112 protein-coding genes and 2 tRNA genes (2 of these 114 running past the window's edge) are annotated in these 113610 nt (G+C 53.7%); 55 read left to right on the top strand and 59 right to left on the bottom strand.

Annotated elements, in window-relative coordinates; translation table 11 throughout:
- The 3 genes from rbbA to AMM48_RS16000 form a co-directional block, all read right to left on the bottom strand.
- On the bottom strand, window positions 1-1398 hold the 5' portion of the coding sequence (gene rbbA / locus AMM48_RS15990; RefSeq protein WP_102784854.1) for a ribosome-associated ATPase/putative transporter RbbA. The gene continues 1371 nt to the left of window position 1, outside the view; the window shows 1398 of its 2769 coding nt (coding positions 1-1398); its start codon is at window positions 1396-1398; the stop codon falls past the left edge of the window.
- Window positions 1395-2408, bottom strand: coding sequence for an HlyD family efflux transporter periplasmic adaptor subunit (locus tag AMM48_RS15995; protein ID WP_102784855.1), 1014 nt, complete (start codon window positions 2406-2408; stop codon window positions 1395-1397). The genes rbbA and AMM48_RS15995 overlap by 4 nt, the downstream gene beginning before the upstream one ends.
- Before the next feature lie 213 nt (window positions 2409-2621).
- The gene (locus AMM48_RS16000; RefSeq protein WP_102784856.1) at window positions 2622-2930 is read right to left on the bottom strand and encodes a Dabb family protein; all 309 of its coding nucleotides are present in this window, start codon (window positions 2928-2930) and stop codon (window positions 2622-2624) included.
- Window positions 2931-3136: 206 nt separating this feature from the next.
- Between AMM48_RS16000 and AMM48_RS16005 the strand changes: the two genes are divergently transcribed.
- On the top strand, window positions 3137-3397 hold the full coding sequence (locus tag AMM48_RS16005) for a SemiSWEET transporter (RefSeq protein ID WP_102784857.1): 261 nt from the start codon (window positions 3137-3139) through the stop codon (window positions 3395-3397).
- Window positions 3398-3429: 32 nt separating this feature from the next.
- Here AMM48_RS16005 and AMM48_RS16010 read toward each other — a convergent pair whose 3' ends face one another.
- Entirely contained in the window at window positions 3430-4737 is a 1308-nt protein-coding gene (locus AMM48_RS16010; protein WP_102784858.1) for an aspartate aminotransferase family protein, read from the bottom strand.
- 126 nt (window positions 4738-4863) lie between these two features.
- Between AMM48_RS16010 and AMM48_RS16015 the strand changes: the two genes are divergently transcribed.
- Window positions 4864-5748, top strand: coding sequence for a LysR family transcriptional regulator (locus AMM48_RS16015; protein ID WP_102784859.1), 885 nt, complete (start codon window positions 4864-4866; stop codon window positions 5746-5748).
- A 3-nt stretch (window positions 5749-5751) separates the two neighbouring features.
- Here AMM48_RS16015 and AMM48_RS16020 read toward each other — a convergent pair whose 3' ends face one another.
- The 3 genes from AMM48_RS16020 to AMM48_RS16030 all read right to left on the bottom strand — a co-directional run bounded on the left by AMM48_RS16020 (window position 5752) and on the right by AMM48_RS16030 (window position 9481).
- The gene (locus tag AMM48_RS16020; protein ID WP_102784860.1) at window positions 5752-6090 is read right to left on the bottom strand and encodes a helix-turn-helix transcriptional regulator; all 339 of its coding nucleotides are present in this window, start codon (window positions 6088-6090) and stop codon (window positions 5752-5754) included.
- On the bottom strand, window positions 6083-6340 hold the full coding sequence (locus AMM48_RS16025) for a type II toxin-antitoxin system RelE/ParE family toxin (protein ID WP_198413546.1): 258 nt from the start codon (window positions 6338-6340) through the stop codon (window positions 6083-6085). The genes AMM48_RS16020 and AMM48_RS16025 overlap by 8 nt, the downstream gene beginning before the upstream one ends.
- Window positions 6341-6430: 90 nt before the next feature.
- Entirely contained in the window at window positions 6431-9481 is a 3051-nt protein-coding gene (locus AMM48_RS16030) for an FAD-binding and (Fe-S)-binding domain-containing protein (RefSeq protein ID WP_244271259.1), read from the bottom strand.
- A gap of 580 nt (window positions 9482-10061) precedes the next feature.
- Here AMM48_RS16030 and AMM48_RS16035 point away from each other — a divergent pair.
- Window positions 10062-10766: a hypothetical protein gene (locus AMM48_RS16035; protein WP_102784863.1), complete on the top strand. Its 705-nt coding sequence runs from the start codon at window positions 10062-10064 to the stop codon at window positions 10764-10766.
- Window positions 10767-10871: 105 nt separating this feature from the next.
- On the opposite strand, the gene AMM48_RS16040 is transcribed toward AMM48_RS16035, so the two are convergent.
- Window positions 10872-12209, bottom strand: coding sequence for a pentapeptide repeat-containing protein (locus tag AMM48_RS16040; protein WP_146030418.1), 1338 nt, complete (start codon window positions 12207-12209; stop codon window positions 10872-10874).
- 168 nt (window positions 12210-12377) lie between these two features.
- Here AMM48_RS16040 and AMM48_RS16045 point away from each other — a divergent pair, with 168 nt between their 5' ends.
- Window positions 12378-13550, top strand: coding sequence for a LysR family transcriptional regulator (locus AMM48_RS16045; RefSeq protein WP_102784865.1), 1173 nt, complete (start codon window positions 12378-12380; stop codon window positions 13548-13550).
- Between the two features lie 147 nt (window positions 13551-13697).
- Complete coding sequence (locus AMM48_RS16050; RefSeq protein WP_102784866.1) at window positions 13698-15242, top strand: DUF262 domain-containing protein; 1545 nt, start codon at window positions 13698-13700, stop codon at window positions 15240-15242.
- Between the two features lie 27 nt (window positions 15243-15269).
- Here AMM48_RS16050 and vapB read toward each other — a convergent pair whose 3' ends face one another.
- On the bottom strand, window positions 15270-15467 hold the full coding sequence (gene vapB, locus AMM48_RS16055; protein WP_102784867.1) for a type II toxin-antitoxin system VapB family antitoxin: 198 nt from the start codon (window positions 15465-15467) through the stop codon (window positions 15270-15272).
- Window positions 15468-15809: 342 nt separating this feature from the next.
- Here vapB and AMM48_RS16060 point away from each other — a divergent pair, with 342 nt between their 5' ends.
- Window positions 15810-16880, top strand: coding sequence for a patatin-like phospholipase family protein (locus tag AMM48_RS16060; protein ID WP_102784868.1), 1071 nt, complete (start codon window positions 15810-15812; stop codon window positions 16878-16880).
- Between the two features lie 15 nt (window positions 16881-16895).
- Here the strand turns inward: AMM48_RS16060 and AMM48_RS16065 are convergent, their stop codons facing one another.
- Window positions 16896-17525 carry a TetR/AcrR family transcriptional regulator gene (locus AMM48_RS16065; protein ID WP_102784869.1) on the bottom strand — a complete coding sequence of 210 codons (630 nt, stop codon included), beginning with the start codon at window positions 17523-17525 and terminating at the stop codon, window positions 16896-16898.
- A 205-nt stretch (window positions 17526-17730) separates the two neighbouring features.
- Between AMM48_RS16065 and AMM48_RS16070 the strand changes: the two genes are divergently transcribed.
- A complete protein-coding gene (locus tag AMM48_RS16070; RefSeq protein WP_102784870.1) occupies window positions 17731-18699 on the top strand; it encodes an alpha/beta fold hydrolase in 969 nt (322 codons plus the stop codon).
- 136 nt (window positions 18700-18835) lie between these two features.
- On the top strand, window positions 18836-19384 hold the full coding sequence (locus tag AMM48_RS16075) for a sugar O-acetyltransferase (RefSeq protein WP_102784871.1): 549 nt from the start codon (window positions 18836-18838) through the stop codon (window positions 19382-19384).
- A 107-nt stretch (window positions 19385-19491) separates the two neighbouring features.
- On the opposite strand, the gene AMM48_RS16080 is transcribed toward AMM48_RS16075, so the two are convergent.
- Together AMM48_RS16080 and AMM48_RS16085 are read right to left on the bottom strand one after the other, a co-directional pair.
- Window positions 19492-20028: a cytochrome b/b6 domain-containing protein gene (locus AMM48_RS16080; RefSeq protein ID WP_102784872.1), complete on the bottom strand. Its 537-nt coding sequence runs from the start codon at window positions 20026-20028 to the stop codon at window positions 19492-19494.
- Between the two features lie 172 nt (window positions 20029-20200).
- Window positions 20201-20539, bottom strand: coding sequence for a PepSY domain-containing protein (locus AMM48_RS16085; protein ID WP_244271260.1), 339 nt, complete (start codon window positions 20537-20539; stop codon window positions 20201-20203).
- A gap of 68 nt (window positions 20540-20607) precedes the next feature.
- Here AMM48_RS16085 and AMM48_RS16090 point away from each other — a divergent pair, with 68 nt between their 5' ends.
- Together AMM48_RS16090 and AMM48_RS16095 are read left to right on the top strand one after the other, a co-directional pair.
- Complete coding sequence (locus AMM48_RS16090; protein ID WP_244271261.1) at window positions 20608-21384, top strand: response regulator transcription factor; 777 nt, start codon at window positions 20608-20610, stop codon at window positions 21382-21384.
- A 2-nt stretch (window positions 21385-21386) separates the two neighbouring features.
- A complete protein-coding gene (locus tag AMM48_RS16095) occupies window positions 21387-22775 on the top strand; it encodes an ATP-binding protein (RefSeq protein ID WP_244271262.1) in 1389 nt (462 codons plus the stop codon).
- 51 nt (window positions 22776-22826) lie between these two features.
- Here AMM48_RS16095 and AMM48_RS22295 read toward each other — a convergent pair whose 3' ends face one another.
- Together AMM48_RS22295 and AMM48_RS16105 are read right to left on the bottom strand one after the other, a co-directional pair.
- Complete coding sequence (locus AMM48_RS22295; RefSeq protein WP_102784875.1) at window positions 22827-23444, bottom strand: hypothetical protein; 618 nt, start codon at window positions 23442-23444, stop codon at window positions 22827-22829.
- An 83-nt stretch (window positions 23445-23527) separates the two neighbouring features.
- Window positions 23528-24718, bottom strand: coding sequence for an FAD-dependent oxidoreductase (locus tag AMM48_RS16105; RefSeq protein ID WP_102784876.1), 1191 nt, complete (start codon window positions 24716-24718; stop codon window positions 23528-23530).
- A gap of 334 nt (window positions 24719-25052) precedes the next feature.
- Between AMM48_RS16105 and AMM48_RS16115 the strand changes: the two genes are divergently transcribed.
- Window positions 25053-25379, top strand: a complete 327-nt coding sequence (locus tag AMM48_RS16115; protein WP_102785120.1) for a multidrug efflux SMR transporter — start codon at window positions 25053-25055, stop codon at window positions 25377-25379.
- Here AMM48_RS16115 and AMM48_RS16120 read toward each other — a convergent pair.
- From AMM48_RS16120 to AMM48_RS16145, 6 genes are all read right to left on the bottom strand, one after another.
- On the bottom strand, window positions 25363-26325 hold the full coding sequence (locus tag AMM48_RS16120) for an NAD-dependent epimerase/dehydratase family protein (RefSeq protein WP_102784878.1): 963 nt from the start codon (window positions 26323-26325) through the stop codon (window positions 25363-25365). The genes AMM48_RS16115 and AMM48_RS16120 overlap by 17 nt on opposite strands.
- A 150-nt stretch (window positions 26326-26475) precedes the next feature.
- Window positions 26476-27225, bottom strand: a complete 750-nt coding sequence (gene kduD, locus AMM48_RS16125; RefSeq protein WP_102784879.1) for a 2-dehydro-3-deoxy-D-gluconate 5-dehydrogenase KduD — start codon at window positions 27223-27225, stop codon at window positions 26476-26478.
- 6 nt (window positions 27226-27231) lie between these two features.
- The gene (gene kduI, locus AMM48_RS16130; RefSeq protein ID WP_102784880.1) at window positions 27232-28062 is read right to left on the bottom strand and encodes a 5-dehydro-4-deoxy-D-glucuronate isomerase; all 831 of its coding nucleotides are present in this window, start codon (window positions 28060-28062) and stop codon (window positions 27232-27234) included.
- 50 nt (window positions 28063-28112) lie between these two features.
- Entirely contained in the window at window positions 28113-29390 is a 1278-nt protein-coding gene (locus AMM48_RS16135; protein WP_102784881.1) for a TRAP transporter large permease, read from the bottom strand.
- Window positions 29387-29938, bottom strand: coding sequence for a TRAP transporter small permease (locus AMM48_RS16140; RefSeq protein WP_158246479.1), 552 nt, complete (start codon window positions 29936-29938; stop codon window positions 29387-29389). Before AMM48_RS16140 ends, AMM48_RS16135 begins: the two co-directional genes overlap by 4 nt.
- Before the next feature lie 100 nt (window positions 29939-30038).
- Window positions 30039-31031 (bottom strand): sialic acid TRAP transporter substrate-binding protein SiaP, encoded by a 993-nt coding sequence (locus AMM48_RS16145; protein ID WP_102784883.1) that lies wholly within the window; start codon window positions 31029-31031, stop codon window positions 30039-30041.
- Between the two features lie 204 nt (window positions 31032-31235).
- Between AMM48_RS16145 and AMM48_RS16150 the strand changes: the two genes are divergently transcribed.
- Window positions 31236-31943 carry a FadR/GntR family transcriptional regulator gene (locus AMM48_RS16150; RefSeq protein WP_102784884.1) on the top strand — a complete coding sequence of 236 codons (708 nt, stop codon included), beginning with the start codon at window positions 31236-31238 and terminating at the stop codon, window positions 31941-31943.
- Between the two features lie 45 nt (window positions 31944-31988).
- Here AMM48_RS16150 and AMM48_RS16155 read toward each other — a convergent pair whose 3' ends face one another.
- Complete coding sequence (locus tag AMM48_RS16155) at window positions 31989-32456, bottom strand: RidA family protein (protein ID WP_102784885.1); 468 nt, start codon at window positions 32454-32456, stop codon at window positions 31989-31991.
- A gap of 251 nt (window positions 32457-32707) precedes the next feature.
- On the opposite strand from AMM48_RS16155, the gene AMM48_RS16160 reads away from it, so the two are divergent.
- The 4 genes from AMM48_RS16160 (at window position 32708) to AMM48_RS16175 (ending at window position 38029) form a co-directional block, all read left to right on the top strand.
- Window positions 32708-33607 (top strand): DMT family transporter, encoded by a 900-nt coding sequence (locus AMM48_RS16160; RefSeq protein ID WP_102784886.1) that lies wholly within the window; start codon window positions 32708-32710, stop codon window positions 33605-33607.
- 317 nt (window positions 33608-33924) lie between these two features.
- A complete protein-coding gene (locus tag AMM48_RS16165) occupies window positions 33925-35601 on the top strand; it encodes a phosphoethanolamine--lipid A transferase (RefSeq protein ID WP_279627499.1) in 1677 nt (558 codons plus the stop codon).
- A gap of 79 nt (window positions 35602-35680) precedes the next feature.
- Window positions 35681-36301, top strand: a complete 621-nt coding sequence (locus tag AMM48_RS16170) for a TetR/AcrR family transcriptional regulator (RefSeq protein ID WP_102784888.1) — start codon at window positions 35681-35683, stop codon at window positions 36299-36301.
- A gap of 207 nt (window positions 36302-36508) precedes the next feature.
- Window positions 36509-38029 (top strand): SIR2 family protein, encoded by a 1521-nt coding sequence (locus AMM48_RS16175; RefSeq protein ID WP_102784889.1) that lies wholly within the window; start codon window positions 36509-36511, stop codon window positions 38027-38029.
- Window positions 38030-38090: 61 nt separating this feature from the next.
- On the opposite strand, the gene AMM48_RS16180 is transcribed toward AMM48_RS16175, so the two are convergent.
- The 8 genes from AMM48_RS16180 to AMM48_RS16215 all read right to left on the bottom strand — a co-directional run bounded on the left by AMM48_RS16180 (window position 38091) and on the right by AMM48_RS16215 (window position 47048).
- On the bottom strand, window positions 38091-38513 hold the full coding sequence (locus AMM48_RS16180) for a secondary thiamine-phosphate synthase enzyme YjbQ (RefSeq protein WP_181951584.1): 423 nt from the start codon (window positions 38511-38513) through the stop codon (window positions 38091-38093).
- A 52-nt stretch (window positions 38514-38565) separates the two neighbouring features.
- The gene (locus AMM48_RS16185) at window positions 38566-39390 is read right to left on the bottom strand and encodes a class III extradiol ring-cleavage dioxygenase (protein ID WP_102784890.1); all 825 of its coding nucleotides are present in this window, start codon (window positions 39388-39390) and stop codon (window positions 38566-38568) included.
- A 96-nt stretch (window positions 39391-39486) separates the two neighbouring features.
- Window positions 39487-39876: a type II toxin-antitoxin system death-on-curing family toxin gene (locus AMM48_RS16190; protein ID WP_102784891.1), complete on the bottom strand. Its 390-nt coding sequence runs from the start codon at window positions 39874-39876 to the stop codon at window positions 39487-39489.
- On the bottom strand, window positions 39873-40109 hold the full coding sequence (locus tag AMM48_RS16195) for a type II toxin-antitoxin system Phd/YefM family antitoxin (RefSeq protein ID WP_102784892.1): 237 nt from the start codon (window positions 40107-40109) through the stop codon (window positions 39873-39875). Before AMM48_RS16195 ends, AMM48_RS16190 begins: the two co-directional genes overlap by 4 nt.
- 176 nt (window positions 40110-40285) lie before the next feature.
- On the bottom strand, window positions 40286-40495 hold the full coding sequence (locus AMM48_RS16200) for a DUF3185 family protein (protein ID WP_102784893.1): 210 nt from the start codon (window positions 40493-40495) through the stop codon (window positions 40286-40288).
- A gap of 150 nt (window positions 40496-40645) precedes the next feature.
- On the bottom strand, window positions 40646-42493 hold the full coding sequence (locus AMM48_RS16205) for an autotransporter outer membrane beta-barrel domain-containing protein (RefSeq protein ID WP_102784894.1): 1848 nt from the start codon (window positions 42491-42493) through the stop codon (window positions 40646-40648).
- 181 nt (window positions 42494-42674) lie between these two features.
- Window positions 42675-43241 carry an isochorismatase family protein gene (locus AMM48_RS16210; protein WP_102784895.1) on the bottom strand — a complete coding sequence of 189 codons (567 nt, stop codon included), beginning with the start codon at window positions 43239-43241 and terminating at the stop codon, window positions 42675-42677.
- Between the two features lie 96 nt (window positions 43242-43337).
- Window positions 43338-47048: a vitamin B12-dependent ribonucleotide reductase gene (locus AMM48_RS16215; protein ID WP_022730439.1), complete on the bottom strand. Its 3711-nt coding sequence runs from the start codon at window positions 47046-47048 to the stop codon at window positions 43338-43340.
- A 1015-nt stretch (window positions 47049-48063) separates the two neighbouring features.
- Here AMM48_RS16215 and AMM48_RS16220 point away from each other — a divergent pair.
- From AMM48_RS16220 to AMM48_RS16250, 7 genes are all read left to right on the top strand, one after another.
- A complete protein-coding gene (locus tag AMM48_RS16220) occupies window positions 48064-48426 on the top strand; it encodes an NADH:ubiquinone oxidoreductase subunit NDUFA12 (protein ID WP_102784896.1) in 363 nt (120 codons plus the stop codon).
- Window positions 48427-48563: 137 nt separating this feature from the next.
- Complete coding sequence (mlaD, locus tag AMM48_RS16225) at window positions 48564-49016, top strand: outer membrane lipid asymmetry maintenance protein MlaD (protein WP_102784897.1); 453 nt, start codon at window positions 48564-48566, stop codon at window positions 49014-49016.
- Between the two features lie 181 nt (window positions 49017-49197).
- Entirely contained in the window at window positions 49198-49503 is a 306-nt protein-coding gene (locus AMM48_RS16230) for a hypothetical protein (RefSeq protein WP_347876286.1), read from the top strand.
- A gap of 8 nt (window positions 49504-49511) precedes the next feature.
- Window positions 49512-49961: a DUF2155 domain-containing protein gene (locus AMM48_RS16235; RefSeq protein WP_102784898.1), complete on the top strand. Its 450-nt coding sequence runs from the start codon at window positions 49512-49514 to the stop codon at window positions 49959-49961.
- Window positions 49962-50408: 447 nt separating this feature from the next.
- Entirely contained in the window at window positions 50409-51002 is a 594-nt protein-coding gene (locus tag AMM48_RS16240; protein WP_102784899.1) for a YceI family protein, read from the top strand.
- Between the two features lie 71 nt (window positions 51003-51073).
- Window positions 51074-51625, top strand: a complete 552-nt coding sequence (locus AMM48_RS16245; RefSeq protein ID WP_102784900.1) for a cytochrome b — start codon at window positions 51074-51076, stop codon at window positions 51623-51625.
- A 2-nt stretch (window positions 51626-51627) separates the two neighbouring features.
- Entirely contained in the window at window positions 51628-52200 is a 573-nt protein-coding gene (locus AMM48_RS16250) for a YceI family protein (protein ID WP_102784901.1), read from the top strand.
- Between the two features lie 94 nt (window positions 52201-52294).
- Here the strand turns inward: AMM48_RS16250 and AMM48_RS16255 are convergent, their stop codons facing one another.
- Window positions 52295-53995 (bottom strand): cache domain-containing protein, encoded by a 1701-nt coding sequence (locus AMM48_RS16255; RefSeq protein ID WP_102784902.1) that lies wholly within the window; start codon window positions 53993-53995, stop codon window positions 52295-52297.
- Between the two features lie 298 nt (window positions 53996-54293).
- Entirely contained in the window at window positions 54294-54992 is a 699-nt protein-coding gene (locus AMM48_RS16260; RefSeq protein ID WP_102784903.1) for an alpha/beta fold hydrolase, read from the bottom strand.
- 543 nt (window positions 54993-55535) lie between these two features.
- Here AMM48_RS16260 and AMM48_RS16265 point away from each other — a divergent pair.
- Window positions 55536-56873: an MATE family efflux transporter gene (locus AMM48_RS16265; RefSeq protein WP_102784904.1), complete on the top strand. Its 1338-nt coding sequence runs from the start codon at window positions 55536-55538 to the stop codon at window positions 56871-56873.
- Window positions 56874-56932: 59 nt separating this feature from the next.
- On the opposite strand, the gene AMM48_RS16270 is transcribed toward AMM48_RS16265, so the two are convergent.
- Complete coding sequence (locus AMM48_RS16270; RefSeq protein ID WP_022730450.1) at window positions 56933-57412, bottom strand: Lrp/AsnC family transcriptional regulator; 480 nt, start codon at window positions 57410-57412, stop codon at window positions 56933-56935.
- A 450-nt stretch (window positions 57413-57862) separates the two neighbouring features.
- On the opposite strand from AMM48_RS16270, the gene AMM48_RS16275 reads away from it, so the two are divergent.
- Window positions 57863-58363 carry a GNAT family N-acetyltransferase gene (locus AMM48_RS16275; protein ID WP_022730451.1) on the top strand — a complete coding sequence of 167 codons (501 nt, stop codon included), beginning with the start codon at window positions 57863-57865 and terminating at the stop codon, window positions 58361-58363.
- 3 nt (window positions 58364-58366) lie between these two features.
- On the top strand, window positions 58367-58813 hold the full coding sequence (locus AMM48_RS16280; protein WP_022730452.1) for an Rrf2 family transcriptional regulator: 447 nt from the start codon (window positions 58367-58369) through the stop codon (window positions 58811-58813).
- An 88-nt stretch (window positions 58814-58901) separates the two neighbouring features.
- Here the strand turns inward: AMM48_RS16280 and AMM48_RS16285 are convergent, their stop codons facing one another.
- Window positions 58902-60950, bottom strand: coding sequence for a DEAD/DEAH box helicase (locus AMM48_RS16285; protein WP_102784905.1), 2049 nt, complete (start codon window positions 60948-60950; stop codon window positions 58902-58904).
- 212 nt (window positions 60951-61162) lie between these two features.
- Here AMM48_RS16285 and AMM48_RS16290 point away from each other — a divergent pair, with 212 nt between their 5' ends.
- Both AMM48_RS16290 and AMM48_RS16295 read left to right on the top strand, forming a co-directional pair.
- Window positions 61163-61723: a hydrolase gene (locus tag AMM48_RS16290; protein ID WP_102784906.1), complete on the top strand. Its 561-nt coding sequence runs from the start codon at window positions 61163-61165 to the stop codon at window positions 61721-61723.
- Entirely contained in the window at window positions 61720-62493 is a 774-nt protein-coding gene (locus tag AMM48_RS16295; protein ID WP_102784907.1) for an alpha/beta hydrolase, read from the top strand. Before AMM48_RS16290 ends, AMM48_RS16295 begins: the two co-directional genes overlap by 4 nt.
- Here the strand turns inward: AMM48_RS16295 and AMM48_RS16300 are convergent.
- The 3 genes from AMM48_RS16300 to parE form a co-directional block, all read right to left on the bottom strand.
- Entirely contained in the window at window positions 62490-63071 is a 582-nt protein-coding gene (locus tag AMM48_RS16300; protein WP_102784908.1) for a hypothetical protein, read from the bottom strand. The two genes, AMM48_RS16295 and AMM48_RS16300, sit on opposite strands and share 4 nt — an antisense overlap.
- Before the next feature lie 120 nt (window positions 63072-63191).
- A complete protein-coding gene (locus AMM48_RS16305) occupies window positions 63192-64112 on the bottom strand; it encodes a glutaminase (protein WP_102784909.1) in 921 nt (306 codons plus the stop codon).
- An 87-nt stretch (window positions 64113-64199) separates the two neighbouring features.
- Window positions 64200-66182: a DNA topoisomerase IV subunit B gene (parE, locus tag AMM48_RS16310; RefSeq protein WP_022730458.1), complete on the bottom strand. Its 1983-nt coding sequence runs from the start codon at window positions 66180-66182 to the stop codon at window positions 64200-64202.
- 315 nt (window positions 66183-66497) lie between these two features.
- Here parE and AMM48_RS16315 point away from each other — a divergent pair, with 315 nt between their 5' ends.
- Together AMM48_RS16315 and AMM48_RS16320 are read left to right on the top strand one after the other, a co-directional pair.
- A complete protein-coding gene (locus AMM48_RS16315; protein WP_102784910.1) occupies window positions 66498-66923 on the top strand; it encodes an acyl-CoA thioesterase in 426 nt (141 codons plus the stop codon).
- Between the two features lie 44 nt (window positions 66924-66967).
- On the top strand, window positions 66968-67384 hold the full coding sequence (locus AMM48_RS16320; RefSeq protein WP_244271264.1) for a hypothetical protein: 417 nt from the start codon (window positions 66968-66970) through the stop codon (window positions 67382-67384).
- A gap of 48 nt (window positions 67385-67432) precedes the next feature.
- Here the strand turns inward: AMM48_RS16320 and AMM48_RS16325 are convergent, their stop codons facing one another.
- The 11 genes from AMM48_RS16325 to AMM48_RS16375 form a co-directional block, all read right to left on the bottom strand.
- On the bottom strand, window positions 67433-68482 hold the full coding sequence (locus AMM48_RS16325; protein ID WP_102784911.1) for a membrane dipeptidase: 1050 nt from the start codon (window positions 68480-68482) through the stop codon (window positions 67433-67435).
- 11 nt (window positions 68483-68493) lie between these two features.
- Window positions 68494-69258: an ABC transporter ATP-binding protein gene (locus AMM48_RS16330; protein ID WP_101304584.1), complete on the bottom strand. Its 765-nt coding sequence runs from the start codon at window positions 69256-69258 to the stop codon at window positions 68494-68496.
- Between the two features lie 8 nt (window positions 69259-69266).
- The gene (locus AMM48_RS16335) at window positions 69267-70109 is read right to left on the bottom strand and encodes an ABC transporter ATP-binding protein (RefSeq protein WP_102784912.1); all 843 of its coding nucleotides are present in this window, start codon (window positions 70107-70109) and stop codon (window positions 69267-69269) included.
- A gap of 2 nt (window positions 70110-70111) precedes the next feature.
- On the bottom strand, window positions 70112-71035 hold the full coding sequence (nikC, locus tag AMM48_RS16340) for a nickel transporter permease (protein WP_102784913.1): 924 nt from the start codon (window positions 71033-71035) through the stop codon (window positions 70112-70114).
- Between the two features lie 4 nt (window positions 71036-71039).
- Complete coding sequence (locus AMM48_RS16345; protein ID WP_102784914.1) at window positions 71040-72107, bottom strand: ABC transporter permease; 1068 nt, start codon at window positions 72105-72107, stop codon at window positions 71040-71042.
- A gap of 16 nt (window positions 72108-72123) precedes the next feature.
- Complete coding sequence (locus tag AMM48_RS16350; RefSeq protein WP_102784915.1) at window positions 72124-73713, bottom strand: ABC transporter substrate-binding protein; 1590 nt, start codon at window positions 73711-73713, stop codon at window positions 72124-72126.
- A gap of 364 nt (window positions 73714-74077) precedes the next feature.
- A tRNA-Asp gene (locus AMM48_RS16355) sits at window positions 74078-74154 on the bottom strand.
- Between the two features lie 181 nt (window positions 74155-74335).
- A tRNA-Asp gene (locus AMM48_RS16360) sits at window positions 74336-74412 on the bottom strand.
- Window positions 74413-74633: 221 nt separating this feature from the next.
- Window positions 74634-75188, bottom strand: a complete 555-nt coding sequence (locus AMM48_RS16365; protein ID WP_101304588.1) for a transcriptional regulator — start codon at window positions 75186-75188, stop codon at window positions 74634-74636.
- Between the two features lie 3 nt (window positions 75189-75191).
- Window positions 75192-75680: a response regulator gene (locus AMM48_RS16370; protein ID WP_101304589.1), complete on the bottom strand. Its 489-nt coding sequence runs from the start codon at window positions 75678-75680 to the stop codon at window positions 75192-75194.
- A 280-nt stretch (window positions 75681-75960) separates the two neighbouring features.
- A complete protein-coding gene (locus AMM48_RS16375; protein ID WP_022730469.1) occupies window positions 75961-76434 on the bottom strand; it encodes a dCMP deaminase family protein in 474 nt (157 codons plus the stop codon).
- Between the two features lie 286 nt (window positions 76435-76720).
- On the opposite strand from AMM48_RS16375, the gene pyk reads away from it, so the two are divergent.
- From pyk to AMM48_RS16390, 3 genes are all read left to right on the top strand, one after another.
- Complete coding sequence (pyk, locus tag AMM48_RS16380) at window positions 76721-78136, top strand: pyruvate kinase (RefSeq protein ID WP_022730470.1); 1416 nt, start codon at window positions 76721-76723, stop codon at window positions 78134-78136.
- 406 nt (window positions 78137-78542) lie between these two features.
- Entirely contained in the window at window positions 78543-80048 is a 1506-nt protein-coding gene (locus AMM48_RS16385) for a DUF2336 domain-containing protein (RefSeq protein ID WP_102784916.1), read from the top strand.
- 5 nt (window positions 80049-80053) lie between these two features.
- Window positions 80054-81004 carry a hypothetical protein gene (locus AMM48_RS16390; protein WP_102784917.1) on the top strand — a complete coding sequence of 317 codons (951 nt, stop codon included), beginning with the start codon at window positions 80054-80056 and terminating at the stop codon, window positions 81002-81004.
- 28 nt (window positions 81005-81032) lie between these two features.
- Here AMM48_RS16390 and AMM48_RS16395 read toward each other — a convergent pair whose 3' ends face one another.
- From AMM48_RS16395 to AMM48_RS16405, 3 genes are all read right to left on the bottom strand, one after another.
- Complete coding sequence (locus AMM48_RS16395) at window positions 81033-81347, bottom strand: ribbon-helix-helix domain-containing protein (RefSeq protein ID WP_102784918.1); 315 nt, start codon at window positions 81345-81347, stop codon at window positions 81033-81035.
- 117 nt (window positions 81348-81464) lie between these two features.
- Window positions 81465-82046 carry a DJ-1/PfpI family protein gene (locus AMM48_RS16400; protein WP_102784919.1) on the bottom strand — a complete coding sequence of 194 codons (582 nt, stop codon included), beginning with the start codon at window positions 82044-82046 and terminating at the stop codon, window positions 81465-81467.
- Window positions 82047-82237: 191 nt separating this feature from the next.
- Window positions 82238-83254, bottom strand: coding sequence for a mechanosensitive ion channel domain-containing protein (locus AMM48_RS16405; protein WP_102784920.1), 1017 nt, complete (start codon window positions 83252-83254; stop codon window positions 82238-82240).
- Window positions 83255-83480: 226 nt separating this feature from the next.
- Here AMM48_RS16405 and AMM48_RS16410 point away from each other — a divergent pair, with 226 nt between their 5' ends.
- The gene (locus AMM48_RS16410; RefSeq protein ID WP_101304594.1) at window positions 83481-84380 is read left to right on the top strand and encodes an OmpA family protein; all 900 of its coding nucleotides are present in this window, start codon (window positions 83481-83483) and stop codon (window positions 84378-84380) included.
- Window positions 84381-84553: 173 nt separating this feature from the next.
- Complete coding sequence (locus AMM48_RS16415; protein WP_102784921.1) at window positions 84554-85195, top strand: hypothetical protein; 642 nt, start codon at window positions 84554-84556, stop codon at window positions 85193-85195.
- 91 nt (window positions 85196-85286) lie between these two features.
- Here AMM48_RS16415 and AMM48_RS16420 read toward each other — a convergent pair whose 3' ends face one another.
- The gene (locus tag AMM48_RS16420) at window positions 85287-85730 is read right to left on the bottom strand and encodes a CoA-binding protein (RefSeq protein WP_102784922.1); all 444 of its coding nucleotides are present in this window, start codon (window positions 85728-85730) and stop codon (window positions 85287-85289) included.
- A 212-nt stretch (window positions 85731-85942) separates the two neighbouring features.
- Between AMM48_RS16420 and AMM48_RS16425 the strand changes: the two genes are divergently transcribed.
- Entirely contained in the window at window positions 85943-86824 is an 882-nt protein-coding gene (locus tag AMM48_RS16425; protein WP_102784923.1) for a protein-methionine-sulfoxide reductase heme-binding subunit MsrQ, read from the top strand.
- Here the strand turns inward: AMM48_RS16425 and AMM48_RS16430 are convergent.
- Both AMM48_RS16430 and AMM48_RS16435 read right to left on the bottom strand, forming a co-directional pair.
- Window positions 86796-87431: a LysE family translocator gene (locus AMM48_RS16430; RefSeq protein WP_102784924.1), complete on the bottom strand. Its 636-nt coding sequence runs from the start codon at window positions 87429-87431 to the stop codon at window positions 86796-86798. The genes AMM48_RS16425 and AMM48_RS16430 overlap by 29 nt on opposite strands.
- A 65-nt stretch (window positions 87432-87496) precedes the next feature.
- Window positions 87497-88291 carry an enoyl-CoA hydratase gene (locus tag AMM48_RS16435; protein ID WP_102784925.1) on the bottom strand — a complete coding sequence of 265 codons (795 nt, stop codon included), beginning with the start codon at window positions 88289-88291 and terminating at the stop codon, window positions 87497-87499.
- 150 nt (window positions 88292-88441) lie between these two features.
- On the opposite strand from AMM48_RS16435, the gene AMM48_RS16440 reads away from it, so the two are divergent.
- The 5 genes from AMM48_RS16440 (at window position 88442) to rpsI (ending at window position 91657) form a co-directional block, all read left to right on the top strand.
- Complete coding sequence (locus tag AMM48_RS16440) at window positions 88442-89320, top strand: hypothetical protein (protein ID WP_102784926.1); 879 nt, start codon at window positions 88442-88444, stop codon at window positions 89318-89320.
- Between the two features lie 336 nt (window positions 89321-89656).
- The gene (locus tag AMM48_RS16445; RefSeq protein ID WP_022730484.1) at window positions 89657-89944 is read left to right on the top strand and encodes a hypothetical protein; all 288 of its coding nucleotides are present in this window, start codon (window positions 89657-89659) and stop codon (window positions 89942-89944) included.
- A 149-nt stretch (window positions 89945-90093) separates the two neighbouring features.
- Entirely contained in the window at window positions 90094-90537 is a 444-nt protein-coding gene (locus tag AMM48_RS16450; protein ID WP_102784927.1) for a PaaI family thioesterase, read from the top strand.
- A 161-nt stretch (window positions 90538-90698) separates the two neighbouring features.
- Window positions 90699-91166, top strand: a complete 468-nt coding sequence (gene rplM, locus AMM48_RS16455; RefSeq protein WP_022730486.1) for a 50S ribosomal protein L13 — start codon at window positions 90699-90701, stop codon at window positions 91164-91166.
- Complete coding sequence (gene rpsI / locus AMM48_RS16460; protein WP_102784928.1) at window positions 91166-91657, top strand: 30S ribosomal protein S9; 492 nt, start codon at window positions 91166-91168, stop codon at window positions 91655-91657. The genes rplM and rpsI overlap by 1 nt, the downstream gene beginning before the upstream one ends.
- A 192-nt stretch (window positions 91658-91849) precedes the next feature.
- Here rpsI and AMM48_RS16465 read toward each other — a convergent pair whose 3' ends face one another.
- The gene (locus tag AMM48_RS16465; RefSeq protein ID WP_102784929.1) at window positions 91850-93013 is read right to left on the bottom strand and encodes an alpha-hydroxy acid oxidase; all 1164 of its coding nucleotides are present in this window, start codon (window positions 93011-93013) and stop codon (window positions 91850-91852) included.
- A 380-nt stretch (window positions 93014-93393) separates the two neighbouring features.
- Between AMM48_RS16465 and AMM48_RS16470 the strand changes: the two genes are divergently transcribed.
- Window positions 93394-94296, top strand: a complete 903-nt coding sequence (locus AMM48_RS16470) for a GNAT family N-acetyltransferase (RefSeq protein WP_102784930.1) — start codon at window positions 93394-93396, stop codon at window positions 94294-94296.
- Between the two features lie 90 nt (window positions 94297-94386).
- Here AMM48_RS16470 and AMM48_RS16475 read toward each other — a convergent pair whose 3' ends face one another.
- Window positions 94387-95298, bottom strand: coding sequence for a PhzF family phenazine biosynthesis protein (locus AMM48_RS16475; protein ID WP_102784931.1), 912 nt, complete (start codon window positions 95296-95298; stop codon window positions 94387-94389).
- Between the two features lie 94 nt (window positions 95299-95392).
- On the opposite strand from AMM48_RS16475, the gene AMM48_RS16480 reads away from it, so the two are divergent.
- The 5 genes from AMM48_RS16480 (at window position 95393) to argC (ending at window position 100232) form a co-directional block, all read left to right on the top strand.
- A complete protein-coding gene (locus AMM48_RS16480; RefSeq protein WP_198413547.1) occupies window positions 95393-96328 on the top strand; it encodes a LysR family transcriptional regulator in 936 nt (311 codons plus the stop codon).
- A 196-nt stretch (window positions 96329-96524) separates the two neighbouring features.
- Window positions 96525-97808, top strand: coding sequence for a hypothetical protein (locus AMM48_RS16485; protein ID WP_102784932.1), 1284 nt, complete (start codon window positions 96525-96527; stop codon window positions 97806-97808).
- 178 nt (window positions 97809-97986) lie between these two features.
- A complete protein-coding gene (locus AMM48_RS16490) occupies window positions 97987-98628 on the top strand; it encodes a LysE family transporter (RefSeq protein WP_102784933.1) in 642 nt (213 codons plus the stop codon).
- Between the two features lie 4 nt (window positions 98629-98632).
- Window positions 98633-98962 carry a putative quinol monooxygenase gene (locus tag AMM48_RS16495; protein ID WP_102784934.1) on the top strand — a complete coding sequence of 110 codons (330 nt, stop codon included), beginning with the start codon at window positions 98633-98635 and terminating at the stop codon, window positions 98960-98962.
- 223 nt (window positions 98963-99185) lie between these two features.
- Window positions 99186-100232: an N-acetyl-gamma-glutamyl-phosphate reductase gene (gene argC, locus AMM48_RS16500; protein ID WP_102784935.1), complete on the top strand. Its 1047-nt coding sequence runs from the start codon at window positions 99186-99188 to the stop codon at window positions 100230-100232.
- A gap of 74 nt (window positions 100233-100306) precedes the next feature.
- Here the strand turns inward: argC and AMM48_RS16505 are convergent, their stop codons facing one another.
- Window positions 100307-101710 (bottom strand): PLP-dependent aminotransferase family protein, encoded by a 1404-nt coding sequence (locus AMM48_RS16505; protein WP_244271265.1) that lies wholly within the window; start codon window positions 101708-101710, stop codon window positions 100307-100309.
- 109 nt (window positions 101711-101819) lie between these two features.
- Between AMM48_RS16505 and AMM48_RS16510 the strand changes: the two genes are divergently transcribed.
- Window positions 101820-102695, top strand: a complete 876-nt coding sequence (locus AMM48_RS16510) for a DMT family transporter (protein ID WP_102784936.1) — start codon at window positions 101820-101822, stop codon at window positions 102693-102695.
- Window positions 102696-102746: 51 nt separating this feature from the next.
- On the opposite strand, the gene AMM48_RS16515 is transcribed toward AMM48_RS16510, so the two are convergent.
- Window positions 102747-103592 carry a transporter substrate-binding domain-containing protein gene (locus AMM48_RS16515; RefSeq protein WP_158246480.1) on the bottom strand — a complete coding sequence of 282 codons (846 nt, stop codon included), beginning with the start codon at window positions 103590-103592 and terminating at the stop codon, window positions 102747-102749.
- Between the two features lie 196 nt (window positions 103593-103788).
- On the opposite strand from AMM48_RS16515, the gene AMM48_RS16520 reads away from it, so the two are divergent.
- The 4 genes from AMM48_RS16520 to AMM48_RS16535 all read left to right on the top strand — a co-directional run bounded on the left by AMM48_RS16520 (window position 103789) and on the right by AMM48_RS16535 (window position 107828).
- Entirely contained in the window at window positions 103789-104325 is a 537-nt protein-coding gene (locus AMM48_RS16520; RefSeq protein WP_102785125.1) for a gamma carbonic anhydrase family protein, read from the top strand.
- Window positions 104326-104427: 102 nt separating this feature from the next.
- A complete protein-coding gene (locus AMM48_RS16525; RefSeq protein WP_102784938.1) occupies window positions 104428-105255 on the top strand; it encodes a transporter substrate-binding domain-containing protein in 828 nt (275 codons plus the stop codon).
- Window positions 105256-105427: 172 nt separating this feature from the next.
- Complete coding sequence (locus AMM48_RS16530) at window positions 105428-106327, top strand: DMT family transporter (protein WP_102784939.1); 900 nt, start codon at window positions 105428-105430, stop codon at window positions 106325-106327.
- 232 nt (window positions 106328-106559) lie between these two features.
- Window positions 106560-107828, top strand: coding sequence for a cytochrome c peroxidase (locus AMM48_RS16535; RefSeq protein WP_244271266.1), 1269 nt, complete (start codon window positions 106560-106562; stop codon window positions 107826-107828).
- 2 nt (window positions 107829-107830) lie between these two features.
- On the opposite strand, the gene AMM48_RS16540 is transcribed toward AMM48_RS16535, so the two are convergent.
- Window positions 107831-108706: an NAD(P)-dependent oxidoreductase gene (locus tag AMM48_RS16540; RefSeq protein ID WP_102784940.1), complete on the bottom strand. Its 876-nt coding sequence runs from the start codon at window positions 108704-108706 to the stop codon at window positions 107831-107833.
- Window positions 108707-108849: 143 nt separating this feature from the next.
- Between AMM48_RS16540 and AMM48_RS16545 the strand changes: the two genes are divergently transcribed.
- Window positions 108850-109710 (top strand): hypothetical protein, encoded by an 861-nt coding sequence (locus tag AMM48_RS16545; protein ID WP_146030419.1) that lies wholly within the window; start codon window positions 108850-108852, stop codon window positions 109708-109710.
- Between the two features lie 59 nt (window positions 109711-109769).
- Here AMM48_RS16545 and phaC read toward each other — a convergent pair whose 3' ends face one another.
- A complete protein-coding gene (gene phaC / locus AMM48_RS16550; RefSeq protein WP_102784942.1) occupies window positions 109770-111572 on the bottom strand; it encodes a class I poly(R)-hydroxyalkanoic acid synthase in 1803 nt (600 codons plus the stop codon).
- A gap of 331 nt (window positions 111573-111903) precedes the next feature.
- Between phaC and AMM48_RS16555 the strand changes: the two genes are divergently transcribed.
- The gene (locus AMM48_RS16555) at window positions 111904-113262 is read left to right on the top strand and encodes an OmpA family protein (RefSeq protein ID WP_244271267.1); all 1359 of its coding nucleotides are present in this window, start codon (window positions 111904-111906) and stop codon (window positions 113260-113262) included.
- Between the two features lie 308 nt (window positions 113263-113570).
- Window positions 113571-113610, top strand: the beginning of a protein-coding gene (locus AMM48_RS16560; RefSeq protein ID WP_022730507.1) for an LL-diaminopimelate aminotransferase. The gene runs 1202 nt beyond the window's last position; 40 of the gene's 1242 nt are visible here — the first part of the coding sequence; it begins with the start codon at window positions 113571-113573; the stop codon falls past the right edge of the window.

Below are 113610 nucleotides of genomic sequence, written 5' to 3' on the forward strand. Positions count from 1 at the left end.
ATGGGTGGAGATAAAAATCGTCACCCCCTGATCGCGCGAAAGCTCGACCAATAATTCCCAGAACCCGTCGCGCGCCACCGGGTCAACGCCCGATGTCGGTTCATCCAAGATCAGGATTTCCGGGCTGTGAATGATGGCGACCGCCAATGACAGGCGCTGTCGCACACCAAGCGGAAGCTGTTCGGCCAATTCCGCATGATATTGGATTAATCCAAACCGTTCAGATAAAGCATCTATGCGCGGGTTGATGTCTTTGGCGGGCAAATGAAACAGCCGCGCATGCAGTTCAAGGTTCTGCAAAACCGTCAGTTCAGAATATAACGAAAAAGCTTGGCTCATATAACCAACCCGCCGGCGCAACTCGATATCCTGCCCGTCCACCGGTTTGCCAAACAGTTCTGCCGTGCCCTCGGTTGCGGCCAAAAGCCCGGTCAGCATTTTCATGGTGGTGGTCTTGCCACACCCGTTGGAGCCGAGAAACCCGAAAATCTCGCCTTTTTCAATGCGAAAGCTGACATTGTCCACGGCGGTAAATGTGCCGAACCGCTGGGTCAGGTTTTCCGCAACGATGGCTGGTACATCCCCATGAACCGTGCGCGGCGGGATTTGTAACGCGTGATGTCCACGCCGCTGGTCTTTGGGTAACAGTGCAACAAAGGCGGCTTCAAGGTTGTCGGTTTCGGTTTGCGACAACAAAGCCTCGGCGGTCCCGGTTGCAAGGATCTTCCCATCATTCATCGCCACCAAATGATCAAACCGTGCGGCTTCATCCATATAGGCGGTTGCCACCAGAACCGTCATCTTGGTTTGGGATGTCTGGATGGTATCAATCAGCTGCCAGAACTGTCGGCGTGATAACGGATCGACCCCTGTTGTCGGTTCATCCAAAATCAGGATTTCCGGATCATGGATCAACGCACAACACAGGCCGAGTTTCTGTTTCATCCCGCCCGACAGCTTGCTTGCCGGGCGCTCGGTAAACAGCGACAGGCCGGTGGCCTTGACCAGCCGGGTGATCCGTGCATCGCGTTCGCGTTTGCCCTGCCCAAACAAACGGCCAAAAAATTCAAGGTTCTCACGGACCGTCAGATCCATATACAGGTTCTTGCCAAGCCCCTGCGGCATATAGGCAATTTTGGGCAAAACACTGTTGCGGTGCGTATCGTCGGTCATCGACCCGCCAAGGGTTTCAACCACCCCGTCCTGTACTTTCCGCGCCCCGGAAATCAACGCAAGGGCAGTGGATTTTCCCACCCCGTCCGGGCCGATAAAGCCGACGGTTTGCCCGGCGGGGATCTCAAGGCTGATCTGATCAACTGCGCGAACCTTGCCATAGCGATGGCTGACATCGCACAGCCGCACGGCCAGGGGCACCTTTGAACCGGTAGAATGGTTCATTCCTGCAGGCTCCGGCGTAAGGTGGCGTCATCGGGCAGATTTGGCATCAAGTCTTGTGGCCAGTCATTGTGGTCGGCCAACATGATATAGGTTTCACCGGGCAGGCCGGTTTTTACCCGTTTGATGTGTTCGGCAAGCAATGCACGATCAATACGCACCGTGACGCGAAACATCAATTTATCGCGTTCTGATTTTGTTTCGACCTCGCGCGGGGTGAATTGGGCATCATCGGCAACGAACGATACCTTGGCCGGGATGACAAATTCCGGCGCGGCATCCAGCACAATACGCGCTTCATTGCCGACAAAGGCCAATCCAGCCTGACGGGTGGGTAAAAACACATTCATATAAACATCGGTCAGATCAATCATCGTGATGACCGGGCCGCCGCCTGCCAAAACCTCGCCCGGTTCGGCAAGGCGATATTGAACGCGCCCGTCACGTGGGGCGCGCAGGACAGAATCATCAATCTGAACCTGAATGCGGCGTTGTTCTGCCTCGGCGGCCTCTACATTGCGTTCGGCACTGGTCAGCCGCGATTGGGATGCGCTCAGTGCCGCCCGTGCGACATCCCGGTTGGCCCGGCGCTGGTCGACCTGTTCGCGCGAAATATTGTTGTTTTTGACAAGCTCATTGGCACGGGTCAATTGCTGCTCGCTAAACGAAAGCTCGCTTTCGCGTTGAACAATTTCGGCCTTGGCTTCTGCAATGCCCTGCTTGGCACTGGCGACCTCGGCGGCGGCCTTGGCCTTGCTGGCCATAAGCTCGGCGGTATCCATGCGCGCCAATACCTGACCGGCCGTGACGCTGTCGCCCTCATCGACCAAAACCGCATCCACCCGCCCGGCATATTTGGTTGCCACCCGAATTTCCTCAGCCTCAACCCGGCCGTTGCCAGACGCGATATACCCCGGAAGCTCGGATTGTTGTGATTGCCAGTAGGTGTAACCGCCACCAGCAGCGACAACGATCACGACAAGGACGATCAACACACCACGCAGGCTTTTCATTCCGCTCTCCAAAGACAGGGGCAATGCAACAGTAAAACAACCAATGGTCGCGCAATCTGACCAGAGTTCACTTTACGATGCAACGCAACAATTTATGGAATGATCCTAGGTGGCGGGTGAAAAGCAGTCTTTGATCTTGAACAATCGTGTTGTTAATTCGACGCAGCGGTCATTGGGCGAAACGCAAAAACGACGGATCCGGGGCGTGAAAGATCACATCGCCAAATCAAACACCATCAGCCCTGAAATCTCGCCCTCGGCGGCCTTGACCAGTTCCGCACCAAGGGCCTGATGGGTGGGGTGTACCAAATAGGCATCACGCGCGGTGGCATCATCAAAATCAATGCAAAACCCGTGACGAAACCCTTGCTCAAGGTTTTCCGGGCTGACCGAAACGCCGCCGTCAAAGCCCCGCATTCCGGCTATTTCCCGGCCAAGGTCGGCCAGCGCATCAAACAGGCTGTCGATGACATTTTGGTCAATGCCGGATTTGAATTTGATCAAGACAATATGACGGATCATCGGAGGTTCCTTTGCAAATCATAACACCCGATGATCCCTTTAATTGAGCGGTGCTGTCAATGTTGGCTGGCACGGTACATTCCATCGGGGATTTAATCGGGCTTGCAGTTTTCGACCAGTCGTGTTGAATGCATTCAGTGTTTCCGATATCCATGAACACCACGGGCGAGACCATGGCCCAACCCGTCCCCGGCAGGAGGCCCCACATGCTGCTGACGTTTGAAACCGCACTTGGAATGCTTGCCGGTACGCTGACCACGATTGCCTTCCTGCCTCAGGTCATCCGGACATGGCGCACCCGATCAACCGCCGATATCTCGCTTGTGATGTTTCTCGTGCTGTGCAGCGGCGTTCTGCTGTGGCTGGTTTATGGCTTGCTGCGCGGTGACTGGCCGGTGATCATTTCCAATGCCGTGACCATCCTTTTGGCGGGCACCATCCTGTTCTTCAAGTTGCGGCACGGCTAGGCTCTGAACCCATTTCAAGCATCCAATTGGGTTCAGACCCTGGAAACGGCCTTGATCGCGTCCCCAATGATCGAGACACCCTGATCAAGTTCCTCGGCACTGATCGTAAGCGGCGGGGCAATGCGGAACACTCCACCCATGCCCGGCATCTTGACGATATTCATGCTAAGCCCGCGTTTAAACGCCTCGGCCATGATTGCCGCACCCATGTCATGATCGGGTTCGCGGTTGCCGGTTGGCTTGATGATTTCCATCCCCAAAAGCAACCCGCGCCCGCGCACATCCCCTACACAGTCATACTGGTCTTTTAACTGCGATAGCCCGTCAAAAAGCTGCGCCCCCATCTGACCGGCCCGCGCGACCAGATTTTCATCGCGCACAACATCAAGAACCGTCAAACCGACAGCCGCGGGCAGGGGATCGGACACATGGGTGGTGTAAAACAAAAAGCCCTTTTCATGGGCGGCTTCTTCGATGGCCGGCGTGGTCATCACAGCCGATAACGGCAAACCCGCCCCGATGGTCTTTGACAATGTCAGGATATCGGGTGTCACCCCGTCGCGTTGAAACGCAAACATATGGCCGGTGCGGCCAATCCCGGTTTGCGCTTCATCCAAAATCAAAAGCATCCCGCGTTCTTCACATTTCTTCTTAAGGGCGGCCAGATACCCCTTGGGCAGCTCCAAAATCCCGCCACTTGATAAAATCGGCTCGGCGACAAAGGCGGCAAGATTGCCGGTCGACTGGTTGTCCACCAGCTCAAACGCATCATCAAGCTCCGTCTGCCAATCAAGCGACCCATCGGCATGCTTAAACCGCGGGCGAAATGCATTTGGGGCGGGGATGGCAAAGGACCCAACCGCGGCCGGGCCATATCCCTTACGCCCGGCACTATAGGTTGCCGATGCCGCGACCCCGGTCATCCCGTGCCAGCTTTTGGAAAATGCCACGACCTCATGCTTGCCGGTAACAAGCTTGGCCATGCGAATGGCGGCCTCATTGCTTTCTGCACCGGTCGAGAGCAACAACACCTTTTCCAATCCCGGTGCCAATTCCGCCAGCCGTTGCGCCAGATCCACCACCGGGCGGGTCAGCATGCTGCTAAACAGATGCGCAACGGTTTCAACCTGTCTTTGCACGGTTTCAACAATGCGCGGATGCCCGTGGCCCAAAACGGCACTCATCTGCCCGGATGTGAAATCAAGGATTGCCCGCCCATCGGCGTCATACACAAACGATCCCTTGGCACGCTCGATAATCGCCGGATCAAACGGGCTGCCATAGCGGATCAGGTGGTTTTGTGCTGCTTTCCAGAATTTCGGATCGGTGTTGTTTGACATTGGGGGCTCCCGGCAAAATGCATGTTGCGTTCAATACAGCCGATCTTATCGGCTGGTGATTCCTGCGTAAAATTGATAGTTATGGCATTCTGGTATTGGAAAAATTGATAGTCAGAAACGCTAACCATGCAAACGCCCCTTGACCTCAAACTGCTGACCACCTTTGTCCGTGCGGCCCATTCCGGCACACTCAGCGCGACCGCCATTCAGGTCGGGCGCACCCAATCGACCGTGACCATGCAAATCCAGCGCCTTGAAGAAACCCTTGGCCACAGCCTGTTTCACCGAAGCGGCAGCGGGGTTGCCTTGACCGGACATGGCGAACGGTTTTTGGGCTATGCCGAACGGATTTTAAAGCTACAGGACGAGGCCCTTTCGGCCTTTTCCGATCACGGCCTGCGCGGTGCCATCACCTTTGGCTGCCCCGAAGATTACCTGATCGCCTTTTTCCCGGCCTTGCTCAAAAGCTTCGGGACCATCTACCCCGACATCGAAATCAAGGTCGTCTCGGCCCCGACACCGGACCTGCACCGATTGCTCCATGCGCGTCAGATCGATATGGCGCTGGTTTCCACGCCCGTTGCCGAGACGGAAACGCTCAAAGACATCGCGCGGACCGAACAACTGGCCTGGGTCGGCAGCAAGCCAACACTGGAACTGCATGATTTCGGCGTGGGCGCACATGGCCCAACTACCCCCATTCCGCTCGCCCTTGCCGCCTCAAACGCACTCGACCACAAGGCCGCCTGCGATGCGATGGATGCGGCCCGCATGCCCTATAAAATATCCTATGCCAGCAACAGCCTAGCTGGCCTGATCGCCGTGGCCCGTTCGGGCCTTGCCATCAGTGTGATGATGCAAAAGGCTGTGCCAAGTGACCTGTTCATCCTGAAATCCCCGCTGCCGTCTTTGCCCAAACTGGGTCTTAAAGTCGCGACAGGCGAAGTCCCCCAAAGCCCAACCATCAACGCCTTTGGGGATCATATTGGAAAGATGCTGCCGTTTTTGTGATGTTCAGTTCACTAACGCGTCAATGCTTGTATCGAGTGCCTTGGCAAGCTTGCGCCAGACATCAAGCGATCCCTTTTTTTTCCCGCTTTCGATTTCTGACAGATAGCCGCTGGCAACGCCGGATTTTTCCGACAGAGCACGTTGTGTCATGCCGCGATAATCGCGCCAGACCGTCACAGGATGATCGATTTCCATGAAAATACGCCGGGCAAATTCAGCAGGAAGTGCGTGGCCGCTTTTGGCGTCCTTGGCGGCAATGATGTCGCGCAAATCTTCAACCATCTCTGCAAGTGCTTGATATTCCTTAATCGGAACAAATTCGGTTGATGTCTGATCAGTCATAAGCTTCTTTCCTATGGCGAATACGTTGAACAACCATGATGGTCACCTGACTGTTTTCGATGCTGAAAATCACCCGATAATTCCCGACCCGAAGCCGGTAGTATTCAGACCCTTGCAGACGTTTAACATTGTTGCGCAAAGAGCCCGGGGAGGTGGCATAGCTTTCTATCTTGGCATCGATCTGGGCACGAACCTTGACCGGCAGGGACCGCATATCGCGGATTGCTTTGGGTTCATATCTGACCTGCACGCGTGCCCTCCCTATGCTTATCCCAAATATTCTCATATTGAGAATATTTGGGCAAGTTTAAAATTCTCAATATGAGAAGTTCAAGGCTTTTTACGCGATCAGCTTGGTCAGATACTCCACCGGATGCTGTGGTTTTGCGCCTTCGTAGCGTTTGACCTGACAGCGGCATGAGAAGCCGGTGACGAGCATGTTGTCCGTGCTCAATGCATCTACCTTCTTTTTCCAGCTCATGTCATAGAGTTCGCGTGATGTTTCCTGATGGCGGGTTTCGTGGCCGTAAACGCCCGCCATGCCGCAGCAGCCGGTCTTTTCGGTGGTAAGCGTGAGGCCAAAGGCGGCAAAGATATTTTGCCATTTGATACCGGTATCGGGAAGCGACGTTTTTTCCGTGCAATGGGGAAACAGGCTTGCCGGGGTATCAATGTTAACGCCGTTATCCATTTTGGGCGGGTTCAGGCGGCCCTCGGCGATTTCGGTCGATAACCATTCATGGAACAGATGCACTTGGTAGTCCGGGCGATCAGAAAGGCGCTGTGCATATTCCTGTCGGTAGGTCAGGGTGACGCTGGCCTCAAGCCCGACCATGGCAACGCCCGATTGGGCGATTTTGCCAAGCACGATGTCGTTTTGCTGGGCCAGATAGTCGAATTCTTTCAGGAACCCTTTGACGTGCATCGCCTTGCCATTGGCGCGGTAGGGTGGCACAAAGACTTGATATCCAAGGGTTTGCAGAAGGTCGATATGGGCGAGCAGCACGTCGGTATCGTAATGGGTGGTGAAACAATCCTGCACGATGATGACGGCTTTGGCCTTTTGCGCGGGCGTGAGTACATCCAGATCGGCCTGTTTGAACCGGGCAATCCCGCGTTTGCGCAAAGCCGATTTAAGGCCTTTGCGATCAAGCTTTGGCAAGTCGGTCAGGCCGATCAAGCGTTTGAAAATCCATGGCATCGGCGGGATCGATTGCAGGGCGTTAAACAGGCCCGGCGCGACCGTCAAAAGCGGGGCAAGCGTCTCCAGACTGGCGATCACGTAATCCTTGACCGGGCGTTTGTAGCGGGTGTGATAGGCTTCTAAAAACCGCGATTTCATTTCCGGGATATCAACCTTGACCGGGCATTGCCCCGCGCACGCCTTGCACGACAGGCAACCGGCCATCGCCTCATAGACATCATGGGAAAAATCGCGCGCATTGATCACCGCCAAATCCTGGTTCATCGGATCGGTGCCGACCGAAATCTGGCGGATCCATTCGCGCATCATGCCAGCCCGGCCCTTGGGCGAATGGATGCGGTTGCGCGTGACCTTATAGGACGGGCACATCGGGTCCATCAAATCCCAGTTAAAGCACGCGCCATTGCCGTTGCAGCGCGTGGCATTAAGGTATTCATCGCGGAGTTTTTCTTCGATCTGGCGGTCATACTGGCCGCGCATCGGGGCTTCATCAATCGCAGTAATCGGGATGTTTTTGCAATAGGGTGATGCGATCTTGCCAGGGTTGAGTTGTCCTTCCGGATCAAAGGCTTCCTTGATGCGACGCAGGCAATCATAAAGCTCAGGCCCGAAATAAATCGGCGAATATTCACCGCGAAATCCCTTGCCATGTTCGCCCCAGATCAGGCCGTTATAACGCTTGGTCAAATCGGCAACCGCATCCGACACGCGCCGCAACCGCGCTTCGTCTTCTTCATCGCACATATCAAGCAACGGGCGCACATGCAGGCAGCCAACATCGACATGGCCAAACATGCCGTAATCAAGCCCCTCGGCATCCAGCAAAGCGCGGAATTCTGCGATAAAATCAGCCAGATTTTCGGGGGGCACAGCAGTATCTTCGACAAACGGGGTCGCACGGCGTTTGCCCTCAAGATTGCCAAGCAACCCAACAGATTTGGCCCGGATCGACCAGATGGCGGCAATTTGAGCCGGATCGGTGGCCTGAACCCAGCCAATCGGGGCATGTTCAGTCGTCGGATTGGCGGCAAGGTGTGCGGCCAGTTCGGCCTGTTTGGCGGCAACTTCATCCGCCGTTTCACCAATGAATTCAACAACATTGAAGCCGCGCGTCTGCACCGTGCTGGTATCTGTGCCGAGCAGTTTTCCCAGCATGTGCCAGCTTTCATCCTGCTCGGCCAGCTTCATGACCTTGTCATCGATGCTTTCAATCGCAACAGGATCAAATTGCACCAACGTGCCAACATGGCGCAAAGCCGCGTCAAAGCTGGCGTAGCGGACGACAGAGACAGCTTTATGCTTGGGCAACGGGATGACGCGCAGCGTGATGTCCTTGACCATGCCAAGGCTGCCTTCGGCCCCGGCGATCAGGAAGCTTAAGTTCATATCCCCTTGATCGGAAACGGCTTCTTTAAGGTTATAGCCGGTAAGCCCGCGGTTCATTTCAGGAAAAGTCGCCTTGATCTGGTCGCGACGTGGGAAAATCTCGTCATGGACCATGCGATACAACGCCCCGGTGCGATCGGAACGCGCCATGATTTCCTTGGCATCAGAAGCACTTAGGGCCGATGTCTTGAAATCCGTGCCATCAACCAGAACCGTGGTCATGTCATGGATATAGTGGCTGGTTTTGCCGTAAATCCGCGATCCTTTGCCCGAACTGTCCGATCCGATCATGCCGCCGATGGTCGCACGGCTGGCGGTGGAGACCGCAGGGGGGAAGAAAAAACCGTGGGGTTTGAGCCACGCATTAAGCTGATCAAGCACCACGCCCGGCTCGACTTTCACCAGTCCAGCATCCGCGTCAAAATCCCGTATCTTATTGAGATGTTTGGATGTATCAAGGGTGATGGTGTTGTTGAGCGACTGGCCATTGGTGCCTGTGCCACCACCGCGCGGGGTGATTTTGACCTCGTTAAATTCTTCGCGCCCGGCCATTTCCATGACGATATTGATGTCATCGCGCGATTTTGGCTGCAACACCGCGGTCGGCATCACCTGATACACACTGTTGTCGGTGGCATTGATCAGGCGGGTCGGGAAGTCTGCATGGATTTCGCCGGTGAATTTACCTTCTGATTCCAGTGCCTTAAGGAAACTGAGCGTCAGGTGATCCAGTGACCGATCCGGGGTCAGAACCGGCAGGCGGTTAAAGCGGGTAAAGCTGCGGGCGGGCGAAGCAGGCATTGGGGTCTCTCTCATCCGAATTGATCGGTTGTTTGGGGTGCTTTTACCCTATTTGACCGGAGGATGATTAAATACACAAATCGAAAATTCTGACTGATTATTCATTTTTAGTGAATAATCGACCCGAAAAAACAGCCCCGCGATGCCCCATCCGGACTTTTCGCGGAAATCGGGGTGACGGGCGATTATTGCAATAGTCTGATGATTGGCGGACCCACCAATGGCGTTGCAAGCCTTTTGAAGGCCAAAAGGCCCGAGGTTCCGGACCTCAACGGCGGAAAACTACGATAAATTCAATCCTCATACAAATAGATTTGAGCGTTGTCTTCTATAGATTTGAGCGTTGTCTTCTTATGTCGTCTTTCTGTGTGCCAACGGGCGGGTTTTTTTATGACATCGGGGAGCGTATTTCGCCGTGGTTTTATCAGGTGCCCCTTTTCTTCTTTGGGGGGAGCGTCGCGCGTTAGAGGTCCCTGTATCGTAAACACGTATAGGTAGAAACAAATTGCCTGTTAAGGTTGTGTGTAATAAGATTTTCTCTCCTTTTATTGTGGAAGCCTAATGTGCGCAAGGGGCGATCATGACGTCTATTTCCGGTTTTATGGCGAACAGATATGCCGCTTTGTCTTCGAATGCGGGGCAAAGGCAGTCGGCATCACAGACGGCGGGAAATGCTGCTGTTTCGTCACAACAGGCCGTGTCCAAGGAAACTGCGGCAGCAGCACCCGCACCGGGAACCCTTGCCAGTGCGGCGATGATGGCGCGCGACAAGATTGATGCGGGGTATGCCAAGCTTGGCATCACCGGGACGTCTGGCACGACGGCGGATCAATGGGACGCGGTTGGGTTCCCGGATCTTGATCGTCAGATGCTTTTTGCGGTTAAGAGCAATGCAGGGGGCCTTTTTTCCGATGCGGAGGTTTCGGCCGCCAAAACAGAATTTAACAACAGAATTTCCGATATCATGGATGCCAACCCCGATGATCCCGCCCAAGGGTATCGTGACGTCATTGATTTTTACGATGCGGCAAGTGACGACGAAAAGGCCACGTTTGACTGGGTGGTGGACCGTTCCGAGGTGCAGAAATCCTATTTCGTGCACGGCGGCAGAGAAGATGTCGGGATGGGGATGCCGGTTGTTGAAAAACTGATGCAAGCCTGGGGGCAGCTCAGTGCCGCAGGCGGGAATTCAAACGATCTTCCAAATATGCCCGCCTATCATGAGGCGATGATGTGGTGGGCGCAGGACAATGGCGGCGCGCATCATGTTGATTTGCTGACGTAATTTTCGCAACCGTCACGCCGTCGCAACTGGCGGCTATGCGCGCCGAACCGCGATTTCGTCGCATCCTTCGATATCGGGGAGTACGTTTGATGGGGGTATTTTGCCCTACAGACGGAAACGGTTGCGCAGACCCAGACCAATCAGGAACAGGAAAGCGAAACTGAAAACGCCTTGTCCGATCATGAGGGCATCGACCCAAAAGCTGGGGTCGTTGGAATAGAGTGCGTCTTGAGCGGTTTTGCGCAATTCGCGCGATTGCGGCAGGAAGGGCAGGCTGTTGCTGATGGATAAGAGGAGTGACTGGCCCCAACCTAGTCCTGTCCACCATTCGACGTCTGCTGTCACAGCCAGTTTTTTATAAAGGCCGATGCTGGCAGCGGTGAGTAGGAATAGCGCGACAAAGGGCCGCAGGATGCTTTGGCCGTAATTGCTGCAAGCACTAAAGGCCATGTCCAGAACCGATCCAAACCACGATGTTTCAATCCAACGCCGCGCTCTGTTTTCATCGGCGGAAAACCGCAAAGCGGCTTGATGATCCTTGTTGGTTTCGGCAATCTCTTTAAGGCGTCTTAACCGCGAGGAGTCTGTTGGGTCTTCCGTCACGCGATAGAGTTTTGGGAGCCAACTAAATCCTTGCCAAGCGCGCCGCAGTTTGACGCTGAGCCGACTTAGCTCAACTTGGTGGGAAAATTTGGTGTCTCGAAGATCGGGAACTATGTCCAAATTGCCGGAAACAATAAGCGGCCCATCAAATGATGCACCGTGTAGGTCAAAAAACTCCAATCTCTCAGCGGAGAGAGGAATGAAAAGAACAGCGAGATTTTTGATGGAAAGGCCATTAGCTCTAATATGGCTCGATTTGATGGCCTTCGGGCGAAACCTCAATTGTGAGAACTTCGTCTCATTTAAAAATATGGTGCAGTCGTCGAAAGTGGCATTTGAAAAATTCACTTCTCCGTCGCGAAGAGTAGCCCGCGAGAATATCACTTTTCCGCCGCTGAAAGTAGCTCTTGAAAAGTTCAGGTCGCCATTACCGAAACTGGTTCGAGTGAAGTTCACGTCGCCAATACCGAAATTGGCTCGAGTGAAGTTCACGTCGCCCTTACCAAACGTAGCATTTGAGAAGTTTACTTTGCCCTTACCGAAAGTGACCCCAGAAAAGTCTATTTCTCCGTCGCCGAAAGTGGCCTTAGAAAAATCTATCTCGCCATCACCGAAGGTAACTCCAGAGAATTTTACATCGCCGTTGCCGAAATGATAACCTGCGAAAGATAGTTGCGGTGAAAAATACCTCTCAGCCGCGAAATCTACGTTGGTAAAACTGATTATCTCGACCTTTTGTCGATCAATCTTTCTGTTCCATGCATCCCGCCCTTGACGCCATAGGTCCAGGGCTTTTTCGCCCGTCAGGAATAGTGGCTTCGGTTTGGCTTCTTCTGTCATGCTCTTGATTTCATTCTCAGTTGCCCGAACGTGAAGTGCCCCACCAGAATGCCCTCTAAAGTAGCGTTTGGCGATGTAAAACACGCAAGAAGCCTTTTGCCCGGATGGGGATTGGGCGCTATGGTCTTTTTGGGCAGGCGACATTTACAGGAACGGACATCGAAAACCATGCTGTCATCACTCAATATTCGTCACATGCGCGTGTTTGTTGCGGTCGCTGAGCAGGGATCGTTTAGTGCGGCGGCCGCCGCCCTTGGGCTCGGCTCGCCCGCGATTACTGCGACCATTCGCCAGTTTGAGGATGTGACGGGGGCGGCCCTTTTTGATCGCACGACGCGGCATGTGTCGCTCACCGTGACCGGGGAGCGGTTTTTGCCGATTGCGCGGCGGTTGCTGGGCGATTTTGAAGAGGCGCTTGGCGATCTTGATGCGCTGTCGCGCGGGATTGGCGGGAAAATCCGCATTGCGGCGGCCCCGTCGGTTTTAACCCGCATTCTACCCGGTGTGATCCGCCATTTTGTCGCAGCACATCCCGATGCGCGTTTGCGGCTTGATGAAATGAATGCCGGGGAAGTGCATGAGGCGGTGGCCAATGGGGCGGTTGATTTTGGCATCGCCGGGGAATGGCAGGATTTGCCCGATATCGCGTTCAGTCCGCTGTTTTCCGACCGGTTTGGCGTGTTGTGCCGGGCCGATCATGAATTTGCCGGGCAATCGGAAATCGCGTGGTCGGACCTTATTGATCAGCCGTTTGTCGGGCTTGGCCCGGAATCAGGCACACGCGCGATGATGGCCGATCAGGGATTTGGGGCCACCACATCCACCACATCAACCACACCGGCCATCTTGCCGACCATGCCGGTCAGTGCATCGGTGGCAAAGGCCGCCGCCCTTGGCATCGGGGCGGCACAGGCGGTGATGGACAGTGCCGCGCGGGCCGAACGGGCCATGGCAGAGGCGGCCAAAAGCGGGTCATCGGCGGCAAAATCGGCGGCAAAGCCGGGGGCCGACACGGCGATAAATGCAGCCGCCGATCTGGTGGCGGGATTGCGCCCGGTGGTCGAAACATCCAACACCATAACCCTAGCCGCGATGGTCGCCGAAGGGGTGGGGATCACGGTGCTGCCGGAACTGGCCGCGCGCATCGCAACCGGAGTGTCGGACCAAACGGCAGAGGCCAAACTGACCTTCGTGCCACTGAGCCACCCCACACGCCACCGCCCGATTGGCGTGATTACGCGCCAGAGCAAAAGCCTGTCGCCAATTGCGCGGATTTTCCTGGCGATGGTGATGGATCAGGCGCCGAAGCTGGATTTACCGGCGGCGATTGAGTGGGGGTGATTGGGAAATGGTAATGACTTCATTTTTGCTCCAGATGTCTTTTTTAGGGATTTTCTGTTTGGGATTTCTCAATTATTAGTTGTTATTTGCTTGAAGGTTCCACTAAATTAGAAAATGTAAATTTAATTTGGTTCTGGGAGAAGTTTAGTGTCTTCGGTTAATTTGGATGCCTTGATTCCGAGAGAAGATTTTTTGGTTGCTGGTGACGATCAGAAAACAAACAATTTAACAGATACGATTACTTTGAGGGACTTGGAAAAAGGGCAGAGCTTCTTTTATTCCTCGTTAAGGAAGCCCGATTTTCAACGTGAGACATCCGATTGGAAAAAAGAAAAAGTAAAAGACTTTATCAAAAGTTTTCTAGAAGGGGATTTGATTCCCTCCATCATATTGTGGAACTCTGGGCAATACACTTTCGTGATTGACGGTGCGCATAGATTAAGTGCGCTTATCGCGTGGGTTAATGATGACTATGGTGATGGATTTATCTCTCAATCGTTCTTCAACCACGCAGTGGAGGAAGAACAAAAACAAGTAGCAGAGCAAGCTAGGCGTCTCGTAAACAAGGACGTGTTGTCTTACGCAAATTATCGTAGTGCTATTATGTCACCGGAACAGGCGGGGGCTGATATTTTGGCTACTGCCCAAAAACTTGGGTTCCTGTCTTTGCAGGTTCAGTGGGTTAAAGGTCCTCCAGAAAAGGCAGAGCAGTCATTCTTCACAATAAACCAAAAAGCGACGCCCATAAGCGATACCGAACTTTCTCTTCTGAAATCTAGACGGAAACCGCAAGCAATGGCTTCTCGAGCTATTGTGCGATCAGGAAGAGGTCACAAATATTGGGCTAAATTTTCAGACGAGATAAAGTCAGAAATTGAAAATCTTTCGCTTGAAGTAAACAGTGCGATGTTTAGTCCGACTGTTAAAAATCCGATAAAAACATTAGACTTGCCACTGGCGGGAAAAGGTTACTCAACACGTTCTTTGCCACTTGTCTTTGACCTTGTTAGGTTGGCTAATAATTATATTGGTTCGAATTCTACCGTGGATGATGATGTAGACGGATCTCTGACTGTCAAATTTCTCAAACGTACAAACAAAATCATTCGAAGGATGACAACAACCCACGCTTCTTCTTTGGGACTGCATCCTGCTGTTTATTTTTACAGCGAAAAAGGCCGCTATCAACCTACTGCATTTTTAGCATGGGTTGATTTAATAAAGGAATTTGAAGTTGAGAGAGAGTATGAGAATTTTACGAAAAATCGTAAGGTGTTCGAAGAATTTTTAGTTATGAATAAGCATATAACTAACCAGGTTACTGTTAAGTATGGAAGTTCACTAAAAGGGTTTAGACAGCTTAAAGATGTCTATCGTTTTATGTACGACGCAATAAAACGAAAAGAAGATTACGACAGTTTAATTGGGTTATTGTCTAATGAGTATAGTTATTTAAATATGGACTATCGGGGAGATCGAACTTCTAAGCCCGATTTTAGCCGAGACACTAAGTCTGAGGTATTTTTAACTTCTGCTCTAGAAGGTGCTTCAAGGTGTGCGTTATGTGGCGGATATGCTCATGTCAATTCGATGCACATTGATCATATCCACAGAAAGCAAGATGGGGGACTGGGAGTGGCAGACAATGGGCAACTGTCTCACCCTTATTGTAATACTACATTTAAAAATTAGTAGGACCGGTTTCGCACTGCTTTGATATTACTGATCGCTCATGAAATCTCCGCTGACGGTATATCCTTCAAAGAAGTTCTCCCAAGTCTGATCGGTGGGCGAGATGACCCGTGTCGTGCCGACCGCAATGACCTCGACCGATTTGGTGCCATCTGGAAATGCTGCGTCTTTTGGCAGGCGCACCGCTTGAGTGCCGTTGTTTGAGAAGACGGATGTCCGGGTCATAGGGATTCTCCCGTCGGTGTATATTGTATCGTTATAGTTTGTGGCTGTGGTCCTTGGACGTCAAGGGCATGTGCATTGTGGTGCATATGGCGTGATGGACCCCCGCCTTCGCGGGGGTGACGGGGAGGGCGCAGGCGGGCATCCAAGGTGGAGCGGGTGGTGTGAGGTTCGCGTGCCGCGCCTTCGTGGGCACAGGCTTTGCGTGGGACTGCCGGTCTATCGTCTTGATCGCTTGGCAGTGCTTTAAAACCATCACGTCTGGTAAATCCGAGATTATGCGACATATCATCAGGGGTGGGTGCTGCCCGCATGATGGCAGGATGATGTGACGCAGGAGTTGGCATGAGCGAAGCTGTGAAGAAATCCGGGGCGGCGAAGAAAACTGCCGCGGGCAAGAAGCCGCAAAAGAACATCAGTCTTGCCCTTCAGGGCGGCGGGTCGCACGGGGCGTTTACGTGGGGTGTTCTGGACCGGTTGCTTGAGGATGAGGAAATCGTCATTGAGGCGATTTCAGGGACGTCAGCGGGTGCGATGAATGCGGCTGTGATGGCGTCGGGTCTGGCCAAGGGTGGGCATAAGTCGGCGCGTGAAGACCTTGAGACCTTTTGGGAAAATGTGTCGGAAGCGGCCCGGTTCAGCCCGCTTCAACGCAGCCCGATGGATATCCTGTTTGGCAACTGGTCGCTTGAAAACTCATTTGCCTATATGTGGATGGATATGAGTGCGAAGATGTTTTCGCCCTATGACCTTAATCCGCTTGGCGATAATCCATTGACCGCGATCCTTGAGGGGGTTGTGGATTTTGCCGCGCTTAATCACAGTCCGGCGAAATTGTTTGTCACCGCGACCAATGTCGAAACCGGGCAGGGTCGGGTGTTTCGCAATCCCGATATCACTGTCGATGTGTTGTTGGCATCGGCCTGTTTGCCCACGATTTACAAGGCGATCGAGATTGATGGCGTGCCCTATTGGGATGGGGGCTATAGCGGCAACCCCAGTTTGGGGCCGCTGGTGCGCGAATGCGGATCGGATGATACGGTTCTCGTACAGATCAATCCGGTCAAGCGACCCGGCGTTCCCAAAACGTCACGCGATATTTCCAACCGGCTCAATGAAGTGTCGTTTAACAGCAGTTTGATGAAGGAGCTGCGGTTGATTTCGATCCTGCGCAACGATGCACCCGATCATGCGTGCGAAGCCAGCAAGTGGGGTGCAATGCGGATGCATTGTATCGCCAGCGAGGCGATGCTTGAATTTGATCAATCGTCAAAAATGAATGCGCAATGGAGCTTTATGACCAAGTTGCGCGATACCGGGCGCGATGCGGCGAGTGCATTTTTGAAAAAGCATCGCCGCGACATCGGGGTGAAGCCGACGCTTGATCTTGATCTGTTTGCGCCAGATTACGGGTAAGATAGGCGAGAGCGCTTAGCGCGACGTGCCAAAGCGCAATCCGTCAATCATCAGATCAAGCATGCGATAGGTATGTTCCATGCCATCGGGGCCGTCCTTGCCACCCGTGCTGGCAAGGTTGCCAATCGCGCGCAGCAGGTCATAGGCGTCCACATCGTGCCGGGCTTCGCCCGCCTTGGCGGCGGTGCGAAGCAGATCGGTCAGGGCCGGTTCAAAGTTGCTTCGGAAATAGGCGGGCAGGGCGTCAAAGGCCGGATCGCCCGAATGCAGGGCGGATGCCAATCCCTTTTTGGTGACAATGAACTGGCAATAGCGTTTGAGCCAGCGTGATAGTGCCTCGCCCGGTGGGTGGGCGTTGGCGAGTTTGGGGGCCTCGGCCGCGCAGGCATCGACTTCGCGTTTGAATACCCCGACGACAAGGTCGCTGCGGGTGGGAAAGCGGCGATATAGCGTTCCGACACCCACCCCGGCCTGGGCGGCAATTTCACGCACCGGTGCATCAACCCCGACGTTGGCAAAAACCACCTTGGCGGCTTCGAGAAGCGCGTCTTCGTTGCGCAGGGCATCCGCACGGGTGGTGCGCGTGGCGTGAGGGGTGTTTGTGGCGGTGGCGACTTTTTTTTCGGTCGTGGTTTCTTTGGCCATCGCGTTGTTTTCCAACCCTAAAATCGGTCTTTTGCTGTGATACGGAAATCACCCGTTCACATTTGCACTTGATAAACGGAACAATGTTCCGTATTTGGTTTGCTTAAGCGGAACGATGTTCCATTTGTTTTGCGGATCATTGTTCCGTTTCACAATGTATAGGCGAAATCTGTAGCTTCGCCAACCAAATTTAAGGAGACCGAGCATGAACAAGTTGATCAATGCGGCGCGGCACATTCCGGTTGATGAGCCGGTTTCAACCATTTCGATCACCCCGGTGATGCTGGCGGCACCCGCCCGGCCCAAGCCGATTGAAATGCGGATTACCGCCCCGATGCAGGGTCGGAATTTGCCGATTATTTTGTTGTCACACGGGCATGGGCCGTCGCTTTATATCCCGTCAAAGGACGGGTACGGGCCGCTGGCCAATTTTTATGCCGAGCATGGTTTTGTTGTGATCCAGCCAACGCATGGCAATTCGAAGGTTGCCGGGTTTGACATGGATGCGCCGGGTGCGCCGTTTTTCTGGCGGTCGCGGGTGGAGGACTTCAAGCTGATCCTTGATCACTTGAAAGACATCGAGGCGGCAAGCCCGGTGCTTGACGGGCGGCTTGACCATGGTCGGGTGGCGGCGGTTGGGCATTCGCTTGGCGGGCAGACGGTCGGCATGTTGCTCGGTGCGCGATTGACCGACGTAAAAGACCCGGATGCGCAGGATGTGAACCTCATTGAACCGCGCATTAAAGCCGGTGTGTTATTGGCCGCACCGGGGAACGGCGGGGATAGTTTAAGCCCCCATGCGCGGGAAAATTACACGGCACTTAATCCCGACTTTGCCCATTTGACCACCCGGACTTTGGTGGTGGCGGGGGACAGTGATGTGAACCCGCATCTGACCACACGCGGGGCGGCATGGCATACCGATCCGTTTTACCATGCGCCGGGCAGTGATGCCTTGCTGACCCTTGTCGGGGGCAAGCATGGGCTTGGCGGGATTGCCGGGTATGATGCCAAGGAAACCGATGATGAGGACCCGGATCGCCTTGCGATTACGCAGCGGATGACGTGGGCCTATCTGCGATCCGCCCTTTATGATGGTGACACATCATGGGCACGGGCGTGTGACGGGTTGGCGCGCCATGCCGGGGATCTTGCGCATGTGACGGGCAAATAGCGCAGCATTAGCGCAGCAAAGCATGGTGCTCCGCAACCTGTTTGGGTGCGATGCGGTGGTGATTGCGCAGGCGTGCAATCCGACGTAACGTGTTGATGTCTTAAGGTTCTGACCCCAAACAACACCACGGATCACCATGCCTTTGAGTGCGTTAGAAAAAATGAAGTCCGGGGATTGGTATTCCTGCCTTGACCCAGCGCTTGAAGCCTTGCGCGCCGCGGCGCGTGCGGCGGCGTTTGAGCACAGCACAACCCCGCCTGATGTGCGCGGAAATATCGGGGAAAAGTTGCGCGCGCTGTTTGCCGCCTGTGCCGAGGATGCGCGGATCGAAGCGCCGTTTCATTGCGCATACGGGGTGAATATCACGCTTGGCAAGGCGGTGTTTCTCAATGCCGGATGTGTTGTTCTTGATAGTGCGCCGGTGACGATTGGCGATTACGCGATGCTGGGCCCCAATGTGCAGATTTACTGTGCCGATCATCATAAGGACCCGGCACTTCGTCAGCAGAACCTTGAACGCGCCATGCCCGTCACGATTGGCAAAAACGTCTGGATCGGCGGGGCGGCGATTATCCTGCCCGGGATCACGATTGGCGAGAATACCATCATCGGCGCGGGTTCGGTGGTGACAAAGGATGTCCCCGCCGGGGTGACGGTGGTGGGGAACCCGGCACGGGTGATTTAGGTCCTGCCCCTAAAGTGCGGTCAGAAAAATGCAACCGACCCTGTGAGGGCGCGGTTGCAAGTTTGGGACAGGTGTTGAGGAAGGTTGGCAAAAGGATCGTGTTGGCGTTAGCCGATGTCGTCGGAAAGCGCGCGGCGTTTTTTGCCGGTGATCATCGCACGCACCAGATTTTCATGATGGCGCAGGCTTGCTAGCAACACGCCGCCGATGTGCACCAGAACGAGGATCAGCAAACCATTGGCGAGAATTTCGTGGGTTTCCTCGACCCATTCTGCGCCCCAAAAGGCATCGGTGGTGTAAAGCCAGCCGGTAAAGGCACAGCCCAGCATGGCAAGGATCAGCAACATTACCATCGCAGCGCCCGCCGGGTTATGACCGATATAGCGGCGTTCGCGGCCCCGGAGGATATCGCCAATATAGCCGATGGTGGTCGCCGGGCTTTTGATAAACTGGGTAAAGCGGGCATAGCGCGAGCCGATTAATCCCCAGACAAGACGCATGCCAATCAGGGCGGCGGCGGCATAGCCCGCCCAGTGATGCAGGGTGTCCCAGTCGTCCGCCGTGATCCAGGCGATGATGAAACTTGCGGCCAGGCCCCAATGAAATAGGCGGACAAATGGGTCCCAGACTTTTACCGATGACATGATGTGGGTTCCTTCTTGGGGCGTTAGATTTGGGCGCTTCGCGGGTGGTTTTGGCGGGCGATGTGTCGGTGGGGACCTGACGCATTGAGCATGCCCGCCAAAACGCCTTTAAGCTGTCCTTGGCTAAAAAAAGGCCAACTTAAAGAGGGGCAGCAGAACCGGGAGCCAGACCCTAGTCTTCTTTTTTGATTTTGACGGCTTCAAAGGTGTTTGGGTTGAAATAGGCTTCGATCTTTTTGCCGTTGGCATCTATGGCGTAAACTTCAAAGCAGCCGTCTTCGGTTTTGACTTTGCGCACGTCCCAGCCTTCGGCGGTGAGTTTTTCAGTTAGCGCTTCTTTGGTTTTCCAATCGGCTTTCGGTACGTTGCACATGTCATCGCTGGCGTGGGCCGGGGTGGACAGAACACCAAGGGAACCGGCGGCCAGAACGGTAAAGGCCACAGCCGCCGACAGGGTTGATTTTGACAGGACAGTTTTAGATGCAGGAGTTGGGAAAACAGTTCTTTTCACAGCGCAGTTCCTTCATAAAGGTCAAAGACAAAGCGGGTTAAAGCCACGTACATTCGATGTGCCAGAATATGGCAGCGTTTCCTGACAGCTACCTGAAGAGCGAAATCGCGGGTGTTCAGGCTGTTGTCAGGAAAGGGCGATACTCAGGCCGGTCACATGGGCATCACGCAGGCGAGGACAGGTTTTTGCGCATTCTTTTGGTGGAAGACGAGGTCATGCTGGCCGAGGCGGTCCGCGACCATTTACTGGCCGCTGGCGAAGCGGTGGATCACACCGAAAGCATCCAGGATGCGGAAATTATGATCCGCGGCACCAATTATGATGTGCTGTTGCTGGACCTTAACCTGCCCGATGGGCGCGGGATTGATTTGTTGCGGACCTTGCGCCGTAACGGATCGGCCATGCCGTGCATTATCCTGACCGCACAGGATCAGATTTCTGACCGGATCGAGGGGCTGAATGCCGGGGCGGATGATTATCTGGTCAAGCCGTTTGATTTAAATGAGTTGTCGGCACGGTTATCGGCGGTGGCACGGCGCTATAGCGGCAATCCCAACCCGTTTGTCGCACTTGCCGGTGGGGTGGAAGTTGACCTTGCCGGGCGGGTGGTGATGATCAATGGCGCGCAGATCGATGTGACATCGCGCGAATGGGCGTTGCTCGATCAGATGGTGCGTCACCCCGGACAGACACTCTCCAAACGTCAGCTTGAAGAAGCGCTGTATGAATTTGGTGCGGAGATCGAAAGCAATACGGTTGAGGTCTATGTTAGTCGCCTGCGGCGTAAGATTGGCAAGGATGTAATTAAAACCGTGCGCGGTGTTGGCTATCGGGTGGGGGGATGACGATGTTTTCGACCAAAAGCCTGCAGTTTGCCCTGACCAAACGCCTGACGGTGATGGTTGGTGTTTTCTGGATCGCGGGATCGTTGCTTGCCGATTTCACCATGTATCATGAAATGCAGGAGGTGTTTGACAGCAGCCTTGTCAAATCGGCCTATCGTTATGCGCCATTGATTGATGATTACCTGATCCATAATGGCAGCGACAGCCAAACGGTGGTGGTCAAAAGCCCCGAACCGGGCGAAATCAGAACCGGTGATCGCGGCGAAGGCGAGGATGAAATTGGCACTGATTACCTGATGTATCAGGTGCGCGATGTGTCCGGGCGGCTTTTGCTGCGGTCGGCCAATGCGGAGGAAGAGCCGTTTTCAGCACCCTTGCTTGAAGGGTTCCATACCGACGATGATTTTCGCATTTATTCCGCCGTGGTGCATGACGGCACGCGGGTTATTCAGGTTGCGGAATCGCTCAATCACCGGCATGAGGCATTGATCGCGAGTGTCAGTGCGCAGTTCCTGCCGATCATTTTGCTTATTCCCGCCGTGATCATCGGAATTATTTTTGCCGTGCGCCAAGGGTTGCAACCGGTGCGCCGCGTGCGCGATGATATTGAGGCGCGCAGCGAAGGCAACCTTTCGCCGATTGAGCAAGATGACGCGCCTGATGAAATCCACACCATGATCACGGCCGTCAACCGGTTGATGGAAAAGCTTGATGCGGCATTACGTGCCGAGCGGACCTTTACCGCGCACAGTGCGCATGAACTGCGCACGCCCATTGCGGCCGCGTTGGCACAGACGCAGCGGCTTTTGCTGGAGCTTCCCCGCGATCATCCGGGGCTTAAACGCGCGCAGCAGACCGAAGAATCGTTAAAACGCCTGTCAAGGTTGTCTGAAAAGCTGCTTCAGCTTGCCCGTGCCGAGGCCGGGGTGGGGACGAGCCCGACGGGAAAAAATCAGAAGCTTGGCACAACATTGGGGCTTGTGATTGATGACCTTGAACGGGTGTCAGACGGGGCGGGGCGCATCCGGTGGGATGGCAAAAATGCCGCGGCGCTCAACGCCAATATTGATGTCGATGCCTTTGCGATTTGTATGCGCAACCTGATTGAAAATGCGCTTAAACATGGCGATGACAGCCAGCCGGTGGCGATCGAGGTTGTTGGCAGCAACGTGATTACGGTGTCCAATGACGGCGATGTTGTCGACCCCAAGGACATGACGGAGCTTACCGCACGGTTCAAACGATCGCACACCAAGGCGCGCGGGGCGGGATTGGGGCTTTCGATTGTTGAAACCATCATGCGCAACACCGGCGGCAAACTCACCCTGCAGTCCCCACGCCCCGGCAAACCGGACGGCTTTATGGCGGAGCTTTGGTTGCATCAGAGTTAAGTGGGGGCAGGGCGTGAATGGCCCGCCCCCATTTTCTGTCTGGCAGGCGAGTTATGGTGCCGGGCAGACTTTGGGCAGGTCATATTCGCCGCGAATTTCCGAAAGACCATCGGCCAGTTCGCGGCGGCGTTGTTCGGCGGCGGTGTCGTCACTGATTTTGGCGTCTTTTGCGACGATTTCGGGATACAGCGTGCGGGCCTGACTTTCTTGTCCCTGATCGGAATAGGTCAGGGCTTCAAGCCACAGACCGGCAAGGGCGAAGTCCGGGGTGGCGGACTGTTGGGCGATATCAGCCTTGCCAAGGGCGGTTGCGTGATCGCATTTGGCAAGTGCGGTCAGCCCGGCAAAGGCATCATCGCCGATCTTGGCCTGAATCCTGTCGCGTTTTTCTTTTTGCGCGGCTTCGAAGCTTTCACGGGTTGCGGCATCTGCTGAGGCGCCAGAAATGGCCCCGGCGGTGGCACCCGCAGCCCCACCATAAACGGCAGATCGTGCCGCGGCCTCGGCCGGGTTGCCACCAAAGATCGCAGCGGTGACAAAGCCGCCGACCGCGCCGGAAATCGCGCCAAGTCCAGCCCCCTGACCGGCATATTCCCCGGTTTTCCCCGTGCAGCCCGAAAGGGTGGCAAGTGAAAGGCTAAGGGCGGTGGCAGCAACAACAAGACGCATGACAATTCCGATCCGTTTTGAATGTGATGAGATCAATCTATACGGGCAAATTATGGATGGAAAGTGACGGCGCGGCGCGTGGGTTATTTCCCAACCCCGACCTTGATGGCCAGTTTGCGAAGCGGGCCGATGCGGTTGATCGCGGTCAGGCCCGCATAGCGCAGGTCGCGCAGAGTTTTGGGTTCAAACATTGAGGCACGGTTGAGCAGGTCAATGCCCCCGACACGAGCCAGCGTTTTGGGCAACTGTTTGCGTTCGTAGGATTTCAGCAGGCTGGTCGCGCCGATGTCCTCATTATTGTGTTTGGCGCGGGCGATTAATTCGGCCAGCGTTTCGATGTCATGCAGGCTCATGTTTAACCCTTGCGCGCCGATGGGCGGGACAACGTGGGCGGCCTCAGCAATAAGCGCCAGGCGCGCAGATATCAGGCGGGCGGGGACTTGTGAAATCATCGGCCAGACCGCGCGCGGGCTGGCGACGGTAAGGGGGCCAAACAGGTTCATGGTGTCTTGGGTGATTTCGGCGGAGAGTGCTTCGTCGCTGAGCGCATTGAGGTCAGCGGCACGCTTGGCCGGGACCATCCAGACCACCGAAGAACATGGCTTGCCATTCAGATCGGGCATCGGCACGAGGGTCAGCGGTCCGCCGGTGCGATGAATTTCGGTTGAGATGTTATCGTGCGGTTGGTCGTGGGTGACGACAAACACCATCGCACTTTGATCATAGGCCCAGCGTTTATGCTTTATGCCCGCCATCTCACGGAGCGATGAATTGCGCCCATCCGCGGCAATGACCAATTTGGCCTCGACCGTTTCGCCGTCAGACAGTTCGATGACGCCCGCCCGTGCGGTGCCGGTAAAGCCGGTGACGGTGGTGGCAAAGCGAAAATCGACGTTCTCAAGTTTAGCGAGCTTTGCCATCAGGGCGACACGGGCGGCCTTGTTTGAGACGTTCCAGCCAAAGAAGCCTTGTGTGGTTTCAGCGCCGTCAAAGTCGGCGGTTTCGCGCGGGGTGCGGGTTTCGCCGCCGGCATCAACAATGCGCATGACGCGAAGCTCGGCCCCCGTCGGTTTGATGGCATCCCAGACACCGGCCTTTTTCAGGGTGGCGATGCCCGGTTCCAAAAAGGCGGTGGTGCGTAAATCGGTGCCTTCGCCAATGTCGGCGGGGGCCGGATCGACAATGATGACCGAATGTCCGTCGGCCGCCAGCCGTGCTGCTGCACTCATGCCAGCGATGCCGCCGCCTGCGATCAGAATATCGGTTTTGATCATTGTCGTCATTCCTCGTCAATTGCCGTGCGCGTATGCTGTCATTTGGGGCAATGTGCCCGTTTGGCCCGATGGACGCAATGGTTTACGTGGTGGTGGTTATACGCCGTGATTTGGGCAATTGGATTGATGCAGATCGTCTGCGGATTGTGTGCAGTGCGGGGCATGAGCACGGGGATGAACACGGGGATGAACATCGGGCGCGGGCATTATGCCTGTGACGGGCAGTGGATATGCGGATGCGGGGATTGCGTCATGGGGCTGTATCAGCCATTTTGGCAAGGTTCGCCCCGCGATGCGCGTGTTTTTGCGCGTATGCCACCATAGGATATTTGTCATGATTGCCTGGGTTTATCTGTTTATTGCGATTGGTCTTGAAGTTGTCGGGACAGTGTCGCTTAAATTCTCCAACGGATTTACCGATTGGCGGTTTTCGGTCCTGACCCTTGGTGTCTATGGTTTGAGTTTCTGGGTGTTGTCGCTGACGCTCCGCGTTATTCCGATTGGCACGGCCTATGCGGTTTGGGCCGGGCTTGGCACCGCAGCGATTGCGGTGATTGGTTTGGTGTTTTTCAAGGAACCCATGACCGTGATGAAGGGTGTTTTCCTTCTGATGATTATTGGCGGCGTTGTGGGCCTTAAGGCGATCAGCAGCGAGAGTTAGGCCCTAATTTAGCAATGGTTTTTGCATGACGTGCCATGTCGGCGGCAAAATCGGTATGGCGGGGTGACCAGCCAAGGTCTTGCATGGCCTTGGCACTGCTAAGCTTTTGATTATGGGCAAGGCCGCGGGCCCAGTTGCCAAAGCGTGCCATGGCGTCAGCCGTGCTGATGGTGTCAATCTGACAGTTTTCCGATCCGAAATGTGTGGCGATCAGTTCGGCGACCTCACGGGTTGAGACATCATTGATCGCCGATCCGATATAGCTTTCGCCGGGTTTGGCCTGTTCAAGGGCCAGACGGTAAAGGTCTGCGATATCATCGGCATGGACCATGGGTTGATAGATATGATCGCCGCCGACAAGGGTGACGCGGTTGTCGGTTTGTGCGGTTTCGATGTCGCGCGCAAGTATTCCACTTTGACCCTTATCCCCGGTGTCGTAAACGCAGGACGGGTGAATAACGATGCCCGCAAGATTGGCGGCCGACAGAACCCGTTTGATGCCGGTTAACCCCCATAGAAATTCCGGCAAGGGATCAAAGGGGGTGGTTTCATTAACGGCGGTCACGCCGGGTGATGTCGGGAGTGCGTTGGTTTGGGGGTACATCCAGTTGCCGCCGGTATAGATAAAGCGCACCGGACCGGAGTGATGTTGCTTTAGACGTGTAAGCGCCGGGATCAAGTGATCCAGCAATGTTTCATCCATTTGCGCCATGGCATCGGAAAAATCACAGGCGGTGTGAATGGCCGCGTCGATATCTGGTAAATCCGCGCACCATTTTTCGGGACGCGTGATGTCACCGGGGATTGGTGTTGCCCCGGCTGTGATCAGTTTGTTCTTGCTGATATCGGACCGGGCAAGGGCGATGACGTGATGATCATGGGCGATCAGGTTTTTAACAATCGCCGATCCAATCAGGCCGGTGCCGCCGGTGATAAAAATGCGCATCGTTGGTTTTCCTTTTTGGGATGTGATGCGCGATTTATCAGACCTCAACCACGGTTGGGGTCAAGCGGGTTTTTGTCGGGGACAAAAAAAGCCGGGCGGAAGGGGAGCCCGGCCATTCATGCGTCCGCGGACAGGTACAGGTGTTTCTGTTTATCGGGCCAACCACCCACCATCAACGGCAACGACCGTTCCGTGTACATAGTCGGCTGCTCGCGAGGCGAGGAATACGGCGGTTCCTCCAAGGTCTTCGGGCTCGCCCCATCGGCCTGCGGGGATGCGGGCGAGGATTTCGGCATTGCGTTTGGGGTCGTCTTGCAGGCTCTGGGTGTTGTCGGTCCGGAAATAGCCGGGCGCGATGGCGTTGACGTTGATGCCCTTTGCGGCCCATTCGTTGGCCAAAAGGCGTGTCAGTCCCAGCAGGCCACTTTTGGCGGCTGTATAACCGGCGACGCGAATGCCGCCCTGAAAGGAAAGCATGGACGCCGTGTTGATGATCTTGCCGCTGCGGTTTTCGCGAACCCAGTAACGGGCTGCGGCCTGACTGAGCCAGAGTGCGGCGGAGAGGTTGATGTCGATGACATCGTCCCAGTCCTTGCGGTCCAGTTCCAGCGTGTCGGCACGGCGGATGATCCCGGCATTGTTGATCAGAATGTCGAGACCGCCAAACGTGGCCACGGCATGATCAATGATGGCCTGTGGCGCGTCATCCGCGCTGATGTCTGCCTGCATTCCCACGAAACGACGGCCATTTGCCTCGACCGCGTTCTTGCAGTCGTCCATCGGCGAGCGTTGTACGCCCAAAATATCCGCGCCAGCCGCCGAAAGGGCCTGTGCCATGGCGAGACCCAGACCACGCCCGGCGCCGGTGATGATGGCAGTTTTTCCTGAAAGATCGAACATGGGATCCTATTTCAAATTGGTGGTTGCGATGTGGTCCATGTCTTCGAATACCTGATTCTCGCCAGCCATGGACCAGATAAAACCATAGGATGCCGTGCCGACACCGCAATGGATTGACCAACTGGGCGCAATCACGCATTGCTCGGGTGCGACGACCAGATGACGGGTTTCGTGCGGTTCGCCCATGAAATGGAAGATGCGTTCGTCGGTGGGCATGTCAAAATAGAAATAGACTTCCATCCTGCGGTCATGTGTGTGACAGGGCATGGTGTTCCAGTTGCTGCCGTCAGCCAAAAGCGTCATTCCCATGAGCAGTTGAGCCGAGTTGCAGATTTCGGGGTGCACGTATTGATGTATGGTGCGCACGTTGGCCTTTGAGGCGTCCCCGAGATCAATGCGGCGCGTGTTTTCAAACGGGATGTGCGTCGGGTTATGGACCTGATGTGCGGGGGTCGAGACAATGTAATACCTTGCCGGGTCTTTCGGGTCGGTGCTTTCGAAGGTGATGTCGTTCTGTCCTGCGCCGATATAAAGCCCGTCTCGCTGTTTCATGTCGAACCTGGTGGTGCCGAACTGGATGGTGCCGGGGCCGCCAAGGTTGATGACGCCAAATTCGCGCCTTGAGATGGTGCCGTCCTGGACCTCGATAGAGGCATCGTTAAAATGCAGCGGTGTATCGACCGGCGCAGCACCCCCAACGATCATCCGGTCATCCTGAACATAGAAAACGTTGATCGCGCTGCTTTTAAACACGTTGTCGATCAGGAACCGTTCGCGTAAGGCCTCGGTATCGAGCTTGGCGACATCGTCAGGGTGATTTGAACGATAGATATGCAAAGTTCTTCTCCTTGATTAATTCATGGGGGATTAATTCATGGGGTTCGATGTCACTGGAAGACCAGATTAGGCAGCCATAGCGAGATCTGAGGCACAAAAGCGACGAGCAGAAGGACTGCGATCAACGGCACCAGAAATGGCATGGTTGCCGCGACGCAACGCTCGAACGTAAGGCCGGAGATGCTCGAAAGGACGTAAAGCACAACACCCACGGGTGGTGTCAGCAAGCTGATCATCAGCGTCAGGACCATGATCACGCCGAAATGGATCGGGTCGAACCCAAATTGCACCGCCACGGGCAACAGCACCGGTACAAGGATGATCATGGCTGCGATTGTTTCCATAAAGCACCCGACAACGAGCAAAAGCGCAAGGATGATCAGTGTCAGCATCGCTTTGCTGTCTGTCAGTTCGAGCAGGTAATTTGATAGCTCGACCGCGACATTGTTGCTGGTGAGAATCCAGGCGAAGATGGAGGCGGCCGCAACGACGAACAGAACCACGGCGGTGGTTTCAATCGAGCGCAGAGAAACCCATAGCAACCGCTTAAGGTTCAGGGACTGGTAAACAATCAGTCCGAGAAACAGGGCATATGCGGTTGCCGCAATGGCGGCCTCTGTCGGTGTGAGAATCCCTGTGATAATTCCACCAGCAACGATGACCGGGGTCATTAGCGACAGGAAGGCCTCCTTGGTCCGGACTGTCAGATTGCTGATGCGAAATGCGGCGTCAACAGGGTAACGGCGTTTGCGCGCGATGACAGCGATCATGACCATCAGCGAAAGCGCCATCAGAAGGCCCGGTACGAAGCCCGCCGCAAACAGCTTGCCGATAGAGGCGGAGGCCAGCACACCATAGATCACCATCGGCAGGGACGGCGGAATGATGGGTCCGATGGTCGAGGATGCAGCGGTGATGCCGACGGAAAATTCGGTATCATATCCGGCGTCTTTCATCGCCTTGATCTCGATCGAGCCCAGTCCGCCTGCATCGGCAACAGCAGCACCAGACATGCCCGCAAACACCACGCTGGCGCCTACGTTGACATGGCCGAGCCCACCGGGCAACCAGCCAACAACGGCCTTGGCAAATTCGAATATCCGGTTGGTGATTCCTGACGAATTCATCAGGTTGCCAGCAAGAATGAAGAATGGCACAGCCAGCAATGGGAAGCTGTCAACGCCGCCCACCATTCTGTGCAACACGACGAGGTCGGGAACCTGACCGCTGATCATAACGAAAATCAGTGAACCGCCGCCAAGTGCAACGGCGACGGGGGCGCCCATCAACATAAGCAACAGTGTGGAAATGAAGAGAATGGCGATCATTGTCCGACCTCCGTGTTTTGGGAAGGCCTAATGAGTGCCCAGGCGTTCATCAGCGCGCGCACCGTCATCACGACAAGCGCAAGTGCAACGGTGTAGTAAACGTAGGATTTTGAGAGATCGATCGACATGAGCGTTTGGTGCTGGGTCGCGTTCGCGATCTGTATGGTCAGAAAAACGCTGTATCCATAGAACGCCACTTGTAGAAGTGCCGCGGCCTCGCCGACATAGCGTTTGGTCTTGCGAGGGAGCAGCATGACAAAGAAATTGATGGAAATATGGGCGCGCGTTCTGAGCGCATAGGCCGCACCAAAGAAAGTCAGCAGGATCAAAAGTTGTCGGGCGACTTCCTCGGTCCAGACGGCGGAGCTGTCGAGCGCATAGCGTGTGAAGAACTGCCAGAATACGACGCTCGCCAGAGTCCAGAAGATGGGAACGCAAATCCAGCCTTCGACGGGGGTGTCGCGCCAGTCGAACGATTGTTCGACGTCCTCGATAAACATGTCGGCTTCCGCCACGTCATGTTCGAGCTGTTCGGGTATGTCTTTCATGCAATTCATGTCCGAAGAAAAGGCTTACAAACCGGTGATCAGGGAAAGGCAAGGGGCCGACCCGTGTCTGGCCGACCCCTGCGCCCGGGAGGACTCGCCGTTATTTGATGGCCTGGAAACGGTCATAAATGTCTTGTGGCCAAGATGCGTACTTTCCGTTGTGTACTTTCATGGCTGCCGAGCGGAAGGCTTCGCGATCAACGTCTTCGATTACCTCGACGCCCTCACCGCGGAACCAGTCCGCAAGTTCATTTTCAGATTTCAGAATGTCGCTGCCAGCACCTGCTGCTGCTTCCTTGAGGACGGTAGAGAATATCTCTTTGTCGGCATCTGACATCGCGTCCCAACGTTGACCGGCAACGACGGTCACAAGGCTGTCAATGATGTGTCCGGTCAGAGAGATGTATTTTTGGACCTCGTGGAATTTTTTGAATTTGATGGTGGGCAGCGGGTTTTCCTGACCATCCACAGCCCCCTGCGAGAGGGCGAGGTAGACTTCAGAGAATGCAATCGGTGTCGCGTTGGCACCGACCGATTCCGCAAACATCTGGAACAGGGGGGCCGGTGGTACGCGCAGCTTCATGCCTTTCATGTCGGCGGGAGTTTTGATCATCTTGTTGGAGGTGACCATGCGGCGGCCATAATAGGTTAGCGAGACAATCTCGTGGGCAGCTTCTTTCTTGTATTCAGCGCCCATGTCGCGGAACAGGTCGCTATTGGCATAGGCATTGAAGTGATCAAAGTCGCGCAGCATGAAAGGGCCGCTTGGAATTGCCAGTGGGCCATACACGCGGCCAACAAAGGTCGACCCGGTATAGATGATGTCGACAGTGCCCAAGCTCAGGGATTCGTTGATCTCGCTTTCCTTGCCAAGTGAGGCAGCAGGATAAACTTCGATCGTGTAGCGACCATCGGTTCGCGTGTTGATTTCATCAGCCGCCCATTCGGCCCACTCATGATAGGGCGTCGATTCTTCATAGACGTGCGCCCACTTAAGGTTTTCTGCCTTTGCCCCCCCTGCAAGCAGCGGCAAAGCGAATGCTGTGATGGTGCAGATAGCAGTTTTTTTCAGTCGTTTCAGTTGTGATGACATGGATGCCTCCTCCAATGATAATGAATTTTTCGTTTTTATTATTGAAACTTTCCTATCACACATCATGTTGTCGTACAAGCTGGGAAAAGACGATTGTTGTTGGCGCGATTTCCAGGCAGGTCAATGGAACGAGGCTTGCGCCATACTCGTATGATAAGCTAAAGCTTCTCCGTGAATGCAGGCGCAAACAACAAAGAACAGGGCATGACTGCAAAACTTGAACCGAGAAAAAGTCTTTCCGCGCAACTTGTCGCCGAACTTCGCGAACAGATTGCAAACGGCACGTTTGCACCTGGTGACAAGCTGCCGTCGGAAAACGAGCTGATGCAGACATATGAGGTCAGCCGGACGGTTGTGCGCGAAGCAATTTCCGGGCTGCGTGCGGATGGTATTCTCATCACCCGTCAGGGCGTTGGCGCATTTGTGACCAATCAGACCGGTAAGCGACTAGAACCATTTGATCCGCTTGATCTTAAAGCCGTTTTGCACATGATCGAGTTCCGCAAGGCCATTGAAATGGAAGCCGCAGAATTTGCCGCGGCACGCCGTGATGACAATGATCTTAAGGAACTCAAGAGCAGGTTCGATGAACTGACCGCAAATGCGCTTGATGCCAAGGAATTTGTGCTGCCCGATTACAATTTTCATCTTGCGATCGCGCGGGCGTCACACAATCCCTACTTCCTTCAGATCGAAGAACATATCGGCGCACAGATTATCCCGCACTCCAAGCTTCACGTTCTTGCGCCGGACATCCCTGAGGACTTGTCCTTTTTAAAGGCCGTTCAGGTGGAACATGAACATATCTATCGCGCGATCGTTGACGGCGATGTTTCTGGCGCACGGGCGGCGATGCGCACCCATCTTGAGCATAGTCAGGAACGCTACGGCCGTTATGTATCAGCCGTCTAAAGCCGGGCAGATGCCCGGCTTTTTGACGTTCTGTGGCAAATGGTCTTAGTTGGCGACTTCGAAAATTCCGTCGATTTCGACTGCCACACCAAGCGGCAGGGACGCAACACCAACCGCAGAACGGGCATGTTTGCCAGCATCGCCAAAGATTTCGACCATGGTGTCGGACGCGCCATTGACGACTTTGGGTTGATCGGTGAAGGCCGGGTCGGAATTGACAAAGGCGTTGAGTTTGACAACGCGGGTGACTTTATCAAGATCACCAATCGCGGATTTCAGCTGTGCGACCAAGTTCAGCGCACAGAGGCGGGCGGCTTTTTGGCCGTCTTCGACCTGATAATCCTTACCGAGTTTGCCGACAAACTTCAGTTCGCCATTTTCCATGGTGATCTGACCCGAGATATGGACAAGGTTGCCCGCAATAACATAGGGCACGTAATTGGCAACCGGGGCGGTGGCGGCGGGTAGGGTGATGCCAAGGTCGGCAAGGTGGGCGTCAATTTTTCCAGCCATGAGGATGGGTCCTTCTTTACTGTGGGGACGAAGAATGTTGCGGCAAACTTAGCGATCTTGGCGTGCGAACAAAACAGTTTCTTTTGTCCGGTGCGGTGTTTGGCCGATGAGGAGGGCTGAGCAGGGTTTTCAGATTATTGAGAAATTTGAATTTGCCATCGATGCCAAAGCCCTCCACAACTGTATGCTGAATATTATGCGTTCCGAATGTCGGTTCTGGCAAAAACACTCACGTAAAAAAGGCGGCATTCATGTCATTTGGGGATCGGTTGAATAATTTGCATGGCGGGTGGTTGGCCCTGTTGGGGGTTCTGATTATTTCGCCGGATGCGATGTTGATCCGTCTGATCAAGGCCGACGACATCACAGCGACATTCTGGCGGCTGGCCTTTTTGACAACGGCGCTGTTGTTGATCGCGCTTTGGCGGGGCGCACGGCGCGGCGATAGCATCGTTGCATCGGTATTGCCGGGCAAGTACGAACTTCTGACCGGGATGTTTTATGGCGGCACTTGTGCGTTTTTCATCCTGTCGGTGCGCAATACAGATGCGGCCAATACCTTGGTGATCATTTCGGCAACCCCGCTTCTGGCCGGGTTGATGGGGGTGTTTGTGTTTAAACGCGCCCAGCCAATGCGCACATGGGTGGCATCGGTGGTGGTCGTCGTCGCCCTGATTGGGATTGTCGGTGCTGGATTTGGCGGGGAGAATGCGCTTGGCGACCTTTTGGCGCTATGTGCGGCCTTCTGCATGGCAGGGTTTTTCAATGTCCTTGGCGCGCGTGCGGAAATTGATGCGGTCAAGGCGATGCTGTTTGGTGCCTGTATGTCGACCCTTGCCATGGTTCCCGGCGCGCACCCGACCGAGGTCTATGGGCTTGACTGGGTGTGGCTTTTGATGCTGGGTTTTTGGGTGTTGCCGGTATCTTTCCTGTTTATTTCAGCAGGGGCGCGCAAAATTCCGGCCGCCGAAGTCGGGCTTATTATGCTCAATGAAGCGATCCTTGGATCGTTTCTGGTGTGGGTGGTGATCCATGAAGTGCCAAGCAACACGACATTGATCTGTGGGGCCGTGGTGATTGTGACCCTTGTTGTGCATAGCATTTTGGGCATGCGGGCGGGTCGGCGGTTGCGCGCGACGGCTGCCCAATAGGGGCCATCACAGGCAAGCCAGACAACAGACTTTATCGAAACAATGCAAAAGGCGGTGTCAGATGTGACGCCGCCTTTTGGCTTTTCGGGCAGGTTGGTTTGGTGGGGCGGGTTCAGGTTACTGTCAGGTTGGGACGATAAAGATTTGGGGTCGGTTCGATGAGCCGGTTGCTCCACGTCCGCGCGGGGCATGTCGTCCGCCAGATTTTGCGAGTATCCATGTCCCGATCCAATGTGCCATTCGGTTTACCCTTCAGGTCCTCATCCCAAGATAAAGGTAAAGTATCGTCAGGGTGGGCTGGCATCGATTACCGGTGGGTGATTGTTGCGATGGCGCTTTATTTTGCGCTGGGCCTGAACTGGAAAGTGCTGGAGCATTTTTACAGTATTCTGGGCGGGCTTATTGATTATGACCTTGGCTTTGCGATTAGTGCGCCGTTTGTGTTGCTGTTTGGGTCGCTTATTCTTTTCACGCCATTTTCGTTTAAATATCTGCTCAAGCCGTTTTTTGCACTTTTGCTGATCACCGGTGCACTTTCAAATTATGCCATGGTGAAATACGGCATCGTGTTTGACCGCAGCATGATTGAAAATATTGTCGAAACCAACACCACCGAGGCATTTTCATATCTGAATATGCAGTCGGTCCTGTGGTTTGTTGTAAGCGGCCTTGTGCCGGTTGTAATCCTGATTTTGATGCCGATCCGCTATCCAGCGACGATTGTGCGTGGGGTTGTGCAGCGGGTTGCGATGATGTTGATCCCGTTTGTATTTTTGGGTGGGCTTGCCGGGCTTTATTTCAAGGATTACGCATCGGTCGGGCGCAATCACAAGGTCCTGGGCAAGGAAGTTTCGCCGGTGAATTACTTTACCGGGGCCATTCAATATACCAAACGGCGGTATATTTCATCGTCGATGGCGTTTCGCACCGTGGGCGATGATGCCCATCAGGTTGTTAAGGTCGCCAATGGCAAGCCGACATTGATGTTTCTGGTGATCGGGGAAACAGCCCGGGCGCAAAGTGTACAGGCCAATGGGTATGGGCGGCCGACATCGGCATTTACCGGCAAAATTCCCGGTGTTCTTGCCTTTCAAAATGTGCGGTCGTGCGGGACGGCAACGGCGGTATCGGTGCCCTGCATGTTTTCGACCATGGGGCATGACAATTACGATGGTGACGTCGCGCGTCATAGCGAAAGCCTGATGGATGTTCTGGCCAAGGCAGGGGTATCTGTGCTGTGGAAGGAAAATGACGAGGGATGCAAGGGGGTGTGTGACCGCACCAACCATGTTGACATTAACCCCGATGATTTCCCTGATTATTGCGCGAATAGCAGTTGCCTTGACGAGGTGATGCTTGAGGGGCTCGATCAGGAAGTTGCCCGTCTTTCGGGCGACCGGTTGGTGGCGTTTCATGTGATGGGCAGCCACGGGCCGACTTATTTCAAACGGTATCCTGATGAACATCGGTTCTTTACGCCCGATTGCCAGCGCAGCGATATCGAGAATTGCACGCAGGAAGAACTGATCAATACCTATGACAATACAATCCGCTATACCGATTTTGTGATTGCGAAACTGATCAAGCAATTGGCGGGGTATCAGGATCGGTTCAATACCGTGTTGCTGTATGTGTCAGACCACGGGGAATCATTGGGGGAAAGTGGCATGTATCTGCATGGCGCGCCTTATGTGTTTGCCCCCGATGAGCAGACCCATGTGCCGATGTTTACATGGATGTCACCGGGATTTGCCGCGTCGCGCAATATCCAACCCGATTGTCTTGATACAGCAGCCCGAACCGGCAGCTTTTCACATGACAATCTGTTTTCCACCGTGCTGGGCGTGATGCGGGTTCAAACCAAAGTCTATCAGCCAAAGCTTGATATATTTGGCGGTTGTGAAGACAGCATTTATCGTGTGGATCTGGGCGCGGACCTCAGCACAGATATGGGCGCAGAGCCGCAAGTCGATGCTGGTGTAAAGGTGCAGTAACATCGATCCTTGACAGATGCGGGCGATCCCGGTTAGTTGAGTGAGCTCAGTGAGTTTGCTCATTTAATCGAGGTGGCCGATGAATTCCCGGATCAAGCAGCGCGCAGAAACCCGCCAGAAAATTCTTGAGGCGGCGCGGAGCTGTTTTAACCAGTTCGGTTTTGAAAAGGCCTCCACCCGCGCCATTGCCGCGCAGGCCGGGGTCGCCGAGGGGACCATTTTCAGCCATTTTCCGAGCAAGGAAGAACTGGTTGTCGCCAGCCTTGGCGAGCATCTGGCCGAGGCGATTGAACGGGGGCTTCATACGATGGAGCCCGATTGGTGCTTTGTCGACAAGCTGATGCATATTGCGTCTTACCGCTTTGCCCAGATTGCCTTTCAGCCGGGGCTTTGGCAGGTAATCTTGCAGCAGGTTGTGTTTACGCCGCGCAAAGGGGCGGTGCAGGACATGATGCAGGGAAGCGGGCTTTTGTGTGCGATCACAGCCCTGATTGAGGATGCGCAACTTGACGGGGAACTTAACCCCGACATCCCGGTAAACGTGATTCGCAAGACGATCATGGCGCTGTTTTTATTCACCATTCATCAGCATATCAGCCTGCAAAGTTTTGATTGCGAAGACATGTGCGCGACCTTGCGTGAATTGCTTGAGGCGCAGGTGGCGGGGCTTTGGATCTGTGAGCCGGTTCTTGCGGGTTGAGGCGAAGTTATTCATTCGTTTTGGTAGGCTTAGAAAGGCTGTCCAGCGATGTCGTGGCGCTGGTAAGCGTTAAAAACATAAATTCAGAACGGCTGTCGGATAAATTGGCTTTAATAATAATTGTTTGTTTATTGCATATGTAATCGCCCATAATGCCATTGTGCCCACATAAGTTGTTTTTCAGTTCCGGTGCTTGGGGGAAGGTCAGTGTTAGTTGATGAAATTGTAGAGAGTATCGATAACCAAGGCCCTAGAAGTTATTACGCATTCGAAACGTTTGTCATGAATTTAATGAGTCGGCACATCGAAAAGCAGGGCAAAACATTTGAGGCATCTAATGCGAAAGTGCTTGATATTGACGCTCTGGCACCACAGGGGTTCGATAAATTCTTAGGTTCAACCGTTCTCGAGATTAAATTCAATACAATAGGTATATCAGTATCTAGTTTTCTAGATAAAACGATTACTCGATACTTGGAAGCCTACGAGCTATTGAGATTTCAGAATTTACTCATAGTTTCTGCCAAAAGAATTCCAGATAGAATTAAACACAAAATAATAAATTCCTTCGGATCTAGATCTGTTCCTTTCAATGTTGAGTTGTGGGGGCCGGAAGACCTTAATAAAATAGCAAGTAAACATAAGAATTATTCAGAAAAGATTGCGCAGAATTTATTCTCACTCCGAATAAATTCTGCGATGAATAAGGATAGCAAAGACTGGAAGGTGGAAAGAGATGAGATAATTTCCAAGTTGAAAACGTTTTATGATAAAGGACAGTTTTCTTTATTTCTTGGAGCTGGTGTATCCAGTAGTGCTGGGATGCCAGACTGGAATACGCTCCTCAACTCTCTTTTTGTGAGCTACCTCACGCAGGAATTTGACGACGATATAGCCATTGATGACTCAGACATTAGTGATCTTGTTACCAGACTTAACAATATCGATGAGCCATCCGCATTAATGGCTGCACGATATTTACGAAAAGGGCTTTCAAAAAGGGAGGGGGAATCAAAGGATTTCATCTCCGCTGTAACAAAAAATCTCTATAAGTTAAGAGATGGGGCTTTTCCCGTAGAATCTAACTTGATTAAATCAATTGCTTCAATGTGTCTCCCTCGGAGGACTGGAGCAAAGGTTAAATCTGTTGTTACTTATAATTTTGATGATCTATTAGAACGTCAGCTAAAGAATAATGATATCTTACATCGGTCAATATATACAGATAATGAAAGATATGATCCGGATGAGCTTCCATTATACCATGTTCATGGGTTTTTGCCCGAAGAGCAGGCGGATTATAATGGACTTGAGAATTCTACACTTGTGTTCTCAGAGGAAGGGTATCATCAAATTTATTCAGAACCTTACCATTGGTCAAACCTTGTGCAATTAAATTCATTCCGAGAAAGTAATTGTCTTATGATCGGTTTATCAATGACTGATCCAAATTTACGTAGACTTTTAGACATTTCTTCAAAGAATATTGAGCACAGTAAGCATTTTTCATTTATGAAACGTCTTTCCTCTGATGAATTTTGTTTTGAAGTAAAAAATGGAGAACGTGCAAAAGCTATCAATAACGTAGATGCTGCGGAGAAATTTCTGGAACGCCATCATACGTTAAATGAAGAGCTTATGAAGGAGCTCGGAGTAAATATCATATGGTATGAGTCCTATGATGAGATACCGCAGTTTATTAGTGATATTGCCAAGCATGGTAGCTGATCTTTGGTGACTCTGAATTTTTGTGCCGTAGATGTTTTTCATAAGACGGTTATCACATTACTTATTCGCCGATCAGATGCAGCACGACGTTCCGCCGATGCGTGGCGCGGCGATGCTCAAACAGATAAATCCCCTGCCATGTGCCCAGCATGGCAAAGCCATCAGCGACCGGAATGGTTAGCGACACATCGGTCAGGCTTGATTTGATGTGGGCGGGCATGTCGTCGGGCCCTTCGCAGGTGTGGCGATAGAGGCTTGGGTTTTCCTGCACCAGTTGGGCAAAAAACGTTTCAAGATCAAGACGCACATCCGGATCGGCATTTTCCTGTATCGTCAGGCTGGCCGAGGTATGGCGGACAAACACCGTCACCTGACCCGTGGCGATGCCGGTTTGCCCGATCCAGGATTGAACCATATCGGTGATTTCAATCAGGCCCTGACCATTGGTGCGAATTTCAAGGGTGGTTTGGTCTTGTGACAGCATGGCATCCCGTCCGGTTTGCGCCGCCGGACTGGACTTTGGTTTTGGCGTCTGGTCAGGCCGCGGTTTTGGCGTTGTCCTGATCGTAGAAGCGAAGGGCGGTCATGGCAAGGTTGCCAAATTCATAGCTGTCATGGATCAGGTCAGGTGTGTAACCGTCCGTGGCAGCGCCAAGGGCGACGTAAAACGGCATCAGATGATCGTCTTCGGGGTGGGCCTTGATCGCGTGCGGTGCCTGTGCACGGTAATCAAGCAGGGCGTTGATATCGTGGGTTTTGACCTTATCAACCATCCAGTTGGTGAAGTCCTGTGCCCATGGCTCAATCGGGCCTTCGGCGTGATCAAGCGTGCGAAGATTATGGGTCATTGCGCCACTGCCGATCACAAGAACCCCTAAATCACGCAACCCGCGCAGCTTTTTGCCCAGTTCGTAATGATCCGCCGGGCTGCCGTGGGTGAGCATGGATAACTGAAACACTGGAATATCGGCCGTTGGGCGGGCAAGGATCATGGGCATCCACGCCCCGTGATCAAGACCGCGCGCATCATCGGTTTTGGCCCCGATCAGATCGGCGATTTCGCGGGCAAGTGCGGGCGCACCGGATACGTCATAGCGCAGATCATAAAGCGGCTGGGGAAAACCATAAAAGTCGTGAATGGTTTCCTGACTTTTGGCGGTCGAGATGGTGGGAATGTCGGTTTGCCAATGGGCAGAAACCATCAGGATGGCCCGCACCGCGTCAAAATGAGCATCGAGTTCCTTGGCAAAGAAATCAAATGCCGGGGTGCTTTGGCGCGCGACCAGCATGGGGGAGCCATGCGAGATAAAGATCGGTGCGAAGCTTTGAGCGGTATTTGGGGATAGGGATGCGTTGGTCATCGGGCACCTCGGTCTATGACATCATTTGATGTCAATATGATCCGAAGGGACGGCGATGACCAGATGCGGTTCGTCAACAGTCTGTTGCCGATGCTGTCAGAGAGGGCGACAATTGACCCGAAAATGTTGTGCGGCATCGTCACGAGTTGTCAGGCCCTGACTGAGGCTTTCCATTAATTGTGCATATTCATGGCCGTGCGCCTTGTTTAAATGTTGACCATTGTCTGCAAGGAATAGGTCAGCGGTCAGAAAGGCCGTGCGTTTATTGCCATCAATAAATGGATGATTGCGTGCAATCCCCTCGGCATAGCTTGCGGCTAATACGAAAAGATCAATTTCGCCATAGACATAGAGATTTTGTGGGCGTGCGAGTGCCGATTCAAGCAAAGGCGCATCGCGTAAGCCATGAGAACCACCACCAATTTCAATGATGGCTTCATGTGCGGCATCGACATCAGTCCGCGTGACCCATAAGGGTGTGGTCATCGTTGTGCCAGTTCGATGATGGTCTCGCGGTGATAGTCGGCTCGTTCGCGGATTTGACGTTTACGGTCATCAGTCAAGTTTACTGCGGTATCGGTTAAACGGCGGTATTCATCGGCAGAGATGAGAACGAGGCGATCACGCTGATGGCTGGTGATGATGACAGGCTCTTGCATTGCCACATCACTGAATGTGCCAATGTTGTTTTTGAATTCTGTTGCTGAAACGCGCGTCATGATTGGCTCCAGATTGAATTGGATGTTATGGCTATAATATCTACAATATCCATAATGTCCAATTTAATGGTCATTAGAGCCGATCAGTCGGCGATACGAAAACAGGGTCGGGCCTGTGATATGGCCCAACCCTGTCAACATGTAGCACGAAAATATGTGTGTTATTAGAAGCCGTTTTAGCGTTTGCGGCCAAACAGCATCAGCAGCACGCCACCGATAACACCAGCAATCCCGGCAATCAGATACCAGATGGTTTCATCGGTGTAGCGACCAACCAGTGTTTCGGAAATCTGGTCAACGGCACTTTCCGATGCGTTATAGCCGGTCACCAGAAGGGCAACGCCGATCACAAGAATGACAACGCCAAGAATACGACCCATGGACATGATGTTTGCTCCTGTCTTGTGTGTTTTGTTTCTAAAAGAATGCTTTTGAACATATTGAACAGAAACGATAACGCGGCTTGATTAAGGTTGTTCCAAGGCAAAGGAAAAACATCTTGTCTGGTCAGGGGATGCTTTTGGGTTTGCTGAAAATCAGAATGGCAGAGACATGGTGATTTCAACTGCACTGCTGTCGGTGTCGTCATCATCATTGGCAACCGACATCATGTGGCTGAGTGCAAGCTGACTGGTCAGTTGTCCAGTCTCAAAACCAAATCCGGTGCGCATACGCTGATTGCCGTATTCGTTGAGATTGCTTGCGAAGAACGGTGTGATGATGCCCAATTCACGCCCCTGATCATCTGAAAGCGCAAAGCCATAGGTGATGGTGCCACCGATGGTGTATTCGGTGTAATCGGCACGCCCGGCAAGATAGGTGCCTTCAAGGGCGGCATTGAGACCGGTCACTGCATCGGACAACCTTACACCACCCCCGATATTGAACGCGGTTTTGTCATCGTTGATTTCATCGGTGAAATCATAGATCAGGCCGGTTTCGATGAACGGTGAGATTATCAGGCTTTGGGTGGGCGTGAAATCATAGGCGGCTTCGATGGCCGGTTTGATTTGCCGGGTGTTGGAGCGGCTTGTGGCGTTATTCGTCCCGTCGCTTTCGGCATAGGCATCCACGGTTTTGCGTGCCGCCAAAAAGGCCAAAGACGGGGTCAGCGATACTGGCAGGGTTTCAATCGGGCGGACCCGATAAGAGGTGGTGAGTGCGGCATACCATATGTCTGATTCTGTGGTGCCCGATACGGCATTGTTATCGCGGGTGACATCAATGTCGCCCATGCCATATCCGGCTTCGCCAGTGATGGTCAGATTGGCAATCGGGCGGTAGATGACATAGGGCGATGCGACCCAACCGGTTTCCTGATAGCTGCCATTGTTAAAGGCGGTGGTCAGATCGGTATCATTATAGCCAAGTGAGATGCCCGCAATCAGAGCATCGGCAAAACGGTAATCCAGCCCGACATTATAGCCCCAGACATCCCCGTCATAGCGGCTGTCATTGGTGCCGTTGACATAGTCGTTATCAACCGAGGTAAAGGAGCCATGCCCCCAAACCGTAAACGGGGTGGCGGTATCAAAGGCCGCACGTCCGTCAATGCCGCTGGCACCACCCACATCGCCCTGATCTGTCGGGCCAAGGCCGAGCATTTGCATGCCAAGGCCTGTGGAGCTGTCAAAGCTGCCCATCATTGCCATGCGGCGCAGGGCATCGTTGCGGTCGGTGATGTTATCGGTGTTGCGATCATCATCATCGGCGGTGATGTCGGTCAGGCTGGTGCGATTGGTGGCAGTTTCGCGTATTGAGGAGGTAAGGCCCGGTACGTTATTGGTGTTGGAATTGTTGGCGGCACGGGTTACGGATGAGACGCGCGATGCGATATTTTGTTGAACAACCGTGGTCTGGGAGCGCGAGACGGCAGCGATCACAGCGGATGTGGTGCTGGCTGAGGATGTTGATGCGGCAACCGGTTCCGTTCCGGCAACGCAGGTCCCCGTGAAGTTGTACGTTGCGCCAAGGGCCTTTATGAAAAGCTGGCCATCTGTTGTGTCGGCCGGGATTTGAAGGGTGAGGGTGACAGTGTCGCCAATGATGGTGCTGCCGGGCGTGACCGACCGTGAATTGGCGGCGTTATTGTTGTCGGTATAGGTGAAGGTATAGTTGTTTGGCGAATTGCCACTTTGATGTGTGAAGGTGATCTTGGCGACCTCCCACGCGTTATAAGAACCGTTGCCCAGAACGCCATTGTTGGTGGTTGTCAGGTTCCAAAAACTGCAACCCGCGCTAATTGCGAGGGCGCCGTTGGCAAAGGGCAGCGATAATCCCGTCAGGGCCAGCGCATAGAGCCCTTTTTTCAAGAATGACTTACCAACGATCAGGGGCGAATGATCAGATCGCTCCTGTTTGAAGGTGCTTCTGTTCTTATACATTGTTCGCCATGCCCATATCCTTTTTGATCGGTGCCGACGGATCGGTCCCGTTGCAGGAGTATTAAAGGCATTACGCGGTGAGGGTTATCCTTAAGGGGGGAGTTGTGTCGATTTTTGACCAAAAGTGGATAGTGGTTGACCAAAAGTGGATAGCGAACGCGGTTGTTGGGCCGCGTCATCGTTACGCGGGCAGGGCGGCAATTACATCCGAACTTTGGGTAAGGTTGCAATATTCTGACGCCAGCACAGCGGCATAAAGATCAAACACGGTTTGCGCATCGAACCGTTTGCCGTTGGCGTCAAGCACATCAATCGCGGTGGTCGCATCAAGCGGCAGGTGGCAGTCAAAGCCAAGACAGTGCGCAGCACGGATCGAGACATCCATCGAATTATGAATGACAACGCCGGTAAAGATCAGGCGTTTAATGCCCCGGTTGCACAGGTGGTGTTCAAGGTCGGTGCCGATGAAGGCGCAATTAACAGATTTGGTGATGATGGTTTCGCCGTCAATCGGCAATGCTTCGTCCTTGAACGGTTGGCCGGGGCCGTTTGCGTAAAAGGTTGAGGCCGGGTTGGCTTCTTCGTGGCGGACATGGATCACGGGCAGGCTGGCGGCGCGAAACTTTGCCAGCAGATTTGCGATGGCATCAATGTAACCCGGATTGTTTTTGCTGTCCCATTTCGGATCGTCGATGGCCTTTTGCACATCAAGGACGATGAGGGCGGTGTCGTTTCCAAAGACGGGCATGTGGAAAATCCTTGTAGGTGGCCAAAAACAAAACCGGCCGGGAGATGATCCCGGCCGGTTTGCTGATTAAATCAGACGTCGTTCGGGTCTAGACCCTTAGGAACAACCGGTGGTCGCACCACAAGAGTCACATTTAAGGCAGGTGCCGTTGCGGACCAGGGTAAAGTTGCCGCAATCAGGGCAACCATCACCCTCGTAGCCCTTCATGCGGGCTTCGCGGATCTGGTCCATTTTGGCATCAACCTTGGCCGAGACTTCTTCGCCCGCCGTCAGGATCGCGTTGGTTTGCGGTGCTGATGGTGTGGCGGTTGTGGTTGGCGCACTTGCGGTTGTTTCGTGGCTGTGGCTATGACCGTCCGTGCCGGTTGATTTGACTTCAACCACGCGTTCTTCGGTCTGGGCACCGCCATCGACAACATAGAGGTTGCGACGCACGAAGCCGGAAGACGCGACTTTACGGATGGTTTCAATCGCCTGATCTTCGGATTTCTTGGCGGCTTCGCCAAGATCGCCTTCGGCCACACCTTCGCCAACCGCATCCGGGAGGATGTCGGACGGCTGAACATGGGCGAGGTCGTTACGACCAAGATAGGAGATCGCCAGTTCGCGGAACATGTAATCAAGGATCGAGGTCGACATCTTGATCGCATCGTTGCCCGACACCATGCCCGACGGCTCAAAGCGGGTGAAGGTGAAGGCTTCGACATATTCCTCAAGCGGTACGCCATACTGAAGGCCGATGGAAACGGCAATCGCGAAGTTGTTCATCAACGAGCGGAAGGCGGCACCTTCCTTGTGCATGTCGATGAAGATTTCACCGAGTTTGCCGTCTTCATATTCACCGGTACGCAGGTAAACCTTGTGACCGCCAACGGTGGCCTTCTGGGTGTAACCTTTGCGGCGGCCCGGAAGGGAACGACGGTCGCCACGGATGACGCGTTCGATGATTTTTTCGACAATCTGCTGCGATGCTGCCGTTGCCTTGGTGGCGGTTGGCTGATCAGCGTAATCGTCTTCTTCAACCAGGGCGGAGCTGAGCGGCTGGCTGAGTTTCGAGCCATCACGATACAGCGCGTTTGCTTTCACCCCAAGACGCCAAGACAGCATGTAAGCGTCTTTGCAATCCTGAATGTTGGCGCTGCTTGGCATGTTGATGGTTTTGGAAATCGCACCGGAGATGAACGGCTGGGCTGCTGCCATCATGCGGATGTGGCTTTCAGCCGACAGATAACGTTTGCCGATACGGCCACACGGATTTGCACAATCAAAGACCGACAGGTCTTCGTCACGCAGATGCGGGGCCTGTTCGAGCGTCATCGCACCACAGACATAGGTGTTGGCCAGTTCGATCTGTTTGCGATCAAAGCCAAGGGCGGCGAGCATGTCAAAGTCCATGCTGTTGATCGCCTTGGCATCGAGACCAAGCTGATTGATGCAGAAGTCATCGCCAAAGGTGTATTTGTTAAATACGAATTTGACGTCAAATGCGTTTTTAAGCGCACCTTCGACCTTGGCAATGGCATCATCGTCAAAGCCTTTGGCCTTGAGATCATCGTGGGTGATGGAGGGTGAGCCGACCAAGGTGCCGTGACCAACCGCGTATTTTTCAATGTCGCGGATCTGGTTTTCGGTATAGCCGAGCGTTGCCAAAGCAACCGGAACGGTGCGGTTGATGATTTTGAAGTAGCCGCCACCGGCGAGTTTTTTAAACTTCACCAGTGCGAAGTCCGGCTCGATCCCGGTGGTGTCGCAATCCATGACCAGACCGATGGTGCCGGTCGGGGCAATAACGGTGGTCTGTGCGTTGCGATAGCCATGCTTTTCGCCAAGCTCAAGCGCCTTGTCCCATGCAGCACGGGCGGCAACCGGAAGATCGGCATAGGGGCTGTCAGCAGCAACCAGCGGAACCGGATTGATGGCGAGGCCTTCGTATCCGTCCTGTTCGCCATAAGCGGCACGGCGATGGTTGCGCATGACGCGCAGCATTTCGTTGGCGTTGTCGCCATATCCCGGGAAGGCACCCTGTTCACCGGCCATTTCGGCGGAGGTGGCATAGGAAATACCACACATGATCGCGGTCAGGGACGCGCCAATCGCACGGCCTTCGTCGCTGTCATATGAAATGCCCATGCTCATCAGCAGGCCGCCGATGTTGGCATAGCCAAGACCAAGGGTACGGTAACGATAGGACAGTTCGGCAATACGGTCAGACGGGAATTGTGCCATCAGAACCGAGATTTCCAGAACCACGGTCCACAGACGCACCGCATGTTCGTAAGCCTCGATATCAACGCCGCCGTCATCTGAACGGAAGTTCATCAGGTTGAGCGATGCAAGGTTACAGGCAGTGTCATCAAGGAACATATATTCCGAGCACGGGTTGGACGCATTGATGCGACCCGAATTCGGGCAGGTGTGCCATTCGTTGATCGTGCTGTCGTACTGGATCCCCGGATCAGCGCAGGCCCATGCGGCTTCGCCGACTTTGTCCCACAATTCACGTGCGGCAATGGTTTTGGAAACTTTGCCATCGGTACGACGGATCAGGTCCCAGTTGCCGTTATCAAGAACAGCCTGCAGGAATTCATTGGAAACACGAACAGAGTTGTTCGAGTTCTGACCTGAAACGGTCAGGTAAGCCTCGGAGTCCCAATCGGTGTCATAGGTTTTGAAGCTGATCTCGGTGAAGCCCTGACGGGCGAATTCGATGATCTTGTTGATATAGGAATCCGGGATCATGACAGCGCGTGCAGAAAGCACAGCTTCTTTGAGCTGCGGGTTTTGACGCGGGGCGAAACGATCTTCGGAGTCCGCCGCACCATCCCAGTTGTTGCAGGCTGCAAGCACGGCGGTGAGGTGTTTCTCGGCCAGTTTGGAACCAGCAACGAGGGCGGCAACTTTCTGCTCTTCGACGACTTTCCAGTCGATGTATTCTTCGATATCGGGGTGATCAATGTTGACCACGACCATTTTGGCCGCACGGCGCGTGGTGCCACCCGATTTGATCGCACCAGCAGCACGGTCACCGATTTTAAGGAAGCTCATCAGGCCCGAAGAACGACCGCCGCCCGACAGGCTTTCGCCGCCGCCACGCACGTTCGAGAAGTTCGAACCGGTGCCTGAGCCAAATTTGAACAGGCGGGCTTCACGAGTCCAGAGATCCATGATGCCGCCTTCGTTGACGAGGTCATCGGAAACAGACTGAATGAAGCAGGCGTGCGGCTGCGGATGTTCATAGGCACTGGCCGATTTGGTCAGTTCGCCGGTTTTGAAATCAACATAGGAGTGACCCTGCGCCGGGCCATCAATCCCATAAGCCCAATGCAGACCGGTGTTGAACCACTGCGGAGAGTTCGGTGCACCCATCTGGTGGGAGAGCTGATAACGCATTTCATCAAAGAAGGCCTGCGCATCGTCTTCGGCGTCAAAGTAACCGCCTTTCCAGCCCCAATAGGTCCAGGTGCCCGCAAGGCGGTCAAAAACCTGGGTTGCGCTGGTTTCGCTGATGTAGCGTTTTTCAGTCGGCATTTTGTCGAGCTTGGCGACATCAGGTGCCTGACGCCACAGCCAGCTTGGAACGTCTTTTTCTTTAACCGGTTTGAGGGCAACCGGAACACCTGCCTTGCGGAAGTATTTCTGTGCCAGAACGTCACTTGCGACCTGTGACCAGGTCGCCGGAACGTCGATGTCTTTCATTTCAAAAACAACCGACCCGTCGGGGTTTTTGATAACGCAGGACGATTTGCGAAAATCGATGTCGGCGTATGGGCTAACGCCTTCCTGTGTGCACTTTCTGGTAATCCGCATGGTCTGCTCCGGTTTTGATCAGACATGAACGCAGCGCTACTCTGGACATGCGCCGGCATTGCCTGATTCTATATAGTTTGCTCAATGGCTAAACGCTGCCCCTTTGGTCCTTTTTTTGACCTTATCGGGATCAACGGCAATTCTGTATTTGGTGGTGTGGTCCCCCCTTGGAACCATCCGGTCCGTGGGCGGAACTATAAAGCCATAATCTGGCCTCAGTCCACTAAACTTTGTGGTTGACATCAACTTTTATCACAACATGTTGTGGGTCAGTTGGCGTCTCGCTGATTTGATGCTCGGGGGATTCTCGTTAACAATCTCTGAATCAGGCCGGGAGGCCCGGAAAACTGCGCTTTTGGTGGCAGCTGCTTTGTGTGTCGGTCGAAAGACTCGGACTACATGTAGTGGCGAGACGAGATGATCCGCCACAAGCTGAAGCAAACTAACCCTGATTGCGGTGCATTTCCAGTGCGAAGCTGAAAACTTATTGGTTTGCGGTAAATGTCTTCCTGATTTCGACATATAACATGTTGATATATCTATGAAAGTGTTTGTTTTGTTACGGTGAAAAATCTGGTCGTATCCCGAGTGATATGTCGGGGGAGGGGCACGATATATTGTGGATAAGCAGGTGGACAAAGCCCCACACCATATGCAGATCAATGAGTCGTCGCCCCACAAGCAGTTGTGGGTTGTTTGCCGTCAACGCATAGTGACATTGGTTCCCGTGCTGATCGGCCCAGATTACGGGCATTTTGCGGCGTCAAATCGGTTGAAAAACGCGATATGAGCTGACTTGGCCATGAACCGATAAATGTCAGCGCGGGCGGATGGTGTTTCCGGTTTGGGTTGAGCTGCCGTTATGAGGCGGTGTGATGAGGTTGTGTTGCCTGCCTGAAACATTGACTTTGCCCGAACATCACGACATATAAGAGCCTTGTTGATCGCAGGGCACCCCGCGTATGTGTCGTGCGCCGCGTTTGGCGGACAAACCAGATCTGGAGAGAGACCCAACATGGCCACCGTCGGCACCCGTATTCATACTGCGCTGTTTGGCAAGCGCGTTGGCGAAGACCGTTTCGGCAATATCTATTATACCGAAAAGAAAACGGCCAAAGGCCGTCGCACCCGGCGTTGGGTGGTCTATAAAGGTATTGTCGAAGGGTCCAAGGTTCCGGCTGAATGGCATGCCTGGCTGCATTACACTGTTGATGCGCCGCTGTCAGACAAGGCCGAGGATCGTTATGACTGGCAGAAAGAACATCTGCCGAACCTGACCGGGACCAAGCATGCCTATCGCCCGGCAGGTCATGAATATCAGGGTGGTCAGCGCGCCAAGGCAACCGGTGATTATCAGGCCTGGTCGCCGGAAGGCTGATCGGCCAGAAACTGTTTTTTCAGGCGGGCGCGGGGAAACTCGCGCCCGTTTGTGTTTTATGAGCGTTTTGCGCGGTTGTAATTTGTGCGGACGCAAGACAATATACGTATCAAAGAGATACATAACGGATAGGGCCTATGAGCAATAGACTGGTCGAAAGCCTTGCGGGTGCTGCGGTAATTGCCGTTGCCGTTGGATTTGCAGCGTACTCCTATTCACGTGCCGGAATCGGGACGGTGGAAGGGTATGAAATCTCGGCCAACTTTAGCCGGATTGACGGGTTGAGTGTCGGCAATGATGTGCGTATTTCGGGTGTGAAGGTCGGGACGGTAACCGCGCAGGACCTTAATCCTGAGAGCTTTATGGCGGTTGTTAAAATGTCGGTGCGCGCGGACTTGTCCCTGCCACTTGATAGTTCGGCAAAAATTGCGTCTGACGGGTTGCTTGGTGGCAAGTTCGTTGCCCTTGAACCGGGCGGGGACATTGACATGATCGAAGCCGGTGGTGAAATCGAATACACCCAAGGATCGGTCAACCTTGAAGACCTGATTGGTCAGGTGATTTATTCATCGACCAGCAGCGACAAATAACGTCGCCGTCGCAGGTGTTTCTGTCGCAAGGGTCGCAAGGGTGCTGGCGGCCATTATTTTGCCGGTTTTTCCAGCAAGGTTGTGATTTGGATTTTTCAGGTCAGGAATTGCGGATTTGGGTCTATTGGCCCATCTGAGGATTCTATCTGAAGGGTCCACGTCAAAATCATCGGAGCGGTTGATGAAGAAGACCGACGCGTTGCAGCATTTTCCAACATGGCAGGCCCCGGATGGGTCGCCATTGTCGTGCGTGGAAAAGATCAAGGTTTTGAATGACAATTTCGGCGAGTTGCGCGAAATCATGCAGGATGCGCTTGAAGATGCGCTTTTGATGGGCTGTGACGAAGAACAGTTTCGCGCCGTGATGCGCGATCTGGTGGCCGAAATGCACAATCCTTATGGACCCGACAGCGCGCCGGACACTGCCAACGGCAATGATGCGCGCGATGCCAATGTTCAAAGTGACCAAAGCGATAAACAGGACTGAATAACACGATGAAACGATCTTTTGCGATTGCCGCCGTTTTTTCGACATGTGCACTGATCGGAGCCGCCACCATCACAGTTGCCACTGCGGCACTTGATTATCGCCCCGCCCCGGTTGCCCAGATTCAGGGGCTTGATAAAATCACGGCGCGTATTTCGACATTTGATGTGCCGGTCGGGCAGATGGCAAAATTTGGCACCTTGCAGATTACGGTTGATGCCTGCTATCGCACGCCGCCCGAAGAGCTTCCTGAAAGTGCCGGATTCTTGAAAATCAGTGACGTGCATGAAGATGGCCGCGAAAGCCGCGACGAGCTGTTTTCCGGCTGGATGTTTGCATCCAGTCCCGGATTGTCCGGGCTTGAGCATCCGGTTTATGACGTCTGGCTGAAAGAATGCCTTAACCCGGAAGATGCGAACCAAACTCCGCAGGCTCAACCGGCACCCGACGGCAACTAGTCCCCCTAAAATCCCCCGCATTTTATGCGTTTGAACGACAGGACCCCTGATGCGGACATGGCATCGGGAGTGGTGTCATTTGGGCCGATTGTATCGTGTTTGTGGACCGCCAGAGATGCCCAGCGGCGAAACCATAGATGCGCGAGACTGAAAAACATTGGGCATTTGTTGATAGAGGACGGAGTGTCCACGCCAAAACACATTTAGAAACAATGGGGTAAGTGTATTTTCTGTCCGGAATTATGATCTGGAATAGCGTCACATGGTTACATATGACCGTTCGCAATCTGGCAGAAATAAGGCTGGGATATCTTTTATTGTTTCCAAAATCGAATAAGAATGTTGCCGCTGCACTGGCTTGAGGGCCACGCGCGAGGCTGTCACTGTGCACCCACTTAATTCGCGGTGCAGTATGTTGTGCCGCCCATTCACATGAGGGAAAAGACAATGTTTAATTTGGTTAAAAAGGCGGGCTTGGCCCTGACCATCGCAGCGGGTTTGTCGGGGGCGGCTTTTTCCGCACAGGCGGCCGAGAGCTATAAACTTGATCCGTCGCATACCAGCGTGATCTTCATCGTCAACCATCTTGGCTTTTCCAACTATCAGGGCCGTTTTGGCGGCGCATCGGGCGAATTGACGATTGACCGTGACAATCTTGCGGCGTCGTCGGCAGAAATCAATATCGACCTGACCCAGATCGATAGCGGTTTCGAAGGTCTTGATAACCACATGAAAACCGCCGATTTCTTTGATGTTGAAAACCATCCGACCGCAACGTTCAAAAGCAGCGCGATTGAACTAGTTGGTGAAAATGGTGCGAAAATCACCGGTGACCTTACGATTCTTGGCCAGAGCAAGCCGCTTGTTCTTGACGTCACCCTTACCGGCGAAGGCGACCATCCGATGACCGGCGATCATATTCTTGGTTTTGCGGCCAAGGGCACGGTGACCCGTTCGGATTATGGCATGACCTATCTTGTGCCGGCGGTTAGCGACGATGTGACCTTGCAGATTTCGTCCGAATTCATGAAGCAGAAATAATCATCGGAAAAGCCGGCGGCGGTACAGGGTACCCCGCCGGTTTGACGGTGTTAACGGGAAGGTGACCATTCATGGCGCTTCGCAGTACGCAAACGGGTTTTGGCCCGGTGACCAAGGGCTTTCACTGGGTGATGGCGATCCTGATTGTGCTGATGTTCGCGATTGGCTGGTATATGGATCTTTTGCCGTTGGGGCTTGAGAAGCTCGCATGGATATCCCGTCATAAATCAATCGGTATCCTGATCCTGTTTCTGGCGATCATGCGCATTATTTGGCGGATTTCGGAACAAACACCGATGCCGGTTAGCCGGAATCGCTGGGAAATAGCGGTTGCAAAATTGGCGCATCTTGCTCTTTATGGTGTATTGATCGTCATGCCGTTGACTGGCTGGTTAATGTCGTCGGCGGCGAATTTTTCGGTCAGTGTGTTTGGCCTGTTTACGCTGCCAGATATGGTTGCGCCCGATCCGGCGTTGTTTGAAACGCTGCGCACGGTTCACTGGGCGCTGTCCTGGGGTATTGTCGGGCTTGTCGGGTTGCATGTTGCTGCGGCCCTCAAACATCACGTCATCAATCGCGATGTGACGTTGCGGCGGATGTTGCCGATGGTGAAAGGAAAATAATCATGGACACAGGACTTGGCAAACTGGTGCGGGCTGCGGTGATTGTTCCGGCCCTGACATTATCGTTTCCGGCAATTGCCGATACATGGACAGCGACGCCCGATGATGGCGACATTGAATTTACCGGCAAGCAGCTTGGCGCATCGTTCGAGGGCGAGTTTGAAAGTTTCAATGCCGATATCGTCTTTTCGCCCGACGACCTTGCCGGATCGAAAGTGGTGGTGGTGATCGACATTGCATCAGCCGATTCCGGCAATCCGGAACGGGACACCCAGATGTTGACAGCGGACTGGTTCGACGTGGAGCAATGGCCGACGGCACGGTTTGAAACCAAATCCTTTCGCGAAATTGGCCCGAACCAGTATGAAACCGTGGCCGATCTGACGATCCGGGATGTCACGCGCGAAGTGGTTTTGCCGTTCCGTCTTGAGATTGACGGGAACGATGCCGATGCCGAAGGGACGGTCGTGATCAAGCGGAGCGATTTTGGCGTCGGACAGGGTGAGTGGAGCGACACCAGCCAGATCGGCGACGAGGTGACCATCCGTATTGATCTTGAGGCAACACGCGGCTGATCAACCACCGCATGATCGTCAATAAATGCAAAAGGCAGCCATCAATGTGATGGCTGCCTTTTGTCATATGGGACCGGTTTAATGGATTCCTGGTTTACTTCACGGCACTTTCGCGCAGATCGGCCAGGAATTTTTCGACCGCATCGTCCAGTGCGCGGGCTTCGTCAACCAGCTTTTCAGCCGATTGGGCAATCTGCGTGGTGCCAGATGACACGCGCCCGGCATTTTCATTGACGGTTTCGATCCGTTGGGAGACTTCGCTGGTGCCGTCAGCGGCCTGTTGGACATTGCGCGAAATTTCGCCAATCGCGGCGTGCTGTTCTTCGACCGCAGCCGCAATCGCGGTTGAACTGTCGGCGACTTTGGCGATGGTTTCGGAAATCAGGCGGATGGCTTCAACTGCTTCGCCAGTTTCATTTTGCACCGAGAGAATTTGCTGATTGATTTCCTCGGTCGCCTTGGCGGTTTGGTTGGCGAGGTTTTTGACCTCAGATGCGACCACGGCAAAGCCTTTGCCGGCATCACCGGCACGCGCGGCCTCAATCGTGGCGTTGAGTGCCAGAAGGTTGGTCTGTTCGGCAATGTCGCCGATCAGTTTTGCCACGTCACCAATTTTCTGTGCCGCATCGGCAAGGCCGGTCACGGTTTCATTGGTGCGGGTTGCCTGATCATTTGCCTGATTGGCAATGTCGGCCGATTGGGCGATCTGATGGGCAATTTCGTCACTTGATGCGGTGAGTTCTTCGGTCGCGGCCGAGACGGTTTGTACATTGGTCGATGTTTCGTTGGTGGCCGAGGCAACTGCGGCGGAAAGTTCGCTGTTGGTGTTGCTGGCTTCTTGCATGTTTGCGGTGGCCTGCTTCATTTCGGTAATGGAAGCAGAGATCGACCGGATCAGGCCCTTGACCCGTTGTTCAAGGGAGTTTGCCATGTTGGTGATGTCGTCACGGCGTTGTTTGTCAGCCTCGACTTCCATTTTCTTCTGGCGGGTTTGGAGTTCTTGGTTTTCAAGAGCTTGCTGGCGGAAGGAGACAACAGTTCGGGCCATGTCACCGACCTCATCCCCACGGTCCTGACCTTCGATTTCGCCTTCAAGCTGTCCGGTTGCGATCTGGGTCATACGGGATGAAAGTTTGCCCAAGCCAACCGTAATGTTGCGCCCGATTGTAAGCGACAAAAGGGTCAGGATAACAACAACGATAGAAATTATTACAAGCGACGTAACGGCCTGATCGAAGAATGCTGCATCGACATCGTCAATATAAATACCGGTGCCGATGGTGTGCCCCCAAGGCAGTGTATTGGCGTAGGAGAGTTTCTCAAACAGGGCGTCTTTCTGTTGGCCCGGTTTGGGCCACATATATGTAAAGAAGCCTCCGCGCGGGTTTTCTGCAACTTCAAGCATTTCGCGGATAATGAATTTGCCGGTTGGATCCTTAAGCTGGCTGAGATCTTTGCCCACCAAGGCTGCGTTGGCTGCATGCATCTGGGCAATGCCTTTTGAGTCATAGGCAAAGAAATAGCCGGTGCCTTCGTCAAATTTTGACGACGCCGCCATGCGGTAGAATTCGGTGATGGCTTCTTCCTGGCCAAGCGTACCATCATCAACCTGCTGTTGATAAGATTGTGCTGCCGTGATGAGCATGTCGGTCGTCGATTCTATCTTGTCCTTGCGATCCTCTATCATGCCATCGCGCAGAGCTACCAACTGCAGAGTAGAAATCGTCAGAAGGGCGATCACGGATAGAATCGAGAGACTTGCAACTTTCTTACCAATGCGGATGTTCTGAAGCATGGTGTATTCCTGTACTTGACTGTTTTGCCTGCTAGCAAATGCCGGGATCTATTCAAAGGAGGTGGCAATGATAGATTTGTATAAACTTTAGTTTATAATTACACGCAAACGTATAGTATGATCTAAGTCAAGCGATATCATATTTTTTGAATGATTATGCTGGTGACTGTTATGGCGACAGGCTCTGTGCCGTGCTCTTGCTTGGGCAGCCTTGCCGTGCAAACGCCCTAATGAAAAAACACCTGTCGGATATGACAGGTGCTTTTTTGTTTTTAGTTTTTGATCTTGATCGTTTTGATCAGGTCAGGTGTCTGGTCAAAAAGGAGGTAGCAAGGTCAATGCCTTCTTCGTCGATGCCATGTTGCAGGCCCGCGCGTTCATGCAGGGCAACATCGATGCCGTTCGCGCTAAGCGTTTCCTTGGCAAGGCGGGATGCCTCGATCGGGACGACCGGATCGGCGGTGCCATGGACCAGCACCATCGGCGGACGCGACTTGATTTCGGCGGCAAAGGCATCTTCGCCCAGAAGTGCGCCGGAAAATCCGATTACACCGGCGATCTGATCTTGGCGACGCGGGGCCGATTGAAACGCCATCATTGTGCCTTGCGAGAAACCAAGCAGGGCAACACGATCTGCGGTCACACCATGGGTTTCCATCACATGGTCGATAAAATCATCGACATAGGCAGCACTTTTGGCGGCACCCTGTGCCATGGCCTTAAGCGCGCCGGACATGGTTTCAGGCGCACGGCGCAGAAATTCCGGATCATATTCGGCAAGGCTGAACCACTGGCGGCCAAATGGTGACATCTCACACGGGTAGGGGGCATTTGGCGAATAAAATGCCGTATCGGGAAGCTTGCGGGCCAGATGCGGGGCCAGACCAATCAGGTCATTGCCATCTGCGCCATAGCCATGCAGCAGGATGACGACGCTTTTGGTGGTGCCCGATGCTGCTGGCAACGTCGGACCGGACAATAATGTTTCGGTGCTCATTATGACTTCCCTGAATATTCCTGTGCCCCTGCTTAGCAACCCATGGATTGGACGACCAGTGTTTTTTGCACCGCACGACAGGTAATCGATTTGCCGTTGCGGTGCAGGATGAAATATATCCCGCCAGCCTGTGGATAAAAGTGTGGATGGATTGGATTGCGTAAGACCAATTTTGCAATTGTACGCCGTTTTGACCGGTTGACGTGTGGTCGCCCTATGCCGTGGTATAGTTTTTTAGCGGTGAAATGGGCCGCAGTGCAATAAACCCAGAATGCAAATTTATCTTATATAAAACAAAGTATTACAGATATATTCAAGGGGTTAGCTGCATTTGGTATTTCAAAATTGGTTCAAAAATTACCAAAAATGAAATCGAAAACCCTCGACTGAGTAGGCATGAGGAAGACGGAAATTCAACGGTGTGGATTTTTTGAGGTATTCCACGTTTAAAACCTGTCTTTTGCCGCGCGCTTTTCTGTGCCACAAGAAATCGTCCGGTCCCGCCAGACCGCCCCACACGAAGAATAAAATTTAGAGGCCCTGATGAACCGTACGCGCCGATGGTTCGGCAAGGGGGATCGACGTGTTCTGACGTTGACCTTGCCGATTATCCTGTCCAATGCCACCGTCCCGTTGCTCGGTGCTGTCGATACTGCTGTCGTCGGTCATCTTGATAGCCCGCATTATATTGGGGCAGTTGCGGTTGGGGCGCTGATCTTTTCCTATGTGTTTTGGGGGTTCGGGTTTCTGCGCATGGCGACCACGGGCCTTGCCGCACAGGCCCATGGGCGGCGTGATGCCAATGGGGTGCGTGCGGTTTTTGCCCGTGCGGCCTTTATCGCGGTTGTGGCCGGTCTTGCGGTCATGGTGTTGCAATATCCGATCATTGAACTGGCGATGTCGTTGATCGCGCCAAGTCCAGCGGTTGAGGCATCCGCACGCGATTACTTTGCCGTTCGGATCTGGGCATCGCCTGCGACCCTGATGCAATATTGTATGCTGGGCTGGTTGCTTGCGATGCGCGACAGCCGGGCGGTGTTTATCTTTCAGGTGGTCCTGAATTCGATCAACATCATCCTTGATATCCTGTTTGTCCAAGGGTTTGGCTGGGATGTGCGCGGGGTGGCCGGGGCAACTGTGATTGCCGATTATTCCGGTGTCGTATTGGGATGGTTTTTGATGCAGCCGCATCTTAAACGCCTTGGCGGGACATGGCGCGGCATTGGGATTCTGGATCGGGCACAGTTATCGAAACTGATGAAAATCAATGGTGATATTTTTGTTCGCACCCTTGCACTGACATCGGCCTTTGCGCTGTTTACCAGTTTCAGCGCGCGGTTTGGCGAAGTGACATTGGCCGCGAACGCGGTTTTACAGAACTTTTTGATGTTCGGATCGTTTGCGCTTGATGGTTTTGCCCATGCGGCGGAAACGCTTGTTGGGCAGGCTTACGGTGCGGAACGGCGCAAACAGTTTCTGTGGGCGGTGCGCAAAACAACGATCTGGTCGATCATCTCGGCGGTTGTTATGGCGGCCCTGTTTGCCGCAGCGGGCCCGTGGATCATTGATGGGCTGACCAGCATTCCCGAAGTGCGGGCCGCGTCTTATGAGTATCTGGTCTGGGCGGTGATATTGCCGATTACCGGTGTGCTTGGATTTCAGTTTGACGGCGTGTTTTTAGGCGCCATGCAGACCAAGCAGTGGCGCAACATGATGCTGCTGTCGGTGGGGATTTATGGGCTGTTTGCCTGGTGGGCGGTTGAGACAGGCAGCAATCATATGCTGTGGGCCGCGTTTAACGCGTTCTTCCTGCTGCGCGGGGTGACTTTGGCGCTGCTGTTTCCGACCATCATCCCGGATCGTCGGAAAGCGGTTGGGTAGGGTGGTAACGTACCGCCGTATTGCTCTTGGTTTTGGGGACGATGACAGATGTGCTGCAATCAGTCGGTTTCGGCGACCGGAAGCTTGGTGCTGTTTTTGACTTCATGCAGGGTGAAGCTTGATTTCATGTTGGCGACACCGGGCAGCTTCATCATGACGTCGGACAGGAAGCGCTGATAGGACGCCGGGTCAGGCACGATGATGCGCATCATGTAATCCTGATTGCCGACCATGGCATAGCAATCGACAATTTCGTGGTGTTCCTGAACAGCGGTTTCAAACCGGCGCAGCGATGGTTCGTCATGCTGGGTCAAAGACACCGTGACAAAGACGTTCACGCCCAGATGCAAATGCGACGGATCGAGCAGGGCGACATATTTGCGAATGACGCCGCTTTCTTCGAGCTTGCGCAAGCGTCGCAGGCATGGGGAGACGGACAGGCCAACCTTATCAGCCAGTTCGACCATCGAAATCCGCCCGTCTTCCTGAATTTCACGAAGAATTTTGCGATCAATTGCGTCGAATCCGTTGCGCGCCATGGCGTGCCACACTCCTTTGGTCGATAAAAGGCGGGGGTAAAAGCCGCCCGCACATATCTGGTTTCAGGGGGTAAATCTTGCCAAAATTTAATCCGCCTGTACGTGTTTTCTGCTGCGCGATAAGCCATGACTTCGCGTTTCTGTCAATCGTTGCATGGTAACAGATGTTATTTTTCACTTTGTTAAACTGTGAATATAAGGTGGCGGCCCAACACCGTATAACACTGCTTTGCGCTTGCACGGGGATGGGAATATCGCTATGTCCTTCAATTGCTTGGAAAGCTTTGCTTTGACGCCGTTTCCTCGCACCCGCAGCGGAACTTATCATTGCCGTAACGCGTTTTGACAGTGTAGTATAATCGTACCAATTTACTTATTTTGAATGCGGTTAATCTCCTGTCGGGGACTGGGAGAGGTTGGTTGATCCAGCCGCGTTATAGAAAGGCACACATGGTGGACGCTGCGCAAAACACACCGGGATATAACCTGGTCACGATTGGCGAGCATAAAATCAATATCCGTCCGGCGGTTCAGGGGGACCTGCCAAATGTTGTTGATCTTGATGATCGGACAACAGGTTTGCGCAAGCCCGAGTATTGGGACGATTTGTTTACCCGCTATGGCAATCGCAAGGATTCCCGGTTTTTCCTGATTGCAGAAGAAAACGGCACGTTGCTTGGCTGTATTTTCGGTGAAGTGCGGTCGTGGGAGTTTAATTCGGTGCCATGTGGCTGGGTTGGCACGGTCAGTGTCGAACCGGACCTGCGCATGGGCGGAATCGGGACCATTCTGTATGATGAAATGTGCCGGTGCTTCCGCAAGGCCGGGGTGACCAAAGTGCGCACCATGATCCCGCGCGATGCCACCGATCTTATGTCGTTCTTCCGATCACAGGGCATGATGGCTGGCCCGTTTATCCAGCTTGAAACCGATATGGAAGAGGGGGCTTAAGCCATGATGTCTTTGCAAAAGGCAACCCTGTTTGCCCTGTATGCGGTTCTGGAGCTGGCCGAGGATACCGACCGGCAGCTTTCGGCATCGGAAATCGCCGAACGGTACAACATTTCCACCAACCATCTTGCCAAGGTCCTGCGTGATCTCGGCCGGGCGGGCTTGGTTGAATCGGTACGGGGTGCCGGGGGGGGATATCGTTTCTGTGGCAATGCCAAGCGCACGACGCTTTTGGATGTGGTGCAATTGTTTGAAGAGGTCGGGACCGGCCCATCAAACAGCATTGTGCAGCAAACCAATGCCGGTGCGGCCTTGTCGCAGGTGATGGATGAAATCGAAGAAATCACCCATGCGACGTTGCTGTCGATTACGCTTGAAACCATGCTGAAACTCATGCGCAAGCGACGCCCGGAAAAACCATCATCGACTGGTTTGTTCCGCGCGGTTTAAACCCCGGACAGGCACCAAAATTCAGACAAACAAAAAGGCCGTCAGAACATTCTGACGGCCTTTTTCGTAGTGGGCTGATCCGCTTGGCTTAGCTTTCGCCAGATGATGCCGGTGCGGATTGATCGCCTTCGGCGCTGTCGGACGCAGCAGCCTTGGGGGCTGGTTTCTTGCGTGGACGGCGCGGGGCGCGTGGTTTCTTGGCTTCGGCCTTTGGCTTTTCAGCAGCAGCGGCCTGATCCTGAGCAGGGGCGTCGGCCTGAGCCGGTTTTGCGTCCTGTGCCGGGGTATCATGTGCCGGGGCGTCCGATGCGTTGGACGCAACGGGTGCTGTAGTCGCCGGTGTTGCCGAAGTTGAAGTTTCCGGGGCGGTATCGGTGCCAGTGTCGTCTGCCTTTTTCCGGGCAGGACGACGCGGGGTTTTTGCCCGGGTGGTTTTGGCCGCACGCGGTGATTTTGCCGCCGGTTTACGGGCCGCAGTTGTTTTTTGCGGTTCGTCGTCGATGTCGTTCTTGCCGCGCGCCAGGCTTGAGGCCGGGACCGGGGTCAGCAAGAAGGCCGGAACGTGATCGCCAAGGCCGAGAACCGGTTTGTCATCGCGGTCATCTCGATCACGACGGTTGTTGTTGCGGTTCTGACGATCGTTGCGATCATTATTACGGTCGTTCCGATCATTGCGTTCGTAACGGTCGTTATTCGGCCTTGCATCCCGCTGTGCAGGTTTGCGGGTTTCGGTTTCTTTGGCCTTGGCCGGTGCAGCAGGCTGGGCCTGTGCGGGGGCTGCTGCGGGCTGTGCGGGCTGTGTCTGTGGGGTTGGTGCATCAGACTTGGTGTCTGACTTGCCAGCATTCCCAGCAGATTGCGCATCAGACCGGTTGTCAGAGCGATTGTCCGAACGGTTATCAGGACGCGCCGAGCGTCCCGGTCGGTTATCGCGCGATGGTTTATCGTCACGGCCAGCCGGTTTGCGGCTTTTCTTGTTCCGGCGTTTCTTGCCGGTAAAGTCCAGCTCAAGCGTTTCGATGCCTTCAATCTCGGTCAGTGGAATATCAAGATTGATGGATTTGTTGATTGCTGCGACCAGTTTGCCGTCTTCTGGCACGGCAAGGGTATATGCCTTGCCCGCACGTCCTGCGCGGCCGGTACGACCGGTACGGTGGACGTAATCTTCGGCGTTGAATGGCACGTCAAAGTTAAAGACGTGCGACACATCGGCAACGTCAATCCCACGTGCGGCAACGTCTGAACAGACCAGAAGCGTGATTTCGCCGGTTTTGAATTTGGCGAGCGTTTCGGTCCGTTCACTTTGTGCCAGATCACCGTGCATGCGTCCGGCGTTAAAGCCGTGCTTGGTCAGCGATTTGAACAGGATATCAACGTCTTTTTTGCGGTTACAGAACACAAAAGCGTTTCTGACGTCTTCCTGACGGATCAGGTGGCGCAGGGCTTCGCGCTTGTCCATGTCGTCAAGAACAAGAAGCTTGTGTTCCACCGTGGTCGCCATGGTCGAGGGCGGGGAGACGGTGATTTCCTTTGGATTGGACAGGAATTTGTCCGCAAGGCGTCGGATTTCCTTGGGCATGGTCGCCGAGAAGAAAAGCGTCTGACGCTGTTTTGGCAGCATGTTGACGATTTTTTCGATGTCGGGGATGAAGCCCATGTCGAGCATGCGGTCGGCTTCGTCGATCACGAGAAGTTTGCAATCAGACAGAAGCAGTTTGCCGCGTTCAAACGTATCGATCAGGCGTCCTGGCGTCGCGATGATGACATCTGCGCCTTTTTCCAGGATTTTGCCTTGTTCAGATGCGGATTCACCGCCGATGATCAGGGCCTTCGACAGCGACATGTATTTGCCATAGGTGTCGAAGTTTGCTGCAACCTGGGTCGCGAGTTCGCGGGTCGGTTCGAGAATGATCGACCGTGGCATCCGCATGCGTGCGCGCCCGTGATGCAGAATATCAAGCATCGGCAGGGTGAAGCCTGCTGTCTTACCCGTCCCGGTTTGTGCACAGCCCAGAATGTCACGTGCCATAAGCACCGACGGAATTGCTTGTGCCTGAATGGGGGTCGGGGTGTCGTAGCCGGCGTCTGCGACGGCTTTGAGGATATCTTCGCTCAGACCGAGATCGGCGAAATTCATATGGTTCGTTTTCCCGCAATGATATGCGTTGAAGTTAAGGAAGTGCTATAAAAGCTGTTTGGGTCGTAAAGCGAAGACCGAATTAAGTCAAGAAAAACGCCGCAAAAAACGTGTTGAAAACCGATTTCGGGACTGTCGAGAGGCTTGTTCGCAACAGTTTGGCAGCGTAACCTGACACAACAAAGAATGAACAGGGGAGAAATGCCGTGCTGATGGATGCCACGCGCGCAAGTTTGCTTATAATCGATGTGCAGGAGAAACTCTATCCTGCGTGTCAGGAACCGGAACAAACGGTGGCAAATTGCTGCTTTCTTGTCAAATGTGCCAACCGGCTTGGCGTTCCCGTACTGGTGACAGAACAATATCCCAAGGGGTTGGGACATACAGCACCCGAAATCCTTGAACTTGTCGCGCAAAACGGCGATGGGCCTGAGGGCGGAAATGTTATTTCCAAAGTCGCATTTTCGGCTGTGCCAGCAGATGGTTTTATCGACAAGATCGAAGAAAACACCGGCCGCGATCAGGTGGTCGTGATGGGGATGGAAACCCACGTATGCGTATTGCAAACCGTGATGGAATTGATTGAGCGCGGGCGTGAGGTTTATCTTGTCGCCGATGCGGTGACATCACGTAGCATGCATGACAAGATTTTTGCGATTGAACGTATGCGCGATGCCGGGGCGAAGATCGTGACGCGCGAAAGTGTGATGTTTGAATGGCTACGTGTTGCCGGAACCCCGGAATTCAAGGAACTGAGCGCGCTGATTAAATGACCGCCGATACTTTACGTTCCGCAATAGAACTAGACGGGCACGGATCATCTGATCGCGTGTCCGTTGTGTTTTTATCGGGCATGCTGGCCGATCAACGGATGTGGCAACCGACCATTGATGTGTTGGCCAATGGGTGCGGTGATGCCGGGCATTTGATTGAACCGGTGTTTTGCGAACTGTTTGATCAAGACGGCGTGGGCGATATGGCAACAGCCGTCCTTGATCGCGCCCCGGATCGTTTTGCGCTTGTGGGCATGTCGATGGGGGGATATGTCGCGTTTGACATTCTGCGCCGCGCCCCTGAACGGGTCAGTCATCTTATGCTGGTTAATACCCGTGCGACTGAAGACCCACCTAAAATCCGGCGACGGCGTATGTTGCTCGCGCATCTGGTGGCGGAAAATACCCCGTTTAAGGGGGTGAATGACGCCATGCTGGATGATTTGATCCATCCAGATAACCGCAAGGATGCCGGTCTGGTCAGGCTTTTGACCGCGATGGCCGATGACTGCGGCCCGGATGTATTTAAACGCCAAAGCAAGGCCGTCGCCGAGCGACCCGACAGCACGGCGGTTCTGGCCGAGATCAATATCCCGTGCAGCGTGATGGTTGGCGAGGCTGACCGTGTGATCAGCCCCGAAAGCCATCGCGACATGGCCAATGCCATCACCGGGGCGTCGTTTGCCGTTGTACCGGGGGCGGGGCATTATGTACCACTTGAGGCGCCCGTGGTGTTTGCTGATTACTTGGTCGCGCTTTTGAGGCGTTAGCAGATCGGCATCATGCTTGAGCAGTTTTTATCATCGTTTTTGTTCAAGTTACGCGGGAACAGCTGAAAACTAATTGTGCCCGCGCTATTGATCACTTGTTGTTCAAATTTGTCGCGGACCAAGCGCGCCCGTGTTGCCGAGATGATATCGTCACCGGCACAAAATCCGAACCGGACAATTACCCGATCAGAGGTACCATCGCTTTTGGCTGATTGCGGGTCTGTGCAGAGCGTGCCACGCATGGTGGTCTGGGTCGGGTTTACCACGACCACAAGACGGTTTTCGGGCTTGATCGTTTGTGTATCGGAAATGTCCGCCGCATCGGTGACGAAATTCAGGCGCGGCGGGTAACCGTGATTGGAGAGGGCATCTGCCCATGTCTGATTGTCCAGGGTGTCATTGGCATCAACAATATCAAGCATCATGACCTGACTTGGGGCACCTGCGACCTTGAAGCTTTGAACTTCGCTGACGTTGTAATAAGGGGCCTCAACCAAAGCCGCCCCGCACCCGGTCAGCGCCGATAACGCACCCAAAGCCGCGATAGAGGATAATTTGCGCAGTTTTCGTGTGGTCACTTGGGACCTCCTTCTTGGCAGTTTTGCGTATCTTACACGTCAATTGTGGGCAATTTATTGCAAAATTGACGTGTCGCAGCGATGGAAAATGGGGCCTTAAAAGCACCGGTTAGGGTGTGATCAGAAAACCGACCGGCCAATGGCGCGGATCAGCATTTCAAGTGCGCGTATGCCTGCTGCGGAATTGCCCCGTCCATCAAGGCGCGGCGACCAGACACAGACGGAAAATTCGCCCGGTACAATTCCGATGATTCCGCCGCCAACCCCGCTTTTGGCGGGGATGCCGACCGTAAAGGCGAAATCGCCAACCCCGTCATACATACCACATGTCAGCATCAGGGCATTAATGCGTCTGGTTTCTTCGGGGGCAATGACCGTTTGGCCATCAATGCCCACACCCTTGTTGGCAAGGAAGAAAGACGCCCGCGCCATTTCACGCGCGGTCATTGCGACCGAGCATTGTTTGAAATAAGCACGCACCACGTCTTCGACCGGGTTGTCGAGTTTGCCAAAACTTTTCATCAGATAGGCAATCGCGCGGTTGCGATCACCGTGCTGATCTTCGGACAGATACACAGTGTTATCGACCCGGATATCGGGATTGCCACAGAGTTGACCGAGAAATTCCGCAACCGAGCGATCCGGATTGGCGTAACGCGATGTGATCAGGTCGGCGACCCGAATGGCCCCGGCATTGATAAACGGATTACGCGGAATGCCATTTTCCTGTTCAAGCAGGATCAGGGAATTGAACGCCGACCCGGATGGTTCACGGCGCACGGCCTGCCAGAGTTGGTCGCCATGGGCACGCTGTGCCAGCACAAGGGCGAACATTTTTGAAATGCTCTGGATTGAAAACGACTGGTCTGCCTGCCCGATGGTAAATTCCTGTCCGTCAGTGCCACAAATCACCATGGCAAAGTGATCGTCAGGAACGTTCGACAGGGCGGGGATGTAATCAGCCTTGCGCGCGTCACCAAAGTCTTCTTTGGCAACATGGTCGGCAATCTGTTCGAGGATGGCGGCATAATCGTGCGACATTATGCGATCCTGTTTGGTTGCAAACGGGGAAAACGGACAAAAAACCCGGCACACATGGCCGGGTTTTTCATGAAGATAAATTTTTGATCAGACGTCGATGTCTTCGACGAAACGGGCGTGTTCCTGAATGAACTGGAAACGCAGTTCCGGTTTTTTGCCCATCAGACGATTGACAAGGTCCTTGGTCTGACCCTGTTCATCGGGAAGGGCCGCATCGGGCAGGGTTACGCGCAGAAGGGTGCGTTTTTTAGGTGCCATCGTGGTTTCACGAAGCTGCTGTGGAGGCATTTCACCCAGACCCTTAAATCGGGAAATCTCGACCTTGGCGGGGTTTTTGAACTCCCCATGTAGGATGACTTCCTTTTCGGCGTCATCCATCGCATAGATCGATTTGCCCCCCTGTGTCAGGCGATAGAGCGGAGGCATGGCAAGATACAGGTTGCCGTTTTCGATAAGGCCTGGCATTTCCTGATAGAAGAAGGTCATCAGAAGGGATGCGATATGTGCGCCATCGACATCCGCATCGGTCATGATGATCACGCGTTCATAGCGCAAGTCAGCTAAGCGGAAATCCTTCCCTGAACCGCAGCCAAAGGCTTCGATCATGTCCTTGATTTCCTGATTGGCCATCATCTTTTCGTAGGTCGCCGAGGCCACGTTGAGGATCTTACCACGCAGCGGCAAGACAGCCTGCGTTTCACGGTCACGGCCCTGCTTGGCGGAACCACCTGCCGAGTCACCCTCGACCAAAAAGATTTCAGTGCCCGCCGCGATAGAACGCGAACAGTCAGAAAGTTTGCCCGGAAGACGCAGACGGCGGGTGGCCGACTGACGCTTGGTTTCCTTTTTCTCCTTGCGGCGCTGACGTTCTTCGGCACGCAGGATGATGTTTTCAAGCAGACGCTTGGCGTTTTCGGTATCCCCGGTCAGCCAATGGTCGAAATGGTCACGTACTGCGGTTTCAACCAGTTTGGTCGCACCCTGTGTTCCGAGTTTTTCCTTGGTCTGGCCCTGGAATTGCGGATCAGGCAGGAATACCGACAGCATGACGCAACCGCCGCCAAAGACGTCTTCGGCGGTAATGGCGGCGGCCTTCTTCTGACCGACCATTTCACCATAGGATTTGATTGCCTTGGTCAAAGCATAGCGAAAACCAGCTTCGTGCGTGCCCCCCAGCGGGGTCGGCACGGTGTTACAATAGGAATGGAAATAGCCTTCGCCGGTTTCAGGCCAGCCAATCGCCCATTCCACACGTCCCGCACTGTCAGAAAACTTTGCCTCACCCGCAAATGGACGTTCAGTGACAAGGTCGCGCCCCTTGAGGGTCATCTCAAGATAATCGAGAATGCCGTTGGGGAATTTCAGGACTTCTTGCTGCGGGGTTGGGTCGTCACTGGTCAGCAATGACGGATCAACCGACCAGCGGATTTCAACACCCTTGTAGAGATAGGCCTTAGAGCGGGCCATTCGGAAAATTGTCGCGGCTTTGAGTTTCAAGCGCGATCCAAAAATTTCCGGATCGGGGCGGAAAATGACCGTGGTGCCGCGCCGGTTGCTAACCGCACCGCCGTCTTGCAACGGACCCAGCGGGGTGCCTTTGGAATATTCCTGAAACACCAGTTTGCGGTCGCGCGCGACTTCAACCCGGAATTTGTCGGTCAGGGCGTTCACAACAGACATGCCGACACCGTGCAAACCGCCCGATGTTTCATAGGCCTTGCCCGAGAATTTACCGCCCGAGTGCAGGGTGGTCAGGATGACCTCAAGGGCAGATTTGTCAGGGAATTTCGGATGTGGGTCGGTTGGAATACCACGCCCGTTATCGCGGACAAGAACGGTGTTGTCCGTTCTCAGTTCCAGTTCGATCCAGTCGGCGTGTCCTGCGACGGCCTCATCCATGGAGTTATCGAGAATCTCGGCCACCAGATGATGCAAGGCTGCATCATCTGTGCCCCCGATATACATACCGGGGCGGCGTCGAACGGGTTCTAGCCCTTCGAGAACTTCGATGTCTTTGGCGGAGTAGGCATTGTCTGTTGACTGGTTTGAGTCTTCAAATAGGTCGGTCATGTCCCCGGAACGCACTTCTTCTTTGTGTTAAAACAAGGCTCAGCAACGCATATCTGTTGATCGATATTCACGAGCCCAAACAAAAATTCCATGGTGGTGCTTTTGGTTGGACTCTAAGGTTGGATACCTCGGCGCTAAACGAGTACCATATGTCGGTAGATCGAACCCATAAAAATGTGTTTTTAAGTCCAATGCAAGCGGTGGTCTTGAGTGGGGCCCAAAATTTAGGCGGCATGGCGCAGAAAACCGTGACCGGGAGGTCCAATAAAAAAATTGGTACGCAAGAGCAACGTACCCTTAACAGGAGTTAGCCTGATGGCGACAGAAAGCGAAAACACACAAATGCCTGAACACACGATGCCGCGCGGTGATCTGTGTACCCGAACGCTTGCGATGCCCGCCGACACCAACCCCAGCGGGGATATTTTCGGCGGCTGGCTGATGTCGCAGATGGATATCGCCGGCGGTGTTCTGGCCAGTCAGATTGCCGAAGGGCGTATCGCCACGGTGGCCGTGGATGCCATGACTTTCCTGCGTCCGGTGTATGTTGGCGATGTTGTCTGTGTCTATGGCGATATCGAACGGATCGGAACAACATCGGTCGTGCTTCATCTCGAATCCTGGGTGCTGCGCCGCAATCAACCACCGCGCATCAAGGTAACAGAAGCCACCTTTACCTTTGTCGCCATCGATGCCGAAGGCCGCCCGCGCCCGGTGCGCAAGGATGAAGCCATCGCTTAACGCCGTCAGTCGCTAATCGGCCGATATTATACAGGAGCCCCGCCATGATGAATTCGAAAAGCATCGTCCTTTGGGCATTTTTCGGTTTGTGTGGCGGGGTTTTTGTTGACCCAGCGTCCAGTCATGCCGGGGAGGCCGATGTGGTTGGCGTTGAAGTCCGCAAAACGAGCGATGCGACATACCGGTTTTCCGTCACGGTGGCGCATGACGATACGGGCTGGGATCATTATGCCGATGCGTGGCAGGTGATTGGGCCCGATGGTGCGGTGCTTGGCGAGCGTATTCTGGCTCACCCGCATGTCAATGAGCAGCCCTTTACCCGGTCGTTATCCGGTGTGGCTATCCCCAACGGCATAACATCGGTGATAGTACGCGCACGTGATTTGGTGCATGGGTTTGGCGGGCAAGAGATTGCCATCAATCTGCCCGAACAGATCGGCGATGTTGCCACTGCACCGTAAGGGGCAACATCGGCTGAACGTGTGCTGCCCCTGTTTGGTAAATGCGGATTACCAACTGGCCTTCGCCACGCGGATGAAGTTTTCACCCATGATTTTATCGACATCATCAGTCGAATAGCCGGTTGCGATCAGGGCATCAGCAAGGGCCGGCAGTTTGCGCGGGTCAAAGACCGCAGCCCCGCCGGCCGCCGGACCATAGCCGCTGGCGGCTGGCCAGTAGTGGTCTTTATCCACCCCATCGGGGAAGTCATTGGTACCGGCAACCGAGGGCATGGTATCAAGCCCGATGCCGACATGATCCACACCGACCAGATCAACCGCATACTTGATATGGCGGATCATGTCGGGGACTTCCGGTGCGTTCGGCGATTTGATGAAGCGCTGGAAGCCGCAAATGCCGATCACGCCACCGGTGTCAGCACAGGCTTTGATTTGTTCATCATCAATGCAGCGTTCATGCCCACCCAATGCCTTGGGGTTGGCGTGGCTGAAGACGACCGGTTTGGATGAGACCCGCATGATATCAAGCGAGCTTTGCCGCCCGGTATGCGAGCAATCCATGATCATGCCGCTGCTATTGACGGCCTTGACAATTTCAACACCAAGATCGGTCAGCGGCATATCGACATCATGGCAACCGCCGGCGACCGAGTTGTTACGGTTATAGGCAAAGTGGATTTGCTTGACGCCTAGCTTGGCAAAGACCGGCACCATTTCGGGCATGTCTTGCAGCATGACGGACCCTTCAAGATCAAAGCCGACACCGAGCAACCCTTTGGATTTGGCGGTGGCGAGGTCTTCGAACTTTTCGATCTGCATGTATTTGTCGGGGTATGCCGCGATCTTCGCACGGAAGGCGGCGATCACACGCAGGATATGGGCAATAGAGTTCATATCCATGCCAACATTAACGCAGACATAATCAATCTTGCCTGCAACATAGGTATCAAGCAGATCGATCGGTGTCTTTTCGTCAAGCGGCAGGCAGGCATGCGCATCCCAGGTGAAGGCCGGGATATGCTTGCGCTGGTAATTGGTGAGGTTGCTGTCCGCGGGGGCGAAGGGCGTTGCAAAGCTGTTGGCGGTGGCGTTTGTCATGGTATCTCCGTTCAGTCCCAATCAACAAAGGTGTCGACAACCGCACGGTCGTATCCGCCAGCGGCCTTATAAAGTTGCTGGGAATAGGGATGTTCGAGCGTGCCTTCGGCAAGTTGTTCGGCGGTGGCCCGTTCAACAATACGGCCATGGTTCATGATGGCGATGTCGTCACACATATGTGCCACCACGGCGAGATCGTGGCTGACCATGATATAGGTCAGGCCAAGGTCGCGGCGCAACCGGCCCAGAAGGTTGAGCACCTCTGCCTGAATAGACACATCGAGTGCCGATGTCGGTTCATCAAGCAGCAGAATTTTCGGTTCGAGAATAAGCGCACGGGCAATCGCCACACGCTGACGCTGCCCGCCGGAAAGCTGATGGGGATAGCGGAACCGAAACGCGTTATCGAGCCCGACCTGCGTAAGGGCCTCGACCACGCGGGCATCGGAATTGCCCAGCCCGTGAATATTGACCGGTTCGGTCAGAATGCGGTCAATGGTGTGACGCGGATGCAGGGAGCCGAACGGGTCCTGAAACACCATTTGCGCAAGGCGATAGAAATCCTTGTCGCGTTTGGGGCCAAGTTTCTTACCCTTGACTGTAATGGTGCCTTCCCAGTCATCGACAAGGCCGGTGACGGTGCGAAGGACGGTCGATTTACCCGACCCGGATTCGCCGACCAGACCAAATGATCCGTTGGCGGGAACGCTGATATCAACGTCTTTCAGGACGTGATTGTCATCGAACCAGGCGTTGAGTTTGCTGATTTCAATCATTGTATTTCTTATCCCTCTGCCCAGCTTTCTTCGCGTTCAAGGGTCGGCAGATCAGAATGATCGCCATCCATTTTTGGCAAGCAGTTCAAAAGGCCCTTGGTATAGGGGTGTTTGGCGTTGTGCAGTTCGGATGCCCGCAATTCTTCGACAACATGGCCCTGATACATCACCAGAACCCGGTCGCAGAAGCTTGAGATCAGTTGCAAGTCGTGGCTGATGAAAATCAGTGCCATGCCACGGTCGCGCACCAGATCATCCAAAATTGCCATGACCTGAAGCTGTACCGTGACATCAAGGGCCGATGTCGGCTCATCGGCAATGATCAATTCCGGATCGGGGATCAGCATCATGGCAATCATGACGCGTTGCCCCATGCCGCCTGATGTTTCGTGCGGGTAGGCGTTAAATACCCGTTCCGGATCACGGATTTTGACGGCTTCGAGCATTTCAAGGGCGCGAAGGCGGGCTTCCTTGGCGTTGACCTTATGGTGTTCGCGGTAGGCCTCGATAATCTGATCGCCGATGGTCATGACAGGATTAAGCGAATATTTCGGGTCCTGCATGATCATGGAAATGCGCGCACCACGCACCTTGCGCCATTGCTTTGGCGTCAGATTGGCAAGGTCGACATCGCGAAATTGCATTTTTTCAGCACTGATCGTGCCGTTTGCTGCTGTCAGGCCAAGGATGGCGCGCCCGGTCTGGGATTTACCCGACCCGGATTCGCCAACAATGCCAAGACGTTCACGACCAAGGTCAAACGACACACCGCGCACGGCGTGGACTTTGCCCTTTGGGGTATTGAAGGTGACTTCAAGGTTTTTGACGGTCAGAAGGGTTTCGGAACTCATGATCAATCCCCTCCGCGTGGATCAAGAACATCGCGCAGGCCATCACCCAGAAGGTTAAAGCCCAGACTGACAACAAAGATGGCAAGCCCCGGTACGGTGGCAACCCACCACTGTTCAAGCAGGAACTGACGCCCATCAGACACCATCGCCCCCCATTCGGGCATGGGTGGTTGTGCGCCAAGACCGAGGAAGCCAAGACCGGCCGCAATCAGGATCATGCCAGCCATATCAAGGGTGACACGCACGACGAGCGAGCTCATGCACATCGGTGTGATGTGACCAATGATCAGGGCAAAGTTCGAGGTGCCCTGAAGACGGGCCGCTTCGATATAGTCTTCTTTGCGCACTGTGATGGTTTCTGCCCGCGCAATACGGGCATAGGGCGGCCATGCGGTAATCGCGATGGCAAGAATGGCGTTTTCAATCCCCGGTCCGAGTGCGGAAACAAAGGCCAGTGCCAAAATCAGTTTCGGGAATGCTAGAAAAACGTCGGTAATGCGCATCAAGACCGCATCAATCCACCCACCAAAGAAACCTGCAGCGGTGCCGACCAGAAGGCCAAGCGGGGCGGCAGTGATGGCGACCAGCCCAACGATAAGCAGGGTATATTGTGCGCCGTAAATCAGGCGTGACAGGATATCGCGGCCTAATTGATCGGTGCCAAACCAGTGGTCGCCACTGGGCGGTTGAATACGGTTGGCAAGGTTTGCGGCAAGGGGATCATACGGGGCCAGAAGCGGGGCAAAGATTGTGACAAGGATCAGGCCGACCACAACTGAAAGGCCAATCATGGCCAGTTTGTTTTCGGAAAACTTGATCCAGCCCAGCCACGCGCGGCCACATTTGGCCTGCCAGCGTGATTGTGGAGTGTCGGATGTCAGCCACTGTTTCAGGCCGGGTTTTGCAGTGGAGGTTTGTGTGGTCATGGGGTTATCTCCGTGCCCGTGGGTCGAGGAAGCGATAGAGCACGTCAGACAGCATGTTCACGCTGATAAAGACGGCACCCACGACAACAGTTCCACCCAGAACCGCATTCATATCGGCATTGAGCAGTGAATTGGTGATGTACAGGCCAAGACCGGGCCAGGCAAAGATGATTTCGGTCAAAACCGACCCTTCGAGCAGGTTGGCATATGACAGCGCAATCACGGTGACCAATGGCACCATGACGTTGCCCAGCGCATGGCGCCAGATAATGCGATGTTCGGAGATGCCTTTGACCCGTGCGGTCAGAATGTATTCCTGACTGAGCTGTTCAAGCATGAAGGATCGGGTCATACGCGCAATATAAGCCAGCGAGAAATAGGCCAGGATGGATGCGGGCAGAATGATGTGTGACACCGCATTCCAGAACAAATCCATATCGCCTTCGATCAGCGTATCAACCAGCATCAAACCGGTAGTGGGTTCGATGAAATCGACATAGAACGCATCAAGGCGGCCGGGGCCGGCAACCCAGTCAAGTTTCATATAGAAAACCAGAAGCCCCATCAGGCCAAGCCAGAAGATCGGCATCGAATAGCCAGCAAGGCCAATGACGCGGACAACGTGGTCAGGCCATTTCCCTTTGTTGATTGCGGCAAAAACACCCGCCGGGATGCCCAGAATGACACCGATAATGGTGGCTATGGTGGCAAGTTCGAGGGTGGCGGGGAAAACGCGTTTGATGTCGTCAAGGACCGGGTTCGACGTCAAAACAGACGTACCGAAATCGCCTTGAAGGATATTGGAAATATAAATAAAGAATTGCTGCCAAATTGGCAGGTTAAGGCCCATTTCTTCGCGCACGCGGTCATAGACGGCTTGCGGAGCACGGTCGCCAACGGCGGCCAGAACCGGATCAATTGGCAGAACGCGGCCAATCAGGAATGTGACCAGAAGCAGACCAAAGAATGTAATGGCCAGCGAAAAAACAAGGCGCAGGAGGCTTCCTGCCTTGCCGGAAAAGAGACGGGCGCGTGTGCGCCCGTCCCGGTTTTTGCGTGTAACAGCGGACATTACGACCGTTGTCTCCTTAGTCTTTGGTGACAAAACGATAATAGTTGTTATCGAACGACGGACCGAGGACGAAGTTGTTCACATTCTTGCGCATGGACGCAATTTCAGTTTCCTGGAACATCACGACGAACGGACCGCTTTCGAGAACTTTTTTCTGAAGGTCGACATACATTGCTGCACGTTTCGCATCATCGCGTTCAAGGGTTGCGGCATCGGTTTCAGCCGTAAGGGGACCAGCGTCCCAAGCGTTACGCCATGCCAGCGGTTTTGCAACGGCATCGTCGGAGTTATCCGGATTCCAAGCAAAGGTCGATGCATTGGTGTGCGGATCCTGATAATCCGGGCCCCAGCGACCGATATAGATATCGTGCTGACGTGCGCGGTATTTGGTCAGCGTCTGTTTGCCATCGCCCGGAATGATTTCCAGATTGATGCCCGCCTGCGCCCAGGTTGCCTGGATCGACTGTGCCATCGCCATGATTGCGGTGGTGTTACGGGTATCCATGGTGACACTGAAACCATCGGGAAGGCCTGCTTCGGCCAACAGTTCCTTGGCTTTTTCGATGTTCAGGCTATAGGGATTTTCGTTATAGGCACCAAGGAAACCTTCAGGTAGGAATGCCTGATGGATCTGGGAACGACCTGCGAGGATGGTTTCGGAAATACCTTTGTAATCGACAAGGTATTTCAGGGCTTCGCGGACCTTCGGATTGGACAGATATTCGTTTTTCTGTGACAGGCCAAGATACCAAAGCGCACCTTTACCCTTTGACATCAACTTGATGTCGTCGTCACCCTTGATCGATGCCAACTGATCGGCTTCGAGGTTACGGGCAATATCAATATCGCCTTTTTCCAGAAGGAGCTGCTGGGAAGCGGCTTCTTTGACGTTACGGATGATGACGCGCTTCATTTCAGGTGCGCCATCCCAGTAATCTTCGTTCGCCGTCAGGCTCAGGCTTTGACCCGCGGTCCATTTGTTCAGTTTGAACGGGCCGGAGCCGGCATAGTTGGTTTTCAGCCACTCGTGACCGAGATCGCCGTCGACTTCGTGGGCAAGGACTTCTTCCTTATCGATCACTGCACCGACACCTGCGGTCAGGCAATACAGAACGAAGCTTGGCGCATAAGGTTTGTCGAGTTCCATGACCAGCGTCGACTCGTCGGTCGCACGGATTTTTTCTTTGACGTTGTCCGGGGTAAGGCCGAACTGGCCAAGGATAAAGGCCGGGGACTGATCAAGCAGGATCACACGTTGCAGCGAGAAGGCGGCATCTTCGGCAGTCAGGTCATTGCCCGACGCGAATTCAACGCCATCACGCATTTTAAAGGTGAAGGTTTTACCATCTTCTGAAACGTCCCAGCTTTCGGCCAGAACGCCATAGATTTTTGACACGTCATCATTATCGAACCCGATCAGACGGTCATAGGTGTTACCGGCATATTCGGCACCGGAAAATTCGAAAATCTGTGCCGGATCGAGTGTGATGATGTCATCAATGGCGAAGGCCATGACCAACGCGTTTTTCGGCGTGTCTGCCTGTGCTGCCAATGGCGTAGTTATGAGCGCGGTCCCCATGACCAGCCCTGCAATAAATTTGCGCATGATGCGCCTCCCGTTTTGTTGTTGTGGGACAGCAGGCCTGAGCAATGCGTGTTTCAGACACCAGCATGAAACTGTATCTGAAAAATTCACATCACCTGAAAGTGGGGCGGCCTGCAAGATCGTTGTCTGTTGTTCGCGAAGCTGAGCATAAATTATACGATTAATCAATGACCAGACGGTCAGGATTGCCTAAATTCCACGCAATGGCGGTGTGAATTCAGATGTGTTCGCGTATCGGTTGTGAATTTCGGGCGTTCGGGCCCGTAAAGGACAGACGCAAAAAATGAGGGCCGCCGGGAAGAGGGGATTCAGACACAAAAAAAGCCGCTTTTGAAAAGCGACTTTTGCATACTCTTTAAAAGAGTGGCGCGAGTGACGAGACTTGAACTCGCGGCCTCCGGCGTGACAGGCCGGCGCTCTAACCAACTGAGCTACACCCGCGCGGTGTGTGGCGCGGTTTATATAAATACCGCTGTCTGCTGGCAAGTGTTTTCTGGCCGAAATTTCAAAGAAAAACAACGCCGACACTTTGTGTGATCAGGCGCATGAAATCGGCCAAAAACAAAAAAGCACCAGCGGTAAAACCGAGGTGCTTTTTTGTTTCATTCCCATTGGGAGGGAATGGCGCGAGTGACGAGACTTGAACTCGCGGCCTCCGGCGTGACAGGCCGGCGCTCTAACCAACTGAGCTACACCCGCATGGTGTGTGGCGCGGTTTATATAAGTGGCTGTGCGCTGTGGCAAGGGCTTTTTGAGTGCGAAAAGTAATTTTCTTTACCGTCTCGCGCAAAAGTTTAACCCGGCCCGTGAAATGCGCCTTCGCCGTTTCTGGTGCGCCAGTCCAGACAATTATTTATAGCGTGCAGCAAGATGATTGATCGCGTGTCAGGGCGGTCAATATGGCTTTGTCCGCAGGATCGTTATTCGCGCGGCAGTTCATAGCGTTCGGCAAGTTTGGTCAGGGCGGCAACGGTGGCCTGTTCCACAGTTGTGCCAAACCCGGTGACGCGGCTTGCCAGAATGACATAGAGAGAATCAATATGAAGCTGCGACACAAGAAGCTGTTTTTCGTTCGCCGTTGTGCGGTCCGCGACGAAGCTTTCCATTGATTTTGCAATCTGGGTCATCAGGGGATACTGGAACGTCCCGCCAAGCGCCTTTACCGAATAGGCAAGGTCACCGCAGGCCGCAACAGCCTCCGGGCGCCTGGATTTATCGCCCAGCGCGCCGATGACAATTTTTCGGCAATCCATAAGTTCTTTGCCGACGTCGCGCACAAAGGTCTCTGTGCTGCGCTGAACAACATTTTCGAGTTCTTCGAGCTGTTCGGGGGACAAATTAATGTCGAACCCCTTGACGAAATTCACAGCACGCCGCTTCAGGTCTGTCTGAGCCGGAATGATCTGTACGTTTTTCTTTTTCTTCGGTTCTTCTGGTGTCACGATTGCTCCGCTTCCCCAGTCATAATGTGTCATCCGTTACAGTTCCCTTCGGTCAGGGCCGTCGAATTGTACCTGTCTACGGCGCCTATCGGGACCAAAATACGTTCCGGTATTAATGAAACGTCGTGGTCGCGCGATGACCGAAACCAAGCGACTATACAGTGCCTTGGCATTGAAGGGTTTTGCAAGAAATTCTGTAATTCCAAGATCGCGTGCTGTCGTCACATACTTCATTTCGGAATGTGCGGTCAGCATGATCACGGGGATAAAGCGGTTTGGTGAGTTGGTCGAATTGCGCATGACATCCAGGAATTCCAGCCCGTCCATACCACGCAGCCGCCATTCGCAGACAACAATGTCAATCTGTTCGCGGCGTAGCACGTCAAAGGCGTCATTGGGCGTCTTAACCCGCTGAATATGACTGGCACCAAGATATGCGAGGGTATCATACACAACCTGTGCTGAAATCTTATCCCCGTCTACAATCAGAAAACTGATTTTACTAAAGTCGATTTTTGCGTTCATCCAGCCTTGCTTCCTGAGCATCATCACGAAATGCGTCGGTGTTCAGGGGAACAGCACCAAACCCCTAGTGTGCTGTTGGTCTTAAACCCTTATACCTTTGTCTGGTTTCCAGCAAGCGCAAACAGATCGGAAAACCGAGCTGAATTCTGACAAATACTGACGCGCAGACAGTTGAAGGTATTGAACAAATGACGTTTCAGTTTCTTATGTTTTTGCTCGTGCCCAAGAGAGCAGCCCATCATATTGGGCTGTCGTTCCCGGAGTAAAGGGGGAGGCTGTTTTATTTCAGGGGTTCAGTTGCGCCTTCTTCATCAATGACCTGTACGGCAACGCCCGATTCCTCGAACATTTCGGTCGAAATTTTCATATCCTGTTCCCAACGTTCAAGAAAATCGTCGGTCAGTTTGCTTTTGTCGACAAAAACTTCGGCGATGCCCGCCTGAATGATCGCACGTGCGCAGTCGCAGCAGGGAAAATGTGTCACATACAGCGCGCAGCCATCAAGCGATGTTCCCGTATAACTGGCATTGTAAATGGCGTTGCGTTCGGCGTGTTCGGTATAGGCGTATTTTTCCGGGCGTTGATGGCGACGTTCGACTGTGTCATCGACACCGCGCGGAAAACCGTTATAGCCAACAGCCCGGATTTCTTTTTTGGGGCCGATGACAACCGCACCAACCTGCGTGCTGCGATCCTTTGACCAGTCTGCGATATGTGCCGCAAGACCAAGAAAGCGATGGTGCCATTTGCTCATGAAAAGGGGCCCTGTTGCCAAAGGTGTATCAGATTAATCAGCGTGTCACATTTACGCAGCGCTGCGCATGCTATCAGGTCTTTTAAGAAGGTGCTCCTTGTAATTGTCCAGTGAAAAATCACATTTTTGTAAAGGCATTTAGTGAAAAGTCCCTGTTCAAAGCGGGGCTTATTGACTATTAAGGGGATACCCCCAGAAAAGATCAGGACGCCTTGACGCCTCGCCGCAGATGCAGGCCGAAGCGGAAGGGCTCATGTGTAACCCAAATAACAAGAGGTATTAGCCGATGCGCCGTCAACGTAAGGCGAAAATCATCGCAACCCTGGGGCCAGCGAGCTCTCATCCAGATATGCTGGAGAAGATCGTAAAGTCAGGTGTAGATGTTTTCCGGCTGAATTTTTCGCATGGTGAACATGCAGAACACCAAAAACGTTTCGAAGCAATCCGCGCTGTAGAATCCAAACTCGGCCGTCCGATCGGGGTTTTGATGGACCTTCAGGGTCCTAAAATTCGCGTCGGGACCTTTGCCGATGAGCAGATCGAGCTTGCGGCTGGTGATACGTTCAAATTCGACATGGACAAAAAGCCGGGCGACAAAAAACGCGTTTCCCTGCCGCATCCCGAGGTTTACGCAGCCCTGAAACCGGGCGCAAACCTTTTGCTCGATGATGGCAAGCTGCGTATGCGTGTTGAAAAATGCGATGACAAATCCGCAGAATGTACCGTGATCACCGGTGGACCGCTGTCCAACCGTAAGGGCGTTAACCTGCCTGACGTCATGTTGCCGATGTCACCGTTGACCGAAAAAGACCGTATCGATCTTGATTATGGTCTGGAAATGGGCGTTGATTTTGTTGCGCTGTCATTCGTTCAGCGTCCTGAAGACGTTGCCGAAGCACGCAAAATCATTCAGGGCCGTGCGGCCATCGTTTCCAAACTGGAAAAGCCGCAGGCGATTGAGCATCTTGCCGAGATTGTTGATCTGTCGGACATCATCATGGTTGCCCGTGGCGACCTTGGTGTCGAATGCCCGCCAGAAGATGTGCCGATCTTGCAGAAACGCATCATCAAGGCTTGCCGCGAAGCCGGTAAGCCGGTGATTGTTGCGACCCAGATGCTTGACTCGATGGTGTCAAACCCGACCCCGACCCGTGCCGAAGCATCCGACGTTGCCACCGCCATTTATGATGGTGCCGATGCGGTGATGCTGTCTGCGGAAAGTGCGGTGGGCAAATATCCGCTTGAGACCGTCTCGATCATGGACCGTATTATGGTCCGGGTCGAAGAGGACGAGCTTTATTATCGTCTGCGCGATGCCAATCGTCCTGACCCGGAACACAATTCCCCGGATGCCATCAGTGCTGCTGCCCGTCAGGTGGCGGGGACCATTGGTGCCAAGGCTGTTGTGACCTATACCACGTCGGGTTCGACGTCGCTTCGTGCCGCGCGTGAGCGTCCGGAAGTTCCAATTCTGGGCCTGACGCCGAAAATCCAGACCGCACGTCGGATGACGTTGTGCTGGGGTGTGCATGCCGTGTTTACCCGTGATGCGACGAACTTCGCAGAAATGGTTGGCATTGCATGTGAAGTTGCCCAGCGCGAAGAATTCGCCAAGGTCGGGGATTCGTTGGTGATCACCGCAGGTGTGCCGTTTGGGACGCCCGGTGCAACCAACATCCTGCGCATTGCATGGGTTAGCTAACGGCGTCTTTGACGTTTGTTTGCCGATTTACCAAAACGGGTGGCTTTCAGGGCCGCCCGTTTTTCTTTGTCTGGCTTTTGGACTACGAGGACGTGCTGTGGTCTAAAACAGGCCGGAAAGACTGGTCTGGCGTGGCGGGGCGTGGGGTTTTATGCCTGTCGTTGTATAGGCCTCTGTATTGTTAATGTTTTTTTGAGTCTTTCCGTCGATAGTTGATCGGTAATCAGGCATGTATCTGATGATATGTGATGGTTGCAAATGGGGAGCCGAGGATAGACGATCGGTCAGGTTGTGAAGCGCGCCAAGTTCTGTTTAAACTGCGCTGACACAATAATAAAATCAGGGTGTTGGCGTTTGTTAACACCGACCTGCCGCAAGGCACGGGACCAGGGGAATTGCTGCGACAATGCTGAGTTGGATGTTCAATCGGCAAAAAAATACGGGTGACGCGGGGCTTGATGATAAAGCCACGGCGAAGCTTCGTGACCTTGCACAAACGGTCCGTACTGTTGCACCTGATGCCTTTGGTGCAGATCAGGCCAACGCACAGGCGCGCCGGATTCCCCGAAAGCAGCCTACGGACGATGTTCCCAATCTTTCGGCACTTGAACATGCTGCGCGCCTTTCATCGGAAATGGTCGACGCAGAAGACGATGAAGACAGCTCACCGGATTTTGACAGCGACGTTCGCATGGATGTTGCCCGGCGCCTGCGCCGCCATCTTGCCGATGTCAGCCCGTCCGAACGATTGACAATGGTTGATGAGTTCGTAGCGGCCATTGCCAATATGGGCGATTGCTATCGCCCGCAGGTCATTGCGCTGATTGATCAGGAACTTGGCCATACACCTTATATGACCCGTCAGGCTGCAACGCGTCTGCGTCAGGATATTCAGGCGATTGGCCGGGTATCGATTGGTGAATATATTGAACTTCTGAGCGATTCGGATTTCCTTGATGTCATGCGCGGTCGCGGTGAATTTGTTCAGACCGCTTCGGAACGGGCACGTTCCGAGCAGAAAGCCGCCGCAAAGGCGCGTCTGATTGAACAAAAATCCGAAAAAGAGAAGGGCGGTCTTTTGAACCGTCTGCTGTCATCTGATGAAACGCCGCGCAATGTTGTCGCATTGGCCCCGCATTTTGCCGAGCGTCTTGAAAAGAAACCAGCCGCACCGGCAAATGATTTGTTGGGCGGACAAAACCGTATTTCGCGGCAGGCACAACGCCGGATTGCGCACTTTATCATGGCGTCGCTGTTTGACACATTGGTTGAACAGGGGCGTATGCGGACCGAAGTTGCCCGTGCGATGCGCCAATCTGTGCGCCAGCGGATCGAAAAGGCGCGGTTTGAAAACCGCATGCCGGCCCATGATCCGGTCGATGGCATGATGGTTGATATTGCCGATGGCCAGATGGAAGATCACGGCGAGGAAGTCGCGTCAAATACCCAGATGACAATTGACCAGTATGTTCTTGATGCGCTGTCGCGCAATGAGGATGCACTGGTGGTGCAGGCGCTGGGGCATTATGCCCAGCTGCCGGTGGTTGTTGTATCCAAAATTCTTGATTCAGGCAGTGCGCGCGCAATCACCGCATTGGCATGGCGTTCGGGCATGACCGCACCGTCTGCGGTTGTCTTGCAGCTTAGCAGTGGCATTCCGGAAGCCAGTATCGAAAGTCCGGCCGCGGGCGGGCGCTATGCCCTGGCGACGACGGATATGGATTGGTATATCGATTTCTTTAACGATATGAAGCCATCGGTATCCAAGCCGCGCGTCGAAAAAGAACCTGATGCAGCCGCGCGTGAAGCAAAACCGCGTGAAGGCGTCGGACAAAGCCGCCGGACCCGCAAGGGAAGTGGCATTGAAGGATTGGTCTCTGATAGTCGGCCCAAGGGTCGTAAGGGAGACTGAATGCCATGAGCAACAATCACGGCATTTCCTATGACGGGCTGAAATACGCGCTCAACATCAAGGAAAGCTATCAGAGCAGAGAGCCGCTTACGGTGATGGGCGCTGCCAAGCAACTGCGTTTGTTGATGCCTGAACACTTGCTGAGCAATGATCTGGCCTTGATGCAATATGATGATCCGATTGCACTGGCAGTGATTGCGACCCGTGACCCGGAAAGTCCGATGGCACTTGCCGCGGCCATTCGTATGGGGCCGCACGCAAAGTGCAAGGAACTGATTACTGGCGTGTTTGAAGTGGTTTCTGATGCGACCAAGCACGAACTGGTGGCCGATTGCGCCAAGCTTCTGACCAAGAATGCCTTTAGCCCGGAAGCATTTCATTTGGTGCGCACGCGCGCATCCAATCACGTTGTCGAAATTCGTGAATCCTATCGCCGGGCGATGGCCGAAAATCTGCGCGCGCTTTTGGATGGTAAGATGGTTGCGCGTGAATTTGTCGAAGAGTTTATTGAACTGGCGTCGAACGGCAATCTGCGCATCGATATATATCGCCGTCTGGTGATGAAATTGATGCGATCCGATGCAGTGCGGCCAAGTGTCAAGTTCATGCTGCTTGAACGTCTTGATCAGTTCCCGCAGATGGTCAAGCTTCAGATTGTTAACGAGGTTAACTCCGCACCCGATACCCCGGAGTATCAAACGTTAAAGCAGGAATTGCGCTGGATTTACGAAGCCAAGCAAAAGCAGCCAGCGTCGCAAGCGCCGATAAATGCAGCGTCACGTCCGATCAAGGATATGGCGGCAGGCACGCAAATTGATTTTGGTGTTGCGGCTGGCCTTCACCGTCGCAACAGCATCATCAAACCCGTAGAACAGACCCTAAAGCGCACGGTTAATCCACCGATGATGAGCAGCGGCGGGTTTAGTTCGCGCGAACTGTCGTCCTGGCTGAACTAGAGTCTTCTGTTTTCCAAATAGATACCGTTTAGCTCACCAGCCGGGATTCCGCGGCGTTACTGTGTGGGCCAGTGTGAAGTCCAGCCTGTTTTTCCAGATATACCGTACAGATGACCCGCATCAAGGATGCGAAATTGGGAATGTCACCGCGTTGGGTGAAGACTTCGTCATGGATTTTGCCCAAAAATTGTGGGGTGCTAAACCCTTCGCCCGCTGCGATTTCATCGAGAATTTGCCAGAAGCGCAATTCAAGGCGCAGGCTGGTGACAACACCATTCATCCGAATAGACCGGCTTACGCACTGGTAGAGTTCGGGTTCGGTGCCGGAATATATTTGACACATATTGATGGCCTTTCCTGAAAGTGCTGTCGGTTATATTGGGTCGACAGCTTTTCTTTTTACAGGGCCATGGTCAGGCAAATGTCGCCCAAGCGCAATCAGCGATTGGGCGACATGCGATCACAATTTGATTTCGGTGCCCAGAACCACAAGGAAGGCAGCCATCCATTTAGGGTGGGCGGGCCATGCCGGGGCGGTCACTAGGTTTCCATCAACACAGGCGTCATCAATGGCGATATCGGCATAGGTGCCACCGGCCATCTTTACCTCAGGAGCGCAGGCCGGGTAGGCCGATACACGGCGACCTTTGAGGATGTCTGCTGCCGCAAGAAGCTGTGCGCCATGACAGACAGCTGCAATCGGTTTCTTGGCGTCGTTAAAGTCGCGCACAAGTCGAATGACATCTTCGTTCAGGCGTAGATATTCCGGTGCACGACCGCCGGGGATGACAACGGCGTCATAGTTTTCAGCACGAGCGGCCGCAAAGTCGGCATTGAGTGCAAATTTATGGCCGGGTTTTTCGGTGTAGGTCTGATCGCCTTCAAAGTCATGGATGGCGGTTGATATCGTGTCCCCAGCCTTTTTATCCGGGCAGACCGTATCGACGTTGTGGCCAACGGCCAACAAGGTCTGGAACGGAACCATGGTTTCGTAATCCTCGGCAAAGTCGCCAACGATCATTAGAATTTTCTTTGCAGACATTTTTTATCCTCCCGCGGGTTTTTGATCCCATAACTATAGGCCTGTTTACGGGCGCGCGGGTAACAGCGGGATACTACGTTGTTTATGCGCAACGGGTAACACAATCCATTGGCGGATCGTCAGGCTTCTGTGCATAAAAAAAAGAGGCCCGATCGGGCCTCTTTTCAGTCGAAAGTCTTTTTGTCGGCGTGTCAGCTGTTCGAGGTATCTGTTTTCGAAGCTGGTGCCTTGCTTGCCGGTTTGGCCGCAGACTTGGTCGCGGTTTTTGCCGTGCTGGCGCGTGACCGGGTTGCTGGCTTTTTTGCCGGAGCCTTGGCAGCAGCGGGTTTCGCCGCTGGTTTTGAAGCCGGTTTTGCTGTTGCCTTGGCAACGCTTGCTGTTTCTGCGGTTTCTTTGATGTGCAAATCACGCTGCGGGAAGGGAATGGAGAAGCCCGCGGCTTCGAGTTCGGTTTTGGATTTGCGAGTCAGATCAAAGAAGGTCGGCCAGAAGTCTGTCGTTGCGACCCAGCCACGTGCGGTTAGATCAACCGAGCTTTCACCAAGTGTGGCGACGAAGCTCATGGGTTCGGGGTCTTTGAGAACGCGCGGATCGGATGCCACAAGTTTTTTAAGGAATTCAAGTGCGGCATCAACGTCATCGTCATAGGCAATACCGACCTTGATGTCGAGGCGGCGGGTCGGGTTGCGCGAATAGTTTTTGATCGCACTATTCCAGATCTGCGAATTCGGGGCCGAGATAAAGACGCCGTCCGGCGTTTTTAGCAAGGTCGTGAACAGCGTGATTTCAACAACGGTTCCCGAAACAGAGCCAGCCTCGACAAACTCATCAACCTTAAGCGGGCGCAGCACAAGGATCATAACGCCAGCGGCGATATTTGACAGTGTCCCTTGCAGGGCCAGACCAATGGCCAGACCGGCGGCACCGAGTACGGCGATGATACTTGCAGTTTGCACACCGAAGTTCGACAGAACGGCGATGAGAACAAAGATTAAAACCGTGTAGCGCGCGATGCTTGCGGCCAGTGGTTTTAATGTTGAGTCGACAAATTTGGCGTTCTTGAGTGAGTGGCGGACAAGTGCCGAGGCACGCCCTGCGACCCACCAGCCGGCGATAAGAAGAATGATTGCGCCCAGAATATCCAGGCCGAAGCCCAAAGCGAAGGATTTCAGCGCTTCTGTGATCGTTGCAACATCGGTTTCAAGCATATGAACCTCGTCCGCTCCGTGTCATGGTTGTATTGATTGCTACTCATACGTTTGTATGAGATACTTAACAATACAGGTTTAGCAGCTGTTGAAAAGTGGCCAACAACACCGAAATGTAACTATCGCTATGGAACAGATCGTGTTTTCGTGCGTTTTACGTCATAATATAACCATCTTTGGTGATATATTGCTAATCTAATAACAACCTAAACGACAGGGGTAAGACATGCAGTTTCGTTCTTCCGTTCTTTTCGCTCTCGGCGGTGTTGCAATGCTGAGCGCTTGTAGCAGTGTCGATAACTCAGGCACTGCGGTTGCCTACGGTGGTAACCCACTGACCTATGGTAACTCTGTTTCCAGCGCGATTTCTGGTCAAGAGCCATCAACCAGCTTTGGCAAGGCGCTTAAGGCAGAATACATTGCCTATGCGCAGCGTGAAGCTGATGAATGGTATGACTTCTTCGATGCTGATTTCTTTGCCAAGAAAGCAGGCAAAGTTGCAGAAAACGAAACACTTCTTCCTGAAGATCCGGCCAACTGGCGTTTCTCTGATGAAGAAATCGCCCAGAAACGTGCAGTTCGTGATGAGCTGATCGCACTTTTGGACGACGGCAAACGTGAAGAAAAACCTGAGACCGCAGCAATCGCGCAGGCGCGTTTTGATTGCTGGATCGAAGAAAGTGAAGAAGGCTGGCAGAACGACTTGATCAGCCAGTGCTGGAAAGATTTCGAAGCAGCGATGGCTGAACTTCGTAAAGAAGAAATGGCAACTCCGGTTGCTGCAGTCGCGCCGAAAGAAAGCCGTCTGTTCACAATCTTCTTCGATTTTGACAGCGTTGCGATCACGCCGGTTTCCGAACGTGTTCTTGATGCCGCTGCTGAGCAGTGGGCACAGAGCATGGGCACCATCAATGTTGTTGGTCACGCCGATTCTTCTGGTGCAGCAGCCTACAACTTGAAACTGTCCGAGCGTCGTGCTTCGGCAGCACTGAACGAGTTGACCGGTCGCGGCATTAAAGGCGACTCTGTTGACACCGATGCGGTTGGTGAGGGTGAACTCCTTATCCCGACTCCGGATGGTGTTCGTGAGCCGCGTAACCGTCGTGTGACGATCTCCGTCGACTAATCGACGACGTTTACCAAATCTTCGGCAACGAGGTGGCATAGTGCCACCTCGTTGTTTTTGTATGTGGTTTTGGGAAACAAAAACTTTTTGGCGTAATTGCAGTTGAAATTGGCGCTAATCTGCATAATGTCTGCTGTAGATTTATACCAAAGAGCTAAAGGCGGGGACGTATAATGGGGGCCTTGAAGTTGGTCTTTTCTCGACGTGTATGCTGTGCCGTGTTGGGCATGGCGATGATGGCGGTTGTTTCTCCGCGGGTTGCGCAATCTGCTGACGTTACGCCGGTTATGCCCTTTGAGAAATATTTTGCTGATCAGCGCGGTGACGGAAAGTTCCTGCGGTTTAACGCATTTTCTGGCGAAATCCCGGGTAAACGCATCAAAGCATTGCTGCGATCCGGTCAGGTTATCGGTGATCGCATCTTGCTGGCAGAAGACGTCGCGGTCTATTTCCCGGATGGCTATATTGTTCAATCACAAACCCGGTTCGGCAAATACATCCCCAAAGTAGGTCTTAAGGCGTCATCGGTTGTCAAGCGCGACCATCTGATGGAAAACCCGCGCTATGCACTGGTCGGAAATTTTGATCAGATTCTTGGTAAAGAATGCGCGCGCAGTGAATACGCCAATGGTTTCGCAGCCCTTCGGATCAAGCGTGATGGTGTGATGTCACTGGTTCTTGAGACATCGGGCCTGTATGACCCGCTGGTTGACGAACAGACCACCACCTATACCGTTACAAGTGCTGTCCAGTCTGTGTTTATGGGCAATCAGGGTTTGATGCCTGAATTGCTGTTGAAATGCGGGCGAGGTTAATACCTCCCGACACCCGTGACATCAAAAATATAAGGCACCGGAATTCCCGGTGCCTTTTTGTTTGTCGATTTGCGATTTACGGCAATATGGCTTAGCTGACGTGCCAATCGGCGGCGAACAGGCGGGGTATTTCAATCGCCGGGCAGCGGTTCATGACAGCAACCAGTCCCGCATCAACCGCCTTATCGGCAGCAGGCACATTGATCACACCAAGCTGCATCCAGACCGATTTTGCCCCAATCGCGATGGCCTCGTCGATAACACCAGCCGCGTCATCACTGTTGCGGAAAATATCGACCATATCGACCGGTTCATTGATGTCTGAAAGCTGTGCCACAACCGTCTGCCCGTGAATTTGGTGTCCGGCCTGCCCGGGGTTGACGGGGATAACGTGATATCCGCGATCAAGAAGGAACTTTAAAACCCCGTTGGATGGGCGTTCCGGCTTTGGACTAGCACCGACAAGGGCGATGGTTTTTGTGTTCGATAGCAGTGTTTTTACACCGCCATCATCCGGATTTGAAAATTCGGTCATCTCTCACATCCGCTGTTTGTTAAATGTATCACTGCCTTGAAGGTATATGATATTTTCCGCTTGGCAACTGGCAGGCAACAACGAGTGTTCGGGTCGGTGACGTGATCATGGATCGCGGGGGCCTCGCGGAAAGTTGAAAGCGAGTTTAGGTGACGCGCGCTCTAAAAAGCGGTTGTGTGACTTATCAGTTCATTTTGACGGACATCTATTGCATGTATCCTTGGCTTGATCCTTCGGGGCGCTTTTCGTTCTTTAAGCTTACAGTCTTTGTGGCCCTTCTTGTGCCGGGCATCATGTTGCTGTGGCCGGTTGTGATTGAAGGTGGCGCGACCATTCCGGTCAAGGAAGCCATCCTTGAAAGCGGTGATTGGACGATCCGGATACTGTTGATATCACTATTGATTACGCCGCTTCGCCGGATCACACGTTTTTCAAAACTGGTGCAAGTGCGTCGCCAGATCGGTGTTGCGGCATTTGTCTATGTGATGGTTCATCTGTCGCTTTATGCGATCAGCCAGAATCTTGATCTTGGCAAAATCGTAAGCGAGATTTTCTTGCGGATTTATCTGACCATCGGGTTTGCTGCGGTTGTCGGGCTGTCGATCCTTGCTGCGACATCGACAAAGGCTGCCATGCGCAAGCTTGGGGCCAACTGGTCGCGCCTGCACAAGGCAAGCTATGGTATCGCCATTTTGGGCGCACTGCATTTCTTTATGCAGTCAAAGATCGACGTCAGCGAAGCGACCCTGATGGCCGGGTTCTTTGTTGCGCTTATGCTTTATCGCTTTGCGCATTGGCGCGGGTGGTCCTTGCGCAGTTTTATGCCGCTTCTTGCCGTATCCGTGGTAGCCGGATTGGCAACGGCGGGTATTGAATATGCGTGGTACGCACTTGCAACCGGCGTTCCAGCAGATCGCGTGTTTGCCGCCAATCTTGAATGGATGTGGCCGATGCGCCCGGCCTGGACTGTTTTCCTGACCGGGCTTTTCATGATCGTTGTCTGTCAGTTTGGACGCGATGGTGCTGCGCGCACCGTGATCGCAAATGTGATGGCCAGTGTGCGGCTTAAACCGCAGCACTCGCGCGGCGGGTAAGGGCGGTCAAAAGACCAGCCCCGATCATCACGGCACCACCGGTGCGGGTCAGGCGGCGCATGGCAGCAGGATTGCGAAACCGTTCCCGTAAGGCCGATGCCATCACCGCCCAAATCGTTACATTTACCGCCGCCAGAATGACAAAGGTCGTCGTCATGATGATGAACTGCGGCAAGACCGGGCTGCTTGCGGTGACGAACTGCGGCACAAAGGCGATGAAGAATACGATGCCCTTGGGGTTGAGTGCGGTCACGATATAAGCCTGCAAAAACATCCGCGATGGCCGGTTGCGCTTGGCGTCGGCGTTGTCTTCAAGCAGGCCCGGGTTTTCCCGCCACATCTTGATCCCAAGATAAATCAGATACCCCGCGCCACAAAGTTTCAACACGGTAAAAGCATCGGCCGAGGTTGCAAGCAGCGCACCCGCACCGGCAAGTGATACGGTCATGGCGGTTAAATCGCCCAGTGCCACGCCAGGAACCGTTGCCCATGCCGTCTGGCGGCCCTTGCCCAAGGCATAACTTACCACAAGCATGATGGTCGGGCCGGGAATGGCCAAAACAATGGAACAGGCCACAACATAGGCAAGCCAGATTTCAATCGACATATCGAAACTCCGCAATGCTGGAATATTGAAAGATTGGGTATTCTTATCTGGTAATGAGGGATCGGTTATTCATGGCGCCATGTCGGATGGCGTTTTTCGACGAACGCCCCGATACCTTCGCGGGCATCGTGTTTTTGCATGTTGCCGGTCATGACGGCGGATGCATAAGAATACGCGTCCGAAAGCGGCATTTCGAGTTGCTTGTAAAAGGCCTGCTTGCCGGTTTGCACCGTCATGCCCGACCGTTCGGCAATGCCGTGCGCCAGTTTTGTCGTGGCATCGTCAAGGTCGGCGTCGTCGGTGACATCCGACACCAAACCCATGGAAAAGGCCGTTTCGGCAGGGATCGGATCACCGGTCAGCAACATGCGCATGGCATGTTTGCGCGCGATATTGCGGCTGAGTGCGACCATCGGGGTTGAACAAAACAACCCGATATTGACCCCCGGTGTGGCGAATTTGGCCGATGTGCCGGCAACTGCAAGGTCGCAACTGGCGACAAGCTGGCATCCAGCCGCGGTCGCCATGCCATGTACCTTGGCAATGACCGGTTGGGGCAGGGTGACGATCCGCATCATCAAATCACTGCATTGGGAAAACAGGGCGGCGTGTTTGTCGCAGTCCGAAATCCCGTTCATTTCCTTTAAGTCATGACCAGCACAAAAGACCGGTCCTTCGGCGGCCAGAATAACGCAGCGGATATCGCGATCTGTGGCGATGGCGTCGAAAATATCGTGCAAGGATTTCATCATCGCACAGGAAAGCGCGTTTCTGCGTCCCGGGTTGGTCAGGGTTACGGTGGCAACACCGTCTTGATCGTGTCGGGTGGCTAGTGGCGTTTCGATGCGTTCATCAACCATTGGTGTACTCCCTTCAACCGCATTCAAGCGGTAATTCTTATTTTCTTATACATATTGTCGTAGTAGAATTGCACGTAACAGGAAAAAAATAAAACCCTGCAGGACGCCATTTTGGGGTGGCTTGCTGCCATATCAGGCGAGTGGCTGTGGATGAGCAAAGATCAAATGCGTAAGCCGGGGCGGGCCCCAGGTCGTTTTGTGACGACCAAGACCATTATCGAAACCCGCAGGCCCAAAACGCCGGTGGCTGCAACACCGATCAAGCGTTTTGACCGGAAAGACGCAATGGAGCGCGATCTTGACCGGTATCGCGCCGATGCCCGTGCACGTTTGTTGCGCAACGGATTTGATGTGCCCGCGTATCTTATGCCCAAACCCCCAGTCAGCGAAGACGAAGAGGGGAATATCCCTGAAATTGACCCGGATGAAGTGCGCGACGTTCACAGCCACGTTATGACAGGCCCGAAGCCAGCCCCGCTGGCCAAGGTGAACAACGCACCGCTTGCACCGGCCAAAGCCGCCAGCAATGCATCAACTGCCAAACCATCGCGCCATGTTCATGTACAGGGTGGTGTGGCGCAAAAGCTTCATCAGGCAGTACCCGCAAACGGCGGTGCTGTTGGCGATGCGCAGGCGGGGGGCGAAAACAACGCCTATCAGGATTATATCGACAGTCTGGATGGTGGCTCGACATTGCTTGATCACATGCGGGGCGACGATGCCCCGATCAAGGGGCGGGTGGATGATCTTAAATCGGCCGAAGAAACAAAATCGCGGATTGATCTGCCAGATAATTCGTCCAGTTGGGTGGCGCGTGATGGGGGTAAAAATACATCCGGCATGACCGGGGCCGGTGCGGCAAAACCCAAATCAGGGACACGGCGGTCCAAGCGGAAATCTGCTGGTGGTGCACCGATCAACTGGAACAAGGTCCTGCCAAAGATCGCGGCCTATATGGTTGCGGCTGTTGGTATTGGCTATGTTCTGGTTCTGACGCTTAATCAGTTCTCGGCGATTTTGGCTAAGTAAACACTGCCCATTGCCTGCCGTAATTACCATATACAGTCATAGAATATTAAACCGTTCCGCGCCGAAGAAAGATATTTGGCATGGGCGGTTGACCCATTGGGCAATCAATGTTGTCGATGGGCCGTAACATCAGTGGCAGAGGTCAGGCATGTTTGGGGCATGGACTGATGATCATCTGAAAAGCCTGCCATATAAAAAGACTACGTGCGATCTTGGGACATTATGGGGCGGGGATGTGTGAACATTCGTGATCCGGGCCGCCTAAACAATTTGGCCGGGATGAGGGGGCGAGTTAACCCTTGGTTCGGAGGCAGCGTGTGACGCTGTAAAGTCGCTATGACAAGTGATGTAAAAGGTCAGGAAGACCGCCGTCCGGTATATCTTCCCGAAAACCGCCATCATTGGGCATCCAATGATGAAGTCGATAAACCTGTGGTCGATGTTACGCGTGGACCGATCCGGGCCCGATTTCGGCGTAACCGGAACACCGGACCGTCGATGTCGGTGGGGGAATGGATGCGCGCCAACCTTCCAAAGATTGGGGCAACATCAATTGTTGCGATTGTCATTCTGTGTGTTGTTGCCACGATCTATACCGATATGGCCCGTATTGTGATGGATTAACGCAACGTCGAATGGGCGTTGTGCTTTGGTCGTAGGTTGGGCAATGCGTGTCTGTAAATATTGACGTTAACGTAAACGTTATGTCAGTCTTCCGGTTGATGATGAAAGATGCTGTATCAAGCAAGACAGCGCAGCAGGGAGACGACCCAATGACCCACACCCAGACGGTTCAGGCAGGTTCCGGTATCACGCCTGCCGATTTCGATGCCATTATGCGTGAAAAAGTACCGTTTGTCGGGGACATGGGGGTGATCACTGAACGGTTGACCGATGACACCGCCACGTTGCGTTTGCCGTTTAACGAACGGTATTTACGACCGGGCAATGTCGTGACCGGCCCGGCGATTTTTGCGCTGGCCGATATTGCGCTTTATGCCGTGGCGTGGCTGGTCGTGCCCAAGGCCGATCTGGCGGTAACGACCGAGGCGACGGTGCATTTCCTGTCCGGGGCCAAGCCCGGCGATTTGATTGCCGAGGCCAAAATCCTTAAGGCGGGCAGGCGGCTTTTGATTGCGGAATGCCATATAAGGTCTGTGGTCGATGACAGCCTGTGCGCGCATGTCATCGGCACCTATGCCATGCCACCGGCGTAAAAACCGGATAAAATCGTGTGGTAAAATAATACCGCGTTATTTAAGTTATTGATTTTAAACGAAATATTCCTGTTGTTTTCCTGTTGAATACTGGCATAATGCGCCGACTTTCAACGAGGGACCATTCCCTCCGTGGAACCCAGTTTTCGAGTATAGAAATAATGAAAACCTTCTCTGCGACACCGAGCGACATTGAGCGCAAATGGTTCGTGGTCGACGCCCAAGACGTCGTCCTTGGCCGCCTTGCTGCTGTTGTTGCCAATCGTCTTCGTGGTAAGCACAAAGCGATGTTTACTCCGCACATGGATTGTGGCGATCATATCGTCATCGTCAATGCTGAAAAAATCAAACTTACCGGCCGTAAACTTCAGAACAAGAAGTTCTATTGGCACACCGGTTATCCGGGCGGTATCAAAGAACGCACCATGGACAAGCTCCTGAACGGTGAGCATCCGGAACGCGTGATCATCAAAGCTGTTGAGCGTATGATGTCCCGTGGCCCGCTGCGCAGCCAGGTTCTTTCCAAGTTGCACGTCTATGCAGGCACCGAGCATCCGCATGACGCTCAGAAGCCGGAAGTCCTCGACGTTGCGGCTATGAACGAAAAGAATAAGCGGAGTGCTAAGTAATGGCCGAAACTAAAACTCTTGAAGATCTCAAGGATCTGGCACAGGGCGGCGAAACCGTTTCTGCAGCTGCAGAAGGCACCCTGCCGGAACCAAAGATCGACGCACAGGGCCGTTCCTATGCAACTGGCCGTCGTAAGAACGCAATTGCACGTGTCTGGATTAAACCGGGCTCAGGCAAAGTCACCGTCAATGGCCGCGAATTCGAAGATTACTTCGGTCGTCCGGTTCTGCGCATGGTGATCAACCAGCCGTTCACCGTCACCGATCGTAAAGATCAGTTTGACGTTGTTTGCACCGTAAACGGTGGTGGCCTTTCTGGTCAGGCCGGTGCGGTTCGTCACGGTATTTCACGTGCACTGATCACTTATGAGCCGGCACTGCGTCCGTCGCTTAAAGCTGGTGGGTTCCTGACCCGTGACTCACGTGCAGTCGAACGTAAAAAATACGGTCGTGCTAAAGCTCGTCGTAGCTTCCAGTTCTCGAAACGTTAATTCGTTTCCGGGCAGCACGCCCAACATTTCATTGGAAAAGCGTCACTTTCGAGTGGCGCTTTTTCTGTTTGTTGGCGGGGCATTCGGTCTTGATTGTGCCTGTTCGCAAAACCATTTAAAAAGCGGCGTCTTTTCAGGTGAAAGACGCCGCTTTTTTGTTTCATGCTGATAGACGTAACAGTGTCTGCTGCGCTATTGCCAGCGGTCAGAAAAATCGCGCGGGACCATCAGAATGTCGCGATCCACCTTGGTCACGTCAGTGTGTCCGCAAAGCGCCATGGAAACTTCAAGTTCCTTGTGGATAAGCTCAAGCGACTTGGTCACGCCGGCTTCGCCCATCGCACCCAGACCATAGATGTATGCCCGGCCGATATAGGTGCCCTTTGCGCCCAGGGCGAGTGCCTTTAGAACATCTTGGCCAGAGCGAATTCCACTATCGAGATGGACCTCAATCTTGTCGCCGACGGCGTCCATGATGGCGGGCAATGCGCGAATGGAGGATAAAGCGCCATCCAGCTGGCGTCCGCCATGGTTGGACACGATGATGGCATCTGCACCGACATTCAGCGCCTCCAGCGCATCGCGTGGATCAATGATCCCCTTGATGATCAACGGTCCATCCCACATTTTCCGGAACTCGCGGATACGGTCCCAATCAAGTGATTGGTCGAAAGATTCTGCCGTCCATGTGCTCAGGGATGAAGGGTCGCCAACACCCTTGGCGTGTCCGACAATATTGCCAAAGAAACGTCGCTTGGTGCCAAGCATGCCCAGGCCCCACTGCACCTTTGTCATCATGTTCGCGACGGATTTCGCGGTCAATTTGGGCGGGGCTGACAAACCGTTTTTCAAATCCTTGTGTCGCTGTCCCAGCATCTGAAGATCCACCGTGATGACAGCTGCCGAGCACTTGGCCGCTTTCGCCCGGTCAAACAGGCGCTGCATGAAGTCGTCATCTTTGAGCGTGTAAACCTGCAGCCAGAATGGGCTGGACGTATGTTCGGCGACATCTTCGATTGAGCAGATCGACATGGTCGACAAAGTGTAGGGTACACCGAACTTTTCAGCCGCACGGGCGGCCTTTATCTCGCCGTCTGCACATTGCATTCCGGTCAGTCCGACAGGCGCAAGCGCGACAGGCATAGAGACATCCTGGCCGATCATCTGGCTTTGGGTTGACCGTCCGGCCATATTCATTGCCACCCGCTGACGCAGGTGAATATCCTGAAAGTCAGTCGTGTTTTCACGGAATGTCTGCTCGGTCCAGCTTCCGGATTCTGCGTAATCGTAGAACATGCGCGGCGCGCGCCGTTTATAGATACGTTTCAGGTCTTCGACGCAGGTAATCACTGGCATGAGGTCAACTCCGAATAAAATATGCTCGGTAATGGTAATACCAGTTTCATAGGTTATCGCAAACCGAATTGAAAATCAGCTTCTTGCTGACCGTTTTCGCATGCTGGAAACAGGACGATGTTCTTGTTGGGAAAGAATTTTAAAAACAAGGATCGGAAATTCTGCAGGTTGTGATAAGAACAAAAGTTCAAAGAGATAATTTCTGAATTTAAGGTGAGTTTCGATGGTGGGAAATATGCGACGAATTTTCAAAACATAACTTTTGAACCTCTGTTGGATTTCCCCGTTATTTGTGAAGGGCCGCTAATGGAGCGGTCTTTTTTTTGTGCCAATTCCAAAGGTTGGCAACGACCTGAACCCCAAAGAAAGGGACCCCCGATATGCAGTACAGAAAGCTGCACGACGCCGATTTTGATGCCGCAACCGCCTTCCTTGCCAACCATGCTGCGACCAGCATGGTTCTGCGCGGGAATTTGCGAACTGCGGGTATCGAGCGACGTCGTCATCCGCTTTCTGGAACATACTTTGGGGAAGTTTCCGAGGCGGGACACGTCTCGGCGATTATTGCGCAGTTTGGTAATGGCAATGTGTTTGTTCAGGCCGGGGATCAGGTACATACCCCGCACGCCTTGACCACGGCATTCCGTGCTGAAATCCCACATCCGGTGGCGGGTATCTTTGGTGATGCCGATCAGGCCGCCGACATGATTGATCAGCTTGGCCTTGGTGATGCGAATTTTGCGATTAATGCATCTGATGTGCTCTATACGCTTGATCTGGCTGATCTGATTGTCCCGGTAAATGTTCGGGCTGATGGATTTCAGATGGTCGATGCGGAAAAACTGGATCGCAGCACTTTGCTGCGCTGGTTGCGCGCTTATGAGATTGAGGCGCTTGGCGCACAGGATACCCCGTTGCTTGACAGTAAGATCGCATCCCGGCTGGTGCATGCGCTTGATGCGCGCACCATGTGGGGGCTGATTGTCGATGGAAAACCCGTCAGTCTTTCGGGGTTTAACGCGCAACTGCCTGAGATGGTGCAGGTTGGTCCTGTCTGGACGCCGGTTGAGCAGCGATCAAATGGCTACGCCCGTATTCTGGTCGCCAAAACTCTGTTGGCGGCGCGATCCAACGGGGTAAAGCACGCCATCCTGTCAACTGACAGTGAAGCAGCGGCAAAGGCTTATGAGGCGCTTGGGTTTGCCAAAATCGGACACTATCGCCTGGCGTTGCTTGAATGCCCTGTTAAAATTGACGGCCATTTGGAACTACAGCCCGCCTGATCAAGGTTGGCTGTCGCGCCCATTTTGACATCGGTGCCAATATATTTCGCCCCTGCCAGCATTGTTGTTCGCTGGCAAGGGCGGTTTTGTTTAGAAGTCGATGGTAAGGCTTTCTGATACCTTGCCGTGACCACCGGCCATCAAGCCAAGGATTTTGCCGTTTTCAACGGTGAGTTCCACCGTAATAAGGCTTGGCGATGCCGGGGCCATAAAGCGGCCTTGCTCAATCACCAGAGTCTGTTTTTTGATGTTTAAATGGTCGTGCAGGACACAGGCGAGGGGCCCTGCGGCCATGCCGGTTGCAGATTCTTCCTCAATGCTATAGCGCGGGGCGAACATCCGGGTTGTGGCATCCTTGTCCGTTGCGTCCCTGTCGGTTGTGAAAACGTAATATCCGACAAGATCAAGTTTCTCACTGATGTCGGAAATAAGGTCAAAGTCCGGTTTCAAGTTGCGAAGGGTCGTCCCGTCTTTTACGCCAACGACGACAAAATTATTGCCAGTGTTGACAAGAACCGGGCTGACGTTTTGGGCGAGATCATGTTCCTTAATCCCAAGTGATTTCAAAACGTCGGCAGCAGCGACGCCGTCGTCGGCCCAATCGCTTGGCATGCGGTAGCTGGGGCCGAGCTGTTCCATATAGGCCGCACCGTTTTTAATGACGATTTTGCGCGCGCCATCAACGGTTTCCTTTGATGTTTCCCCCTCGGAAACGCATCCCAGTTCGGCAAGGTAGGAAAAGGTCGCGATGGTCGCGTGGCCGCAATGGGCAATGCGGCGATTTGGCGTAAAGAAATCAAGCTTGAAGGCCTGTGTCTTTGATTTGGAAACAAATGCCGTTTCAGACAGGCCAACCTTGGCTGCAATTCGCAGCATGTCCGCATCGCTCAGATTGTCGGCATCGAGTACGACCGCCGCCGGGTTGCCACCAACGTTGCCGGTGACAAAGGCGTTGACGACTTGGGCGGTGATCGTTTGTGTATTTGCGTGAGTCTGTTTCATGTTATTGTCCAGAATGTCAGAGATAACTTACCCTTATTACCTGTTTAAGATATGATTTTGTGGCAGGGTACTCATAAATATATGAGCTGAATTCATGAATATGGATCGAAAGCAAGCTATCGCAAAACTCATGCAGGCTGTGCCGATGCTGGCCGCCATTGGCGAGGAGCTGAGTTTCACCAAGGCGGCTGAGCGACTAAACGTCGACCAGTCGGCGGTGAGCCATAGGGCAAGGTCGCTTGAAGAGGCGCTTGGTCATACGCTGTTTGATCGCACCACGCGCAGTCTGCGGCTCACCGAAGTTGGCGGGATTCTTTGTGGGGCGGCACGCGAAAGTGTTGCCGGGTGGGATCGGGCACTTGATAAGCTTGACCGTGTCCAGTCGACCAACCTGATTCATCTTTCCATGCCGTCCTCGCTGGCGATGAAGTGGTTCATCCCGATATTGCCGAACGCCCGGGCAATGGGCCTGAATATTTCGGTCGATGTCAATGAGCAGGCCATTGAGTTTCAGGCAAATGAGGCCGATGCCGCGATCCGCTTTGGCCGGGGGCCGTATCCCGGTTTGCATTCATCCCATCTTGCGCATTGCTGGTTGCAGCCTGTCGCAAGTCCCAAATACCTTGAACATACCCCTGCACCTGAAACGCTTTTAAACCATCCAGATACCGTTTTTCTTGCCGACCGGCGCGGCGAAATGGATGGCTCGGAATTTAGTTGGGATTACTATCTATCCAATGGCGGATTGGACCGCGAAAGTATCATGCCGGGCGACCAATTTGATCGCGCCGATTTGATGCTTCAGGCGGCAATCGGCGGCATGGGGGTGGGATTGGGAAGAACCCTTTTGATCGAGGGGGATATCAAGGTGGGGCACCTTATGGCAATCGGCCCGGCAGTCCGGATGCAATCGGCATATTGGCTGGTTTGTTCGCCCAGTTTTGCGCAAACAAACCGGTTTGAAACGTTACATCATTGGATCAAGACAGAAATTCGCTCCATCACGAGTTCACACTTACCAATCGACTGACGGCTAAAGACGAACAAGTTACCTGCTGCGTTAGAGGCAACGGCTTGGCGTGGCCGGTAAGCCCGGTTAAGCTTGATGATACTTTTGCGCTGAAATTTACTGTTTGATTGAGGGCGTTCTGAAACACCATCTTTTACATTGGTCCCGTCGCGTTTCGTTTCTGCCAACATATATTTTGGTGCTGGCGGGATCGGTTATGTTTGCGATCTGGATCATGGGGGCCGGTACAGCGCAGGCGGATAATCTTGATCAGGTATTGTACCGGTTTGAAAACCGCGCCCTGACACTGGGGCGCTATGGGTCGGTATCGGGCTTTCAGCGCAAGCTGTTTGTCGAAGCCGCGCGGTGCAAGAAGGGTCCTGTTGCGGTCTATGGCAAGGCGGATGGTATTGTCGGGGCGAAAACCCGCCAAGCGATTGTTGATCTTCAACCTTGTTTGAATTCCGCGGTGCGGGCCGCTGTTGGCGCAGAGCAGTATGGTGCGATAACGGTCGGGCTTTGGCGTTTGTTGATGCCCGTCGACATATCACCGCCGGGGGCGATTGAGCGCGCCAATCAACTGACTTTCGCGCTTGAGGGGACGGATTATGACGTCATCCAGTTTAACTTCTGTCAGTCGAAAAACCCGCGCAGCGGCAAGCGGTTCCTTGAAGGCGATCCATATTGTCATACAAATGATCCGCGTGCCTATTTGACATGGGGGCCGCGCGGGGCAACGGCCGGGGCGGGGGCGGAAATACAGCAGATTATCTTTGCCTCCGAACGGGCCAATCCGGGCTTGTTGCAATCAGTATTCGGGCCGCTGACCGAAGACATGCACCGGCTTGCCTTGGGCAATAATGACGCGGCCTTTGATATCCTGTGTTCGATCTGGATTGATGACGCGCAACGCGAAGATTTCAAACGTCGCTTTGCCGACTATGGCGCACGCGAGGAAGTACAACGTGCCTATCGTCAAGTCTATGACGCGGCCAATGCCGATGGCGGCAAAATCGCCCGGTTTTTTAAGCTGTACGGGGCACTCCGCCCGATCATCAAGCGCGATCCAACTGAAATTGATCTGGCGTTTTTCATTGATCGGGCAACCCATGGATCAGTACCGCCGGGCGATATCAGCCAGCTTGTTGATCGCATGACAAGCTTTGCTACCCGAACCCGCAACCTTCCCAGTCCGGGGGAGCTTCGCAAGCAACTGGCCGCGTGGTTGCCAACCCATCATAAATACAATGACCGGCTGGCGCGCGATGCGATTTTCCTGATTGATGACCCGGACGTTATTTTATCAGACGCCCATCGCCGCATGTGGCAACAACGATCCGGGCTGAAAGCCAGCGATTTTGGCCTGTCGGATCAACGACAGATAGCAAGTTACCCGGTTGCTGCCCCGACGGGATACGAGAAAATCGAAAAGTTCTATACCGTGCTGCCCGAAGACAAACGCGCCTGCCCATCGACGGTTCGGAGCGCACGGCGTCCATAGTCGTGAATATCTTAAATGGGATATGTATTTGTATTCCTAAATGCGGTTCGGGCCGATTCTTAGGGGCCCAAAAAAATGCCAATAAACAGCCTGATCGTCTGAGTTGAAATTATGACTTGTCAATCTGTCTCAATGAGAACAAAATAAGAACATGATTCAGATTAATAGGGGTTGAATAATGCAAGATATTTCAATTTACCTTCCTGGGATATTGCTCGCCTATTCGGCTTTCCTGTTGGCAATTGCCAGTCCCGGTCCGAATGTTCTGGCCGTCATTGGGACATCGATGAGTGTCAATCGATCTTCGGGTATGGCTTTGGCCGTTGGCGTGGCGACAGGGTCATTTTCTTGGGCGGTGCTGACGGTGTTTGGCCTATCCACTATCTTAGCGGCATATGCCGAGGCACTTCTGATAATCAAGGTTTTTGGCGGCCTCTATCTCTTGTGGCTTGCGTATAAATCCTTCAAGTCAGCGGCATCCAGCCATGATATCAAGGCTGCGGAGCTTGCGGGTGGTCTCCGGACGCCATTTGGATATTTCAAGCGCGGTTACTTTATTCAGATGACCAACCCGAAGGCGGCCTTGGCATGGATTGCCATCATCTCGCTAGGGCTGAAAGATGGTGCACCGCTTTGGGTTGCTGCGGCTATCGTGCTTGGAACCTTTGCGCTTTCGATGGCTGTTCATCTTCTTTACGCTATCGCGTTCTCCACACCCATTATGGTGCGCCTTTACAGTAAAGCGCGTCGGGTGATTCAAGGTGTTCTCGGAGCCTTCTTTGCTGTTGCAGGCCTGCGCTTGCTGATGAGCAGGAGCTGATCCAATGTCAATCTATAAGGATCCTGTTGCCGCAAACTTGAATGATGGCTTTGTGGTTGCCATCAACATTGTTGCAAAGGATGGAGAAGCCGAAGCGGTCGCTGGAATTCTTGAGAGCCTTATTGAGCCAACGATGGCGGAGGAAGGTGTGAAGTTCTTCATGCCTTACCGGTCTCCAACTGATCCCAATGCGTTCTTCATTTATGAGCTTTATGTCGATGAAGCGGGTTGGGATGCGCACAACAAATCGGCTCACTTTCAGAATGCGGTCGGGGAGCTTGTTGAGAAGGTTGCAAGCAGAGAGCGCGTGCCCTTTCTGCCGTTTGTAAGTTAGCTTGAGTGCGCTTTATCTCCGTAAGAACAGTCTTCTCTTTAATGAGTGAAGGCTGTTGATGCGGGTACCTCCTTGCCGGGCAAACGATTGAACCGTGTAAAACGGTTTTGATTCCCCCGATTATGTTCTAAACGCTTGCATCTGCGAGGTGTGTTTGCCAACATCCGCCGGTTATTGATGCCCTGATTCCTTTCGGGGCGCGCCTATAGGAGCAAGATTTGAAATGAGTGACGTTAAGGTCAAAGTCGGAATTCTCGGTGCCAGCGGATATACCGGGGCGGAATTGGTTCGTATTCTTGCGCACCATGAAGCTTCGGTCATAACATTGCTGACCGCAGACCGACGCGCCGGACGTCCGTTTGGGGAAGTTTTCCCCCATCTTGCCCATATCAATCTGCCGACCATGATCAAGATCGAAGATGCCGACTGGTCAACCGTGGACCTTATTTTCTGTGCGCTGCCCCATGGCACGACACAGGAAGTGATCGCCGGATTGCCAGACCACGTCAAAGTTGTCGATCTGTCAGCGGATTTCCGTTTGTTTGATCCGGCGACCTATCAGGAATGGTATGGCGCGGAACATGCCGCACAGGATTTGCAAAAGCAGGTTGTTTACGGCCTGACCGAACTGCACCGTGAAAAGATCAAAAAAGCCCGTGTTGTGGCCAATCCGGGTTGTTATCCAACTCCGGTGCAGTTGGCGCTAACCCCGCTTTTGGAAAGCAAGTTGGTACACGCCGATGACATCATCATTGATGCCAAATCCGGTGTGACGGGGGCGGGTCGTTCGCCCAAGGAAATGACCCTGTTTGCCGAAGTGACCGAAGGCATTCATGCCTATGGCACCGGCGGGCACCGCCATGCGCCCGAGATCGAGCAGGGGCTTGCATGGGCATCGGGAAGCGACGTTGTGGTCAACTTTTCCCCGCATCTGATGCCAATGAGTCGCGGTATTTTGGAATCCATCTATGTCAAAATGACCGATGGTACGACCGCCGAGGACATTCAGGCCGCTCTTGCCAAACGCTATGCCGACGAGCCGTTTGTTCGCATCCTGCCATTTGGGGTGACGCCGCAAACCCGTCATGTGCGGGGATCAAATTACGTTTTGATGGGCGTCGTCAAAGACCGTGTACCGGGACGTGTGATCATTGTCGCGGTTGAGGACAATCTGGTCAAAGGGGCGTCTGGTCAGGCGGTGCAGAACATGAATGTGATGCTGGGCCTGCCCGAAACCATGGGGCTTGAGATCGAGCCGCTGTTCCCGTAAGGGGTGGGAAAAGGTTTCCTCATACAATTAAAAAACAGGCGTGTCCAAACCGGGCGCGCCTGTTTTTTTATGTTTTAGCCCATGGCGCGTTTGAGGATTTCAAACAGTTTGGGATCGTCGCATTGCGCCACATTAAACCGCATCAGATCATCGGCGGTTTGTGAGATGCTAAAAACATTGCCGGGTGCCAGCACGACGCCATCGGCAAGGGCATTGCGTGCGAGCGTCGCGGCATTCATGCCATTGGGCAGTTTGCACCACAAAAAGATCCCTGCATCGGGTGTTGAGACGGGGGTGATCCCCAGCGACTGCAATCGGGACGTCACCCGTGTCATGGCCGTTGCTAGGCGGGTGCGCAAAGCATCCATATGTTTGCGATAAGTGCCGTCCTTTAAAATCGACAAAACCAGTTCCGGGGCAAGGTTGCCACTGGAAAATCCGGTGGCGATCTTAAGATCGGTTAGCCCGTCGATCCAGTCAGGCGACGCGGCGATATAGCCACAGCGCACCGATGCCGACAGGGTTTTGGAAAAACTGCCAATATGAATAACCCGGTCCAGCCCGCCAAGAGCGGTAAGACGCGGGGCGGGCGTGTTTTCAAAATCGGCAAAAATGTCGTCTTCAATCACAACCAAATCGTGCTGTTCGACGGTTTTCAGAATGCGATGGGCAACCATCGGCGAAAGGGATGCGCCGGTTGGGTTGTGAAGCCCGGAATTGGTGATGTAAAGGCGGGGTTTTGTATCCTTGACGATGCGGTCAAAGGCATCAACATCGGGGCCATTCGCGGTAAAGGGAACGCCGACGATATTGGCGCGATGGGCGCGTAAAAGTGCCTGAAAATTAAAATAGCACGGGTCATCAATCAGGACAGTATCGCCCGGTTCGATCAGAAACCGGCACAGCATATCAATTGCCTGTGTGCCAGACTCAGTCAAAAGGATCTGATCGGGGCTGGTATCAATGCCATACGTCGCCATGCGCCGTGATAGCAACTGGCGGAGCGGGGCAAGGCCAAGCGGGGTGCCGTAATCGGTCAGGGTTTCGGTGCGGGTGCGCGACAATGTGCGCAGCGCACGCCGGATCGATGTTTCGGGCATCCAGCTTGCCGGAAGCCAGCCACAGCCTGGCTTGAGCATGTCGGGCCGCGCATCAAGCGACTGGCGCGATACCCAGAACGGATCAATGGCCCGATCCAGTTTGGGGCCGATTCGGGTGATCGAAAGCGGGGCGGTATGGGCGCAGACAAAAAATCCCGATCCGCGCCGTGACTGAATGACACCGTCGGCCACCAGCCGGTCGTATGCTTCGACCACGGTGGAGTTTGACACCCCCATTTTCTGGGCAAAGGCCCGGATCGACGGCAAACGATCCCCCGACAACAGATTGCGTGCGCCAATGCGCTTGCGGATAGTCGCCATGACATGGGCGACAAGTGTACCGCCATCGGTTGGTGCTTCTGCCCGATCAAGTGTCACTGTAGTGCTCCTGTAATCAATACAGTTTGGTCTAATTGTATTTGATTGTGTCTGGTGATCGCGCGACAGGCAAGCGAAAGATACGTCTTCAAATCAAGCGGAGGCGACAATGGCGATTGCAGTGGAACGGACAACGGGTGGCTGGCTTAGCGGGTTGATCGGGATTTTGATTTTTAGTGGATCACTTCCGGCAACCCGAATTGCGGTGATGGATTTTGATCCGCTTTTCCTGACCGTGGCGCGCGCGACAATCGCCGGGATGATCGCACTTGTGATTTTGCTGATGACCCGCACCGCCCGGCCACAGAGGTCCGACTGGGGATCGCTTCTGGTGGTGGCATTCGGGGTGGTTGTCGGCTTTCCGCTGTTAACGGCATTGGCGCTTGAGCATATTACATCGGCGCGGTCGATTGTGTTTATCGGGTTGTTGCCGCTGGCGACGGCGATCTTTGGTTTGTTGCGCGGCGGGGAACGACCGCGTGCGGTGTTTTGGCTGTTTTCGGTCCTTGGCAGTGCGCTTGTCGCCGGGTTTGCCGCTATTGGCAGTGATGCTGGTGCGATGCGCGGTGATCTTTATATGCTGGGTGCGATTGTTGTTTGCGGCCTGGGCTATGCCGAAGGCGGGAAATTGTCGCGCCATCTGGGCGGCTGGCAGGTGATCTGCTGGGCGTTGGTGATCTCGCTGGTTCCCATGGCGATCCTGTGTGCGGTTATGGTGCCAGACAGTTTTACCGAGATCAGCATGCCCGCGTGGCTTGGCCTTGGCTATGTCTCGGTCTTTAGCATGCTGATCGGGTTTTTCTTTTGGTATCGCGGGCTGGCTGCCGGTGGAATTGCCGCGGTTGGGCAGTTGCAATTGCTGCAACCGTTTTTTGGTTTGATGCTGGCGGCCCTTATTTTGGCGGAGCCTGTTGGTTGGGCGATGATTGCCGTAACGGTCGGGGTGGTGGCCTGTGTTGCCGGGGCGAAGCGATTTGCGCATTAGGGCGTTTAGCCGTCAGGGCGTGGGCGATAGCTACATGCCCGGTATATTTGCCTATTCGCTTGATATCGGCGGTGTGACTGGAAATTCGTCAAGTTGGGGCAGGTCAACCGGGATGACATCCGGCCAGTAGATTTCATGGATTTTCTGTATGAAGCCTTCCTTGTGCAGATCGCGCATGATTTTCACGATGCGGTCATGCTGCGCGATCAGGGATGATTTGCGCGAAAGGGCCATGTGGATGTCATTGTGAACATCTGATCTGAACGGGGCCTTGATGATGGCGTCTTGCATGTTGTTCTTGCGAATTTGGTAATCGGCGTTGGCATCCGATCCGACGATGGTGTCGATCCGACCAACTTCGAGCATTCTCAGGATCAGGATTTCCGAACCGGCTTCATATTTTTCAAGCGATGGGTCGCTATCGAATGGTTCGAAATAGCGCGAATCAACCACCGAACCAATGGCAAGTCCGCGCAAATCATCATATCGCGTGATCGATGCCGGGCTTTGCTTGTTGACATAGAAGACCGGATTTACCCGGCTATAGGGCGGATAAATATATTGGGCGAATTTCGCCCGTTCGTCGGAATAGGCAAAGCTTGTCAGGACGTCGATCTCGCCAAGTTCAAGCATCTTAAGGCATCGGCGCCAAGGGCAGGGTTGGGATTTCAGTTTCAGCCCAAGCCGGTTTGCAACTTCGTGCAGTAACATCAGATCAATGCCCTGAATCCCGCCGTCTTCATCTTCTATTGCAAAAGGTTCCCATACCGAAAAGGCGGCAATCATTGTACCTTCCGCCTGTGATGCAGGTGCCTGATTGTCGTGGTCAGCCAGCGCAGGATGGGAAAACAGCAGGCACACGGCAATGGCGCACGCCCTGCGCAATGTTGTAATCACGGGTTTTCCAGTAATGTGGGATGACGCAGGTTTTGTTTTGATAATGTGCATGCGCTGGATTTTTTAGAGAAAAATTTTCAACTTCACATATTAGAATTTAAACTGGCATATCAAGGTATGTGACGGCAGGGTGGTTGTAATCTTAAGCCGGAATGTCATTGAGAACGAACACCATTTTAAGAAAGGCCGTGTGACCATGCGTTTATCCTATCGCGGGGTTAAGCCCACCATCGACGAAACCGCCTTTATTGCGCCCAATGCCACAATCATTGGTGATGTGGAGATAGGGGCCGAAACTGGCATCTGGTTTGGTTGTGTCATTCGTGGGGACGTGCATGAAATCCGTATTGGATCACGCACCAACATTCAGGACCTGACGATGGTTCATGTCGCCAAGGGAAAATTCGGGACATATATCGGCGATGATGTCACCATCGGACATGCCGCAATCATTCATGCCTGCACGCTTGAAGACAGAAGCTTTGTCGGTATGGGGGCAACCGTGATGGATGGCTGTGTTATTGAGCAGGGTGGGATGCTGGGCGCGAACGCATTGCTGGCGCCGGGAAAACGTATTCCTGCTGGTGAACTTTGGGCTGGTGTTCCTGCCCGTAAGGTGCGCGAACTGACCCAGGAAGAAATTGAGTTCTTTAAGGTGTCGGCTGATCGGTATGCCGATCTTGCACAGGAATACCGGGTGTCTATTCCACTCGACCTTGGGCAAGAAGACTGAGATGATCGATCCGGCCAGAAAACAACGTCAAAACCGTCCGCGCATAACAAAGTAATACGTCTGCAAAAACGGGGTGTGATTGGCCGTTGTAGGGGAACATGAATGAGAACTGTCTGGCACATTGTGCTTGGCGCATGGTTGTTGGTTGGCGCACAGATCGGTGGTGTGGCGACCGCCCAGACCGCATATCCTGCGCAGGCTGATTCCTGTGGGCAGACGTTAACCGTGCGGGTGGCGGAAACCTATTTTCCATTTAGTGTGAAAAATGACAACGGCGACCCGTCTGGTACTGATATCAAGTTCATTCGACAGATTTTGTCATCCATGGGATGTCGGTTCGAGTTTGTCTTCATGCCTTGGAAAAGGGCGCTTCACGGTATTGAAAATGGCGAACTTGATGTACTGCCGTCCGCATCAATGACCCCGGAACGTGAAGAATTTGCACGTTTTTCGCATCCCTACCGGAACGAGGTTTCCGGAATGGTTATTCGCAAAGGCGATATCGGGCGGTTTCCGCTGCAAACGGTCGATGATATTTTTCTGTATAATATGAAGCTTGGATATGTTCGGGGGGCGTATCGCGGCGCGTTGTTTGCAGCGTTTCTGGAAATGCCGGGGGCGGACACGCAGTTGATTGAGGTCAGCAAAGCCGAACACGGACTTAATCTACTGTTGAGTGGACGTATTGATGCGGTGGTCGGCAGTCCTGCGATAACCCTTGCATATGCGGATCAAGTCGGGTTTGCCGATCAGATAATGGCCCATCCGTTTAAATTCGGCGTAGACCCAATTCATTTGATGTATTCGAAAAAAAGTGTCTCGAAAGAACTTGTCGGTCGCATTGATGTCGCACTTGATGCCGCCGTTAAAACGCAGGCCTATAAAGCGCTTTACGGGATTGATGCGGTGACGGAAATGTCGGGAAACTAGGGGCTGAACTCAATTGCCTCTGGTCATGGATGTTCAGGTTTCGTGCGATTGCGGGCGTGATTGGCACGATGTGCTTGCCTGTCGGTTGGTCATACGGTAGCAAGACGGCAACCCTTCATAATAAACTTTACCGTGCGCCACCACGCCCGGTCACAGGAAACGGAACCGGGATATGACTCGTTGGCAGGCAAACGCCGTAATTGTCTTTGTCGCCCTGATCTGGGGCACAACCTTTGTCGTTCAGCAAACCGGTATGGAAAATATCGGCCCGCAATATTTTACGGGCGTGCGGTTCTTGTTGGGGACATTGGTGGTATTGCCGTTTGCGTTACGTGATCTGCGCAAAATCAAACGCAGTGGCGGGGCACTTTCACGGCTTGATGTGTTTGGATTGGTGGCCACGGGCATTTCGATGTATCTGGCCAGCATTCTGCAGCAAATCGGCATCATTTCGACATCGGTAACCAATGCGGCCTTCCTGACGGCGTTTTATGTGCCGATGGTGCCGGTTTTGGCCTTTTTCGTTTTTCGGGCGCGTCCGCACTGGTCGGTTTGGCCGGGGGGCATGATGTGCGTTCTTGGCACTTATATGCTGAGCGGGGGTAACCTTTCGGCATTGGGTTCGGGCGATTTTTGGGTGATGGGCAGTGCGGTGTTCTGGGCGACACAGGTCGTTTTGATCGGTGTGATGGTCAATCGCACCAATGCCCCGGCACTGGTTGCCGCAACCCAGTTTTTCATTACCGGTATTCTGGGGATGGTGATGGGGGCTTTGACCGAAACGTTCAGTTTTGCCGATATCTATAACGCCGGATTTGAAATTCTCTATGCCGGGATCATGTCGGCCGGGATTGCCTTTACCCTGCAGGCGGTGGCCCAGAATTATACCGAAGCCGCCGATGCCGCCATCATCATGAGTGCCGAGGCGGTATTTGCCGCCATTGCGGGTGCGTGGTTCCTTGGTGAACGTCTGGCGCCGGCGGAATATGCCGGTTGCGGCGTTATTTTGGCCGCAATCGTCGGTGTGCAGCTGTTGCCAATGATGCGCCGTCGCCCGCGCGTTGCAGTATAAAAACAATCTGCCGTGATGTCGGGTACATGTGCCTGATGCTATCCTGCCATGGATAGATGTTCATGTGGGCATTGACTTTTATCAAAGCAGGGGGCAAATCTGGGGTGTAAATGAGTATCATTTACGATGCTGATATGCGCCGTTTCGCCCCGTTTCGCAGAAGTTAAAAGTGCCCGCTATGCGTGTTTTAAAGTGCCGTTGTTTCAAACCTTTCCGTTCTGGTGCAGCCGTCATGGCTGTTGCCATGGTGATGGCAGCAGGAATGGCTGGTGGCGCGCAGGGTTCTGAAACCACGACGCAGCAAGACCTCTTGCGTAAGCTTGTTGGCGATGCACATGGTGTTTCGACCAACCTGACTGTGCGTGAAATTGCCGCAGCCACCGATAGCCTGCAAGACAGTCCGTTTGAAAACCGGGCGGCATTGGGCGAGGCGCTTTATTTCGATACCCGTCTTTCGGCCAACCGCACGCAAGCCTGTGCCACCTGTCACGATCCGTCAACGGCGTTTCGCGATCCGCGTTTTGATGTGGCGGACGGGGCGTTTTCACAAGGTGATGACGGCAAAAGCCTTGGCGATCGGAATGCGCCGATGGCGGCCTATGCGAAGTTTTCGCCGACATTCCATGTCCGCGAAGATGGTGTCGCAGTCGGGGGGCAGTTCTGGGATGGGCGTGCGGCTGATTTGGCCGAGCAGGCCGGTGGGCCGCCATTGAACCCGATTGAAATGGGCATGGCTGATAAGCAAACCCTGATCGCACGACTGCGTGATGATGAAGATTACTTTGCCGGGTTCAAGGCGCTGTTTGGCGATGATGTCTGGTCAGATGATGATGCGGCCTATCGTGCGATGACGCAGGCCATAGCAGCCTTTGAAGAAACCGATGAATTCGCCCCGTTCGACAGTAAATATGACCGGTTTCTGCGCGGTGAGTACAAAATGACGCCGCAGGAAGAGCTCGGCCGGGTGTTGTTCTTCTCGCAGCAGTTTACCAACTGCAATACCTGCCACATGTTGAAAACCAGCCCAACGGCAGAGGGCGAAACCTTCACCAATTACGAATTCCACAACATCGGCGTGCCGCGCAATGTCGCCACACGCGGTGCCAATGACAAGGATGTTGCTTTTACCGATAACGGGTTGCTGGATAACCCGGCGATTGAGGATGCGGGGTATCGTGGCAAATACAAAACCCCATCATTGCGCAACGTGGCGGTAACCGGCCCTTATATGCATAACGGCGTGTTTTCCGATCTTTCTACCGTCGTGCGGTTCTACAACAAGTACAACAGCCGCGCGAAAGCCAACCAGACCAACCCCGAAACGGGTAAGCCGTGGGGCGATGCGGAAGTGGTCGATACGATTTCACTGACCGAGCTTGAGCAAGGCGATGCGCTTGACAGCAAACGCATCAATGCGATTGTCGCGTTTTTGAAAACGCTAACCGATGCGCGCTATGAACCGCTTCTGGCAGATCAGGAAGAACAAGCTGCAAAGAACTGATTTTAATTGGTTTTAAGCGTCTCGATCACCGCACTTTGCGCCAAGTCGCCAAAGCCGTCTGATGTTGCCTTTGTAAAGACATCCGATGCCGCCCGGCCAACGGGCAGGGACATTCCCATATCGGTTGCCAGTTGCATGGCATAGCTTGCATCCTTGGCGCGCAGGCCCGTGGTGAAGTGAATGCCTTCGTGATGGTTGCCGCTGACCATTCCGGGAACCGTGATATTGCCCGACATGCTGGCGTTTGCCCCATTGGCGAATGTTTCCGCGACCAAATCACCATCCAGACCAGCCTTTTGCGCAACCGCGACCAGTTCGGCGGCCGCGGCGATATGCACCGCGCCAAGAAGGTTGTGCATCAGTTTGTACACCGTGCCCGATCCAATCGGGCCGAAATGAACAATCTGTTTGCCGACGGCATTCATGAATGGCCGGGCGCGATCAAGAACCGCATTATCTGCGCCGATCAGAAAGACGGTGTTGCCTGCTTGAATATCAGCGGGAACGCCGGTTACGGGCGCGTCGATATACGCGCAGCCTGCTGCTGTGATCTTTGCGGACAGTTCCAGAACGAAGCCATGCGACAGGGTGGAACATTCAATCGCCAGTGTTTCGGGTTTCATGGCCGAAAGTGCACCGTCAACGCCCAGCCAGACGGCCTCGGCACCGCTGTCGTCGGCCATAAAGGAGATTACGATATCGGCATTGCGCACCGCATCGGCCGGTGTGGCGCAGGCTTTGGCCCCCAAGGCAACAAGCGGTTCGGTTTTAGCCGTGCTTCGGTTCCAGACTTGAACAGCATAACCCTGTTCAAGGGAACGGATGATCATTGCCGATGCCATGCGGCCAGTTCCTAGAAATCCGATCATTTGGGTCATGATGTGGTTTATCCTGTATTCTACATTATGCAATTTGCGCGGTATCTTGCGATTGGCGATGCCACAATTTGCCATGAATGTACCATGCCAAGCCCTTGAATAAAGGCGATTGTGATGATGGCAGTCCAAAACAGGGAAATGACGTGACCGGTATCAGAACTTCTTTTTCGATGATTTTCGCGATGGCGGTAACGCTATGGCCATTTGCGGCATCGGCCGATTTTAGGAAAAGCGACTTAAAGGCAGATCCCAGCGGCCAGTTTTATTGCGACGAGACGATGGACTGGTGTTTTGGTCTTGCCCAGAAACCCAGTAATGCCGGCGAGGGGCACACACCGCTTCTTCTTGTCCTACGTGATGGCAAAGAGGTGACGCGTCAGGAAATTATTCTGGGTAAAAGACGGGATGACGGCAATGGCGGTTGGCGCAAGACCGGCATTTGGCCGCACCGGTTTCATGATCCGCAACGCCGTGGTGCGTTTCTTATGGGAATTGTGACGACCACGACGGTTGGATATTCAGGCGGTGGCGCATCTGTTGCAATGCTGTCACTCATTCGGGTGGACCCGACGCCGGGAAATAACCCGACAGGAACGCCGCTCGTACTTGGCATGGTTGCAACGGTTCCACTGGAAGCGTCCAAAATGATCCGGGCCTGCTTTAGCGAACAGGACGTGATCGACCGCCATCAGGTTTGCCATGATGAATATGATTTTGAAGCCAGCATTACGCCGCTATCGGACGTTGGCGCGCAGGTTGGTGACGATGACGCGGGGCAGGGCAACATGCCGTCGCTTCAGTATGTTGCACGGGCAAGCCGGTTCCCACCAAACGCTGATCTTGGCACGGACTCAAGTGTCCGACCGCCTTTGAATAAGCAGGAAATGGTACGTGCACCTGACCTTGCATGTAGTTTCGATGCGGTTTTCAAGTTTGACCGCAAAACACAATTATATGAAACGGATATTCCGATTGAAGGGTGTGAAACCTATTTGATCCCATGAAAAAGACGCGCTGTAATGGACACAGCGCGTCTTTTTTTGTGCCTGAATATGGTGCGGGCTTAAGACAAGCGCACTTTGACGTAATCGCCCGGTGCCGGGCCAAGGACCTTGAGCTTGCCGTCGCCGGGTTTGCGCGCATCGACTTTGCCACCCGATCGACGACTGATCCAGTTTTGCCAGTCGGTCCACCATGATCCGTCGTGCTGGGTGGCTTTGGCGATCCAGTCGTCGGGATTTTCCGGGGTGCGGTTATAGGTCCAATAGCAATATTTCTTGGCCGCAGGCGGGTTCACCACACCAGCAATATGGCCCGATGCTGACAGGACGAATTTAACCTGACCGGACATAAGCTGTGTTCCGGCATAGGTTGCCTGCCACGGCGCGATATGGTCTTCGCGGGTGGATAGGAAATAGACCGGGGTTTTGATATCACGCAGGTCAATCGGCTCGCCAAGAATTGAAATTCCGCCGGGTTCACGTAGCAGATTTTTATTGTACATATTGCGCATATAAAAACTGTGCATGGCCTTTGGCATGCGGGTGGAATCGGAATTCCAATACAGCAGATCAAACGGGAACGGGTCTTTGCCCAGCATGTAGTTGTTGACGACAAACGACCAGATCAGGTCATTGGCACGCAACATGTTAAACGACATCGACATGTCCCGCCCATCAAGATAGCCCTCCTTGGACATCTTGTTTTCGAGACTTTTGATCTGTTCATCATCGACAAAGACCGACAGTTCACCCGATTTTTCAAAATCCATCAGGGTGGTAAAGAATGTTGCGGATTTAATCCGGTCATCCCCGGTTTTGGCCATATAGGCAAGCGTGGAGCTTAGCAGCGTCCCACCAAGACAATAGCCAATCGCGTTGACGTCGCTTTCACCTGTTGCTTTCTCAATCATGTCCAAAGCCGCAAGTACGCCGTCCTTGGCATAATCTTCAAAGCTTTTTTCGGCCAATTCGCTGTCGGGGTTGACCCATGACAGGACAAACACGGTGTGTCCTTGATCGACAGCCCATTTGATGAAGGAATTTTCCGGGCGCAGATCAAGAATGTAATATTTGTTGATCCATGGTGGCACGATCATAAGCGGGCGTTTGGCGACCTTGTCGGTGCTTGGCGTATATTGTTGCAATTCCATCAAGGGGGTTCTGCCGACGACCGATCCTTCGCTGGTGGCGACGTTTTCGCCAATCTTGAATGCATCAAGGTCCGTCATGCGGATTTGCAGTTTGCCCTTGCCACGTTCAAGGTCGCCCAGAAGATTCTGAAGCCCCTTAAGCAAATTCTCGCCGCCACTTTCGATGGTGGTGCGCAGAACTTCCGGGTTGGTCATCAGGAAGTTGGTCGGCGAAATCGCGTCGGCAAACTGGCGGGTATAAAATTCGACCTTCTGGGCTGTTTTGTCATCCAGACCGTCGACGTCATGGACAAGATTTTGCATCCATTGCGATGACAGAAGGTAGGACTGTTTGATGTAGTCAAAGACTTCATTATTTTCCCACGCCTCGTCACGGAATCGACGATCCCCGCGCAGCGGTGACGCCACAGGTTCGGAGTCTTCGCCCATCATGCGCAGCGTTGTGTTATGCCACAGCATATAATATTGCTGCCACAAATCCATTTGCGCCTCGACCAATTTGGTCGGGTTTTGCATGATCTGGCTGGTTAATTCGACAAAGGCCGAGCCGATATTAAGGGGGTCAGGATCAGAAATTTCAGGGTCTTCAGCCTGTTTTGCGAGGAAGTCTGCGACAAGTCGTTGACTTCTTTCGGCAATTTCTGCCATTGCTTCTGACAGTTTTTCGGGGTCCGGGTGATTGAGTTCAGTTTCTTTGGCCTGTTGATCGCTCATGGGGCATTCCCTTATGATACCGCGATGGATAGGGCGTAACACAAAAACGTGGTAAGCATCTTTGCAATATCGCAAGACTTTTTACGTTTTATGTTCCGGCTATCCATTTGGCGCGCCGGGTTGAAACTCTGCTTGATCACAAGCTAATCATGGTCTTAGCCTAGCTTGCCGGTATGGGGTAGTACAAGAATTATAAGGTGACGTTTTGCAGGCTTATTCAACGCAGGCGTCATCAAACCAAAGTTTGGAGCAGCGAAAACAAATGGGCGTTCTGAAATCGACGACAGGGCAGTGGTCGTGGCAGGAGACTGCAAGGGGGAAGCTGCGGCTATTGCTGCAGACCGGTTCTGCGCTGGCGGTGGTCATGACACTGGGCGCCTGTTCTTCGGTTCCTGATGCGATCAATCCGGTGGAGTGGGGCAAATCCGTTGGCGATATGTTCGACGGCGAAGGCGATGAAACCGCCAAGTCCGAAGAAGCCATTCCCGGTGAAGACGGCGAATATCCGAGCCTGTCAGATACGCCGGCCAAACCCATTGTGACCGGTGATCAAGAGCGCGATGCCCTGATTGCGGGCCTTGCTGCGGATCGCACCAATGCGCAATATACCCAAGGGGGCCGTCGTCAGACGTCCGACCCGGTCAATGCGTTGCAGTCTGCACCAGAAGTTTCTGCATCTGAACCCGTCATCCAGCCTGCACCCACCACCCCGGTGAGCAGCAGTGCAATGGCTGATACGACCAGTGCGGCGACCACAAGTGCCACCAAAACAACTGCGGCTGCGACCAGTGGTGTTACATCGGCACAGTCGGGGTCGAAAATCGCCGATGAGTGGTCGGCAAAGTCACCAACCTCCGGCCCGATTCCAACCCCGGAAGCTGCACCTGATCGTCCGGCTGTTGTGGCCGGTGCCGCAGCAGGGGCTGCTGCAGGTGCCGCATCAACCGCCAGTGAGCGTGAGGCCGAGCAGTTGGCCGCCTATGAGGCCGCACAGGCCGCAGAGGCCGGTAACACAGCCACGCCAGAACCATCAAGTGCACCCGCACCGTCGTCTGGTGATCCGGTGATGGATCAGTATCAGCGCCGCCTTGCCGAAGGTCAGGGCCAGTTTGCCAATGAACCGACCGCATCGTATGCACCGGTTGGTCAGGGTCAGGACTTTGACTATTCGATGTATTCTGACAATGGTGCGGTCACTGTCGATGAAAGCCAGTTTGGCGGTTCCGATCCGGTTTACGGTGGCGACACCATGACAATGGATATGTCAGAAACCAACGACATGTTGGCATCCCGCCTTGGCGTGCGGTCGATCAATCAGGCTGGTCCGTCTGTCAATGGTGTTCAGATTGCACAAATCCAGTTTGGCCATGGTTCATCAAACCTTGGCGGTACGGATGGCAATGTTTTGCAACAGGTTGCCACTACCTGGCAGCAGACCGGCGGCGCCATTCGTGTGATTGGCCATGCGTCAATGCGAACCGCGAACATGAGCCTTGAAGAACATATGCAGGCAAACCGCCACGTTTCGGAAAAACGTGCGTCGGCAGTTGTGTCACGCCTGTTGTCACTTGGTGTTAATCCAGGCGCGATCTTTGTTGGGGCAGATGGCTCGGCTGATCCGCGGTATTACGAAGGTGTTCCGGCCGGTGAGGCAGGCAACCGTCGCGTGGAAATCTTCCTCGATTACTGATCGCGACTTTAAAAGTATCACCTGATCGGACAGAGGTTCGCAGGGGGGACTGAACGAATATCATCAGCGCGGAAGGGCATGCCTTTCCGCGCTGATGTTGTTTCAGGGGACTGGATGTGCCCGGTTTTGAATTTAAGCACGGTTCAAGTGCATTAATTCGTTGAGTCATTATCCCAGAAAAGGTAAATCCTTCGAATTGTACGCTGTGAAGCGCCTTTTTTAGGTGTCTCTACGCAATTTTCGTAAATTCGAGGATGTGCTTTTCGCATAAAATTCGAAAATCGCCAATTTGATGAGGATGTAGGATAATGTCCCAAGACTTCCACCGCATAAAACGTCTCCCGCCCT

Origin of the sequence: Thalassospira sp. GB04J01 (assembly GCF_000751115.1) — a bacterium.
Lineage (GTDB): Bacteria > Pseudomonadota > Alphaproteobacteria > Rhodospirillales > Thalassospiraceae > Thalassospira > Thalassospira lucentensis.

Excerpts from the sequence above, each read along its gene's own strand:
- rpsI (WP_102784928.1), top strand. The coding sequence starts at position 91,166 with ATGGCCGAAACTAAAACTCTTGAAGATCTCAAGGATCTGGCACAGGGC.
- AMM48_RS16105 (WP_102784876.1), bottom strand. The coding sequence starts at position 24,718 with ATGATCAAAACCGATATTCTGATCGCAGGCGGCGGCATCGCTGGCATG.
- rplM (WP_022730486.1), top strand. The coding sequence starts at position 90,699 with ATGAAAACCTTCTCTGCGACACCGAGCGACATTGAGCGCAAATGGTTC.
- AMM48_RS16095 (WP_244271262.1), top strand. The coding sequence starts at position 21,387 with ATGTTTTCGACCAAAAGCCTGCAGTTTGCCCTGACCAAACGCCTGACG.
- AMM48_RS16280 (WP_022730452.1), top strand. The coding sequence starts at position 58,367 with ATGATGTCTTTGCAAAAGGCAACCCTGTTTGCCCTGTATGCGGTTCTG.
- AMM48_RS16205 (WP_102784894.1), bottom strand. The coding sequence starts at position 42,493 with ATGTATAAGAACAGAAGCACCTTCAAACAGGAGCGATCTGATCATTCG.
- AMM48_RS16480 (WP_198413547.1), top strand. The coding sequence starts at position 95,393 with ATGAATATGGATCGAAAGCAAGCTATCGCAAAACTCATGCAGGCTGTG.
- AMM48_RS16150 (WP_102784884.1), top strand. The coding sequence starts at position 31,236 with ATGACTGCAAAACTTGAACCGAGAAAAAGTCTTTCCGCGCAACTTGTC.
- AMM48_RS16005 (WP_102784857.1), top strand. The coding sequence starts at position 3,137 with ATGCTGCTGACGTTTGAAACCGCACTTGGAATGCTTGCCGGTACGCTG.
- AMM48_RS16295 (WP_102784907.1), top strand. The coding sequence starts at position 61,720 with ATGACCGCCGATACTTTACGTTCCGCAATAGAACTAGACGGGCACGGA.
- AMM48_RS16180 (WP_181951584.1), bottom strand. The coding sequence starts at position 38,513 with ATGCTGTCACAAGACCAAACCACCCTTGAAATTCGCACCAATGGTCAG.
- AMM48_RS16215 (WP_022730439.1), bottom strand. The coding sequence starts at position 47,048 with ATGCGGATTACCAGAAAGTGCACACAGGAAGGCGTTAGCCCATACGCC.
- AMM48_RS16350 (WP_102784915.1), bottom strand. The coding sequence starts at position 73,713 with ATGCGCAAATTTATTGCAGGGCTGGTCATGGGGACCGCGCTCATAACT.
- AMM48_RS16190 (WP_102784891.1), bottom strand. The coding sequence starts at position 39,876 with ATGACCACACCCTTATGGGTCACGCGGACTGATGTCGATGCCGCACAT.
- AMM48_RS16375 (WP_022730469.1), bottom strand. The coding sequence starts at position 76,434 with ATGAGCAAATGGCACCATCGCTTTCTTGGTCTTGCGGCACATATCGCA.
- AMM48_RS16210 (WP_102784895.1), bottom strand. The coding sequence starts at position 43,241 with ATGCCCGTCTTTGGAAACGACACCGCCCTCATCGTCCTTGATGTGCAA.
- AMM48_RS16390 (WP_102784917.1), top strand. The coding sequence starts at position 80,054 with ATGAGCAACAATCACGGCATTTCCTATGACGGGCTGAAATACGCGCTC.
- AMM48_RS16145 (WP_102784883.1), bottom strand. The coding sequence starts at position 31,031 with ATGTCATCACAACTGAAACGACTGAAAAAAACTGCTATCTGCACCATC.
- AMM48_RS16465 (WP_102784929.1), bottom strand. The coding sequence starts at position 93,013 with ATGCCAGTGATTACCTGCGTCGAAGACCTGAAACGTATCTATAAACGG.
- AMM48_RS16510 (WP_102784936.1), top strand. The coding sequence starts at position 101,820 with ATGGCGATTGCAGTGGAACGGACAACGGGTGGCTGGCTTAGCGGGTTG.
- argC (WP_102784935.1), top strand. The coding sequence starts at position 99,186 with ATGAGTGACGTTAAGGTCAAAGTCGGAATTCTCGGTGCCAGCGGATAT.
- AMM48_RS16160 (WP_102784886.1), top strand. The coding sequence starts at position 32,708 with ATGTCATTTGGGGATCGGTTGAATAATTTGCATGGCGGGTGGTTGGCC.
- AMM48_RS16435 (WP_102784925.1), bottom strand. The coding sequence starts at position 88,291 with ATGGTTGATGAACGCATCGAAACGCCACTAGCCACCCGACACGATCAA.
- AMM48_RS16535 (WP_244271266.1), top strand. The coding sequence starts at position 106,560 with ATGGCTGTTGCCATGGTGATGGCAGCAGGAATGGCTGGTGGCGCGCAG.
- AMM48_RS16260 (WP_102784903.1), bottom strand. The coding sequence starts at position 54,992 with ATGAGCACCGAAACATTATTGTCCGGTCCGACGTTGCCAGCAGCATCG.
- AMM48_RS16405 (WP_102784920.1), bottom strand. The coding sequence starts at position 83,254 with ATGCTTGAAACCGATGTTGCAACGATCACAGAAGCGCTGAAATCCTTC.
- AMM48_RS16470 (WP_102784930.1), top strand. The coding sequence starts at position 93,394 with ATGCAGTACAGAAAGCTGCACGACGCCGATTTTGATGCCGCAACCGCC.
- AMM48_RS16495 (WP_102784934.1), top strand. The coding sequence starts at position 98,633 with ATGTCAATCTATAAGGATCCTGTTGCCGCAAACTTGAATGATGGCTTT.
- AMM48_RS16325 (WP_102784911.1), bottom strand. The coding sequence starts at position 68,482 with ATGACAAACGCCACCGCCAACAGCTTTGCAACGCCCTTCGCCCCCGCG.
- AMM48_RS16540 (WP_102784940.1), bottom strand. The coding sequence starts at position 108,706 with ATGACCCAAATGATCGGATTTCTAGGAACTGGCCGCATGGCATCGGCA.
- AMM48_RS16140 (WP_158246479.1), bottom strand. The coding sequence starts at position 29,938 with ATGAAAGACATACCCGAACAGCTCGAACATGACGTGGCGGAAGCCGAC.
- AMM48_RS16030 (WP_244271259.1), bottom strand. The coding sequence starts at position 9,481 with ATGCCTGCTTCGCCCGCCCGCAGCTTTACCCGCTTTAACCGCCTGCCG.
- AMM48_RS16115 (WP_102785120.1), top strand. The coding sequence starts at position 25,053 with ATGATTGCCTGGGTTTATCTGTTTATTGCGATTGGTCTTGAAGTTGTC.
- AMM48_RS16045 (WP_102784865.1), top strand. The coding sequence starts at position 12,378 with ATGCTGTCATCACTCAATATTCGTCACATGCGCGTGTTTGTTGCGGTC.
- AMM48_RS22295 (WP_102784875.1), bottom strand. The coding sequence starts at position 23,444 with ATGCGTCTTGTTGTTGCTGCCACCGCCCTTAGCCTTTCACTTGCCACC.
- AMM48_RS16170 (WP_102784888.1), top strand. The coding sequence starts at position 35,681 with ATGAATTCCCGGATCAAGCAGCGCGCAGAAACCCGCCAGAAAATTCTT.
- AMM48_RS16000 (WP_102784856.1), bottom strand. The coding sequence starts at position 2,930 with ATGATCCGTCATATTGTCTTGATCAAATTCAAATCCGGCATTGACCAA.
- AMM48_RS16010 (WP_102784858.1), bottom strand. The coding sequence starts at position 4,737 with ATGTCAAACAACACCGATCCGAAATTCTGGAAAGCAGCACAAAACCAC.
- AMM48_RS16370 (WP_101304589.1), bottom strand. The coding sequence starts at position 75,680 with ATGAACGCAAAAATCGACTTTAGTAAAATCAGTTTTCTGATTGTAGAC.
- AMM48_RS16065 (WP_102784869.1), bottom strand. The coding sequence starts at position 17,525 with ATGGCCAAAGAAACCACGACCGAAAAAAAAGTCGCCACCGCCACAAAC.
- kduD (WP_102784879.1), bottom strand. The coding sequence starts at position 27,225 with ATGTTCGATCTTTCAGGAAAAACTGCCATCATCACCGGCGCCGGGCGT.
- AMM48_RS16410 (WP_101304594.1), top strand. The coding sequence starts at position 83,481 with ATGCAGTTTCGTTCTTCCGTTCTTTTCGCTCTCGGCGGTGTTGCAATG.
- AMM48_RS16220 (WP_102784896.1), top strand. The coding sequence starts at position 48,064 with ATGGCCACCGTCGGCACCCGTATTCATACTGCGCTGTTTGGCAAGCGC.
- AMM48_RS16135 (WP_102784881.1), bottom strand. The coding sequence starts at position 29,390 with ATGATCGCCATTCTCTTCATTTCCACACTGTTGCTTATGTTGATGGGC.
- AMM48_RS16425 (WP_102784923.1), top strand. The coding sequence starts at position 85,943 with ATGTATCCTTGGCTTGATCCTTCGGGGCGCTTTTCGTTCTTTAAGCTT.
- AMM48_RS16315 (WP_102784910.1), top strand. The coding sequence starts at position 66,498 with ATGGCGACAGAAAGCGAAAACACACAAATGCCTGAACACACGATGCCG.
- AMM48_RS16320 (WP_244271264.1), top strand. The coding sequence starts at position 66,968 with ATGATGAATTCGAAAAGCATCGTCCTTTGGGCATTTTTCGGTTTGTGT.
- AMM48_RS16090 (WP_244271261.1), top strand. The coding sequence starts at position 20,608 with ATGGCAGCGTTTCCTGACAGCTACCTGAAGAGCGAAATCGCGGGTGTT.
- AMM48_RS16155 (WP_102784885.1), bottom strand. The coding sequence starts at position 32,456 with ATGGCTGGAAAAATTGACGCCCACCTTGCCGACCTTGGCATCACCCTA.
- nikC (WP_102784913.1), bottom strand. The coding sequence starts at position 71,035 with ATGACCACACAAACCTCCACTGCAAAACCCGGCCTGAAACAGTGGCTG.
- AMM48_RS16270 (WP_022730450.1), bottom strand. The coding sequence starts at position 57,412 with ATGGCGCGCAACGGATTCGACGCAATTGATCGCAAAATTCTTCGTGAA.
- AMM48_RS16520 (WP_102785125.1), top strand. The coding sequence starts at position 103,789 with ATGCGTTTATCCTATCGCGGGGTTAAGCCCACCATCGACGAAACCGCC.
- pyk (WP_022730470.1), top strand. The coding sequence starts at position 76,721 with ATGCGCCGTCAACGTAAGGCGAAAATCATCGCAACCCTGGGGCCAGCG.
- AMM48_RS16265 (WP_102784904.1), top strand. The coding sequence starts at position 55,536 with ATGAACCGTACGCGCCGATGGTTCGGCAAGGGGGATCGACGTGTTCTG.
- AMM48_RS16285 (WP_102784905.1), bottom strand. The coding sequence starts at position 60,950 with ATGAATTTCGCCGATCTCGGTCTGAGCGAAGATATCCTCAAAGCCGTC.
- AMM48_RS16185 (WP_102784890.1), bottom strand. The coding sequence starts at position 39,390 with ATGACCAACGCATCCCTATCCCCAAATACCGCTCAAAGCTTCGCACCG.
- AMM48_RS16385 (WP_102784916.1), top strand. The coding sequence starts at position 78,543 with ATGCTGAGTTGGATGTTCAATCGGCAAAAAAATACGGGTGACGCGGGG.
- AMM48_RS16400 (WP_102784919.1), bottom strand. The coding sequence starts at position 82,046 with ATGTCTGCAAAGAAAATTCTAATGATCGTTGGCGACTTTGCCGAGGAT.
- AMM48_RS16305 (WP_102784909.1), bottom strand. The coding sequence starts at position 64,112 with ATGTCGCACGATTATGCCGCCATCCTCGAACAGATTGCCGACCATGTT.
- AMM48_RS16070 (WP_102784870.1), top strand. The coding sequence starts at position 17,731 with ATGAACAAGTTGATCAATGCGGCGCGGCACATTCCGGTTGATGAGCCG.
- AMM48_RS16200 (WP_102784893.1), bottom strand. The coding sequence starts at position 40,495 with ATGTCCATGGGTCGTATTCTTGGCGTTGTCATTCTTGTGATCGGCGTT.
- AMM48_RS16245 (WP_102784900.1), top strand. The coding sequence starts at position 51,074 with ATGGCGCTTCGCAGTACGCAAACGGGTTTTGGCCCGGTGACCAAGGGC.
- AMM48_RS16420 (WP_102784922.1), bottom strand. The coding sequence starts at position 85,730 with ATGACCGAATTTTCAAATCCGGATGATGGCGGTGTAAAAACACTGCTA.
- AMM48_RS16345 (WP_102784914.1), bottom strand. The coding sequence starts at position 72,107 with ATGTCCGCTGTTACACGCAAAAACCGGGACGGGCGCACACGCGCCCGT.
- AMM48_RS16365 (WP_101304588.1), bottom strand. The coding sequence starts at position 75,188 with ATGACACATTATGACTGGGGAAGCGGAGCAATCGTGACACCAGAAGAA.
- AMM48_RS16490 (WP_102784933.1), top strand. The coding sequence starts at position 97,987 with ATGCAAGATATTTCAATTTACCTTCCTGGGATATTGCTCGCCTATTCG.
- AMM48_RS16450 (WP_102784927.1), top strand. The coding sequence starts at position 90,094 with ATGACCCACACCCAGACGGTTCAGGCAGGTTCCGGTATCACGCCTGCC.
- AMM48_RS16195 (WP_102784892.1), bottom strand. The coding sequence starts at position 40,109 with ATGACGCGCGTTTCAGCAACAGAATTCAAAAACAACATTGGCACATTC.
- AMM48_RS16525 (WP_102784938.1), top strand. The coding sequence starts at position 104,428 with ATGAGAACTGTCTGGCACATTGTGCTTGGCGCATGGTTGTTGGTTGGC.
- AMM48_RS16240 (WP_102784899.1), top strand. The coding sequence starts at position 50,409 with ATGTTTAATTTGGTTAAAAAGGCGGGCTTGGCCCTGACCATCGCAGCG.
- AMM48_RS16015 (WP_102784859.1), top strand. The coding sequence starts at position 4,864 with ATGCAAACGCCCCTTGACCTCAAACTGCTGACCACCTTTGTCCGTGCG.
- AMM48_RS16290 (WP_102784906.1), top strand. The coding sequence starts at position 61,163 with ATGGATGCCACGCGCGCAAGTTTGCTTATAATCGATGTGCAGGAGAAA.
- mlaD (WP_102784897.1), top strand. The coding sequence starts at position 48,564 with ATGAGCAATAGACTGGTCGAAAGCCTTGCGGGTGCTGCGGTAATTGCC.
- AMM48_RS16395 (WP_102784918.1), bottom strand. The coding sequence starts at position 81,347 with ATGTGTCAAATATATTCCGGCACCGAACCCGAACTCTACCAGTGCGTA.
- AMM48_RS16235 (WP_102784898.1), top strand. The coding sequence starts at position 49,512 with ATGAAACGATCTTTTGCGATTGCCGCCGTTTTTTCGACATGTGCACTG.
- phaC (WP_102784942.1), bottom strand. The coding sequence starts at position 111,572 with ATGAGCGATCAACAGGCCAAAGAAACTGAACTCAATCACCCGGACCCC.
- AMM48_RS16275 (WP_022730451.1), top strand. The coding sequence starts at position 57,863 with ATGGTGGACGCTGCGCAAAACACACCGGGATATAACCTGGTCACGATT.
- vapB (WP_102784867.1), bottom strand. The coding sequence starts at position 15,467 with ATGACCCGGACATCCGTCTTCTCAAACAACGGCACTCAAGCGGTGCGC.
- AMM48_RS16060 (WP_102784868.1), top strand. The coding sequence starts at position 15,810 with ATGAGCGAAGCTGTGAAGAAATCCGGGGCGGCGAAGAAAACTGCCGCG.
- AMM48_RS16020 (WP_102784860.1), bottom strand. The coding sequence starts at position 6,090 with ATGACTGATCAGACATCAACCGAATTTGTTCCGATTAAGGAATATCAA.
- AMM48_RS16415 (WP_102784921.1), top strand. The coding sequence starts at position 84,554 with ATGGGGGCCTTGAAGTTGGTCTTTTCTCGACGTGTATGCTGTGCCGTG.
- AMM48_RS16035 (WP_102784863.1), top strand. The coding sequence starts at position 10,062 with ATGACGTCTATTTCCGGTTTTATGGCGAACAGATATGCCGCTTTGTCT.
- AMM48_RS16445 (WP_022730484.1), top strand. The coding sequence starts at position 89,657 with ATGACAAGTGATGTAAAAGGTCAGGAAGACCGCCGTCCGGTATATCTT.
- AMM48_RS16255 (WP_102784902.1), bottom strand. The coding sequence starts at position 53,995 with ATGCTTCAGAACATCCGCATTGGTAAGAAAGTTGCAAGTCTCTCGATT.
- AMM48_RS16075 (WP_102784871.1), top strand. The coding sequence starts at position 18,836 with ATGCCTTTGAGTGCGTTAGAAAAAATGAAGTCCGGGGATTGGTATTCC.
- AMM48_RS16250 (WP_102784901.1), top strand. The coding sequence starts at position 51,628 with ATGGACACAGGACTTGGCAAACTGGTGCGGGCTGCGGTGATTGTTCCG.
- AMM48_RS16485 (WP_102784932.1), top strand. The coding sequence starts at position 96,525 with ATGTTTGCGATCTGGATCATGGGGGCCGGTACAGCGCAGGCGGATAAT.
- parE (WP_022730458.1), bottom strand. The coding sequence starts at position 66,182 with ATGACCGACCTATTTGAAGACTCAAACCAGTCAACAGACAATGCCTAC.
- AMM48_RS16230 (WP_347876286.1), top strand. The coding sequence starts at position 49,198 with ATGAAGAAGACCGACGCGTTGCAGCATTTTCCAACATGGCAGGCCCCG.
- AMM48_RS16080 (WP_102784872.1), bottom strand. The coding sequence starts at position 20,028 with ATGTCATCGGTAAAAGTCTGGGACCCATTTGTCCGCCTATTTCATTGG.
- AMM48_RS16330 (WP_101304584.1), bottom strand. The coding sequence starts at position 69,258 with ATGATTGAAATCAGCAAACTCAACGCCTGGTTCGATGACAATCACGTC.
- AMM48_RS16475 (WP_102784931.1), bottom strand. The coding sequence starts at position 95,298 with ATGAAACAGACTCACGCAAATACACAAACGATCACCGCCCAAGTCGTC.
- AMM48_RS16040 (WP_146030418.1), bottom strand. The coding sequence starts at position 12,209 with ATGACAGAAGAAGCCAAACCGAAGCCACTATTCCTGACGGGCGAAAAA.
- AMM48_RS16530 (WP_102784939.1), top strand. The coding sequence starts at position 105,428 with ATGACTCGTTGGCAGGCAAACGCCGTAATTGTCTTTGTCGCCCTGATC.
- AMM48_RS16430 (WP_102784924.1), bottom strand. The coding sequence starts at position 87,431 with ATGTCGATTGAAATCTGGCTTGCCTATGTTGTGGCCTGTTCCATTGTT.
- AMM48_RS15995 (WP_102784855.1), bottom strand. The coding sequence starts at position 2,408 with ATGAAAAGCCTGCGTGGTGTGTTGATCGTCCTTGTCGTGATCGTTGTC.
- AMM48_RS16120 (WP_102784878.1), bottom strand. The coding sequence starts at position 26,325 with ATGCGCATTTTTATCACCGGCGGCACCGGCCTGATTGGATCGGCGATT.
- AMM48_RS16440 (WP_102784926.1), top strand. The coding sequence starts at position 88,442 with ATGAGCAAAGATCAAATGCGTAAGCCGGGGCGGGCCCCAGGTCGTTTT.
- AMM48_RS16335 (WP_102784912.1), bottom strand. The coding sequence starts at position 70,109 with ATGAGTTCCGAAACCCTTCTGACCGTCAAAAACCTTGAAGTCACCTTC.